The sequence below is a fragment of the Pseudomonas sp. G5001 genome, from assembly GCF_013385475.1.
GTDB lineage: Bacteria > Pseudomonadota > Gammaproteobacteria > Pseudomonadales > Pseudomonadaceae > Aquipseudomonas.
In genome coordinates this window covers 115,344-197,587 of the sequence record NZ_JACAPZ010000035.1, presented here as the reverse complement: position 1 = coordinate 197,587, position 82,244 = coordinate 115,344, and the positions used below count along the sequence as shown (strand labels likewise).

At 61.9% G+C, this 82,244-nt stretch carries 81 protein-coding genes (1 of these 81 only partly in view); 39 read left to right on the top strand and 42 right to left on the bottom strand.

Annotation, left to right across the window (positions count from 1 at the left end):
- Positions 1-79 precede the first annotated feature (79 nt).
- On the bottom strand, positions 80-565 hold the full coding sequence (locus tag HX805_RS26020; RefSeq protein WP_087694984.1) for a GFA family protein: 486 nt from the start codon (positions 563-565) through the stop codon (positions 80-82).
- Between the two features lie 34 nt (positions 566-599).
- Complete coding sequence (locus HX805_RS26015; protein WP_008436234.1) at positions 600-1,511, bottom strand: LysR family transcriptional regulator; 912 nt, start codon at positions 1,509-1,511, stop codon at positions 600-602.
- 263 nt (positions 1,512-1,774) lie between these two features.
- Between HX805_RS26015 and HX805_RS26010 the strand changes: the two genes are divergently transcribed.
- The 8 genes from HX805_RS26010 to dctM all read left to right on the top strand — a co-directional run bounded on the left by HX805_RS26010 (position 1,775) and on the right by dctM (position 10,478).
- A complete protein-coding gene (locus HX805_RS26010; RefSeq protein WP_177009472.1) occupies positions 1,775-2,593 on the top strand; it encodes a MaoC family dehydratase N-terminal domain-containing protein in 819 nt (272 codons plus the stop codon).
- A gap of 31 nt (positions 2,594-2,624) precedes the next feature.
- Positions 2,625-3,788 (top strand): acyl-CoA dehydrogenase family protein, encoded by a 1,164-nt coding sequence (locus HX805_RS26005; protein WP_087694986.1) that lies wholly within the window; start codon positions 2,625-2,627, stop codon positions 3,786-3,788.
- Positions 3,789-3,798: 10 nt separating this feature from the next.
- Positions 3,799-5,148: an MmgE/PrpD family protein gene (locus HX805_RS26000; protein WP_008436239.1), complete on the top strand. Its 1,350-nt coding sequence runs from the start codon at positions 3,799-3,801 to the stop codon at positions 5,146-5,148.
- A 9-nt stretch (positions 5,149-5,157) separates the two neighbouring features.
- Positions 5,158-6,354 (top strand): CaiB/BaiF CoA-transferase family protein, encoded by a 1,197-nt coding sequence (locus tag HX805_RS25995; protein ID WP_087694990.1) that lies wholly within the window; start codon positions 5,158-5,160, stop codon positions 6,352-6,354.
- A gap of 14 nt (positions 6,355-6,368) precedes the next feature.
- Positions 6,369-7,184 carry a CoA ester lyase gene (locus tag HX805_RS25990; RefSeq protein ID WP_177117428.1) on the top strand — a complete coding sequence of 272 codons (816 nt, stop codon included), beginning with the start codon at positions 6,369-6,371 and terminating at the stop codon, positions 7,182-7,184.
- Between the two features lie 222 nt (positions 7,185-7,406).
- Positions 7,407-8,390, top strand: coding sequence for a C4-dicarboxylate TRAP substrate-binding protein DctP (gene dctP / locus HX805_RS25985; protein ID WP_003215057.1), 984 nt, complete (start codon positions 7,407-7,409; stop codon positions 8,388-8,390).
- A 175-nt stretch (positions 8,391-8,565) separates the two neighbouring features.
- Complete coding sequence (locus tag HX805_RS25980) at positions 8,566-9,198, top strand: TRAP transporter small permease (RefSeq protein WP_003215060.1); 633 nt, start codon at positions 8,566-8,568, stop codon at positions 9,196-9,198.
- A complete protein-coding gene (dctM, locus tag HX805_RS25975; RefSeq protein WP_003215062.1) occupies positions 9,198-10,478 on the top strand; it encodes a C4-dicarboxylate TRAP transporter large permease protein DctM in 1,281 nt (426 codons plus the stop codon). The genes HX805_RS25980 and dctM overlap by 1 nt, the downstream gene beginning before the upstream one ends.
- A gap of 74 nt (positions 10,479-10,552) precedes the next feature.
- Here the strand turns inward: dctM and ampC are convergent, their stop codons facing one another.
- A complete protein-coding gene (ampC, locus tag HX805_RS25970) occupies positions 10,553-11,707 on the bottom strand; it encodes a class C beta-lactamase (RefSeq protein ID WP_177117427.1) in 1,155 nt (384 codons plus the stop codon).
- A gap of 133 nt (positions 11,708-11,840) precedes the next feature.
- Here ampC and HX805_RS25965 point away from each other — a divergent pair, with 133 nt between their 5' ends.
- The gene (locus HX805_RS25965; protein WP_177009468.1) at positions 11,841-12,716 is read left to right on the top strand and encodes a LysR family transcriptional regulator; all 876 of its coding nucleotides are present in this window, start codon (positions 11,841-11,843) and stop codon (positions 12,714-12,716) included.
- Between the two features lie 191 nt (positions 12,717-12,907).
- Positions 12,908-13,801 carry a LysR family transcriptional regulator gene (locus tag HX805_RS25960; protein WP_087694998.1) on the top strand — a complete coding sequence of 298 codons (894 nt, stop codon included), beginning with the start codon at positions 12,908-12,910 and terminating at the stop codon, positions 13,799-13,801.
- On the opposite strand, the gene HX805_RS25955 is transcribed toward HX805_RS25960, so the two are convergent.
- The 3 genes from HX805_RS25955 to HX805_RS25945 all read right to left on the bottom strand — a co-directional run bounded on the left by HX805_RS25955 (position 13,802) and on the right by HX805_RS25945 (position 17,211).
- A complete protein-coding gene (locus HX805_RS25955; protein WP_177117426.1) occupies positions 13,802-14,377 on the bottom strand; it encodes a DUF1349 domain-containing protein in 576 nt (191 codons plus the stop codon). It abuts the gene before it with no gap.
- A 72-nt stretch (positions 14,378-14,449) separates the two neighbouring features.
- Positions 14,450-15,952, bottom strand: a complete 1,503-nt coding sequence (locus HX805_RS25950; protein ID WP_177117425.1) for an APC family permease — start codon at positions 15,950-15,952, stop codon at positions 14,450-14,452.
- Entirely contained in the window at positions 15,949-17,211 is a 1,263-nt protein-coding gene (locus HX805_RS25945) for an aspartate aminotransferase family protein (RefSeq protein ID WP_177117424.1), read from the bottom strand. Before HX805_RS25945 ends, HX805_RS25950 begins: the two co-directional genes overlap by 4 nt.
- Positions 17,212-17,435: 224 nt before the next feature.
- Here HX805_RS25945 and HX805_RS25940 point away from each other — a divergent pair, with 224 nt between their 5' ends.
- A complete protein-coding gene (locus HX805_RS25940; RefSeq protein ID WP_177050630.1) occupies positions 17,436-18,620 on the top strand; it encodes a DUF2252 family protein in 1,185 nt (394 codons plus the stop codon).
- A gap of 140 nt (positions 18,621-18,760) precedes the next feature.
- Here the strand turns inward: HX805_RS25940 and yghX are convergent, their stop codons facing one another.
- A complete protein-coding gene (yghX, locus tag HX805_RS25935) occupies positions 18,761-19,648 on the bottom strand; it encodes a YghX family hydrolase (RefSeq protein ID WP_063029644.1) in 888 nt (295 codons plus the stop codon).
- A 44-nt stretch (positions 19,649-19,692) separates the two neighbouring features.
- Positions 19,693-20,187 (bottom strand): PaaI family thioesterase, encoded by a 495-nt coding sequence (locus HX805_RS25930; RefSeq protein WP_087695007.1) that lies wholly within the window; start codon positions 20,185-20,187, stop codon positions 19,693-19,695.
- 118 nt (positions 20,188-20,305) lie between these two features.
- Here HX805_RS25930 and HX805_RS25925 point away from each other — a divergent pair, with 118 nt between their 5' ends.
- Positions 20,306-20,860, top strand: coding sequence for a YceI family protein (locus tag HX805_RS25925; protein ID WP_102369216.1), 555 nt, complete (start codon positions 20,306-20,308; stop codon positions 20,858-20,860).
- A gap of 3 nt (positions 20,861-20,863) precedes the next feature.
- On the opposite strand, the gene HX805_RS25920 is transcribed toward HX805_RS25925, so the two are convergent.
- Positions 20,864-21,754 (bottom strand): DMT family transporter, encoded by an 891-nt coding sequence (locus HX805_RS25920; protein WP_134326757.1) that lies wholly within the window; start codon positions 21,752-21,754, stop codon positions 20,864-20,866.
- Between the two features lie 91 nt (positions 21,755-21,845).
- Here HX805_RS25920 and HX805_RS25915 point away from each other — a divergent pair, with 91 nt between their 5' ends.
- The gene (locus HX805_RS25915) at positions 21,846-23,174 is read left to right on the top strand and encodes a PLP-dependent aminotransferase family protein (RefSeq protein ID WP_177019846.1); all 1,329 of its coding nucleotides are present in this window, start codon (positions 21,846-21,848) and stop codon (positions 23,172-23,174) included.
- A 138-nt stretch (positions 23,175-23,312) separates the two neighbouring features.
- On the opposite strand, the gene HX805_RS25910 is transcribed toward HX805_RS25915, so the two are convergent.
- The gene (locus HX805_RS25910) at positions 23,313-23,744 is read right to left on the bottom strand and encodes a nuclear transport factor 2 family protein (RefSeq protein WP_003215089.1); all 432 of its coding nucleotides are present in this window, start codon (positions 23,742-23,744) and stop codon (positions 23,313-23,315) included.
- A 255-nt stretch (positions 23,745-23,999) separates the two neighbouring features.
- On the opposite strand from HX805_RS25910, the gene HX805_RS25905 reads away from it, so the two are divergent.
- Both HX805_RS25905 and HX805_RS25900 read left to right on the top strand, forming a co-directional pair.
- Entirely contained in the window at positions 24,000-24,470 is a 471-nt protein-coding gene (locus tag HX805_RS25905; RefSeq protein WP_003215091.1) for a RidA family protein, read from the top strand.
- A gap of 6 nt (positions 24,471-24,476) precedes the next feature.
- Entirely contained in the window at positions 24,477-25,199 is a 723-nt protein-coding gene (locus tag HX805_RS25900) for a CPBP family intramembrane glutamic endopeptidase (RefSeq protein WP_087695013.1), read from the top strand.
- Positions 25,200-25,205: 6 nt separating this feature from the next.
- Here the strand turns inward: HX805_RS25900 and HX805_RS25895 are convergent, their stop codons facing one another.
- The gene (locus tag HX805_RS25895; RefSeq protein ID WP_003215095.1) at positions 25,206-25,571 is read right to left on the bottom strand and encodes a hypothetical protein; all 366 of its coding nucleotides are present in this window, start codon (positions 25,569-25,571) and stop codon (positions 25,206-25,208) included.
- Between the two features lie 288 nt (positions 25,572-25,859).
- Here HX805_RS25895 and HX805_RS25890 point away from each other — a divergent pair, with 288 nt between their 5' ends.
- Positions 25,860-26,276: a hypothetical protein gene (locus HX805_RS25890; protein ID WP_003215097.1), complete on the top strand. Its 417-nt coding sequence runs from the start codon at positions 25,860-25,862 to the stop codon at positions 26,274-26,276.
- Positions 26,277-26,294: 18 nt separating this feature from the next.
- On the opposite strand, the gene HX805_RS25885 is transcribed toward HX805_RS25890, so the two are convergent.
- Positions 26,295-27,104, bottom strand: coding sequence for a helix-turn-helix domain-containing protein (locus HX805_RS25885; RefSeq protein ID WP_174717786.1), 810 nt, complete (start codon positions 27,102-27,104; stop codon positions 26,295-26,297).
- A 116-nt stretch (positions 27,105-27,220) separates the two neighbouring features.
- Between HX805_RS25885 and HX805_RS25880 the strand changes: the two genes are divergently transcribed.
- Positions 27,221-27,538, top strand: a complete 318-nt coding sequence (locus tag HX805_RS25880) for a DUF2834 domain-containing protein (RefSeq protein WP_003215101.1) — start codon at positions 27,221-27,223, stop codon at positions 27,536-27,538.
- Positions 27,538-27,960 carry an MAPEG family protein gene (locus HX805_RS25875; RefSeq protein ID WP_177117423.1) on the top strand — a complete coding sequence of 141 codons (423 nt, stop codon included), beginning with the start codon at positions 27,538-27,540 and terminating at the stop codon, positions 27,958-27,960. Before HX805_RS25880 ends, HX805_RS25875 begins: the two co-directional genes overlap by 1 nt.
- On the opposite strand, the gene HX805_RS25870 is transcribed toward HX805_RS25875, so the two are convergent.
- The 3 genes from HX805_RS25870 to HX805_RS25860 are packed head-to-tail and all read right to left on the bottom strand — an operon-like array spanning position 27,950 to position 30,909.
- Positions 27,950-28,873 carry a substrate-binding domain-containing protein gene (locus tag HX805_RS25870; protein WP_177117422.1) on the bottom strand — a complete coding sequence of 308 codons (924 nt, stop codon included), beginning with the start codon at positions 28,871-28,873 and terminating at the stop codon, positions 27,950-27,952. The two genes, HX805_RS25875 and HX805_RS25870, sit on opposite strands and share 11 nt — an antisense overlap.
- A 48-nt stretch (positions 28,874-28,921) precedes the next feature.
- Positions 28,922-30,064, bottom strand: a complete 1,143-nt coding sequence (locus HX805_RS25865) for a phytanoyl-CoA dioxygenase family protein (protein WP_177117421.1) — start codon at positions 30,062-30,064, stop codon at positions 28,922-28,924.
- Positions 30,064-30,909: an SDR family oxidoreductase gene (locus HX805_RS25860; RefSeq protein ID WP_003215109.1), complete on the bottom strand. Its 846-nt coding sequence runs from the start codon at positions 30,907-30,909 to the stop codon at positions 30,064-30,066. Before HX805_RS25860 ends, HX805_RS25865 begins: the two co-directional genes overlap by 1 nt.
- Before the next feature lie 123 nt (positions 30,910-31,032).
- Here HX805_RS25860 and HX805_RS25855 point away from each other — a divergent pair, with 123 nt between their 5' ends.
- Both HX805_RS25855 and iolG read left to right on the top strand, forming a co-directional pair.
- Positions 31,033-32,058, top strand: a complete 1,026-nt coding sequence (locus tag HX805_RS25855; RefSeq protein ID WP_003215111.1) for a LacI family DNA-binding transcriptional regulator — start codon at positions 31,033-31,035, stop codon at positions 32,056-32,058.
- A 36-nt stretch (positions 32,059-32,094) separates the two neighbouring features.
- Complete coding sequence (gene iolG, locus HX805_RS25850; protein ID WP_177117420.1) at positions 32,095-33,099, top strand: inositol 2-dehydrogenase; 1,005 nt, start codon at positions 32,095-32,097, stop codon at positions 33,097-33,099.
- A 42-nt stretch (positions 33,100-33,141) separates the two neighbouring features.
- Here the strand turns inward: iolG and HX805_RS25845 are convergent, their stop codons facing one another.
- Both HX805_RS25845 and HX805_RS25840 read right to left on the bottom strand, forming a co-directional pair.
- Complete coding sequence (locus HX805_RS25845; RefSeq protein WP_008436288.1) at positions 33,142-34,308, bottom strand: cystathionine gamma-synthase; 1,167 nt, start codon at positions 34,306-34,308, stop codon at positions 33,142-33,144.
- Complete coding sequence (locus HX805_RS25840; RefSeq protein ID WP_177117419.1) at positions 34,305-35,660, bottom strand: cystathionine beta-synthase; 1,356 nt, start codon at positions 35,658-35,660, stop codon at positions 34,305-34,307. The genes HX805_RS25845 and HX805_RS25840 overlap by 4 nt, the downstream gene beginning before the upstream one ends.
- A 265-nt stretch (positions 35,661-35,925) precedes the next feature.
- On the opposite strand from HX805_RS25840, the gene atzF reads away from it, so the two are divergent.
- Together atzF and HX805_RS25830 are read left to right on the top strand one after the other, a co-directional pair.
- Positions 35,926-37,725: an allophanate hydrolase gene (atzF, locus tag HX805_RS25835; protein ID WP_177117418.1), complete on the top strand. Its 1,800-nt coding sequence runs from the start codon at positions 35,926-35,928 to the stop codon at positions 37,723-37,725.
- A gap of 2 nt (positions 37,726-37,727) precedes the next feature.
- The gene (locus tag HX805_RS25830) at positions 37,728-38,414 is read left to right on the top strand and encodes a GntR family transcriptional regulator (protein WP_177117417.1); all 687 of its coding nucleotides are present in this window, start codon (positions 37,728-37,730) and stop codon (positions 38,412-38,414) included.
- A 148-nt stretch (positions 38,415-38,562) separates the two neighbouring features.
- On the opposite strand, the gene dapA is transcribed toward HX805_RS25830, so the two are convergent.
- Both dapA and HX805_RS25820 read right to left on the bottom strand, forming a co-directional pair.
- Entirely contained in the window at positions 38,563-39,426 is an 864-nt protein-coding gene (gene dapA / locus HX805_RS25825) for a 4-hydroxy-tetrahydrodipicolinate synthase (protein ID WP_177117416.1), read from the bottom strand.
- Between the two features lie 292 nt (positions 39,427-39,718).
- Positions 39,719-40,687, bottom strand: a complete 969-nt coding sequence (locus HX805_RS25820; RefSeq protein ID WP_177080893.1) for an alpha/beta hydrolase — start codon at positions 40,685-40,687, stop codon at positions 39,719-39,721.
- 96 nt (positions 40,688-40,783) lie between these two features.
- Here HX805_RS25820 and HX805_RS25815 point away from each other — a divergent pair, with 96 nt between their 5' ends.
- Positions 40,784-41,263 (top strand): VOC family protein, encoded by a 480-nt coding sequence (locus tag HX805_RS25815; protein ID WP_087695027.1) that lies wholly within the window; start codon positions 40,784-40,786, stop codon positions 41,261-41,263.
- 13 nt (positions 41,264-41,276) lie between these two features.
- Here the strand turns inward: HX805_RS25815 and HX805_RS25810 are convergent, their stop codons facing one another.
- Both HX805_RS25810 and HX805_RS25805 read right to left on the bottom strand, forming a co-directional pair.
- Positions 41,277-42,440: a GGDEF domain-containing protein gene (locus HX805_RS25810; protein ID WP_008436297.1), complete on the bottom strand. Its 1,164-nt coding sequence runs from the start codon at positions 42,438-42,440 to the stop codon at positions 41,277-41,279.
- A 70-nt stretch (positions 42,441-42,510) separates the two neighbouring features.
- Entirely contained in the window at positions 42,511-43,131 is a 621-nt protein-coding gene (locus HX805_RS25805) for a LysE family translocator (RefSeq protein WP_177117415.1), read from the bottom strand.
- Between the two features lie 240 nt (positions 43,132-43,371).
- Between HX805_RS25805 and HX805_RS25800 the strand changes: the two genes are divergently transcribed.
- Positions 43,372-43,938: a hypothetical protein gene (locus HX805_RS25800; protein ID WP_003215135.1), complete on the top strand. Its 567-nt coding sequence runs from the start codon at positions 43,372-43,374 to the stop codon at positions 43,936-43,938.
- 175 nt (positions 43,939-44,113) lie between these two features.
- Here HX805_RS25800 and HX805_RS25795 read toward each other — a convergent pair whose 3' ends face one another.
- Positions 44,114-45,259, bottom strand: a complete 1,146-nt coding sequence (locus HX805_RS25795; protein WP_177117414.1) for a serine hydrolase domain-containing protein — start codon at positions 45,257-45,259, stop codon at positions 44,114-44,116.
- Between the two features lie 71 nt (positions 45,260-45,330).
- A complete protein-coding gene (locus HX805_RS25790) occupies positions 45,331-46,398 on the bottom strand; it encodes a fatty acid desaturase (protein ID WP_177117413.1) in 1,068 nt (355 codons plus the stop codon).
- Positions 46,399-46,713: 315 nt separating this feature from the next.
- On the opposite strand from HX805_RS25790, the gene HX805_RS25785 reads away from it, so the two are divergent.
- Complete coding sequence (locus HX805_RS25785; RefSeq protein WP_102369205.1) at positions 46,714-47,277, top strand: recombinase family protein; 564 nt, start codon at positions 46,714-46,716, stop codon at positions 47,275-47,277.
- Between the two features lie 159 nt (positions 47,278-47,436).
- Here HX805_RS25785 and HX805_RS25780 read toward each other — a convergent pair whose 3' ends face one another.
- Positions 47,437-47,973 (bottom strand): ATPase AAA, encoded by a 537-nt coding sequence (locus HX805_RS25780; RefSeq protein WP_003215142.1) that lies wholly within the window; start codon positions 47,971-47,973, stop codon positions 47,437-47,439.
- 121 nt (positions 47,974-48,094) lie between these two features.
- Between HX805_RS25780 and HX805_RS25775 the strand changes: the two genes are divergently transcribed.
- Entirely contained in the window at positions 48,095-48,463 is a 369-nt protein-coding gene (locus HX805_RS25775) for a hypothetical protein (protein ID WP_008436319.1), read from the top strand.
- Positions 48,464-48,479: 16 nt separating this feature from the next.
- Here HX805_RS25775 and HX805_RS25770 read toward each other — a convergent pair whose 3' ends face one another.
- On the bottom strand, positions 48,480-49,361 hold the full coding sequence (locus tag HX805_RS25770) for a LysR family transcriptional regulator (protein ID WP_003215146.1): 882 nt from the start codon (positions 49,359-49,361) through the stop codon (positions 48,480-48,482).
- A 122-nt stretch (positions 49,362-49,483) separates the two neighbouring features.
- Here HX805_RS25770 and HX805_RS25765 point away from each other — a divergent pair, with 122 nt between their 5' ends.
- Positions 49,484-50,614 (top strand): epoxide hydrolase family protein, encoded by a 1,131-nt coding sequence (locus HX805_RS25765; protein ID WP_003215148.1) that lies wholly within the window; start codon positions 49,484-49,486, stop codon positions 50,612-50,614.
- Here the strand turns inward: HX805_RS25765 and argC are convergent.
- Positions 50,598-51,530, bottom strand: coding sequence for an N-acetyl-gamma-glutamyl-phosphate reductase (argC, locus tag HX805_RS25760; RefSeq protein WP_177080894.1), 933 nt, complete (start codon positions 51,528-51,530; stop codon positions 50,598-50,600). The two genes, HX805_RS25765 and argC, sit on opposite strands and share 17 nt — an antisense overlap.
- A 112-nt stretch (positions 51,531-51,642) precedes the next feature.
- Between argC and HX805_RS25755 the strand changes: the two genes are divergently transcribed.
- The 3 genes from HX805_RS25755 to HX805_RS25745 all read left to right on the top strand — a co-directional run bounded on the left by HX805_RS25755 (position 51,643) and on the right by HX805_RS25745 (position 55,747).
- Positions 51,643-52,527: a LysR family transcriptional regulator gene (locus HX805_RS25755; protein WP_087695047.1), complete on the top strand. Its 885-nt coding sequence runs from the start codon at positions 51,643-51,645 to the stop codon at positions 52,525-52,527.
- A 128-nt stretch (positions 52,528-52,655) separates the two neighbouring features.
- Positions 52,656-53,450 carry an alpha/beta fold hydrolase gene (locus HX805_RS25750; protein WP_177080895.1) on the top strand — a complete coding sequence of 265 codons (795 nt, stop codon included), beginning with the start codon at positions 52,656-52,658 and terminating at the stop codon, positions 53,448-53,450.
- 101 nt (positions 53,451-53,551) lie between these two features.
- Positions 53,552-55,747, top strand: a complete 2,196-nt coding sequence (locus tag HX805_RS25745; RefSeq protein ID WP_177080896.1) for an OsmC domain/YcaO domain-containing protein — start codon at positions 53,552-53,554, stop codon at positions 55,745-55,747.
- Positions 55,748-55,902: 155 nt separating this feature from the next.
- Here HX805_RS25745 and HX805_RS25740 read toward each other — a convergent pair whose 3' ends face one another.
- From HX805_RS25740 to HX805_RS25730, 3 genes are read right to left on the bottom strand one after another with little or no spacing between them, the layout of a single operon-like run.
- A complete protein-coding gene (locus HX805_RS25740; RefSeq protein WP_177117412.1) occupies positions 55,903-57,324 on the bottom strand; it encodes an efflux transporter outer membrane subunit in 1,422 nt (473 codons plus the stop codon).
- Entirely contained in the window at positions 57,321-58,901 is a 1,581-nt protein-coding gene (locus HX805_RS25735; protein ID WP_177080898.1) for a DHA2 family efflux MFS transporter permease subunit, read from the bottom strand. Before HX805_RS25735 ends, HX805_RS25740 begins: the two co-directional genes overlap by 4 nt.
- Positions 58,894-60,006: an HlyD family secretion protein gene (locus HX805_RS25730; RefSeq protein ID WP_008436342.1), complete on the bottom strand. Its 1,113-nt coding sequence runs from the start codon at positions 60,004-60,006 to the stop codon at positions 58,894-58,896. Before HX805_RS25730 ends, HX805_RS25735 begins: the two co-directional genes overlap by 8 nt.
- A 99-nt stretch (positions 60,007-60,105) precedes the next feature.
- On the opposite strand from HX805_RS25730, the gene HX805_RS25725 reads away from it, so the two are divergent.
- Positions 60,106-60,810 carry a CerR family C-terminal domain-containing protein gene (locus HX805_RS25725; protein ID WP_177009446.1) on the top strand — a complete coding sequence of 235 codons (705 nt, stop codon included), beginning with the start codon at positions 60,106-60,108 and terminating at the stop codon, positions 60,808-60,810.
- A 2-nt stretch (positions 60,811-60,812) separates the two neighbouring features.
- Here HX805_RS25725 and HX805_RS25720 read toward each other — a convergent pair whose 3' ends face one another.
- On the bottom strand, positions 60,813-61,433 hold the full coding sequence (locus HX805_RS25720; RefSeq protein WP_177117411.1) for a LysE family translocator: 621 nt from the start codon (positions 61,431-61,433) through the stop codon (positions 60,813-60,815).
- Between HX805_RS25720 and HX805_RS25715 the strand changes: the two genes are divergently transcribed.
- Complete coding sequence (locus tag HX805_RS25715) at positions 61,432-61,629, top strand: hypothetical protein (protein ID WP_177117410.1); 198 nt, start codon at positions 61,432-61,434, stop codon at positions 61,627-61,629. The genes HX805_RS25720 and HX805_RS25715 overlap by 2 nt on opposite strands.
- 119 nt (positions 61,630-61,748) lie before the next feature.
- On the opposite strand, the gene HX805_RS25710 is transcribed toward HX805_RS25715, so the two are convergent.
- Entirely contained in the window at positions 61,749-63,380 is a 1,632-nt protein-coding gene (locus HX805_RS25710) for a sensor domain-containing diguanylate cyclase (RefSeq protein WP_177047177.1), read from the bottom strand.
- Between the two features lie 153 nt (positions 63,381-63,533).
- On the opposite strand from HX805_RS25710, the gene HX805_RS25705 reads away from it, so the two are divergent.
- Positions 63,534-64,571 (top strand): alpha/beta fold hydrolase, encoded by a 1,038-nt coding sequence (locus HX805_RS25705; protein WP_177117409.1) that lies wholly within the window; start codon positions 63,534-63,536, stop codon positions 64,569-64,571.
- Positions 64,572-64,710: 139 nt separating this feature from the next.
- On the opposite strand, the gene HX805_RS25700 is transcribed toward HX805_RS25705, so the two are convergent.
- A complete protein-coding gene (locus HX805_RS25700) occupies positions 64,711-65,211 on the bottom strand; it encodes an Lrp/AsnC family transcriptional regulator (protein WP_008436349.1) in 501 nt (166 codons plus the stop codon).
- 118 nt (positions 65,212-65,329) lie between these two features.
- On the opposite strand from HX805_RS25700, the gene HX805_RS25695 reads away from it, so the two are divergent.
- From HX805_RS25695 to HX805_RS25680, 4 genes are all read left to right on the top strand, one after another.
- Positions 65,330-66,364: a histone deacetylase family protein gene (locus tag HX805_RS25695; protein WP_177050589.1), complete on the top strand. Its 1,035-nt coding sequence runs from the start codon at positions 65,330-65,332 to the stop codon at positions 66,362-66,364.
- Positions 66,365-66,441: 77 nt separating this feature from the next.
- Complete coding sequence (locus HX805_RS25690) at positions 66,442-67,851, top strand: amino acid permease (RefSeq protein WP_102369195.1); 1,410 nt, start codon at positions 66,442-66,444, stop codon at positions 67,849-67,851.
- A 204-nt stretch (positions 67,852-68,055) separates the two neighbouring features.
- Complete coding sequence (locus HX805_RS25685) at positions 68,056-69,465, top strand: OprD family outer membrane porin (RefSeq protein WP_023658889.1); 1,410 nt, start codon at positions 68,056-68,058, stop codon at positions 69,463-69,465.
- Between the two features lie 164 nt (positions 69,466-69,629).
- A complete protein-coding gene (locus HX805_RS25680) occupies positions 69,630-69,863 on the top strand; it encodes a molybdopterin-binding protein (RefSeq protein WP_008436351.1) in 234 nt (77 codons plus the stop codon).
- Here HX805_RS25680 and HX805_RS25675 read toward each other — a convergent pair.
- From HX805_RS25675 to HX805_RS25665, 3 genes are all read right to left on the bottom strand, one after another.
- Positions 69,844-70,353, bottom strand: a complete 510-nt coding sequence (locus HX805_RS25675) for a cytochrome P460 family protein (RefSeq protein WP_003215197.1) — start codon at positions 70,351-70,353, stop codon at positions 69,844-69,846. The genes HX805_RS25680 and HX805_RS25675 overlap by 20 nt on opposite strands.
- Positions 70,353-71,393 (bottom strand): alpha/beta fold hydrolase, encoded by a 1,041-nt coding sequence (locus HX805_RS25670; protein WP_102605876.1) that lies wholly within the window; start codon positions 71,391-71,393, stop codon positions 70,353-70,355. The genes HX805_RS25675 and HX805_RS25670 overlap by 1 nt, the downstream gene beginning before the upstream one ends.
- A gap of 132 nt (positions 71,394-71,525) precedes the next feature.
- The gene (locus HX805_RS25665) at positions 71,526-72,053 is read right to left on the bottom strand and encodes a GNAT family N-acetyltransferase (protein WP_177117408.1); all 528 of its coding nucleotides are present in this window, start codon (positions 72,051-72,053) and stop codon (positions 71,526-71,528) included.
- 150 nt (positions 72,054-72,203) lie between these two features.
- On the opposite strand from HX805_RS25665, the gene HX805_RS25660 reads away from it, so the two are divergent.
- Positions 72,204-73,331: a sensor domain-containing diguanylate cyclase gene (locus tag HX805_RS25660; protein WP_102369191.1), complete on the top strand. Its 1,128-nt coding sequence runs from the start codon at positions 72,204-72,206 to the stop codon at positions 73,329-73,331.
- A 3-nt stretch (positions 73,332-73,334) separates the two neighbouring features.
- On the opposite strand, the gene HX805_RS25655 is transcribed toward HX805_RS25660, so the two are convergent.
- From HX805_RS25655 to HX805_RS25625, 7 genes are all read right to left on the bottom strand, one after another.
- Positions 73,335-75,011, bottom strand: coding sequence for an ATP-binding protein (locus tag HX805_RS25655; protein ID WP_177117407.1), 1,677 nt, complete (start codon positions 75,009-75,011; stop codon positions 73,335-73,337).
- A gap of 140 nt (positions 75,012-75,151) precedes the next feature.
- The gene (locus HX805_RS25650; protein WP_177117406.1) at positions 75,152-75,571 is read right to left on the bottom strand and encodes an organic hydroperoxide resistance protein; all 420 of its coding nucleotides are present in this window, start codon (positions 75,569-75,571) and stop codon (positions 75,152-75,154) included.
- Between the two features lie 139 nt (positions 75,572-75,710).
- Positions 75,711-76,568, bottom strand: coding sequence for a CAP domain-containing protein (locus tag HX805_RS25645; protein ID WP_003215212.1), 858 nt, complete (start codon positions 76,566-76,568; stop codon positions 75,711-75,713).
- 81 nt (positions 76,569-76,649) lie between these two features.
- The gene (locus HX805_RS25640) at positions 76,650-77,975 is read right to left on the bottom strand and encodes an MFS transporter (protein ID WP_008436370.1); all 1,326 of its coding nucleotides are present in this window, start codon (positions 77,973-77,975) and stop codon (positions 76,650-76,652) included.
- A gap of 58 nt (positions 77,976-78,033) precedes the next feature.
- Positions 78,034-79,227: an L-2-hydroxyglutarate oxidase gene (lhgO, locus tag HX805_RS25635; RefSeq protein ID WP_087695067.1), complete on the bottom strand. Its 1,194-nt coding sequence runs from the start codon at positions 79,225-79,227 to the stop codon at positions 78,034-78,036.
- A 105-nt stretch (positions 79,228-79,332) separates the two neighbouring features.
- Positions 79,333-80,043 (bottom strand): FadR/GntR family transcriptional regulator, encoded by a 711-nt coding sequence (locus HX805_RS25630; RefSeq protein WP_177117405.1) that lies wholly within the window; start codon positions 80,041-80,043, stop codon positions 79,333-79,335.
- A gap of 46 nt (positions 80,044-80,089) precedes the next feature.
- Positions 80,090-81,316 (bottom strand): MFS transporter, encoded by a 1,227-nt coding sequence (locus tag HX805_RS25625; RefSeq protein ID WP_177117404.1) that lies wholly within the window; start codon positions 81,314-81,316, stop codon positions 80,090-80,092.
- Positions 81,317-81,427: 111 nt separating this feature from the next.
- Here HX805_RS25625 and HX805_RS25620 point away from each other — a divergent pair, with 111 nt between their 5' ends.
- A protein-coding gene (locus HX805_RS25620) for a LysR family transcriptional regulator (protein ID WP_003215222.1) crosses the window boundary here: on the top strand, positions 81,428-82,244 show its 5' portion. It continues 74 nt past the right edge of the window; 817 of the gene's 891 nt are visible here — the first part of the coding sequence; the start codon lies at positions 81,428-81,430; its stop codon lies beyond the right edge, outside the window.

The window sequence follows — 82,244 nt, the reverse complement described above, 5'->3', positions numbered from 1 at the left end:
GCTGTAAGAGCGGAACCGATATCAGCCATCACCCAAATAACGGATATTCACTCACTCACTCACTCACTCACTTAATCAATCAACCCAGCCCCAACCGCTCATGCCACTCGGCAATCGACTCCTCTGGATACTCCTCAAACTCCAGGTCCCCCGCGCGAACACTCACCTCAACCCACGGCGCCTTCGACCCCAGCATCAAATGCGTATGCTCCGGCGGCACCGGCAACGGCGTATCAATCGCCGAAGCAAACGGATGAATCAACTCCGGCCACTGCGGACTGAACAACCACAACCCCGACCCACACTGCGAACAAAAATGCCGCTCAGCCGTACTCGCATGCGCCCGGCTATCCCCCGGCTCTTTCATCCGCGCGTGATAAATCGAAATCAACTTGCGCCCCCGCACCTTGAGGCTCCTGGCATCCCCCCCAAGGTTGATCGCATACCCGCCACCCCCCTGGGTCTTGCGACAAATCGAGCAATAACACCGCTGATAAGGGTAGGGATGCGCACTCTCAAGACTGAACGAAACCGCGCCGCAATGGCAGGAACCTTCAAGCTGCATGACCAGATCTCCTTCGCAAAAGGGCAACGTTAGCTTAGGCGCCCGGCAGCCGGGGCGGTTCCATCTCGGGCATCAAGGTCGCGATCAACGCCCGAATCGTCCCCGGCAACGCCTCCAGTTCCCGCACCAGAATACTGCGCTCGCGCACTGCCCAAACTTCATCCAGCTTCACCGTCACCAGTTGCATGGTCCGGCTGTGCCGCACCGCCGCCGACTCGGGAATGATGCCGATCCCCACGCCCGCCTCAACCATCCGGCAGATCGCCTCGAAGCTCGACATTTGAATGCGCAACGACAAGTGCTTGCCCAGCCGCTCCACATGCTCACGCAGGAAACTCAGCAACGTGCTGCCGTCATGCAAGCCGATATGTTGATAAGCCAGGGTTTGCTCCAGCGTCACCGAAGGCAGGCCCGCCAGTGGATGCCCCACCGGTACCGTCAGCACCAGGTGGTCGGTGCTGAAGTGCAGCACCTGCAAACCCGACGCTTCCACAGGCCCGGCGATGATGCCCATGTCGCTGGTGCCATCCAGCACGCCCCGCACGATATCCCGCGACAGCCGCTCCTGCAGGTCCACCGTCACGCCGGGGCGCTGGGACAGGAAGCCGGCCAGCACCTCCGGGAGAAACTCGGTCACGGCGGTGGTGTTGGCAAAAATGCGGATATGCCCGGCCGAGTCGATGCCGTATTGGGTGAACTCGCTTTTCAGGTAATCCACCTGGCGCATGATCAGCCGCGCATGGTGCAGCAGCCGTTCGCCCGCCGGGGTGATCTCCACGCCACGGCTGTCGCGGTACAACAGGCGGGTGTCGAGCTGGCCCTCCAGGGCCTTGATCCGCGCACTGGCGGCGGCCGGCGAAAGGAACGCGCGCTTGGCGCCCTGGGTCAGGCTGGGGGATTCGGCGATATGGATAAACAGGCGTAAGTCAGCCAGATCAAAGTGCATGCAAGGCTCCGGGGCAGCGACGAAGAACCCATGTGGGAGCTGGCTTGCCTGCGATAGCGGTGGGCCAACCAAAGCAGTGTTGACTGACAGGGCGCTGTCGCAGGCAAGCCAGCTCCCACATTGATCATCCGGGTTCTTGAGATCTTTTTATGGGCGATGGCGTTCAGCATAGCCGAACGCTGCTTTATTGAAATGCAAATTCTCAGAACGGCCAAGGCCCAGCATGATCCGGTTCAGATTCCCTGCCCGAGGACATGCACCTGATGAGCGCCACAGACTGGATCGGCCGTAGCGAAACAGCCCACGACCACTTGAGCCACAACCTGCTCAAACGCATCGCCGCCACCTTTGGCGAAGCGGCACCGGCAGATGGCGAGCCGGTCCCGCCGTTGTGGCAATGGTGCTTTTTTCAGGACCCGCTGCCCGAGTCCGCCCTGGGCGGTGACGGTCATCCGGCCCGTGGCGGCTTCCTGCCGCCGGCCGATAATCGCAACCGCATGTGGGCCGGCGGGCGCATCGAGTTCTTCCATGCATTGCGTGCGGGTGAGGCCGCCACCCGCGTTTCGACCATCACCCAGGTGGAAGAAAAAACCGGTCGCACCGGCTCGTTGTTGTTCGTCACCGTGCGCCACGACTATTCCCAGGACGGCCGCCTGGCCCTGCGCGAAGAACAGGACATCGTCTACCGCGAACCCACGCCGCCCAAGCAGGGCAGTGGTGACGCGCTCCCCGAAGGCGCCTGGCGTGAAGCGGTCGACCCGACGCCAACCCTGTTGTTCCGCTACAGCGCCGTGACCTTCAACGGCCACCGCATTCACTACGACTACCCCTACGTCACCGGCACCGAAGGTTATTCGGGACTGGTGGTGCACGGGCCGCTGATCGCCACCTTGAGCCTGCGCGCATTTTGCCGCGCCAACCCCGCGGCCACGTTGCGCCGTTTCTCGTATCGCGGCGTGCGTCCGTTGATTGCCCCGCAAGCCTTTGAAGTGGGCGGGCACGTCACCGCGCCGGGCGTCGCGGAACTGTGGGCGGGCAACGCCGACGGCCTGGCCCAGCGCGCCGAACTGCATTTCGAATAAACCTCCAAGAACAACAGGCGGAGAGCCGTTAATGAACCCGAATGACAACGAAGAACTGAATGCCATCCGCGAAGGCGTGCGCGCACTCTGCGCCGAATTCGACGCTGCCTACTGGCGCAAGGTCGATGAAGAAAAGGGCTTCCCGGAAGCCTTCGTCAAGGCCCTGACCGACGCCGGCTGGCTGTCGGCAATGATCCCGGAAGCCTACGGCGGCTCCGGCCTGGGGCTGGCGGAAGCCTCGGTGATTCTGGAAGAAGTGAACCGCTGCGGCGGCAACTCCGGCACGGTCCACGGCCAGATGTACAACATGTTCACCTTGCTGCGTCACGGCAGCGAAGCACAGAAAAGCTTCTACCTGCCCAAGCTCGCCAGCGGCGAATTGCGCCTGCAGTCGATGGCCGTGACCGAGCCCACCACCGGCACCGACACCACCAAAATCAAGACCACCGCAGTCAAGCGCGGCGACAAGTACGTGATCAACGGCCAGAAAGTCTGGATCTCGCGGGTGCAGCATTCCGACCTGATGATCCTGCTGGCCCGCACCACGCCGTTGGCCGAGGTGAAGAAAAAATCCGAAGGCATGTCGATCTTCCTGGTGGACTTGCGGGAAGCCATCGGCAACGGCCTGACCGTGCAGCCCATCGCCAACATGGTCAACCACGAGACCAACGAACTGTTCTTCGACAACCTGGAGTTGCCGCTGGACAGCCTGATTGGCGAGGAGGGCAAGGGCTTTCGCTACATCCTCGACGGCTTGAATGCCGAGCGGACGCTGATTGCCGCCGAGTGCATCGGCGATGGCCGCTGGTTTATCGAGAAAGCCAGCGCCTATGCCCGCGACCGCGTGGTATTTGGTCGGCCCATCGGACAGAACCAGGGCGTGCAGTTCCCGATTGCCGAAGCCCATATCGAGATCGAAGCGGCCGACTTGATGCGCTGGCGTGCCTGTGAGGAATACGACAGCGGCGCCAATGCCGGGGCCAGCGCGAACATGGCCAAGTACCTCGCGGCCAAGGCTTCCTGGGAGGCGGCCAACGCCTGCCTGCAAACCCACGGCGGCTTCGGGTTTGCCTGCGAATACGACGTGGAGCGCAAGTTCCGCGAGACCCGCCTGTACCAGGTTGCGCCGATCTCCACCAACCTGATCCTGTCCTACGTGGCCGAGCATCTGCTCGAACTGCCACGCAGCTTCTGAGGGCCCGACCATGAGCCATACCCAAGCGCTGTGCCGGTTCCTCGCCGAGTTGAATTACGCACAATTGCCGGACGCCGTACTCGCCCGCACCGAAGACCTGTTCCTCGACTGGCTCGCCTCGGCGCTGGCCAGCAAGGGCGCGCATCCGATCCCGCTGTTCGAACGTTATGCCCGCAGGATGGGCCCGGCTGATGGCCCGGCGCAGATCATCGTCAACGGCGGCAGCAGCAGTGCCTATTTCGCCGCGCTGGTGAATGGCGCGTCGTCGCACCTGGTGGAGCAGGATGACCTGCACAACAGCTCGGTATTGCACCCGGCGACCGTGGTGTTTCCGGCGGCATTGGCGGCGGCGCAAGACCTCGGCAAGTCCGGTCGCGAGCTGCTGCTGGCCTCGGTGGCCGGCTACGAAGCCGGGATTCGCATCGGTGAGTTCATGGGCCGTTCCCATTACCGGATCTTCCACACCACGGCCACCGTCGGCACCCTCGCGGCGGCGGTGGCCGTGGGCAAATTGCTCGACTTCAACCAAGAGCAATTCATCAACCTGCTGGGCAGTGCCGGCACTCAGGCGGCCGGGCTGTGGGAGTTCCTGCGGGACGCCGCCGACTCCAAGCAACTGCACACTGCCAAGGCCGCTGCCGATGGTTTGCTGGCGGCGTATCTGACAGCGGACGGGCTGACCGGTGCGCGCAATATTCTGGAAGGCGATCAGGGGATGGCGGCGGGCATGTCCACCGACGCCGACCCAGGCAAATTGTCCGATCGCCTCGGCAGCCGCTGGGCGCTGCTGGAAACGTCGTTCAAGTTCCATGCTTCATGCCGCCACACCCATCCGGCCGCCGATGCGCTGCTGGATCTGATGCAGCGCGAAGGGCTGGGCCATGAGCAGATCGCCCATGTGGAAACCCGCGTTCACCAGGGCGCCATCGACGTGTTGGGCCGGGTGACGCTGCCGCAGACCGTGCACCAGGCCAAGTTTTCCATGGGCACCGTGCTGGGGTTGATTGCCGTGCATGGCAAGGCCGGGCTGACCGAGTTTCACGAGCTGGCGCTGAGCGACGGGGACGTGGCGGCGTTTCGCGACAAGGTCTCCATGACCCTCGACGCCGAAGTCGACGGTGCCTATCCGCAGCGCTGGCTGGGCCGGGTGATCGTGACCACCGCCGATGGTCGCACCCTGCACGGCGCCATCGACGAACCCAAGGGCGACCCGGGCAACACCCTGAACCGCTCGGAGCTGGCCGACAAGTTCCAGCGCCTGACCCAATTCAGCGGTGCCCGCACACCCGCGCAAACCACCGGGCTGATCGAAAAAGTCTGGGACCTGCGCAACGCCGCGTCCCTGGCTCACTGGCTTTAAGGAACTGTCATGACCGCTAATCAACGACCGCTGGACGGCATCACCGTTGTCAGCCTGGAACACGCGATTGCCGCACCGTTCTGCACCCGCCAGTTGGCCGACCTGGGCGCGCGGGTGATCAAGATCGAACGTCCCGGCGCCGGCGACTTTGCCCGGGGCTATGACGAGCGCGTGCGCGGCCTGGCCTCGCATTTCGTGTGGACCAACCGTTCCAAGGAAAGCCTGACCCTGGACCTCAAGCACGACGATGCCGGGGACATCCTGGAAACCCTGCTGGCCGATGCCGATGTGCTGGTGCAGAACCTCGCACCGGGCGCGGCCGCGCGCATGGGTTTGTCATTCGAGGCGCTGCATGAGCGCTTCCCGCGGCTGATCGTCTGCGACATCTCCGGCTATGGCGAGGGTGGCCCGTATGAAAAGAAAAAGGCCTACGACCTGCTGATCCAGAGCGAAGGCGGCTTTCTCTCGGTCACCGGTGGCCCGGGTGAAGACCAGATGGCCAAGGCCGGCTGCTCCATCGCCGATATCTCCGCCGGGATGTACGCCTACAGCGGCATCCTCTCGGCGCTGCTGCTGCGGGGCAAGACCGGGCAGGGCAGTCGCATCGACGTCAGCATGCTGGAAAGCCTGGTGGAGTGGATGGGCTACCCGATGTATTACGCGTTCGACGGCGCGCCCCAGCCACCGCGCGCGGGTGCGGCGCATTCGACGATCTACCCCTACGGGCCGTTTCCCACCGGCGACGGCGGCACGGTGATGCTCGGGTTGCAGAATGAGCGGGAATGGGCGGCGTTCTGCGACAAGGTGCTGCTTACCCCGGAATTGGCCACCGACGAGCGTTTCTCGGCCAACTTCAAGCGTTCGGAAAACCGCGACGTGCTGCGCCAGATCATCGTCGACCGTTTTGCGCAGATGAGCGCCGAGGGCGTGATCCAGCGCCTGGAAGACGCGCAAATCGCCAGTGCACGAGTCAACGACATGCAAGGCGTGTGGGACCACCCGCAGCTCAAGGCCCGGGACAGTTGGCGTGAAGTCGACAGCCCGGCGGGCAAATTACCGTCGTTGCTGCCACCGGCACGCAATGCCGCGTTCACCCCGCGGATGGATGCGGTGCCGGGGCTGGGGCAGCACAGCCAGGGGATTCTCGACCAGCTGGGTTACTCCGCTGAAGCCATCGACGGCCTGCGTATCCGCGGCGTTATCTGACAAGGAATCGAACGATGCCAATCTCTCTTGTGCGCTCTGCGCTGTTTGTACCGGGCAGCCGACCGGAACGTTTTGCCAAGGCCCTGGCCAGTGGCGCCGATGCGGTGATTGTGGATTTTGAAGACGCGGTGGAAGAGCCGCTCAAGCGTCAGGCCCGGGACAACCTCGGGGTGTTTTTGCAGGCGACGCCGGCGGCGCGGGTGTGGGTGCGGATCAACGCGCCGGAGCATCCCGAGCATTTTGCCGATGTGGCGTTCTGTCAGGCCCACGCCGGGGTCGCGGGGGTGTTGCTGCCCAAGGTTGAAAGTGCGGCCCAGGTGGCCGTGGTGGCTGCAACGGGCAAGGCTATCTGGCCGATTATCGAGAGTGCGCGGGGTTTGCTGGCGGTGGCGGAAATCGCCCATGCGCCGCTGGTGGAGCGCCTGTCGTTTGGTGGCCTGGACCTGGCGCTGGACTTGAACCTGAGCAGCGGCTCCCCGGCCGCGCAATTTGCCCTGGACCAGGCTCGCCTTGCCTTGATCGTGCATTCCCGCGCCGCCGGGCTGGTGGCGCCGCTGGACGGCGTGCACCCGGCCATCGACGACCCCGGAGGCCTGCGCCGTTCGATTCGGCATGCCTATGAAATGGGCTTTGCCGGCGCGCTGTGTATCCATCCCAAGCAGGTGGCGGTGATTCACCAGGCGTTGGCCCCCAGTGCCGAGGATCTGGCCTGGGCCAAACGGGTGGTGGACGCTGGTGCCCATGGGGCCGGGGCGTATCAGCTGGACGGGCAGATGGTGGATGCACCGGTGTTGTTGCGGGCCCAACGATTATTAGCCGCGCAACCGTAGAAATGTGGGAGCGGGCTTGCTCGCGAAAGCGGTGGGGCAGCCAGTGCATCCGGTGACTGGCACACCGCTTTCGCGAGCAAGCCCGCTCCCACATTGGATCTCTGTCGTTTGCAAAATCGGCGTTCGTCCACGCCGAACGCAGGTATCTAAAATTCGAAATTCTCTATACGCGTGACATCAGGCACCTTGCCCTATAACACAACAATAAGAAGGTGATTTTCCATGCTCAAGCTTTCTCGGGCGCTGTTCTGCGCCGCCACCTTGTTTGCCGCGGGCCTGGCCCAGGCGGCCGACCCCATCGTGATCAAGTTCGCCCACGTCGTCGCGGAAAACACCCCCAAAGGCCAGGGCGCCTTGCTGTTCAAGAAGCTCGCTGAAGAACGCCTGCCCGGCCGGGTGAAAGTCGAGGTGTACCCCAACTCCTCGCTGTTCGGCGACGGCAAGGAAATGGAAGCGCTGCTGCTGGGCGACGTGCAGATGCTGGCGCCGTCCCTGGCCAAGTTTGAGCAGTACACCAAGCAAGTACAGATCTACGACCTGCCGTTCCTGTTCAACGACCTGGCGGCGGTCGACCGTTTCCAGGCGGCCCAGGGCAAGGCGTTGCTGACCTCGATGCAAGACAAGAACATCCTCGGCCTGGCCTATTGGCACAACGGCCTCAAGCAACTGTCGGCGAACAAGGCATTGCGTGAGCCCAAGGATGCCCGTGGCCTGAAGTTCCGCGTGCAGGCCTCCAGCGTCCTGGAGGAGCAGTTCAAGGCGATCCGCGCCAACCCGCGCAAGATGAGTTTTGCCGAGGTGTACCAGGGCTTGCAGACCGGCACCGTCAACGGCACCGAGAACACCTGGTCGAACTATGAAAGCCAGAAGGTCAACGAAGTGCAGAAGTACTTCACCGAATCCAACCATGGCCTGATCGACTACATGGTGATCACCAACGCCAAGTTCTGGAACGGCCTGCCGCCGGATGTGCGCACCACCCTGGACCAGGTCATGGTTGAAGTCACCGTCGAGGTGAACAAGCAGGCCGAGGCGCTGAACCAGTCGGCCAAGCAGAAGATCATCGACGCCAAGACCAGCGAAATCATCGAACTGACACCGGAGCAACGCCAGCTCTGGCGCGAAGCCATGCGCCCGGTGTGGCAGAAGTTCGAAGGTGAAATCGGCGCTGACCTGATCAAGGCGGCCGACGCGTCGAACCAGTAATTTGGAGAGCACCGAGATCAAATGTGGGAGCGGGCTTGCTCGCGAATGCGGTGTATCAGTCACCGAATGCATCAACTGAAAGACTGCATTCGCGAGCAAGCCCGCTCCCACATGTTGATCCGGTTCCCGCCTCCAAGCCTTGCACACACCTATCTCCGCTTCGCGAGGTTTTGCCATGCAAACGCTAAGGCGCGTCTGGGAGCACCTGGAGGAAGGCTTTATCGCCATCCTGCTGGCCGCCATGACCCTGGTGACTTTTGTCTACGTCATGCTCAACAACATCTACACCCTGTTCTTTGCCCTCGCCGACAAGTGGGCGTGGAGCAGCGGTTTCTTCAACGCCCTGGGTGACCACACCATGGGCTGGGCCCAGGACATGACCTGGAGCGTGGCGCTGACCAAGGCCATGTTCGGTTGGTTGATTTTCTTTGGCATCTCCTACGGCGTACGCACCGCCGGCCACCTGGGGGTGGACGCGCTGGTCAAGCTGACGCCGCGCCGGGTGCAGCGCCTGCTGGGCATGCTCGCCTGCCTGTGCTGCCTGGCCTACGCCGGGCTGTTCATGGTTGCCAGCTACAAGTGGTTGAGTGCGGTCACCACCGCGCACATCGGCGCCGAAGACCTCGACAAGTTCGGCATCGACGTCGACGACATCGTGGTGATCGTGCCCATCGGCTTTGCCCTGGTGTTCATCCGCTACCTGGAAATTTTCTACCGCATCTTCACCCACCGCCAAACCGGGCTGGGCCTGGCCGACGAAGCCGGTGAAGCCAGCAAGTTGGCCGGCAGCCATGAGGAGCGTCACTGATGGCCGTTCTGTGTCTGTTTTTGCTGCTGTTCGTGTTCATGTTCCTCGGTGTGCCCATCGCGATTTCCCTGGGGTTGTCGGGCGCGGTGTCGATCCTGATGTTCAGCCCGGACTCGGTGAGTTCCCTGGCGATCAAGCTGTTTGAAACCTCGGACGCCTATACCTTCCTGGCGATTCCGTTCTTCTTGTTGTCGGGTGCGTTCATGACCACCGGTGGCGTGGCGCAGCGGCTGATCGACTTTGCCAACGCCTGCGTTGGGCATATCCGCGGCGGGCTGGCGATTGCGGCGGTGCTGGCATGCATGCTGTTTGCCGCACTGTCGGGCTCCTCGCCCGCGACAGTGGCGGCGGTGGGTTCGATTGCCGTGGCGGGTATGGTGCGCTCGGGCTACCCGAAGGAATTCGGCGCCGGGATCATCTGCAACGCCGGTACCCTGGGCATCCTGATTCCGCCGTCGATCGTGATGGTGGTGTACTCGGCCGCCACGGAAACCTCGGTGGGCAAGCTGTTCATGGCCGGGGTGATTCCGGGCCTGCTGCTGGGCTTGATGTTGATGGTCGCGATCTACATCGTCGCGCGCATCAAGAAACTGCCGGCCCAGCCACGGGCGACCTTTCGCGAGTGGCTGACCTGCGCCCGCCGGGCATTCTGGGGCCTGTTGCTGCTGGTGATCATCCTGGGCGGGATCTACAGCGGCATGTTCACCCCGACCGAAGCGGCGGCGGTGGCGGCGGTGTACTCGGCGTTTGTCGCGCTGTTCATCTACAAGGACATGAAGATCAGGGATTGCCCCAAGGTGCTGCTGGAGTCCGGGCGCTTGGCGATCATGCTGATGTTTATCATCGCCAACGCCATGCTCTTCGCTCACGTGCTGACCACGGAGCAGATTCCCCAGGAAATCACCGCGTGGGTGATCTCCGAGGGCCTGACGCCGATTGGTTTCCTGATCATGGTCAACGTGGTGTTGCTGGTGGCGGGCAGCTTTATGGAGCCGTCGGCGATCGTGCTGATCCTGGCGCCGATCTTTTTCCCGATTGCGATGAAGCTGGGGATCGACCCGATTCACCTGGGAATTGTGATGGTGGTCAACATGGAGATTGGCCTGGTGCATCCGCCGGTGGGGTTGAACCTGTTTGTGACCTCGGCAGTGACAGGGCTGACGCTGGGGCAGACCATCCGCGCGGCGTTGCCGTGGCTGATGATCCTGCTGGTGTTCCTGATCATGGTGACTTACCTGCCGTTCATATCGCTGGCCTTGCCGCATTGGCTGGGGATGTAAACCCAACTTGAATCACGCCACAAAACAATGTGGGAGCGGGCTTGCCCGCTCCCACATTTGAGGTGTGCAGGGATTTATTTATCCATCGCACTCAAGATCGCATGGGCCACTTTTACCCGTTCGGCATTCGGGTAGTTCTTGTTCGCCAGGATCACCACCCCCAGGCCTCTGCTCGGCACGTACGCCACATAGGCGCCAAAACCACTGGTGGCGCCAGTCTTGTTCACCAGCGTGTCGGCATGGGGCGCTTGCGGTGGTGTCAGCCAGTTGACCTTGTGGGGCTGAAAGGCCATTTGTGCCGAGTTGCCTTGGGTCAATGCATCCAGCGTGATTGGGTAGGGGTACATCTCCCAGCCGAGGCCCTGGGTCATGCCATCCACCGTGTAGTAGCCGGTGTGAGTTGCGGCAATCGCCTGTTGCAGCGGCTTCTCCAGCTTCGCCGGGTGCATGTTCACTTCAACGTACTGAATCAGGTCCGAGGTGCTGGTCTTGATGCCGTAGGCCTCGGCGTCCAGGGCGCCAGGCCCGACGCGCACCGGTTTGCCGGCCTTGTCGTAACCCTGGGCGTACAGGTTCATTTGTGACTTGGGTACGCTGATAAAGGTGTGCTTGAGGCCGAGTTTCGGCAGCAGGGTCTGCGCCATCAACCGGTCAAACGGCTGGCCCAGGCTTTGCGCTGCCAGGTGGCCGAACAAGCCGATGCTCGGGTTGGAATACAGGCGTTGGGTGCCGGGAGCGAAGTCCGGTTTCCAGTGCTGGTAGTAGCTGATCATCTTGCCGGCGTTATCGGACTCATCGGGGAATTGCAGGGGCAAGCCACCTGCGGTGTAGGTGCCGAGGTTGAGCAGGCTGATGTGGTCAAACGTGTCGCCGCGCAATGCCGGCAGGTATTGGCTGGCCGGGTCCGACAGCTTCAGCTTGCCGTTGGCCAGGGCATAGCCGGCAAGGGTGGCGGTGAAGGTCTTGCTCACCGAGCCGATTTCAAACAGGGTGTTTTCGGTGACGGGCTGCTTGCTCTCCTTGCTGGCGACGCCGTAGTTAAAGTATTGCGCCTTGCCGTTCTGTACGATCGCCACCGACAGGCCGGCGATGTCCTGTTGCTGCATCAGGGGCTGGACCGTACTGTCCACGACCTGGCGCATGTCGGTAGCCGCCATGCAGTTGCCTGCGCCGAGCAATAAGGCGAATATCGCGGTGTTGCGCACGGTTGGAAAAAGGGATGTGTACATGATGACGTGACTTCCATGAAGGTGATCGGGTGAATACCGTTGCCTGCGCAGGCGCCGCAAATCTAGGCAGTTTGTGATCCCGCGGCAAACGATGATATCTCGCAACAGCCATTAGAAAAATTAGGGTCAAGCCATGCTCCGTTCCCATTTGCCACTCAACGCGCTGCGAGCCTTCGAGGCGTCTGCGCGGCATTTGAGTTTTACCCGGGCGGCGATTGAACTGTGCGTCACCCAGGCGGCGGTCAGTCACCAGGTGAAAAGCCTGGAGGCGCAGCTCAATGTCACGCTGTTCAAACGCCTGCCCCGGGGCCTGATGCTCACCAGCGAGGGCGAGACCCTGCTGCCGGTGTTGCGCGAATCCTTCGACCGGATAGCTCAAACCTTAGGCCAGTTTGAAGGTGGGCATTACCGCGAAGTATTGACGGTAGGCGCGGTGGGCACCTTTGCAGTGGGCTGGCTGTTGCCGCGGCTTGCGGATTTCCAGGCGCGCTACCCGTTTATCGACTTGCGCCTGTCCACCAACAACAACCGCGTCGACGTGGCGGCCGAAGGCCTGGATTACGCAATCCGGTTTGGTTCCGGCGCGTGGCACGGCACCGAGGCGTGCCAATTGCTGGAGGCACCGCTGACGGTGCTGTGCGTGCCGCAACTTGCTCGGCAATTGCAGACTCCGGCGGACCTGTTGAAGCACACGCTGCTGCGCTCATATCGTGCGGATGAGTGGACGCAATGGTTCCAGGCCGCGGGATTGCCAGCCGACACGCTGGTGCCGCGCAGTATCGTTTTCGACTCGTCCCTGGCGATGATGGAGGCGGCGCTGCAAGGGGCGGGGGTGGCCCTGGCGCCGGCGATGATGTTCAGCCGGCAGTTGGCGACGGACGTGATTCGCCAGCCCTTCGAGATCGGCATCACCACCGGCAGTTATTGGCTGACGCGCTTGCAGTCACGGGCCGAGACGCCGGCGATGCTGGCGTTCAAGACCTGGTTGCGTGAAGTGGTCATGCACTGAGGTTGGGTCGACGCTGTGGCGAGGGAGCTTGCTCCCGCTGGGCTGCGTAGCGGCCCCAAAGAAGCGACGGTGTTAGTTCAGCAAGAACGCGGCGGATGGTTTCAGGGGCGCTGTGCAACCCAGCGGGAGCAAGCTCCCTCGCCACAGGTTATTCTCCCACTCGGTCTGCCCATTGATCATAAGAGGCTGCAATGCAAACTTCCGGCGTAGACATCCGTCAACTCAAGGCCTTCGTGGTGGTGGCCGAGGAGCTCAGCTTCGTGCGCGCCGCGACCCGCCTGCATGTCTCGCAACCGGCGCTGTCCCAGACCATCCGCCAGTTTGAGGCGCTGCTGGACGTACAACTGTTCCAACGCAACACCCGCAACGTGGCACTGACCGAAGCCGGCCTGGCCTTGCTGGTAGAGGCGCGGGAAATCGTCAATGGCGTAAGCCGCCTGGTACGCACCGCCCACGAACATGCACGCGGCGTACGCGGCTCATTGAATATCGGCTTCCTGATCGGCGCGGGTGTGGACTTGATGCCGCAAATCCTCAGCGTGTTCGCCAGGCGCTACCCGGAGATCGAACTGGTGGTGCGCGAGTATGACTTCGGCTCGCCCCATGCCGGGATCGACGAGGGCATGGACGTGTCGGTGCTGCGCCCGCCACTGGGCCTGCCGGACATCGAGTTGCACACCCTGGTGACCGAACCCTGCGTGGCGTGCCTGGCGTCCAGCCACCGGTTGGCCGGGGAGAGCAGCGTGAGCATCTACGACGTACTGGATGAGCCGATCATTGCTGCACCGGGAGTGGGCGTGTGGCGCAGTTTCTGGACCGCCGACGCGTACCGCGATGGCCAGCCGGCGCGGATCGTCCATGAAGCTTCGACGGTGGAGACCGAGTTGCAGGCGGTGGCGTCGGAGCGCGGGATCAGTATCACCGCGCTGTCCACCGCACGTTTTTATGCACGGCCCGGCCTGGCCTTCCCGGTGATCAGCGATATGCCGATGTGTGAAGTGGCGGTCGCCTTGCCGCCACAACCGAGTGTGGCGGCGCGCAACTTTGCCGAGTTGGCAATGGAAGTGGCGAGCAGCCGGGGTTAGTCAGGACAGGTCGTGCAGGGATTTGCCGTTGGGCGCACTTACCTGAAGCTCGGAAAACTCCACCTCCAGCCCGCCACGTTCCGGCGTGCAGCAATAAGGCCCCACCCGATACGACGCAGCCACGGGGAACGGCGCCAGGCGCACCAATGGCCAGCTCACACCATCCACCGACACCTGCACGCGCAGCACGCCCTTGGCCACGGTGGCGCGAATCCAGAACGCCTCGGGATCACCCGGGAACACACCGGTGGCCCAGTCCGACACACCATCGGTCAATACGCTGCTCAACAGCGTCACACCGTCGGACAGTTCCGCACCGATCTTCACCCAATGGGCTTCATCCACCCGCACCATCAACCCGGCCTGGTCATACAGGTGGGTAAACTCACTGTGGATTTTGACTTGGGCGGTAAAGTCGCCGTCGGTTTCAACAAACAGGAAATGCCCGTTGTCGCGCACAAAACCATAGTGGGTTTCTCGCCAGAAATCGGTGCTGGCATCGGTGCGCACCTTGAGGCGCTGGCCTTCTCGGCTCCATTGCTGGGGTTGATTGAGCCAGCTGGCCTGTTCAAACATCGGGAAGCTCCTTGGAGGTGACAAGACAAAACCCCGGCGCCCGGGGTTTTGTTGTTTGGCTGCAATCAGCGGCTAGTGGTCGAGCAATTTGCCGCTCGGCCCGGCGGTGCCATTGTTAAGGCGCGTGCGCAGCGAAAACAACCACCACAGCACGCCGACCCCGAGTGTAACCCCGGTGGTGATGGCGCCGGTGTGGCTTTCTTCGGGCACGCTCAGGGTCAGGATCACCGCGATGGCCCACAGGCCGCCGAGGACGATCATCGGCAACAACCACTTGCCCAGGCTGAACACACCCGCAGCCGCCCCCGGCATCCGGCCATTTTTATAGGCCAGGTACGCGGCAATCAGCGTCAGCAGGTAGGTGCAGTAGTAGGTCAGGCCGACCATCGAGTAGATCGCCGTGACAAACCCGCCGCTCGCCAGGTTCAGCAGCACGGCGATGGCGGTGATCAGCACGATGGCGGCGACCGGCGTACCGAAGTGCGGGTTGATCTTCGCCAGCACCTTGGAGCCCGGCAGCATGTTGTCCCGGGACAGGGCGAAGGTCATGCGCGTGGCCACCGCCATGTTGGCGATCAGGCAGGCGAGGATCGAGGCGAAGGCGATCACGATCATGCCCACGCCGGCGGCATTGCCCAGTTGCAGGCGCACGATATTGATCACCGGGTTTTCGCTGTGGCTGAGCAGCTCGCTGACCGACCCCGGGATCGCAATGCTCAGCAACGCGAACACCACGAAGCCCAATACACTGGACACCAGCACCGCACGAATCATCGCCCGGGGCGCGGCGCGGCGTGGGTCCTTGGTTTCTTCGGACAGGTCGGCGGCGCCCTCCCAGCCCAGCAGCACCGAGACCGGCAGCAAGGTGGCGAGGGCGAGGGTGGTGAAGCTGAGGGTGCCGCCGCTCACCGGTTGTGCGGAGGTCAGGATCGCCACGCCCTGGGTGTGCTCGAAGAAGAAAAACACCCCGAAGAACAACGCAATCGCCAGCAGCACCGTGCCGATGATTTCGATGATCGCGCCGATGTCGTTGATCCGCGTGGCCAGGCGAATCCCGCAGATGTTCAGCAGGCCTACCACCAGCGTGGCACCGATGCTCAGGCCCTGGATCTGGCCCTGTGTCGGGCTGGCCCAGATCTCCGGCGCGAACACCGTGCCGATGGCCGCCGAGGTGGCGGCTGTACCGGCGACAAACGAGGTGAACGCGACCCAGCCGGTAAACCAGCCGAAGTGATTGCCCGCCAACCGGCTGGACCATTGGTAGGCGTAGCCGGTAAGCGGAATGCGCCCGGCCAGGTGGCAGTAGACCATGACGATGCAGCACACCAGCGGGATCACCAGCAGCCACAAAAGGATGCCGATACCGCCGACGCGGTTGAACGGGTCGGCGAACAGCGTGACCACCCCGGTGTTGATCGAGACCATGGAAAAGGCCAGGGCAAACGAGGTGAACGAACTCATGGTGCGGTGCATCTTTTGCTCGTAGCCGAGGCTGGCCAGGTCGGCGTCGTCGCTGGACAGCGGGGCCTGGGCATTCGGCGGGGCGGTCACGGTGTTTTCAACGAATGTGCTCATGGCCGTTGCTCCTCGATGATGCCGATCACCTCGTCCAGCACATCGAGGGCCTTGGCCAGCAACGGGCGTTCGATATCCAGCGGAGGCTTGACCTTGATCAGGTTACCCAGCCCGGCGTAGCGGCTTTCGCCAAACAATACGCCGCGCTCCACCCCAAGGCGATACACCTCCTGGGATTCGCGGCAGGCCGGTTCCTTGGTGGTGCGGTCCTTGACCAGCTCGATGGACGCCATCAGCCCGGGGCAGCGCACGTCGCCGATCAGCGGGTGGCGGGTTTGCATGTCCTTGAGGCGGGCGGTGATGTAGTCGCCGGAGTCGCGGGCTTTTTCGCAGAGGTTGTCGGCGACGATCGCTTCCACCGTGGCGTAGCCGGCGGCCAGCGAGACCGGGAAGTGGCCGAAGGTCAGGGCTTCTTCACCTTCGTCGAACCACTTGAGCTTGTCATCGGCGAGGATCCCGGCCAGCGGGAAGCCGCCGCCGACGCCTTTGCCGAACACGATGATGTCGGGCAGCACGTCGTAATAGTCCGCAGCGAACATCGTGCCCATGCGCCCGAAACCGGTCTGCACTTCATCAAAAATCAGCAGCACGCCGAGGCGGTCGCAGATCTCGCGCACGCCTTTGTAGTAGGAGCGGGGGAACTCGATATGCCCGCCATTGCCCTGGATCGGTTCCATCATCACTGCTGCCACGCCACCGTCGACGCCCTTGAGGATGGTTTCTTCCAGCAGGCCAAGGCACAGCTGCGACTCGGTTTCCGGGTCCATGCCCAGGCGCGTGCGGTACGGGTTGGGGTGGGGGACGCGGGTGAAACGTGGCTGGATCGCCAGGAACGGATTGTTCGGGTGCGGCCAACTGGCGCCGAGGGTGGCCAGGGAGCGGCCGTGGTAGCCGTCCTGCAGCACCAGCAGGTTCTGTGCGCCGGGGCGGTTCTTGAAAGCCAGTTTCATCGCCATTTCACCGGCGAGGCTGCCATGCAGGGCAAAGCCCATCTGGTTGAGGGCGCCCGGGGAGACTTCCCACAGCTTCTTCACCAGCCGGGTGTGGGCCGGTGAGCCAAAGTTGGGGCGGATGTGAGTCATTTCGCGCAATTGCGCAACGGCGGCTTCCACCACCCGGGGGTCATTGGCCCCCAAATTGTTCGACCAGGCCTGGGCGGTACAGTCGATGTATTCCTTGCCCTGATCGTCCCATACCAGCGAGCCTCGGGCCTTGACCAGGTTGATCTTGGCGGGTGCGGTGTTCATCACTTCATTCATCTGCGTTATCTCTTTTGTTAGGGCGGCAGTGTTTGGGGATGTGTGCAGTTAGGGTTGTGACTCGCTGCATCGAGTTGACCCGATGCTAGTCCCGGAGACGGGAGGAATAGAAAGACCGATTGCAGTGGGATTGATTGGCGTGGCTTATTAATAGAATCCTCTGAAACAAAATGAAACATTTGTCGCGGGCCAGCCTCTACCGTATCTCCACGACGAGTACTTCTATGAAAATTCCGCGTCCCTCTTCGCGAATGCCCCACCTCACGCAACTGCGCAACCTGAAGATGGCGCGCTCCGCCCACGCCTATGTGCGGGGCAGTACGGTTCAGTTTTACGAGTGGCTGCACAGCCAGCGCGGCCGGCGCTTGCCCCACGGGCCGGCGATCTGGATCTGCGGCGACTGCCACGCCGGTAACCTTGGGCCCACGGGCGATACCAAGGGCCGGATCGACATGCATATCCGTGACCTTGACCAGGCGGTGATCGGCAATCCGGCCCATGACCTGGTGCGCCTGGCCTTGTCCCTGGCCACCGCTGCGCGGGGTTCGGACCTGCCGGGGGTGACCACCGCGCGCATGCTTGAAGAGATGATGGTGGGCTACGCGCAGGCGTTTAAAGACAAGCCCGACGAGGCACCACCGCGCCCGTCCCAGGTCAAGTCCGGGATGCGCAGTGCGGTGGAGCGCACCTGGAAGAATCTGGCCCGCGAACGTATTGAAAACACCCGGCCGACAATTCCATTGGGCAAGCATTTCTGGTCGTTGTCGCGGGCAGAAAAGTCCGCCCTTGAAACGTTGTGCGCGTCGGATGAAATCCACCGGCTGGTGACTTCGCTCAAAGGCCGCTCCAACGACGCCGAGGTTGAGCTGCTGGACTCGGCCTATTGGGTCAAGGGTTGCAGCTCCCTTGGATTGCTGCGTTATGCGGTGTTGCTGGGAGTAGGGGACAAGTCTGATCAGGAATACTGCCTGCTCGACATCAAGGAAGCGGTAGGCGCTGCGGCGCCGCGTGCGGCCCGGGCAAAAATGCCTCGGGATAACGGCCGGCGGGTGGTGGAGGGTGCGCGGCACCTGTCACCGGCGTTGGGGGAGCGAATGTTGGCCACGCGGTTTCTGGATCACGGGTTTTTCATCCGCGAACTGCTGCCCCAGGACATGAAGCTGGAGTTGGATGAGCTGAGCGAGATTGATGCGATGCACGCGGCCGGGTACCTGGCGCGGGTGGTCGGCGTAGCCCATGCGCGGCAGATGGACCGGGATACGCGCAAGGATTGGATGGCGCTGTTGCAAGAGAATCGCTCCAGGCAACTGGATGCGCCTTCGTGGCTGTGGACCAGTGTGGTGCAGTTGGTGGGGAGCCATGAGGAAGGGTATTTGAATCATTGCCGGCGGTATGCGCTGGAGCACTGAGCTCAAGAACGCTGAAAGTCCCCTGTGGGAGCGGGCTTGCTCGCGAAAGCGGTGGATCAGTCAAACATCTGCTGACTGACACACCGCGTTCGCGAGCAAGCCCGCTCCCACATGAGTTGGGTGGTGTTTTGGAGGGCGGGTTACACCAGGTATTTCTTGAACCAGCCCAACGTCCGCTCCCACGCCAGATTCGCCGCCGCCTCGTCATACCTCGGCGTCGAATCGTTGTGGAAGCCGTGATTGGCGCCCTTGTAGATAAACGCCTCATAGGTCGTGCCGGCCGCCTTCAACGCTTTCTCATACGCCGGCCAGCCCTCATTGATCCGCGTATCCAGCTCACCGTAATGCAACATGATCGGTGCCTTGATCCGTGGCACATCCTTGGCTTCCGGCTGGCGCCCATAAAACGACACCGCCGCACCCAGCTCCGGATAAGCCACGGCCGCCGCATTCGTCACGCCGCCGCCATAACAGAACCCGGTAATGCCCACCTTGCCGGTGCTTGCATCGTGGTGCATCAACCATTCGATGGCCGCGAAAAAGTCGTTCATCAGCTTCTCGGGATCGACTTTCTGTTGCAACTCCACACCTTTCTCATCATTGCCGGGATAGCCACCCACCGAGGTCAGGCCATCCGGCGCCAGGGCAATGAATCCGGCCTTGGCCAACCGACGGGCGACGTCTTCGATATACGGGTTCAACCCCCGGTTTTCATGCACCACCACCACCGCCGGCACCTTGCCGCTGGCCTTGGCCGGGCGCACCAGGTAGCCGCGCACCGTGCCGTTGCCCTTGGGTGACGGGTAGGTGATGTAGTCGGCGACGATATCCGGGTCGGTGAATTTCACCTGCTCGGCCAGGGCGTAGTTGGGGCTCAGGGCGGCGAGCAGGGCGGAGGCCGTCAGCCCGCCGAAGGTGAACAGTGCTGCGCGGTCGAGAAATTCCCGGCGGTTGATCTTGCCGTGGGCGTAGCCGTCGTAAAGCTCCAGCAGTTCAGGGGCGAAGTCTTTGGCGGTCAGACGAGTCATCGGTAGCGTCCTCGATTAGCGGTGGGACTGAATGTAGACCAGTATCAGGCTTCCCGGCCATGGGCCGCGGCGGCCAGTTGCCCGGTGTCGACCCGTACGAAGACCGAATCGCCAATCGCCGTCAGCACGCCATCGGCGTACACCTCGCACACCACGCGGCTTTTGCGCCCCACGTCACCTTCGACTTTTGCGCGCAAGGTCAGCGGCACGCCCATGGGTGTCGGCTTGATGAATTTGATTCCCAGGTTGCCGGTGACGCAGTCGATACGCGGCAGGCTGCCGGGTTCGCGTTGCTCGGCCCGGTAGTGGTAGGCCATGGCGGTCCAGTTCGAGTGGCAGTCCACCAGCATCGCGATCAAGCCGCCATAGACCAGGTCTGGCCAGCCGCTGTATCGGGCGTCGGGCTGGTGCTCGGCGATCACGTGGATGCCGTCGGCGTCCCAGCGGCTCTTGATGTGCAGCCCGTGGGGGTTGCTGCTGCCGCAGCCATAACAGACGCCTTCGGGGGCGGTGGTGTCTTGCAGGGAAAGCGCGGGCATCGTGGCTCCTTGTTGTTTGAGTTCCGTCGAGGCACGAGCCTAATGCCAGGCGCGTGAATAAATCCAGCGCCTACGCTGTTAGCAGTGCACAGCGTGTTCATTCCCGGTTGAGAATCCCATGAAATCTCGATTGCCAGCGGTCTTCCTTGCCTTCGCCACCTTGTCCAACGCGTACGCCGTGGAATACACCGACGTGAATCCGACGGCCAGCACCATCAGCTTCACCTATGACCAGATGGGCCAAGAGGTGTACGGCACGTTTGGCACCTATTCGGCGACCCTGAATTTCGACACGCAAAACCCGGCTGCCGCCAGCACCGTACTGACCATCCAGCTGCCGAGCATCAATGCCGGCAGCGACGACGCCAACACCGAGCTGCCCAAGCCCGGCTGGTTCGACATGACCACCTACCCGGTGGGCACCTTCACCTCGACCCACATCACTGACCTGGGCGACAACCGTTACCTGTTCAGCGGCAACCTGACCCTCAAGGGCCAGACCCGGCCGGTGGAGGTCAAGGTGGCCCTCAAGGAGCAGAGCGGCATTGGCGTGTTCGACGGCGAATTCGTGCTCAAGCGCGATGACTTCAGGATCGGCGCGGGGGAGTGGGCGGACAGCGTGGTGTCCAATGCGATTGTCATCAAGTTCAAGATGGTTGCGCCTGAACGCTGATGGTCAGCGGGCGAACTTCTTGGCCCCCGCCACACACGCAATCACCGCGACGGTCACCCCCAGCATGCCCAGGCTCACCTGCTCATGCAGCAGCGTGGCCGCCAGTGCCAGGCCGAAAAACGGTTGCAGCAACTGCAATTGCCCGACGGCGGCAATGCCGCCCTGGGCCAGCCCGCGGTACCAGAACACAAACCCGATCAGCATGCTGAACAGCGACACATAGGCCAGGCTCAGCCAGGCCGGCAGGCTGATGCTCACGAAAGTGCCCGGGGCGAGGATCGCCGTCAGCGGGGCCACAATCGGCAGCGCGATCACCAGCGCCCAGCAGATCACCTGCCAGCCACCCAGGGTGCGTGAGAGCCTGGCCCCTTCGGCATAACCGAGGCCGCACACCAGGATTGCCAACAGCATCAGCAAATCCCCGGCGGGCGCAGCGCTCAGGCCCTGGGCAACCGCGTAGCCCACCACCAGCAGGCTGCCCAGGATCGAAAACAGCCAGAACACCAACTTGGGCCGCTCGCCGCCGCGCCATACGCCGAAGACCGCAGTGGCTAACGGCAGCAGGCCGACAAATACGATGGAATGGGCACTGGTGACGTACTGCAAGGCCAGTGCGGTGAGCAAAGGAAAGCCGATCACCACGCCCAGCGCGACGATTGCCAGGGGCAGCAACTGACTGCGGGCCGGGGTTTTTTCCTTGAACAGCCACAGCAGGCACAGGCCGAGCAGGGCGGCGATGGTGGCGCGGGCGACGGTCAGGAATACCGGATCGAACTCCAGCACCGCCAGGCGCGTGGCCGGCAGCGAGCCGCTGAAGATCACCACGCCGATCAAACCGTTGATCCAGCCGCTGGCGTTGTTTTCCCGGGTGTTGAGGTGGGTGGTTCGTTCCATGGGTGTAGGGCTCGATAGGGATAAGTTGCGTCCTGCGCATCCTATGATTCACTATCAAGACAATCAAAGAATTGTCATGGATACATCGCCTATGCCCCGCGCCCGCTACAAGACATTGGTGGACACCTTCGCCAGGGATATCCGTTCGGGCGCGCTGGCGGCGGGCACCCGGTTGCCGACGCACCGCCAGTTGGCCGCCAGCCATGGCCTGGCGCTGGTCACGGCCAGCCGGGTGTACACCGAGCTGGAGGCCATGGGCCTGGTCAGTGGTGAAACCGGGCGCGGAACCTTTGTGCGGGAAATCGCGTTGTCGCCGGGGCAGGGCGTCGGCCAGATCGCGGTGGCGGCGGGCATGATCGATCTCAACTTCAACTACCCGTCGCTGCCGGGCCAGACCGACCTGCTGCGCACCGCATTGCGCCAGTTGGCGTTGTCCGGCGACCTGGCGGCGCTGCTGCGCTATCAGCCTCACGCCGGTCGGCTGCATGAGCGGGCAGCGGTGGCGCGTCATCTGCTGAGTCGTGGGTTGACGGTGCAGGCCGAGCAGGTGCTGATCGTCAGCGGTGCCCAGCATGGGCTGGCGGTGACCATGATGTCGCTGCTCAAGCCCGGCGATGTGGTGGCGGTGGATGCGCTGACCTATTCCGGGTTCAAGGTGTTGGCCGAGACGCTGCACCTGGAAATCGTCGCGATCCCGGTGACCGCGACGGGCCCCGACTTGGCCTTTCTTGAACAACTCTGCGCCCGGCGCCCGGTACGCGCCGTGTACAGCATGCCGACCCTGCATAACCCGTTGGGCTGGGTGATGAGCATAGAGCAGCGCGAGCACCTCGTGGCGATTGCCCGTCGGCATGACCTGATCCTGATCGAGGATGCTGCCTACGCGTTTTTAGCCGAGGACGCGCCACCGCCCGTGGCCGAACTGGCACCGGAACGCACGGTGTATGTGTCGGGGCTTTCCAAGAGCGTCGCCACCGGCCTGCGGGTGGGTTACGTGGCTGCGCCGCTGCCGTGGATGGCGGCGCTGGAACGTACGGTCATGGCCACCACCTGGAACACTCCGGGGGTGATGACTGCGGTGGCTGCCGCGTGGATCGACGACGGCACGGTGCTGCAGCTTGAAGCGCAAAAACGTAAGGACGCCCAGGCGCGCCAGGCGGTGGCCGATGAGGTGTTGGCGGGCTTGAATGTTATCCGCCATCCGTCTTCGTATTTCTTGTGGTTGCCGTTGCCGGAAGATGCCCGCGCCGATCAGATCACCATGGCGCTGGCACGGGAAAATATCTCGGTGTCCACCGCCGAGCCGTTTGCCGTTTCGGCCCACGTGCCCCATGCCTTGCGTGTGGCGCTGGGGTCGGTGGACCGGGAGGTGCTGCGCGAGGCGTTGGTGAAAGTGCGCTGGGCGGTGGAGGCGTGCTAGGGGGCCGGATCGTTCCCACGCTCTGCGTGGGAACGCCGCCTTGGACGCTCCGCGTCCCGCTGTAGATTTGCGCGATAGTGACGCAGAGCGTCACCGGATGCATTCCCACGCAGAGCGTGGGAACGATCCAGGCGGGACTCAGAACTTGTAGGCCTGGCGCCCGATCAGCAGCCATTTGCCTTTCTGCTTCTGCCAGACCTGGAAGTTTTCAATTTCGGTGGGCACCTCGACGCCACTGTTCACCGCCTGCGCGGAAAAGTGGTTGCGCACCAGGGCGGTGTCGCCATTGAGGGTGATGGTCTGTTTCTGCATTTCCAGGGTCTTGAAACCACTTCTGCCGGTTTCAATGTCGGCGATAAATTCCTGCTTGTTCTGGACCTTGCCGCTGGAATGGCCGTAGGTGAGGTTGTTCGCGGTGAGGGCCTGCAGTTGCGGGATGTCCTTGTGCAGCATGGCCTGGGTCAGATGATCGACCGCAGCGGCTACATCCTTGTCACTTGCGGCAGGCGCGGCGGCCGCGTAACCGCTGAACAGGCACAGAAAACCAATCAGAACCTTGACGTTTTGCATGGGTGTTTCCTTGTTGTTGTGGGTACCGGGACGACTCGGGCTGTGTTTTTAAGTCGTCGTACAACCATGCCGTATTTACCGGGATCAAGGAAAGTGAAATTTGTTCTTGGCTAGAAGATAAGCGCTGTTTGCCAGTATTAGTTGTCGTATCACTTGCGAAATAGCGGTCGGCACTTCCCGTGGAAATGGCACATGGCTATGCTGTGGCCGGCGACTTCATGGCGTGGATTCGCAACGACTGAGGAAAACAAAAAAATGACACCGGATCAAAAATACGCGGCGGCTATGGTGCGCCTGGGTTACCAACTCAACGAGTTCAAGATCGGCGGCAACTACACGCCGCTGCTGAGGGACGGCAATCACGTCTACATCAGCGGCCAGATTCCGCGGGTGGGTGACGCCATCGTGTTGCCCGGCAAGGTCGGCGAAAGCCTCAGCCTGGCCGACGCACAGATTGCCGCGGGCGTCAGCGCACTGCGTTGCCTGGGGTTGCTCAAGCAGGCGCTGGGTTCGCTGGACCAGGTCAAGGCGATCCTCAAGATCAATGTGTACGTGCGCAGCGCGGATGACTTCGACCAGCAAAGCGAAGTGGCCAACGGTGCGTCGGACCTGTTGAACGAGATCCTGGGGGCCGCAGGATCCCATACACGCACCTCGGTGGGCGTGCTGCAATTGCCCAAGGGCGCGGCCGTGGAAATCGACATGATCGCCGTGGCACGGGACTGAAACCGGGTGATCGCCGAGGCGTTTGCGGTACTGGTCCACTATGGAATCTACCTGCTCCCGGGACTGATCCTGTTTGGCCTGTGGTTCGGTCTCACGCCGAAAACATTGCCGGGCTTGCGCATCGTTATCCTGCTGCTGGCCTTTGTGCTGATGCGCGATGCGATGACGCCACTGGGCATGTGGTCGCTGAGCCGCGAGGTGCAGATCGAGTTCACGGCCAACCCGTGGGTGCTGGCCGCGCTGGGCGGGTTATCCCTTGGGCTGATTGCACTGCTCGCGCGCCTGGCACCGGAGTTGTGGCAACTGACGGTGCTGTTCAAGGGAAATCGTTGGGCGGGCCTGGCGCTGGGCCTCGGGGCCGGGTGTCTGATCGGCCTGCCATTGCGGCTGTATCAAGGCATTGAGCCGGTTTACTGGGCCTGGCTGATGGGCATGCTGGTGCTTGCCTACTGCGCCAATGCGCTGGAAGAGGTGCTGTTTCGCGGCTTCCTGCAGGGCTATCTCGAACAGCACGTTACGCCGCTGCGTGCGGCGTTGCTCAGCGGGTTGGCGTTCGCCGCGTGCCATTCATTTCTGGCGTTGAGCGTGACGCAACTGGGCTGGCCAGTGTTGGCCTTTACCCTGATTGAAGGCGTGGCCTGCGGGCTGGTGCGGATGCGCTACGGTGTGGTGGCGGCGACGGCCACCCATGGCACGGCGATCTTGCTGATTGCCGTGCCGATGGTGTGAACCGTCTCAGGCCTGTACATCAACGCCGATGTGGGCCTGGAGCCAGTCTTTGTAGACCGCGATGTTATCGGTCGACTGGTCGCCATTTTTCGCGGTGACAGTCTTGCCGTCCAGGCGCCCGATATCGAGCAGGTACTGAAGACCGTTGGCCACATGGGTGGCGTCGCTTTTGCTGAGTGACTGAACATCGGGCAGTTCGACGGCGTTGCCTTTATCGTCGAAGGTCGCCCATGAAGGGTTGGCCCTGGCGGTGGCAACGGTTTGCGCGGTCGAGCGCACTTGCTCCTGATAGCTGGCTTCCAGCTTGGTCTTGATCTCGGGCGTGGCGTTGGTGACTTCAATCCTCCCGGCCCGCAGGGTGCCGTTTTCCATGGATTGTGTAAAAGTCTTCTGTCCCAGCGCTAACAGACTTGTCGTGCTTCCTATCATGGTGCCGCTCCCTTATTGGTAGCAGCAACAGAGCAAAACCCGGGCCATGTGCTGCATGCCTTGTGCGGCGCGGGCTGGGTGGTATTGCCGGGGCAGGGCGCAGGCCAGGAGTTGCCGGGGCTGGCAAAGGGTTGCCACGTCGGCTCGCGCGAGCGCATTTCAGAACGCTGGAAACTAAGTTCAGAATTTCCAGTCTGTAATAGCGTATCGCCACCTCTGCAAGGAATTAACATGAAGCTTAAGGTCGTTTTGCTGGGCACGGTTTTGTTGGCTGCGCCGCTTTACCAAGCGGTTGCCGAGACGTGCAGGGCGAACAGTTATGGTGGGTCCGATTGCGAATACGACAATGGCACCTCTTCCAAGAGTCGCGCCAATAGCTACGGTGGGCAAGACACCCAATACAGCGATGGTACTTCCTCCAAGAGCCGCTCCAATAGTTATGGCGGGCAGGATATCCAATACGGCGACGGCACCTCGGCCAAGACCCGTTCCAACAGCTATGGTGGGCAAGACACTCAATACAGCGACGGCACCTCAGCCAAGAGCCGCTCCAATAGCTACGGCGGGCAAGACACCCAATACAGCAACGGCTCCTCCTCCAAGAGCCGCGCCAATAGCTATGGCGGGCAAAATACGACAAATAACTAATGGCCCCGCCGCGGCTTTCTACCTCACCAATGACCGCTCATACGCCGCGGTCATCACCTGCCACGTCTGCGCATCCGCCGGAATCAAATGCTCGATGCGCAACGACGTTACCGTGATGTCCTGAGGCATGCCGAAGGTGGTGAAGGTCGACATGAAGTTCAGCTCACCTTCACGGGAGTTGACGCGTGTCAGCACCAGTGGCGGCGGTTCATTGACCAAGGCTTCGGTACTTTGCGGGGCCGGCAGGCTGTCCAGAAGCCTGGCAAGTTCGGAGTTGCCCAACGCCTCGCGCGTCGCCCGTTGCCAGGCGATGGTGCGGATTTCGTCAGCGTTGATCAAATGATCACCCAGGCCGCCAGGCTGTAGCAGGGTGACCAGCAAATTCAGCCCATCAGCCGCCTCCGGTTTGATCCCCACCAGCTCGAACAGCACCTGGGTACTGGCGTTGGCGGCGAGCACTTCCCAGTGGCTGCCCAGCACGATCGCCGGTGCAGGATTGTTCGCGTGCAGCACATGGCTGATTGCCTCGCGAATAGCCTCCATGGAGGGCGAGGAGAGCGGGGTTGCCTCATAGCGCGGGGCGAAGCCGGCAGCGAGGAACACGCTGTTGCATTGCTCCAGCGGAACCTCCAGCGCCATCAGCAAATTATGCAAGGTGCCCGGGCTCGGCTTGGCGCGCCCGGTCTCGATGCAGCTCAGGTGGCGTTGGGAAACCCCGGTGATCAGCGCCAGTTCCAGCTGGCTCAATCTGGCGTGCCGACGCAGCACGCGCAGTTGCGTGCCGGCGGTAGTGTCGGGGTTGGCGCGGGGGAAAGGTTGGCTGCTCATGGGTTGACTCTGGCCGTGCGGGTCGGTGGTGTCGATGACCTTCGAGGTCATTGAGAGGGGAACGACGTTATCACTAATGTGCAGCTTCCCGAACCGTTGTCTCCAAGGAGGAGAACATGCGCAGACCCTGGATTGCCCTGGCCGGGCTGTTGGCTTTTGCCCTGTACACATTGATCACGATGCTGATCGCCGAACAATCGCTCATGGCGTTCGGACGTGAATTGATATCGAGGCCGGATACTGCCCAGGTGGTGATTGACTTGTATCTGATGGCGGCCTTGGCGGGCGTATGGATGTACCGGGATGCGCGGGCCAGGGGCAAATCCCTGGCGTCGGTGTTGCCCTATTTACTGGTAACGGCGGTTTTCGTATCCATCGGTCCGCTGCTGTATATCGTGGTCAACGGGTTCCGCGAACCTTCAGGGGGCCGGTGATGGAGGTTTATGCGTTGTGCGTACTGGTGCTGTTCATGAAGATGCTGGCGATCTCCTGTTACCAGGGTTTCTTTCGACTCAGATTCCGTGCATTCACTAACCACGAGGATGCAGCTTTCTTCCATCGCGATGCGAATCCCCAGGAGTTACCGCAAGTCTCCCGGGCCGAAAAGGCTTGGGCCAATGATCTGGAAAATATTCCGTTGTTCTTCATTTTGGGTGGCCTGTGCCTGGCGATGGAAACGCCAGGCACCGCTACCGCGGGGTTGTTCTGTCTGTTCACCGCTGCCCGTGTGATGCATACGGTGATGTATCTGAGCGGCCGCCAGCCCTGGCGCACCCTCGCTTATGGATTGGGAGTGCTCTGTTTGTCGGGGCTGGCCGGTCTGCTTGGCGCTGGGCTGATAACAATCAAGGGGTGAGAAAGGCCTGATAGTTGTCCTTGGTGATCTGTTGATAGGGAATGGTCAGCTCCGCCGTGTAGGGCTGCTTCCTGATCATCTTCAGCGCCAGGTCAATCGAGCCGACGGCCTGGCCCTTGTTGTCCTGATAGGCCGTGACTACCAATAGATCTTTCTTGATCGCATCCAGGCCGGCGGGGCCGCCGTCGCTGCCGCCCACCAGGATGTCCTTGCCAGGGTGCATACCGGCCTGGGTAATCGCCATCGCGGCACCGATAGCCATTTCATCGGCATTGGCCGCCACGGCGTCGATTTTCTTGCCCGAGACGATCCAGTTGTTCATCAGGTCCATGGCCTTGCTGCGCTGCCAGTCGGCGCTTTGTTCTTCGACGATATGGATGTTGGGGTAATCCTTCAGTACGTTTTTCACGCCCTGTGTGCGGTTGTGGGTGGCGTTGTTAGAGAGCAAGCCGAGCATGATTGCGAGGTTGCCCTTGCCGTTCATTTTTTCCGCGAGATAGCGCATCTGAATCTCGCCCGCTTTGATCTCGTCCGAGCCGACATAACCCACCCCGGCCGGTAAGCCGGCGATGTCCGGGCGACGGTTGACGTACACCAGCGGGATACCCGCCTGCTGGGCATTCACAGTCATTTTCTGGGTGGCGGCGGTGTCGACCGCGTTGACGATAATCGCGTCCATGCCTTGGGCAGAAAAACTCTGCACCTGGTTCAGTTGGCGCACCACATCGCCTTGGGCGTCTTCGAATTGCAGGGTCACGTCGGTGAGGTCCCTGGCGTGGGTCGCCATGTAGTCACGCATCTGGGCGAGGAACACGTCGTCCACCTGGGCGATGCTGACGCCGATGCGTGTCTCGGCGAGGGCTAGCGGGGTAACGATGAGGGTCAGGAGCAAGGTCAGCAGCTGTTTTTTCATGGTGTCAGTCCGTTTTTTTGTTGTTTTGAAAGACGTTGAAAACATTCCTCAGCCTTGGCGTTTGGCGTGTAGTTGCGCAACGCGTTCGGCAAAGGTCTCGCAGGGCCAGCGTTCGTTCAGTGCCTGCAACATCAGTTGCTGCCCGGTTTGCGGAGCCAGGCCCTGTAAGGGTGGGTCGGTATCCAGGTTGGTGGGAAAGGAATAGCCATCGGCGGTGCAGGCGATCACCGCGTGCAGCGCCTCGCCATCCATGACGTTGTCCGCCAGGCGCTCCAACAGGCAGGGGTACAGCGCCAGCATCATCCGGTCGCGGTCCACAGCCTCCATCGTTTTGCCGAACGCCGAGGAGATTTGCAGCAGGTTGGCCATGCGCCGGCGGTCCGGTGTGCGATTGGTGCCAGCGGCGTGAAACAGGGCCGGGTTGAAGAACAGCAGGTCACCTTTGTTCAGCGGCAATTGCACGGCATGCTGCTGGAAGTACTCGATGAATTCAGTGCGCCTCCAGGCCAGGTAGCCCAGTGGGTATTGCTGGGAAAACGGCAGCAGTTGGGTCGGGCCGGTTTCCAGGGGCATGTCGCTGTGGGCCACGGCCCCTTGCAGCGTGAGGTATTGGGACAGCGTGTGCAGGGGCAACGGAAAGCGCTCCACCACGTCGATGGTCTGGAACCCGAGGTGATAATCACGGTGCGGTTGCTGGGCTTGGCCACCGGGGTGCACCACGTTGACCTGGGCCGTGACTTGGTAGCCCGGGCCGAGCCAGGCTTGTGCGATCAACCCCAGCAGTGGGTTGGCGTAATATTCGACAAAGGATGCCGGCGACTGCAGTGCGGCCTTCTGTAATGAGTTCCAGATACGTCCGTTACTGCCGGCCTTGGCGAAGTGGTCGGCGGCCACACCTTGCGCAGCCTCTTGGGCAAAGATCGCTTCGAATACCTGGCTGTGACGGTCGACCACGTCCAGGTCGGCGTAGCCCTGGCGCACCACCATCACTCCCGGCCCCTGGCTGAACAGGCGATGCAGTTCGTCCAGCACGGCGTGACGATCGCCGTTGCGCAGTGCCTGGGCCTGATAGATCGGGATGTTGCTGCACACTTCGGCGCAGTGCGGGTAGTCCTCGGCAGCAGCCTGCTGGGCACAGATCGAGTGAAAATCTTCCAGTTGCACCGCATCGGCGCTGACAAAGGCAGGCATCACGCACCCTCCACCAGGCTCAAGGCCTGATCGGGGCGTGGGGTGCCGCCGTCGCCACAGCCGATGACGCCTTGCTCCAGGTCGATCACCGTGCCGGTCATCATTCCCGACTCGCGTGACAATAGAAATGCCACGCTCCGGGCCACCTCTTCAGGTTTGAGCAGGCGGCCGAAGGGCTGTGCGGCTTCGGCGGCTTCCAACCAGGCATCCCCGGCACCGTGGTAGTGCCGCTGGATTTCATCCTCGTGCGGTGTGTCCATCCAGCCGATGTTCAAGCCGTTGACCCGAATCCGGTTGCGCAGGGCGCTGAACGCCACGTTTTTGGTCAGAATCGCGAGAGCGCCCTTGGACGCCGCGTAGGCACTCAAGAACGATTGCCCGCCGTGGCCGGTGACACTCTGGATATTGACCACTGCACCTTCAACCCTCTGGCTGATCATCAGCTTCAAGGCTTCCTGCATCAGGAAAAACGGCGCCCTCACATTGACCGCAAACAGTCGGTCAAACAGTTCAGGGGAGGTGTCGAGAATGGTGCCGCGATCCGACATCCCGGCGCAGTTGATCAGCCCGTGGAGGGTGCCGAAGTGGGCACGGGCCGCCTCGATCACGGCGCGGCAGTCGCCAATCTGTTCCAGGTCCGCCTGGACAAACACCGCGCGGCAATCGAGCGCTGCCAACTGCCGTACTTGCTCCTGGCCCTGGTCCGGACGGCGTCCGCAGATGATCAGGCCGGCAGCACCGCGCCGCGCCAGGGTATGGGCGACGGCAGCCCCCAATCCCTGGGTGCTGCCGGTGACGACAAAGTATTGGCCTTTGAAGGTATGGCTGAGGTCGGTTGAAGGCATCGGGGTCTCCTGGGTTTTTGTTGTTTTGAAGGCCGGGCTCGACGCCGGGCAAAACTGAGACTAGCATTGCGGTCACCTCAACGAGTCTCAAAAAAACCTCAAAAAGACCTCAGGTTCAACAGCATGCTCGAACGCGCTAAACACTTTTCCATCAAGCAACTGGCCACCCAGGCGGGCGTCAGCAAGGCGACAGTCGATCGCGTCTTGCATGAGCGCGGCAGCGTGCACGCCCAAACCCGGCGGCGTATCGAACAGGCTCTGGATGAGCTGGAATCCCAGGAAAAAAATGGCCTGGCAGTAGGCCGTACCTTTCATGTCGATGTGATCATGCACACGCCCAAGCGCTTCAGTGCGGCGGTGCAGGCCGCCATCACCGCCCAACTGGGCAGCCTGGCACCGTTTCGTATCGCCCCGCGGTTTCATGTGTTCGAAGAGATCGAGCCTCAGGCGATGCACGACCAATTGCTGCGCTGCCTCGAGACCGGCAGCCAGGGTGTGGTGCTCAAGGCCGCGGACGAGCCGGCGGTGAATCTGGCGGTCAAGCACCTGGCGGCCGCAGGTATTCCGGTGGTGACCCTGGTCACCGATCTGCCCCACAGCGAGCGCATCGGCTACGTAGGCATGGATAACCGCACCGCTGGACAAACCGCCGCGTACCTTCTGTCCCGCTGGCTGTCACCCCAACCCCAGGAAGTGGCGGTGGTGATTGGCAGTGAATTGTTCCGGGGCGAGGAAGAACGCGAAATGGGTTTTCGCATGTGGCTGCGCGGCCGTGCGACGCACCTGCGGGTACTGGATATCAGCGGTGGGTACGGCGTGTATGACCGAACATTTGCCCGGGTCACCGATGCGTTGAAGCAGCATCCCGAACTGAAGGCGGTGTACAGCGTCGGCGGTGGCAACCGCGCAATTGTCGACGCCTTCGCGGCTCTGGATCGCCCGTTGGACGTGTTTATTGCTCACGACCTCGACGAAGAGAATCGCCAGCTGTTGGCTGAAGAAAAAGTCGCCGCGATTATCGATCACAACCTGCAGATCGATGCGCGCCATGTGTTCCTGCACATCCTGCAATTTCATCGGCTGTGGAAGGCTGGGCCGATTGCGCCGTCACAGGTACAGATCGTCACACCGTTCAACCTGCCGGACTGAATCTCCAAACCCAATAACAATCCCAGGAGTTCGACCATGCTACGTATCGCTGTCCTTGGTGCAGGGCGCATCGCCAACATTCACGCGGCCAATGTCGCGGCCCATCCTGATGCCACTCTGGTGGTGGTCGCCGACCCCTGGCGGGAGGGCGTCGATGGCTTGGCTGCGCAGCTGGGTTGCGAGGCGGCCTATGACTGCGCAGCAGTGCTAAGTCGGGACGATATCGACGCGGTGGTGATTGGCACACCCACCGACACTCATATCGATTTGCTGCTGGCGGCCGTGTCCCAGGGCAAGGCCGTGCTGTGCGAGAAGCCCATTGACCTGAATTTCGCCAAGGCGCGGGCGGCGGCGCAAGCTGTGGAGCGCGAGGGCGGCAAAGTAATGCTGGGCTTCAACCGCCGCTTCGATCCCGACACGCTGCGCCTGCGCCAGGCCATCGACGCGGGGCAAATTGGTGCTGTGCGGCAGGTGATCATCACCAGCCGTGACCCGGGGTTGGCGCCACGGGATTACCTGGCACATTCCGGCGGCATCCTGCGGGACATGACCATTCATGACTTCGACATGGCGCGGCACCTGCTGGGTGAAGAGCCCATCGAAGTCAGCGCGATAGCCAGCCGGCTGGTAGACCCGAGCCTGGCGCAGATTGACGACTTCGACAGCGTGATGGTGCTACTGCGCACCGCATCCGGGAAACAGTGCCATATCAACTGCTGTCGGGAGGCGGTCTACGGGTATGACCAGCGACTTGAGGTGTCCGGGGCCAATGGGGTGTTGCTCACGGATAACCATCGACCCAGCACCTTGCGCCATTGGAACCACGAGCACACCGAGGCGTTGGAGCCGTTGCAGCATTTCTTCCTGGAGCGTTATGCGGATGCCTACCGCAATGAGTTGGGGCAGTTTATCCAGGCACTGAGCGCGGGGCGCGCGCTGCCCACCAACATGCGCGATGGGCTGTATGCGTTGCACTTGGCGGACTGTGCGCTGGAGTCCATCAAGACCGGGCGAATGGTTGAGGTCAATTACGCTCTTTAAGGTGTTGCCGGAGCGGGCATGCTCGCTCCGGCAGATTGCGCGTTAGATTTTTGCCAACGCCTGCGCCAGATCCGCCCGCAGGTCTTCCACATCCTCAACCCCCACCGACAACCGCACCAACCCATCACCAATCCCAAGCTGCGCCCGGGTCGCTGCCGGGATGCTCGCATGGGTCATGATCGCCGGGTGCTCGATCAGACTTTCAACGCCCCCCAGGCTTTCAGCCAACGCAAAGATCTTCACGTTTTCCAGGAAGCGTGTCGCTCCTGCCAGGTCGCTTTTCAGGTCCACCGAAATCATCCCGCCAAACCCGCGCATCTGCCGGCGTGCCAGCTCATGCTGCGGGTGTGATGCCAGGCCTGGGTAATAAACCCGCGCCACTTGCGGCTGTTGCTCCAGCCACGTCGCCAGTTCCAGCGCATTGCTGCAATGGCGCTCCATGCGCAGCGCCAGGGTCTTCACCCCGCGCAAGGTCAGGAATGCGTCGAACGGCCCGGCAATCGCGCCCACGGAGTTTTGCAGGAAGCCCAGGCGCTCGGCCAGTTCAGGATTCTGGCCCACCACCGCAATGCCGCCGATTACATCGGAGTGGCCGTTGAGGTACTTGGTGGTGGAGTGCACCACGATGTCGAAACCCAGCTCCAGCGGGCGCTGGATCCAGGGGCTGGCGAAGGTGTTGTCGGCCACGCAGATGATGCCCCGGGCCTTGCAGATGCGGGAGATGGCACTGAGATCGGTCAGGCTCAGCAGCGGGTTGCTCGGGGTTTCGACCCAGACCATCCGCGTGTCGTCCTGCAGCGCGGCTTCGAAGGCCGACAGGTCGGTCAGGTCGACGAAGCTGAAGCGATGGCCGGCGCTGCGCTGGCGCACTTTGTCGAACAGGCGGAAGGTGCCGCCGTACAAGTCATTGCCGGAAACCACGTGGGAACCGGCGTCGAGCAGTTCCAGCACGGTGGAAATCGCCGCCAGCCCGGAGGCGAAGGCGAACGCCTGGGTGCCGCCTTCCAGGTCGGCCACGCAGCGCTCCAGGGCGAAGCGCGTCGGGTTGTGGGAGCGCCCGTAGTCGAAGCCCTTGTGAACGCCGGGGCTGTCTTGCAGGTAGGTGGAGTTGGCGTAGATCGGCGGCATCAGCGCCCCGGTGGTCGGGTCCGGGGATTGCCCGGCATGGATCACGCGGGTGGCGAAGGCGCTTTTATCGTGCTGGGTCATGCAAGGGATCTCCGTAGGTGATTGAGCAGGTCGACGCGGGTGATCAGGCCGTGAAAGCCCGAGGCGTCGGCAATGATTGCCACCAGCCCGCGATCCAGCTCGGCCTGCAATTGTGCAAGGCTGGCGCTGGGTGCGAGGGTGTGAAGGGCGTTGGTCATGGCGCTGCCCACGGTCATGGAAAAGTGCGCGGCGTTCTGATGCAGGCCGAGCAATACATCCGACTCGTCGAGCACCCCCACCAGTTGCTTGCCGTCCACCAGCACCGGCAGCTGTGAGACGTCGGCCAGGCGCATGCGCTGGAAGGCGGTGAGCAGGCTGTCGTCGGGGCCGACGCTGATCACCCGGCCGTCCTCGAAACGACGGGCGATCAGGTCGCGCAGGTCGCCGTAGTGTTTGTATTGCAGCAGGCCGGCGTCGTTCATCCATTGGTCGTTGTAGACCTTCGACAGGTAGCGCGTGCCGGTGTCGCAGACGAAGGTGACCACGCGCTTGGGCTCGGTCTGTTCGCGGCAATAACGCAGGGCGGCGGCCAGCAGGGTGCCGGTGGAGGAGCCACCGAGAATGCCTTCGGCCCGCAGCAGTTGGCGGGCGTGGTCGAAGCTTTCTTCGTCGCTGATGGAATAGGCGTGGCGCACGCTGGAGAGGTCGGCGATCGAGGGGATGAAGTCTTCGCCGATACCTTCCACGGCCCACGAGCCGGGTTCGGTCATGGTGCCGCTGCGGCTGTACTCGGCCATCACCGAGCCGACCGGGTCGGCCAGCACCATGGCCAGGTCAGGTTGCACGCGCTTGAAGAAGCGTGTCAGGCCGGTGAGGGTGCCGGCCGAGCCAACGCCAACCACGATGGCATCCAGGTCATGTTGGGTCTGGGCCCAGATTTCCGGGGCGGTGCTGGTCTCATGGGCCAGGGGGTTGGCCGGGTTGTTGAACTGGTCGGCGAAGAACGAATCGGGAATGTCCTTGGCCAGTCGCGCCGCCACATCCTGGTAATACTCGGGATGGCCCTTGCCGACATCCGAGCGGGTGATGTGCACCTCGGCGCCCATGGCTTTCAGGTGCAAGACTTTCTCGGTGGNNACCACCCGGTAGCCTTTGGCGCGTCCCACCAGGGCCAGGCCGAGGCCGGTATTGCCGGCGGTGGCTTCGATGATGGTGCCGCCGGGGCGCAGGCGGCCATCCCGCTCGGCGGCGTCGATCATGGCCAGGCCAATGCGGTCCTTGATGGAGCCGCCGGGGTTCTGGGATTCAAGCTTGAGGAACAGCGTGCACGGGCCGGTATCGAAGCGGCTGACCCGCACCAGCGGGGTATTGCCAATCAGTTCGAGCACGGCGGGGCGGGAAGCGGTGGGCATGTCGTCACCTGGCTACGGAAAGGGCGTATGGGATGGACAGCAGCGTTTACAACATGGTTTCGAACATAGGCCGGTATCGGGCCGCTCGCAACCGCGCGGCCGCCAGAATGTCTTTTTTTGGCGCATTGCTGCTTCATGACGGAGCACGGCTGGAGGCGATCCATCGGTGGGTTTTCTGTCAACCTCACGTATTCATTGGCTTGCAGCTGATTGGCCCAGGGATTGCTAAAAGAAATCCAAACTTGGATACAAGATGGAATCCTCAATGCGCAACGAACAACTCGGCTGGACCCTGGGTGAATGGCAAGCTGCCTACCGCACCCAGGCGCTGACTCCCGACATCCTGTTGACCCTGGCGAGCATGTTTCCCGCCGAGGACAACGCCTGGATCAGCCAGGTGCAACCGCAGCAATTGCGTGACCAGTTGGCGCAGTTGGCCGAGCGGCTTGCGGCGGTCGACGGCGATATCGACCAGTTGCCGTTGTATGGCGTGCCGTTTGCCATCAAGGACAACATCGATGCGGCGGGTTGGGAAACCACGGCGGCGTGTCCTGAGTTTGCCTATACCGCCGCGACGGATGCCTCGGTGGTGGCGCGGTTGCGGGCGGCCGGGGCGATCCTGATGGGCAAGACCAACCTCGATCAGTTCGCCACCGGCCTGGTGGGTACACGCTCGCCCTACGGCGCGGTGGGCAACAGTTTTAACCCGGACTATGTCAGCGGCGGTTCCAGCTCGGGTTCGGCCTCGGTGGTTGCCCGCGGGCTGGTGGCGTTTTCCCTGGGCACCGACACCGCCGGTTCCGGGCGGGTGCCGGCGGGCTTCAACAATATCGTCGGGTTGAAGCCGACCAAGGGGCGCTTGTCCAACACCGGACTGGTGCCGGCCTGTCGTACCGTGGACTGTATTTCGGTGTTTGCTCTGACGGTTGAAGATGCCGAGACGGTTGCGGGCCTCGCTGCTGCTTACGACGCCAGCGACGCCTATTCACGCGTCAATCCCAACACTGCTCCCGTAGCGGTCGGCGCCACAATCAAGCTGGCGGTTCCGGCCAGCCTGGAGTTTTTTGGCGACGCGCAGAACCAGGCCGTATTTGAACAGGCGCTGCTCAGGTTCCAGTCCCTCGGCGCCGAAATCACGGCGGTGGATTTCAGCCCGTTTCAGCAACTCGCCGAGCAGCTCTATTACGGCTCCTGGGTTGCGGAGCGCACGGTGGCACTGGAAGGCATGCTCGCCAGCAACGCCGAAGCGATCAACCCGGTGGTACGTGGCATTGTGGAAAACGGCCACACGTACAGCGCCTGCGATGCCTATAAAGCCGAATACCTGCGCGCCGAACTGAGCCGCCGCATCAACGACACCCTGGCCGGTTTCGACGCCTTGCTGGTGCCGACATCGCCGACGATCCGCACCCTGGCGGAAATGGCCGTGGAGCCGGTGCTCTACAACTCGCAGTTTGGCTTCTACACCAACTTCACCAACCTGGCCGACCTCTCGGCACTGGCCGTGCCCGCCGGGCTGCGCAGCGACGGCCTGCCGTGCGGCGTCACCCTTATCGCACCGGCCTGGCACGACGCCGCCCTGGCGCATCTGGGCAAGCGTTGGCAGGCCGGCCTTGATCTTCCGCTGGGCGCTACCCAACGCAATCTGCCGCAACCGGCACCGGCGCGACAGGCGCCCGGCAGCGTGCGGGTGGCGGTGGTTGGGGCGCATCTCACCGGGATGCCGCTGAACTTCCAGCTGACCAGCCGCAACGCCGTGCTGGTGGAGCAAACCCTGACGGCGAGCAACTACCGCCTGCATGCACTGCCGGGCACGGTTCCGCCCAAGCCGGGGCTGGCCAGGGATGACTCGGGCCGCTCGATCATCGTCGAGCTGTGGGACATGCCTGTCGCACGCTTTGGTGAGTTCGTCGCCGAGATTCCCGCGCCGCTGGGCATCGGCAACCTCACCCTGGCGGACGGGCGCAGCGTGAAGGGTTTTATCTGCGAGCCCTGGGCCCTGGCAGGCGCCACCGACATCACCGAATTCGGCGGCTGGCGCGCGTACATGGCGAGCAGGAACTAGGCATGCAGCTCTCAACCACGAGAAAACCCGGCGAACGGCCGGACAGCCTGGCGGAACGGGTCTACCAGCAGTTGAAGGACGACATTTTTGGCTTTCGCCTGCTGCCGGGTGATCGCTTCAGTGAAGGTGACGTGGCCGAGCGCATGCAGGCCAGCCGCACGCCGGTGCGCCAGGCGCTGTATCGGCTGGAGCGGGAAGGGTACCTGGAGGTGTTTTTCAGGAGTGGCTGGCAGGTGCGGCCGTTCGACTTCAACTATTTCGAAGAGCTTTACGACGTAAGAATCGTGCTGGAGTTGGCCGCCGTCAGCCGCTTGTGTGGCATCGCGGAGCAGGGGCTTGAACGGCTTGAAGCGATCTGGCGGGTGGACGAAAGTGCCCGGCTGGATGACGCACAGGTCGTCTGCGCGCTGGATGAGGAGTTCCACTGCGGGTTGGTGCAGGCCACGGGCAACGCTGAAATGGCGCGCATGCATTACGAGATAACCGAGAAAATCCGCATCATTCGGCGGCTGGATTTCACTCAGCAATCACGTATTGCAGCGACCTATGAGGAACATGCAAGCATCCTCGATGCGATCTCGGCACGGCACCGCGATCTGGCGCAGCAACTGCTCAAGACTCACATCGAGGTGAGCAAGCAGGAGGTGCGCAAGATCACGTTGCATCGGTTGGCGGTGGCGAGAGGATAAGCAGCCCGTGCCCTGTGGCGAGGGAGCTTGCTCCCGCCGGGGTGCGAAGCGCCCCCAAAACCGGTCACCCCATTTTACCTGGCGAAAACGCGGTGCCTGAATTGGGGCTGCTGCGCAGCCCAGCGGGAGCAAGCTCCCTCGCCACGGGTCATTGCCGCACGCCTAATACTTGCTGCAACCGATTTGTCACCGTCTCACTCGCCCCCAACATCGGCGCCCGCAACTCACTGCCGATCAAACCCTCCATCGCCAGCGCGGCCTTCACCGGTGCCGGATTGGGCTCCACGAACATTGTGTGAATCAACGGCAGCAGCCCGAAAAACGTCTCGCGAGCCGCCAGCAACCGGTTGTCGCGAACCTGTCGATGCAGCGCCACAAAATCTGCGGTACGCACATGCGCCGACGCGGCAATCGCGCCGGTCGCTCCCAGGCACAGCGCGTTGAATATCTGCACATCCTCGCCACACAACACATCCACATTCCCGCTGGCCAGCAGCGCCAGGGTATTGGCCAGGTTGCCGCCACAATCCTTGATCGCGACGATCTGTTCATGGGCGACGATGTTCAGCAACGTCGCCTGTTCGAAGGCGATACCGGTGCGGTAGGGAATGTCATACAGAATGATCGGCACACTGGACGCATCGGCCACGGTGCGGAAGAACGCCTCAAGGCCCGCCTGGGACGGGCGAATGTAGCTCGGCGGCGGTACCAGCAAACCGGCCACCGCGCGTTGCAGGATTTCACTCTGGAACTGCAGCAGCTCAATCTGGTTATACCCCGCCAGGCCCATTACCACCTGCTGGGGCGGTACCAGTTCCAGTACGGCATCCAGCATCGCCAACTGCTCACGGCGGCTCAGTGCTGCGGCTTCGCCGGTGGTGGTACAGACCATGATCCCGGCCGCGCCTTGTTCCAGCAGATGGCAGACCAGGCGGCGCAAGCCGATGAAGTCGATAACGCCGTTATGAAACGGTGTAACGACGGGAACCCAGATACCTTGAAACGATGACATGCGCTTTCTCCTGATGGTTGACCGATTTCGTCACCGTCAGAAGGGCAGAGGGAAGTAAGCAAGAGGAGGGGGCCTTCGCGCTCAATGTCCTGTCAGCTCATCTGACGGGACAGCGCGCCCCGGTCACATGAGCGACTGTTTCTTCGATTTGAGGGCGTGCGCAACGCAACCTTGCGCCTTGGCAATCAAGCCAATGACGGAAAAGTTGAAGGTCGTTGCAGACATTGAGGACACACCCTGAAGAAGGCGCTTATCTTTATGGATTATTACAGGGTGTGTCAACTCACGGCGATCAGTCGCGGTTCAACCAGTGGCGCACGAAACGCACCTGCTCTGCCGACAGTTCTGCGTCTTCCGGCGCGCCGATGAAACCGCCGTGGGGCATTGCTTCAAAGATGTGCAGTTCCACCGGTACCTCGGCCCGGCGCAGCGCCCGGTGCAGGCGTACGGCGTTGGACAGGAACAGGTCGCGGGTGCCGCTTTGCACGAACGTCGGCGGGAAGCCTGGTGCGAAATCCCCGAACAGCGGCGACAGGTACGGGTGAGACAAATCCGCGCCAGCGGCGTACAGCAGGTTGGTGCTCATCAGCGGGTTGGGCAACACCACGTCGACGGTGCGGTTGACCTGGAAGCTGTCGCCCGATTCGGTCAGGTCCACTTCAGGTGACAGCAATACCAGCGCGGCCGGCAGCGGCAAGCCTTCGTCGCGGGCGCGCAGCACCATGGCAGCGGCGAGGTTGCCTCCGGCCGAGCGTCCGCCGATCACGATCTTGTCCGGGGTGTGGTGCTTCAGCACATGCCGGTAGGTGGCCAGACAGTCATCGAGTGCCGCCGGGTACGGATGGTCAGGCGGCATGCGGTAGTCCACGCCGTAGCAGGTCAGGTTGTGCAGGTCGGCGTGCTTGCCGGCGGCGAGGCGGGCGTTTTCGCCGCCGCCGAACACCAGGGCGCCGCCGTGCAGGTCGATATAGGCGAACTCGGCCCCGTATGCCGGCGTCGCCCGGTACACCGTGGCGTCTTCCACGGTGAATGTCTCAACGTGGTCTGCCGTCTGTCCCGCCTGGGACGCCGCGTACTGTTGGGCAACTGCGGCCTGCATGCGGCGCCAGCCAGCGTGGTCATCGGGTGCGGGCAGGGTGTACAGGCTGTTCAGCGGCACGCCATCGGCGTTCACCATGCGTTGCAGCATCGCCTGGGCCTCGGGGCTGATGGACCGCGGAACCGGGATGATTCGCGGGTCGATCCTTATACCATTACTCATTCTCTGCACCGTTTGGGTTCATGTCAGGACGCGAACGCATTCTTGTCGGTAGCGGTACTACACTGCAAGTCCGAACCTCCACGCTGGAGAACACTCATGCTCAGCAAAAACACGGTGTGCCTTTGGTACGACGGCAGTGCACTGGACGCTGCCAACTTCTACGCCAGGACCTTCCCGGACAGCGCAGTGACCGCGGTCCATCACGCCCCCGGGGATTATCCGGCGGGCAAACAGGGCGATGTGTTGACCGTGGAATTCACCGTCATGGGTATTCCTTGCCTGGGGCTGAACGGAGGCTCCGGCGTGCAGCACAACGAGGCGTTTTCGTTCCAGGTGGCCACCGACGACCAGGCGGAAACCGACCGCTTGTGGCACGCGATTGTCAGCCATGGCGGCCAGGAAAACGTCTGCGGCTGGTGCCAGGATAAATGGGGGGTGAGATGGCAGATTACCCCGCGTGTACTGAGCGCGGCGATCACCCATCCCGACCCGGCAGCGGCCAAGCGGGCGTTTGATGCGATGATGGGGATGACCAGGATTGATATAGCGGGGATTGAGGCGGCGCTCAAAGGTTGATGCACCGATTGAGTCAATCGGCGCCCACCGCAGTCCGGTCCACCAGACGAATACGGTTGCGTCCACCGCGCTTGGATTCATACAGCGCCGCGTCGCCTTGTTCGATCAAGGCCGCGAGGCTGGCGGGGGGCGTGTCGAACAGGCTGGCGCCGATGCTCAATGTCACCGCTTCGGGCGTGGCGAACGCCTGCGAGGCAGCCTGATGAAACTGTTCGCGCAGGGCGCTGCCCAGCGCGACAATGCGCGCGTTCGAGGTGTCATTAAGCAGGATCACGAACTCGTCGCCACCCAACCGCGCCGCCAGCGAATCATCGGGCAACTGCGCGCGAATCATCTCGCTCAGGGCCACCAGCAGCCGGTCGCCCGCGGTATGGCCGTACAGGTCGTTGATCAGCTTGAAATTGTCGATGTCGATCAACAGCAGGGCACCCGGCCGGGCCTGCGACACCTCGCTCAGCAGGCTCGGCGCGCGCATTTCAAGAGCGCGGCGGTTGTACAGCGCGGTCAACGGGTCGCGGGCGGCCAACCGTGCAATCTGTTCCTCACGGCGGTAGCGCTCGGTGCCGGTCATCGACAATGCAATCAGCATGATCGCCATGGCGCCTTCCACCAGCGACACCTGAATGATCTCGCCACGAAACGCCGTCAGGTCGATCAGTGTCCCCGGCACGATCGCCACCAGCGACTTGGCCAGATAGAACAGCCCGTGGGCCAGCAGCACATAGCGCAGTTGCACCGCGCCCACGCTGAGTGATCGGCCATGGGGGCGCAACAGGAAACTGGCCCGCAGGGTCGGCAGGGCAACCAGCAGCGAGTTGGCCAGCAGCATGGCCCTGGACCACGACTGTCCTTCCGGCAACAGCAGCATGGCAAACCAGGCCACGAACATCAGGTACCAGGCGCGAGACAGGCGCACCTGGGTGAAACGCGCAACGCCCAGCAGGAACAGCCAGTGGGCGGTGATCAGCAACCCGTTGGCGAACCAGATGCCGATCAACAGCAGGCCGCTGGCCCGCAACAGCGCCAGGGTGCTGCCCACGCTGATGATGGCGAAACCGGCAGTCCAGTACAGCAGCGACGGTTCGCGAACGTTGCGCCACTCGACCGCCAGGTACAGCGCGGCGGCGCCTGCCAGGGCGATGGTGAGGACCAGTATGGTGATGGGGTCGAGCGCCATGGGCGAACTGGCCTGCCTGAGTTGCGGTGAGACGGCGATTGTAAGCGTTTTCGCCGGTTTTTCGCAGTGCTCAGGCCCTGCGCGCCATCAGCAATACCGTCGCGGCGGCCGACAACAACCCCGCACAGCAGCGGTTGAAAATCCGCTTGCCCCGAGGCTGCGCGAACCAGCGGCGCATATGCAAACCCATATAGGCGTAGGCGCTGATGGCGAACCATTCCAGCGCCAGGAACATCGCTCCCAGCAGGGCAAATTGCGGCGTGATCGGACGTGCCGGGTCGACGAATTGCGGCAGGAAGGCGGTAAAAATCAGGATTGCCTTGGGATTGCCGGCGGCCACCAGGAACTCCTGTCGCGCCAAGGCCCACAAGCCCGCCTTGGGCTCCGTCGACTCAGCCTCCGCGTGCGGATTGGACCGCCACAGTTGATACGCCAGATAAAATAGATACGCCGCCCCCAGGATCTTGATCCCGTAGAACAACAACTCCGAGGTTTGCAGCACCACCGCCAGCCCGGCGGACGCGAGGGCGATCATCCCGGCAAAGGCCAGCAGTCGCCCGACGCCTGCCAGGCACGAAGTGCGGTAGCCGTAGCGGGTGGAGTTGCTCACGGACAGCAGGTTGTTCGGGCCTGGCGCCATGTTCAGGGCGAAGCAGGCCGGGAGGAAGAGGGTGAGGGTGGCGAGGTCCATGGGGGGCTCCGGCGGGCGCTGGCAGGTAAGGCCACGAGGATAAGGGATGTGAGGCGGTTGAACAATTTGCGCTAATGGGTAGAACCGATGGCGCTCTGGCCATGTCTGTGAGTCGTGGGTAAATAGATCGGTCACCATGACGCTCATTCGTTAATATGCCCGGCATGCCAATCGGGTAAAGGAAGTTGGCGTGAAGCACGAAGCGCTTTTCCCGGGAATTAAAAATAGAGTAGGCAGGGAATGGAATATCCTTCATTTGAAAACAAATCAAAGAAAAGAACCTTGTTGTTGGTGGTGTGTCTGTTATTTGGAGCATGGATTGCTTATACGCTCTGGGCCGGTCGCATTGTAATGCGAACGGTTTTAATGCCATCGATTCCCGAGTGGACGACCTATATAGTCATTGGTTGTCTGGTTGGACTCTTTTTTGCTGCAAGGGCCACCTACTATCGTCCGGCTGTAAGAAACCCGAACCGTGTTGGAGAATCTTTTTTTGGTGGTTTTTGCCTGGGTCTGATTTTGTCCTTGCACAGTTATGACGTCGTTACGTACCTGTTGCCCGGCGACATTGTTCAGTATGCGTCACCTTACGAGCTGGTGACTCCGGGGCCCTACGTTGGAAAGTTCAGTCGTTGTGAGGCGGGTCTGCGGATTAAGGATTTAAAGACTGAGCGCTGGGTTGCGCTTTGTACCACTCAGTCGGAATTCAACGATCAAAGAAAGACAGGCATGAATGCAGTGTGGGTGACTGCTCATTCAAACGAGATAGGTTCTTATATCGAGGCGTATGAATTTATTTATAAATAAATCATGTCGTCGTTGTACCAGCCTTCGTTCATAAGCCAATGACTCATTGTTGGCCGGGAGGGGAATGTTTCGGTTTGCCATCAGCCACTTGTGTCTTGCCACAAACTTGCTGCGTTGCATTCGGCAGTATTGCGCCCCCTTGAAAGCCTCAGATGAACAGATCCGCCCCTTGCCTTCAAAGCGCCGCATAGACAAGGGATGAAAGTCGGCGGGGGCGTGGATCAATCATCGAATGGCTGCCCGAAGTCGTGGTGACAAAACCGAAGCTCACTTGTTTTTCGGGATCAGCGAAACTGATCGGGCCACCAAGCCCGATATGGCCAAAGGTGTTCGGGCCCATTGCATGGGAAGCCGTCGGGTCGCGTTGCTGCTCGAGCATGCAACCCAATCCATAACGCATGGGGCGCATCCATACTCGATCCATGCCATGACTGTGCTCACGGCTGAATTCAGTAAGCAGCTCGGGACCGATAAAGTTTCCTGCCATCAATGCACTGTAGAAACCGGCCAGGCCGTGAGCCGAACCGTGTCCACACACGGCGGGTTGCCGGTAGGCCCACCAGCGAGGGTCACTGGTTCGTCTGGGCACCATTCCGGGGTTGGTGAAGGCGAGCGTCGCGATATGCGACGGCTCGTTTTTCACCACGGTTCGCAACGCCTGCGAGTAAGGGTCACCGACTCGTCCCGTGGCACTGTCGAAACGCGCGATACGATGAAAGTGTTCTTCGTTCACGCCGAGGTGCACGTCCAACTCATGGGGATCGAGAATCTCTTCGTGGATAAACACACAGGGATCTCGTCCGTCCACCCGGCGAATCAACTCGCCGAGGATCCAGCCAAACGTGGTGGTGCCGTAGCCCAGGTCCGTTCCCGGTTCCCACCACAGCGGCTCGGCCTCCAGCAGTCGCAGCATATGCTCCCAGTCATACATCATGGGGTTGTGGTCGGGCCCCCGCAGCGCCGGCAGGCCTGCGGTATGGTTCATCACCTGGCGCAGGGTGACCTTTGCTTTCCCGCTCCGGGCGAACTCGGGCCAGTAACGGGCCACGGGTGCATCCAGCTCCAGCTTGCCCGCCTCAACCAACATCAGGACGGCCACCGCGACATAGGGTTTTATTACGCAGAAGGTATTGGCCAGCGTATCGCGGGTCCAGGGTTTCGTGCCCGCCAGGTCTGCCATGCCGGCCCACAGGTCGACAACGATCTCTGCGCCTACCTGCACGCACAGGCCGGCCCCACGTTCCTGCGGATCATCGAACATGTCCTCGAAGGCCTGCTTGACCGCTTCAAACTGCTTCGCACATATCCCTTGCGCTTTCATACCTCAACGTCCTCGTATTTGAAGTGCGGCCCTTGATACTTGCCGAACACGGATAATGGTTGTGGAGGAATTCACCCACGAGACCGAGTTTGGGAGTGCTCCATGGAAAAGCGATTGGCTCGTTTGTAGGTGCCGAAGTCATTGAACCTGACACCGGCCTGGGCCATGACTTTATGAGCATGAGGTGCCGTCATCTGACGCAGATAAAACGGGTCTCTCACCACGAAGTGATGGATGCTGTGAGTGCTGCCAAAGTTAAAACAGAACAACTGGAACGGCCACAGCCACCAAGGGTTCATCACCTGGGTTTGTTGTAATGCGTTACGCGGGGCAACATCGCCGTAATAGTGCATATTTGAACTTATAAAGAACAGGCAGAACTGCCGTATCATATTGGGCGCTATAAGAATAACCACTGCACTATTTACGATATCCATTAGTTCCAGCGTCGTAGCAGCGCTGTGAACCTCCATCCCGGTAATTGACCCAAGCCAGACATACAGGTGGTAGCCGAGGAACACATACCAGCACCCCCAATACAGAAGCCCGAATGGTGTATTGAGCCGAATGATCTTGCCTAACAATTTTACCTTTTGCCGCCATCCCGGGGCAAACACCGCATTTAGAAAACCAAATACAAAGCCGTCCACCAGTTTCAGTAATCGCAGTATTCCCCAAGGACTGCCGCTCGTGGTGATCCAGGCTTCAACATCAGAATCAGTTCCGGACTCCTTATGGTGATGAAAGTGCAGACTGCGTCTTAGCCACGGGCTGGGCATACCCGGGCGTGCCAGCCAGCAGAAGAGCATCATGGCATTATGGGCCAGCGGCTGTTTTCTAAAATAAAGGCGATGAATCAGGTCATGTTCGATTTCATGAATGAACGAAGTCAGCAGCGCATTGACCAGAATACACATCCATGCGGGGATAAAACCCTTTAGATAGAGCCCTCCCGTAATGACCATCCCTATCAGGGAAAACGCCATGACACTCGCGCCCAGAGCATCCTGGTGCTGCAGGATCGGATAACGCTTTCGCAGGTAGTTCCCATGATCGGTAATACTGCGGGTTACCTTATCAATCTTTTCCTGATCGGTAGTTGGGCGATCAATTTCGATGGCGCCTTCCAAGACTTTCATCCATTCATCCTCTGATTGCATCGAGAAATTAACAGCCGCGTCAAGCCGGTCATGTCAATTATTTGAGCTGTAAAACAGTAGATACTCATATGGGTTGCTTGAATTGCACGGGGCATTCAAGGAATACGAAATCGACTTTTTTGCGAAAAGCTTGTTAGAATTCCATGCTTCAAAATGATAAGGGAAGTTCAACTCTTTGCAACTGTGTATTTTGGGTGGGTTCAGTGTTACAAGTGCGGTGTAAGGAATTGATGATTTAGTTACAGTTTGTACAAGTATAAAATGACGCTGTACAAGTATTGCCAAGGAGGCACCATGAGATTGCATCGCATCAAATATGTCCGGCGCGCTCTAAAAGAGCCCGAGGGTGGCGCAGAGAAAATAACAAGCGACGATGTATTTGATGCCGTGTTTTGCGATGAGCCGGCAGAAAATGCCGCGAATCCTGCAGGCCTGGAAAGGCTACTCCGCTACCTGCAGTGCGGGGATACCGTGGTGGTGGACAGCATGGCAGCGCTGACTTCAAGCACGGAGCAGCTGTGCGCCATCATTCGCCGGTTGATTGAAAAGCAGGTCACGCTGGAGTGTTTGAACGAAAACCTGGTTTTCCGGCATGACTGTCTTGAAGTCGTGGAGTCGATCATTGCGGTAATGGAGCTGATTGCAGAGTTCGAGCGCGCTGCGATGAGGGAAAGACAGGCGGCGGGAATTGCCAGTGCAAAGAATCGTGGGACTTATAGAGGTCGCAAGAAAAAGCTGTCTGACAATCAGGTTGTAAACTTGATTGACCGGGCCACTGCAGGAGAAAGTAGATCCAAATTGGCGCGTGATTTTGAAATCAGTCGGCAGACGCTCTATCGGTACCTGAGGTCCAGATAGGGGCTTCTTCAGGTCGCACGAGGGAGCGGCTGCCAACAAGATCCTACAGTTGAAAAAACCTGTCAGGACGGCATGGCCCGAGGGCGGTGGAAGTCTTGCCATCAATGATTTCTTCACTGGCAAGACGACCCACTATCGCGGCCAACGCTCCTGCTCCCTCTATTCAAGGCAGCCTTCAGATGCTGCGGGCAAGCGCTCGAGAAACTCGGCGATCTGTCGGCCACCGCGCAAGTGCACCACGGGCACCGACGGGCCTGCCGCCAACCGCACCGCCTCGATACCTGGCCGGTGGCCGCGATCAAACGTCCACACGTACTTCAGGAATGTCAGGAACTCCCGGTCGAGTTTCTCGGTACAGCCGGCGGGAATATCCGGGCGCGGGCGGTTCAGCGCACTGCGCAGGATCACCCGGGTAAAGCAGGTGAGCCGTGGCGTGTCGAGCCAGATGATCAAATCGGCACGGGGCAGGCGCAGGTCGAACGTGCGCCGCGCATAGTTGCCTTCACACACCCAGCCATCGGCGGCAACGGCGTCGCGCACGCGGGTACGGAACTGCTCGGCGTCGGGCTCGACCCAGCCGGGCGACCAGAACAGGGTGTCCAGGTGCACCACGGGCAGGCCCAGGCGTTGTCCGAGGGCGCGGGCGAGGGTGGATTTTCCGCTGCCCGCATTACCGAGAATCACGATGCGTTGCATGAAGGGACGTCCTGTCGCGGGAAAGCCCACAATTGTGCAGGTTTTACATGACCGACAAAAGCCATATGAGGTAGGTTGGGCGCCCCGGAATGAACCCTCTCGACCAAGGAAGCGCCTGTCAATGCCAAATGCCTTTTGCCAAATCAGCGAACGCCTGGACAACCGCCGGTTTATCGTCGCGGGCAACACCCATGGTGTGTCCGGTACAGGCACCGTGTTTCATTACCACGTCGATGAAAACGCCATATGGGGCACCTACCAGGGCGGCCGGATTCGCATGGGCAATCAAGTCGGGCGCGCCACAGGCCCCGATACCATCGAGTTGCTGTACCAGTGCCTGACCACCGAGGGCGAGATTCTTGCCGGCTGGTCCCGGGGCACGCTAGGCGTGGATGACGCCGGGCGTACCACCCTGGCCTTCGTCTGGGGCTGGTTGTCGGGCGCGACGGGAGGCGGGGAGTCGAGCTACGTCGAACTCGTTGCCGAGTAATCATGCAATTTCGCGCCTACTGGAACCGCTCAACCAGGTAGTCGACAAAACACCGGACCCGCGCCGGCGTGTGGGTACCGCCGAGGAACACGGCATGGATCTCTTCGCCATCGCCTGGATTGAATGCCTCCAGCAGCGGCACCAGCCGACCCGCCTGAATGGCGTCCGCCACGGTCTCGGCGCAGACCCGCGCGATGCCGATGCCCTCGGCCGCCAATTGGCCCTGGGTGTCACCGTTATTGGTTTCGACATGGCCCTTGATCGTCAGTGAATAGTCGTGGCCATCCTTGCGAAACGGCCAGGTGGGCGCCGCACGCTTGAAGTTGAAACCGATGCAGTCGTGATCCAGCAGGTCTTCCGGCACCTGCGGCGTGCCGCGTCGTGCCAGATAGCTCGGCGCAGCAATGATGACCTTGTGGGTGGCGCCCAGCCGGCGGGACGTCAGGCTGCTGTCGGGCAGCGGGCCCAATCGCACTGCGACGTCGGCTTGCCCGGCGGCGATGTCGACCACGGTGTCGGTCAGGTTGATGTCCACCAGGATGTCCGGGTAACGCTGAATGAACTCGCCCAACAACGGGATCACGAAGGTCCTGCCATACAGCAGCGAACTGCTGACCCGCAGGCGCCCGCGGGGTGAACTCTGGTCGGTAATCTGCTGTTCGGTTTCCCGCAGGTCCGTGAGGATCCGCCGGGCGCACGACAGGTAGGCGGCACCCTCCGGGGTCACGGTCAGTGAGCGCGTGGTTCGCAGCAACAGGCGTACGCCCAGCCGGGCCTCCATGCGGTCCAGCACCCGCGCGATGGAGGAGGGCGCAAGGTTCAAGCGACGCGCGGCCGCCGAGAAACTCGCGGTCTCGGCCACGAGGGTAAAGATTTCCAGTTCGTCCGTTATGTCCACGGGAAACTCACTTGTGCGTTTTTCGCAAAGGCCTTGAGCGGCGTAATGGGGTTCACATCGGTTTTTGTCGGGTTCAGTATTGCGTAAAGCAATGTAATACGGAAACTCACCAGGAGAATTCCATGATCTTGCCCTACACCATCAATGTCCCCGACGAACGTCTTGTGGCCATCCGCGACAAAGTCGCCGCCTACGATTGGACCCGGCTTCCCGATTTGGGAGGGTGGAAGTCGGGCGTTGGCGTGCGCGACCTTCAGCGCCTGGTCGCTTACTGGCTGGAATCCTATGATTGGCGCCGGGTCGAAAAACACCTCAACCAACTGCCCAACTTCATCACCGAGATTGAGGGCGAGCACCTGCACTTCGTCCATGTGCGGGGCGACGGTTCCAGGCCGCCGATCCTGCTGCTCCATGGCTGGCCAGGTTCGTACCTGGAATTCGAGGCGCTGCTGGAACCGCTGGCGGCTGACGGACACGATGTGATCGTGCCGTCGCTTCCGGGGTTTGCATTCTCCAGGCCGATCACCGGAGTGATTGGCCCACGTCGGGCGGGCGAACTCATGCATGGGCTGATGGCCCGGCTGTTCGGGCCAACCCGCTTCATCGTTCAGGGCGGTGACTGGGGTTCGGGCATCGCCGGTTGGATGGCCCACGATCGGCCCGAGGCGTTACTGGGGATTCACCTGAACATGGCCGACCTGCTGGCCCAGGGCACCGTTGCGACCACGCCGGAGGAGGAGGCTTTCGTCGCCCGGCGTGACGTGCTGATCGACTGGGAAACCGGCTACAACCACCAGCAGGAAACCCGCCCGCAGACCCTGGGTGTCGCGCTGGCCGACAGCCCGGTGGGGGCCGCGGGATGGATCCTCGAAAAAATCGGCACATGGGCCGATCTGCCCACTACCGCCGATGGCAGCCCGGATCTCTGGGGCACCTTTACCGAGGAGCAACTGCTGACCAACATAATGTTGTATCTCGCGCCATCTTCCATGGTCACCGCGACGTGGATGTATCACGGCAAGCGCCTTGAGGGATCGTCAAAATTCCCGGTCGGCACCCGCATCCAGGTGCCGACCGGATTTGCCGCCTTTCGTGATCCGGTGTTCGTGCCGCCGCCGCGCTCATTTGCCGAAAAGACCTTCAACATCGTGCACTGGAGCGAGATGCCCGCCGGCGGTCACTTCGCGGCCTGGGAGCAGCCGGCGTTGATGCTGGCGGACCTGCGCGCCTTTATCGCTACGGTCTCGGCTTGATCATCAAATCCAGGTTCTGCACGGCGGCACCTGCGGCGCCCTTGCCGAGGTTGTCGAATATCGCCGCCAGCAGGACCTGGCCCGTCTCGTGGTTTTCACACACGATCAGGCGCACATCGTCCGTGCCGTTCAGCGCTTGAGGGTCGAGGTAGGTCAACTCCCTCGCAGCCTGCATCGACAGCACCTGTACGTGACGGGTGTCGCGGTAGTGCTGCGTCAGGCAGGCATGCAACCGCGCCGCGTCCACGCCCGGGGCCAACAGCCGCAGTTGCAGCGGGATGGTCAGCACGATGCCCTGGCGGAACGCCCCGTAGGCCGGCACAAACAGCGGCGGCTGCGTCAGCCCGCTTTGCTGCTGAATCTCCGGCACATGCTTGTGTGCCAGTCCCAGCCCATACACCAGGAACGCGGGCGCCTGTGAAGCGTCGGCGCCCTCGTGCTCCTGCACCCCGGCGCGGCCCTTGCCGGAATAGCCCGAGACGGCATGAATGGTCGTCGGGTAGTCCCCGGGCAGCAGCCCGGCCTCAAGCAACGGGCGCAGCAACCCAATCGCACCGGTGGGATAGCAACCGGGATTGCTCACCCGCTGCGCCGTGGCAATGCGTTGCGCCTGTTGCGGGGTCATCTCGGCGAAACCGTAGGTCCAGTCGGGATGAGTGCGGTGTGCCGAACTCGCGTCGATCACCCGCACGGCCGGATTGTGGATGCTGGCGACGGCGTCCCGTGCGGCGTCGTCAGGCAGGCAGAGAATCGCGATATCGCAGGCGTTGATCATCTCGGCGCGCTGCTGCGGGTCCTTGCGGTGTTCAGCGCTGAGGGTGATCAGTTGCAGATCGGTGCGGTCGCGCAGGCGTTGATGGATCTGTAGCCCGGTGGTGCCTTGGTCGCCGTCGATGAATACAAGAGGATTTGCCATGGGATGCACTCGGATAGGAAATCAGGTGTTCCAATCTTCGGCCAGCCGCTAGGATAGGAAAAGTTGAATTTCCAAACGATGAAGTTCAGTTTTTATGAACGAGGATTGACCCATGCGCGAAATCAGCCTGGACCGCCTGCGTACGTTGGTGGCAATTGCCGACCTCGGTTCGTTCGCCGAGGCCGCCCGCATGCTCAATCTGGCGCCACCCACCGTCAGCCTGCATATCGCCGACCTGGAGGCGCGAGTGGGCGGCAAGCTGCTATCGCGTACCCGTGGGCGGGTGCAGCCTTCAGCGATTGGCGAAACCCTGGTGGAGCGCGCGCGCCGCTTGTTGGCGGATGCCGAGCAGGCGCTTGAAGACGTGGAGCGACAGGTGCAGGGGCTGGCGGGGCGGGTGCGTCTGGGAGCCTCAACCGGAGCCATCGCACAGTTGCTGCCGCAAGCTCTGGAAACCTTGAGCCAACATCATCCCGCCATTGATGTGCAGGTGGCGGTGCTCACGTCGCAGGACACATTGAAGAAGCTGGCCGAGGGCGCCCTGGAGATCGGCCTGGTGGCGCTGCCCCAGGCACCGGTGAAGGGCTTGCGGATCGAGCCCTGGCGGCGCGACCCGGTCATGGCGTTTTTGCCGGCGCGTCGGGAATGCCCCGAGGTGGTAACACCCGCTTGGCTGGCTGCCCAGCCGTTAATCCTGAATGACAACACCACCCGGCTTTCGCGCCTGACCTCGGAGTGGTTTGCCAATGACGGCTACCAGCCGACGGCGCGTATTCAGCTGAATTACAACGACGCAATCAAAAGCCTGGTGGCCGCCGGTTACGGGGCCACGTTGTTGCCCCATGAAGCGTCCACGCCCTTGCACGACACCCGGATTGCGATGCGGCCGTTGCAACCGTTGCTGTGGCGGCAACTGGGGATCGCCCATCGCGCCGGGGAGGTTGAGCGGCCTACGCAACATGTGTTGGACGTGTTGTGGGGATTGAGTGCGGGGTAGGGCGTTATGGAACGACTCATACGATCAGCCTATGAATACCTTCCCGAATCAGGAATTTACAGAAACCTGAATACCGTTGAAATTAACGGCTTTTGAGCCGCCAATCGGTTTTTCAGGGAGTCTTCACCATGCCATTCACCCACACACAACTCCCCATCGTCGTCGCCGATGTGCCGTTGAACATCGCCGCGATCCACCGCGCGGGTACCCTGGCGCCAATCGTGTTCCTGCATGGCTTTGGCTCGACCAAGGAAGATTACGCCGACATCGTCCAGCAACCTGCCTTCGACGGTCATCCATTTTTGGCTTATGACGCCCCGGGTTGCGGTGAGAGCCATTGCGATGACCTGTCGAAGATCTCCATCCCGTTCCTGCTGCAAACCGCCTTGCAGGTGCTGGAGCATTTCAACATCGAGCGCTTCCATCTGGTAGGCCACTCCATGGGCGGGCTTACCGCGCTGATGGTGGCGCACCGGTTGCCGGGCCGGGTGCTGAGCTTTGTCGATATCGAAGGCAATATCGCCCCGGAAGACTGCTTTCTCAGCCGGCAGATCGTCGACTACCCGGCGGATGATCCCGAGGCGTTTTTCAGCGCCTTTATCGAGCGCACCCGGCAGGCACCGGCCTACGCCAGCGCGCTGTATTCGGCGAGCCTGCGGCACAAGGTGCGTGCCGGGGCGGTGCGGGGGATCTTCCAGTCGATGGTCGAACTGTCGGATAACGCCGACTTGATGGGCAAGTTCCTCGGCCTGGAATGCCCGCGCATGTTCATGTACGGCGAGCAGAATGCCCATTTGTCGTACCTGGCGCATATCCAGGCGCAAGGCGTGCGGTTGGCGCCGATTGCCCGGTGCGGGCACTTCCCGATGTACTCCAACCCGATCGCGATGTGGCAGCAGATTGCGGACTTTCAACACGGCTGATACCCATTGCCAACGATCGGCCAGGCCCGAAAGCACAAGACTTACGCCTCGAAACCCGGATAATGGCGGCCATATTTTGCTCGCTATTCTGGTAATCCCGCATGGAAATCAAGGTCAATTTTCTCGACAACCTTCGACTTGAAGCCAAGTTCGACGACTTCACCGTGGTGGCCGACCAGCCTATTCGCTACAAGGGCGATGGCTCGGCCCCCGGTCCGTTCGATTACTTCCTGGCGTCGTCGGCGTTGTGTGCGGCTTACTTTGTGAAGTTGTACTGCGAAACCCGCAACATCCCTACCGACAATATTCGCCTGTCCCAGAACAACATTGTCGACCCGGAAAACCGCTACAACCAGATCTTCAAGATCCAGGTCGAATTGCCGGCGGACATCTCCGATAAAGACCGCCAGGGCATCCTGCGTTCCATCGACCGCTGCACCGTGAAAAAAGTCGTGCAGGCCGGGCCGGAGTTTGTCATCGAGGAAGTGGAAAACCTGGATGCCGATGCCCAGGCATTGCTGATGCCGAGCGCGGCGTCCGACGCGGGCACCTACATCGCGGGCAAGGACCTGCCGCTGGAAACAACCATCGCCAACATGTCGGCCATTCTCGCGGGCCTGGGCATGAAGATCGAGATCGCTTCGTGGCGCAATATCGTGCCCAACGTATGGTCGCTGCATATCCGCGACGCGCACTCGCCGATGTGCTTTACCAACGGCAAGGGCGCGACCAAGGAAGGCGCATTGGCGTCGGCATTGGGCGAGTTTATCGAGCGGCTGAACTGCAACTTCTTCTACAACGACCAGTTCTGGGGTGAAGACATCGCCAACGCGGCGTTTGTGCATTACCCGGACGAGCGCTGGTTCAAGCCGGGCCGCAAGGACGAACTGCCACCGGAGATACTCGACGCGCATTGCCTGCACATCTACAACCGTGACGGCGAGCTGCGCGGCTCACACCTCTATGACACCAACTCCGGCAACGAAGAACGCGGCATTGTTTCGCTGCCGTTCGTGCGCCAGTCCGATGGCGAGGTGGTGTATTTCCCGTCCAACCTGATCGAGAACCTGTACCTCAGCAACGGCATGAGTGCCGGTAACACCCTGGCTGAAGCGCAGGTGCAGTGCCTGTCGGAAATCTTCGAACGCGCGGTAAAACGCGAAATCATCGAAGGTGAATTCGCGCTGCCGGATGTACCGCAGGAAGTGCTGGCGAAATTCCCCGGTATCCTGGCCGGTATCCAGGGCCTGGAAGCCCAGGGCTTTCCGGTACTGGTGAAGGATGCGTCCCTGGGCGGTGAATTCCCGGTGATGTGCGTGACGTTGATGAACCCACGCACCGGCGGCGTATTCGCCTCGTTCGGCGCGCACCCCAGCCTGGAAGTGGCGTTGGAACGCAGCCTCACCGAACTGCTGCAAGGCCGCAGCTTTGAAGGCCTGAACGATCTGCCGCAGCCGACGTTTGAAGGCCATGCGGTGACCGAACCGAACAACTTTGTCGAGCACTTCATCGACTCCAGCGGCGTGGTGTCGTGGCGCTTCTTCAGCTCGAAGTCGGATTACGAGTTCGTCGAATGGGACTTCTCCGGCCAGGGTGAAAACTCCAACGCCGAGGAAGCCGCCACCTTGTTCGGCATCCTCAAAGGCATGGGCAAGGAAGTCTACATGGCGGTGTACGAGCACATCGGCGCGACCGCCTGCCGCATCCTGGTGCCGGACTATTCGGAGATCTACCCGATCGACGACCTGATCTGGGACAACACCAACAAGGCGCTGTTTTTCCGCGAAGACATCCTGAACCTGCATCGTCTCGACGAAGCGGAATTGAAGGGGTTGGTTGAGCGCCTGGTGGAAAGCGAACTGGACGACTACACCGACATCACCACCTTGATCGGAATCGAGTTCGATGACAATACGGCGTGGGGTCAACTGACCATCCTGGAATTGAAGCTGCTGATTTATCTGGCCCTGCAGCAGTTCGAAGAAGCCAAGGAACTGGTGGAGATGTTCCAGCAGTACAACGACAACACCGTCGAGCGCGGCTTGTTCTATCAGGCCGTGAATGCGGTGCTGGAGATGGAGCTGGACGAAGACCTGGAACTGGCGGACTACGAAGTGAATTTCCGCCGCATGTTTGGCAACGAGCGGATGGACGCGGCGATTGGGTCGGTGAATGGCAGTGTGCGGTTCTATGGTTTGACGCCGACGAGCATGAAGCTGGAAGGGCTGGACCGGCACCTGCGGTTGATCGACAGCTACAAGAAGCTGCACGCGGCGCGGGCCAATACGGCCAATTAAAAGCTGACACCGTACCTGTGGTGAGAGGGCTTGTTGTGGCGAGGGGGCTTGTCCCCCGTTGGACTGCGTAGCAGTCCCTCTTTTTTGGGGCCGCTGCGCAGCCCAACGGGGGACAAGCCCCCTCGCCACAGGTCAGTGGTCACTCGGGTTATTTGTCACAACGTCCATCCCAACCCCAGCGCCTTGTGCAATGACGCAAAGTCCTTGAGCAACAGCGCATCCCCGGAAATCCGGCTTTCCTGCGCCTGGTACCGCGTACGTTCCGCGTCCAGCCAATCCAGCGTGCTCGCCGTACCTGCCTTATAACGCTGGCGCGTCAGGTCCGCAGCCCGTACTGCCGAAGATTCCACGTTACGCAGCAGCACCACGTTCTGCCGCTGGTTGCCATATCGCGCCAGGGCCACATCCGCATCACGCAACGCACTCAACACCACGCTTTTGTAATGGGCCAGGGCCTCGTCGCGCCCGGCTTCCGCACCTTTGACACTGGCCGCCACCCGGCCGAAATCCAATGCGTTCCAGGTCAGCCGCTGCAACAGCAGCCAGGTGCCGCTGTCCTTGCGCGCCAGGTGCCCGGGATCGGCCGCCGAGAACGACAAGTCGCCCATCAGGCTGAGCTTGGGAAACCAGTCGGCGGTTTTCTCGCCGATCTGCGCGTTGCTGGAAGCCAGTTGGCGCTCGGCCACCCGGATATCCGGGCGTGCTTTCAGGATCGCCGCCGGGTCGGCAAATGGCACCTGGCTAGGGATAGCGGGCAGGGCGCGAGGAGTGTTGAGGCTCGCGTCCAACTCGCCCGGTTCCAGGCCGCAGAGCAGGTTCAACTGGTCAATCGCCTCGACGATTGACGCTTGCAGCGGCAGGCGTTGGGCCCGGGTGTTTTCGGCCTGTGTCAGGACCTGCTCCAGCTGTAACTGCGAGGCCACGCCACGGCTGCGTCGCTGCTGGGTCAGGTCCAGCGCCTGTTCCTCAATCTCGACACTGGCGTCCACCAGCGCCAGTCGCGCCTGCTGGTCACGCACGTCGGCATAGGTCTGCACCACCTCGGCTGCCAGTTGCACCTGGGCATCGGCCAGTTGCGCCTGCGAGGCGTCGTTTTCCGCCTGGGCCGCCTCGATTGCACGCCGGGTGCCGCCGAACAGGTCGGCCTCCCAGCTGGCATCAAACCCGGCGAGGTAAAGGCTCAATGGCCCGCGACCACCGCCACTGCTGCCACCCAGCGCCGAGGTGTCGGGGGAGCGCAGCTTCAGCATCGCTGCATCGCCGGTGATCTTGGGCAGGGCGTTGGCGTTGGCGCCACTCAAGCTGGCTCGCGACTGCTTGAGACGCGCCTGGGCGGTCGCCATGTCCGGACTGTTTTGCAGGGCCTGGGCCACCAATTGGTTGAGCTGCGGATCGCCCAGGGCTTGCCACCACTGGGCGACCGCGGGTGTGCGCGGCAGGCCTATGTCGGCGTGGGGCAAGCGCCCGGCCGCGAGGGTTTTTGGCGAGGCATCCGGCGCGCCCTGGTAGTCCGGCCCCACGGTACACGCCGTCAGAAGGCCGACGGTGAAGAGCAAGGGAAGTGAGCGATAAATCATGTTCGTTGGCCTGCCTGCGCCGCGCGCTTTTTCAGGATGAAGATCAGGGGAAGGCACGCCAGCATGGCGAGTCCCAGCACGTAGAACGCGTCGTTGTAGGCCATCACCGCCGCTTGTTGGGCGATGTCGTTGGCCAGATGACTGAGGGCCTGCAGCGAGGCGGTGGACGGGTCGCCGGTTTGCGCCAGGTAGCTGGCGGTATCGCTCGCCATTTGATCCTGGGTCAACTGGGTGTTGGCCTGGATGCCTTCGCGCAACATGTCGTCGTGGAAGTGGCTGCGCCGGTCCATCAGTACGCCGAGCAGCGCCAGCCCCAAGGTACCGCCGAGGTTGCGTGACATGTTGTAGAGCCCGGCCGCATCACCCGCATCGCGGGTTTCCACCGAGCGCATCGACAGTTGGCTGAGGGGCATCATCACCAGGATCTGCCCGAAGCCCCGCAGGATCTGCGACCCGTAGAAATCATGGCCGACACTCTGGGCGGTGAGCTGGGTGTCGAGAAAACAGCTGGCCCAGTACATCAACAAACCCACGCCGACCATCATCCGCAGGTCCAGGCGGCCAAGCATTCGCGGCAGGATCGGCATCAGCAGGAACGCTGGAATCCCCGACAGCAACATGATCGAACCCGACTGTTGCGCGTTATAGCCCGACAGGATGCCGAGGAACTGCGGCACCAGGTACGCCGTGCCATACAGCCCGGCGCCGACCGCCGTGGCGATCAGCAGCACGCTGCCAAAGCTGCGGTTGAGCACCAGTTGCAGGCGCAGGATCGGCGTACTCGAGCGGACTTGCCCGACGGCAATCAGGAAGAAGCCGATCACCATCGTGATGCTCAACCAGATGATCAACTGCGAATCGAACCAGTGTTCGCGCTGGCCTTCTTCCAGCACCACGGTGAGTGAACTCAGGCCCATGGCCAGGCCAATGATGCCCAGCCAGTCGGCCTTGATGAATTGCTGGAGGTTCATGCGGTCGCTGGGCAGGCCGGTGATCAGCAAGGTGATCAAGGTGATGCTGACGGGCAGGTTGATGAAGAAGCACCAGCGCCAGTTGATGTTTTCCGTGAGCCAGCCGCCAATCACCGGGCCCAGCAGCGGACCGAGGATCACCGTCATGCCGAACATCGTGGTGCCGATTGCCAGCTGGTGGGCAGGCAGGCGGGTGCGTACGATGGTCTGTGCGGTCGGGATCATCGCGCCGCCGGCAAAACCCTGGCCGATACGCCCGGCGATCATCGCGCCGAGGCTGGAAGACAACCCGCAGAACATCGAGAAAAACGTGAACATCAACGCGGTGCCGATCAGGAACCGGCGCAGGCCGAATACCCGGGTCAGCCAGGCGGCGAGGGGAATCATGACGATTTCCGACATCAGGTAACCGGTGGCGATCCACGTGCCCTCGGTACCGGTCGCGCCGATCTGGCCCTGGATCTGCGGCAGCGCCGAGTTGGTGATCGAGATGTCCAGGGTCGCCAGCAAGGCGCCCAGCGAGCCGGCGGCGACTGCGATCCAGTCGGTCAACGAAGCGTTGCGCGGTTTGTCCGCGGGCACTTCGGTCAAGATGGCTTCAGCCATGGTTGGCGTCTGCCTTGTGGGTGCGGGTGTCGACTTCCACGGTGGCGGACAAGCCGGGCACCAGTGCCTGGCGCACGTCGTCATCCGGTACATCCAGGGAAATCCGCACCGGCACGCGCTGCACGATCTTGGTGAAGTTGCCGGTGGCGTTGGACGGCGGCAGCAACGCGAACTGTGCGCCGGTGCCTGGGGACAGGCTGTCGATATGGCCCTGAATATCATGGCCTGGCAGTGCGTCCACATGCACGGTGACGGTCTGCCCGGCGCGCATCTCGCCGATTTGGGTTTCCTTGTAGTTGGCGGTCAGGTAGATCGCGCTCACCGGCACCACGGTCAACAAGCGTGTGCCTGGCTGCACGTATTGGCCGACGCGTACACCGCGATCAGCGACGCGGCCATCGAGCGGGCTGCGAATCACCGCGTCGTCCACGTCCAGCTGGCTCTGGGCTTCGCTGGCCTTGGCCACGCCGAGTTGCGCCTGGGCTTGCTTGAGCTGGGCTTCGAGGGTGCCGTAGCGGGTCTGGCTGGAGCGCAACGCGGCCTGCTTGGCGGCCACGGTGCTGCGTGCCTGGGCGAGCTGGTTGTTGAGCTGCGCCAGGCGTTCTTCCGGCTCGGCCCCGGAACGCGCCAGCGGCGCATAACGTGCGACTTCGGTTTGCGCGTGCTGGGCGTCGGCCTGGGCGCCTTGCAGTTGGGCCCGTGCTTCGGCGATGGTCGAGTCCTGTTGCACCAGGTCGGCCTGGGCCTTGGCAAAGTCAGCCTCGCGGGCCGCAATCGTCGCCGAGGCTTCGTCACTCACTGCCTGGTATTTGCGCGCATCCAGGCGCACCAGCACGTCGCCACGCTTCACGTTCTGGTTGTCGGCCACCAGCACCTCGGCGACGTAGCCGTTGATTTTCGGCGCCACGCTGATGCTGTCGGCTTGCAGATAGGCGTCGTCGGTGGTCTCGATAAAGCGCCCGGTGAGCCACCACCAGGCGCCCCACGCCAGCCCGGCCAACAGCGCCACGCCGGCGAGTGACAGTAGAATCCGTCGGGCTTTGCCACGTTGGCCGTTGACGGTGGTTTCAGGAATGACCTGAGGAGAGGGAGGTGCAGCGGACATCAAGTCACTCCAGTTTTATATCAGTTGGAATAAATTCGTTTTTTCGCGAATTTTTGTCAACTGGTATATTTTGGTTACGTTAAAAAAATGGAGTGGCACATGGCACGACACAAACCGGCCGCCGAAGGGGGTTATCAGCGGGGTGAAGAAACCCGCGCACGCATTATCGAGGCGGCTGTCGAGGTATTTGGCGAGCGTGGCTACGACGGCGCGTCCACGCGAGACATCGCGAATGCTGCCGGCGTCAATGCGCCCGCGATCCAGTACTACTTCGATGGCAAGGAAGGCGTGTACCTGGAATGCGTCGAGCACTTGATCACGCTGTTGTGGCAAAAGATGGCGCCTACCGTTGAAGCCGCAGAAGGTGCGCTGGCCGATCCCGGGGTCGACGATCAGAGGTTGATCGACGCCTCACTGGGCATTCTCGGCGCGGTGGTTTCAACGATCCAGGACAGTCCCCAGACCACCGCGTGGCGAGCGTTTCTTGATCGCCATCAAGCCGGGCTCTGCCCTGAAAGCGCGACCATGGCGTTCGAGGAACGCTTCAAGGCGCGCATCGCCAACGTGATCCGCCTGCTGATCGCGCGCGTTGCCGGCCTTGCCGTTGACGACGAGCGCACGGTGATCCACTCAATGGCGCTGTTCACCCAGGGCCTGGCGTTTCGGGTGCAGAAACCCAAGCTGCTCTCCGCCTTGAACTGGACCGAAGTGAGCCAGAAGGAAATGGAACTGGTGCGGGATGTGGTGCTGATGCAGGCGCGGTTTACCCTGGAAGGCCTGGTACGGCATCGGGACCGGCGCTGACTTCAGCGCTTGCTGAAGGCCAGCCGGGCCGCGAACAGCACGAATATCATGCCGGTGGTGCGGTCCATCCACTTGATCACCTTTTCACGCCGCAGCATGCCGGCCAATGGCTGCGTGGCACCGATCAGTATCAGTGACCAGGCCAGGCTGATCACCACGTGGATGCTCACCAGCCCGAACGTCCACGCCACCAGCGGATGCCCCTGGGGAATGAACTGCGGCAGGAAAGACACGTAGAAAATCCCGATCTTGGGGTTGAGCACGTTGCCCATCATGCCTTTCAGGAACCAGTTGGCACCGGGTTTTCCATCGGCCTCGACGGACGCCAGCGAACTGCGCGGGCGCACCAGCATGTTCAAGCCCAGCCACGCCAGGTAAGCCGCGCCGCAGTACTTCAAGACGTTGAAGGCCATCTCGGACACGGCAATCAACGCGCCCAGCCCAAAGGCCACCGCTGCACCCCACAGCAGGCAGCCGGCATTGACACCCAGGGTGGCGCGCAAGGCTTGTTGCTTGCCCTCCACCGTTGCAGTGCGCAATACCAAGGCCGTGTCCAGTCCGGGCGTCAACGTGAGCAGCGTGGCGGCGAAGGTGAAGGCGAGCAGGTTGTCGGTGATGGACATGGATATTTACCTGAAATCAGAAACTCTCAAGACTGGCGTTGATACCGGCGACACGCGCCAGCTCGATGGTTGCCGCGACCTGTTCAGCATCGATGATAAAGCCATGGAAATCGTCATCTCCCGAGTCCAGATGAACGTAACGCTTGCCGAACCGAGCCAGCCATTGGTCGAAACGGTCCAGCACCTCAGCCATTGATGACCTGCATACGTTGTATTCATCGTTCGTGGGGCAGGTTACGGTCATGGGTGCGCGGCTGTCGATATTTAATCAAGAGCGTGGTGGCTTTCTGGAAAGGCTCATGACGCGCTACACCGTCACGCCACGCGGTTGCGCCCCGACGACTTGGCCCGATACAACTGTTGATCCGCACGCTTGATCAGCACTGTGGTGTCGCTGTCCGACGCTTCAACGAGTCCGACGCCAATACTCACCGTGACCTGCCCAGCGGTCTCGAAATACGCTCCGGCAATTGCCGCGCGAATCTTCTCGGCCACCACGTCCGGGCTGTCCGGCGCTTCGATTTCCGGCAACAGCACCGCAAACTCTTCACCGCCGTAACGGGCGACGAAGTCAGTGGCACGGGTGGCGTCCTGAATCAACTGCGCGAGCTGGCGCAGTACATCGTCCCCGACGGCATGCCCATGGGTATCGTTGATCCGCTTGAAATGATCAACGTCGATCAGCAGCAAGGCAAACGCGCGCCCGCTGCGCTGGAACAGCAGGCTGTACTCCGCCAGTTTTTCATCGAAGCGCCGACGGTTGTAGACGCCGGTCAGGGCGTCATGGCTGGCCAGGTTCAACAGCTCGGCATTGGCCTGGGTGAGGGCGGCAGTACGCTGGGCGACGGTGGCTTCCAGGGACGCATTGGTGTCCTGCAGCTCGCGCTCCTTACCAAGCAGCGATTGGGTCATGCCCTTGATGGAGCGCCCGAGCTGGGCGATTTCCAGTACGAAATGGTCTTGAGGGAAATACGCGCCAGGCTGTTGGTTTTGGACCTGCTTGGCTGAACGCGCGAGTTCTTCGATGGGCCGGCTGAGGTACGACGCCAGGTAATACGCCACGAAGCCGAAAATCACCGCGGCAATGACGCCCAACAGCAGCAGTTTGTAGAGCAATACGCGGGCAGGGTGCAGGGCGATTTCCAGCGGCTGGCGCATCACGATGTACCAGGTCAGGCTGGAATTCGACGGGCTGGGCACCGCCACGGCGCTGGTCACGTAGCCGTTGTCGACCGACCAGCCGGTGTCATTGGCCAGGCGGTCCTGGGGCAGTTGCTGGCCGGCCAGTTGTTCCGGGTAGAGCACCTTGCCGTCGTTGTCGATGATCAGCGCCTCGATGTCCGGCGTATTGCCTTTGGCCGCTTCGACAATTTGTGTCACCCACGTCCAGTGGGCGTGAGCCCCCAGTACGCCGATCACCTGGCCCCCGGCATTGCGAATCGGTGCGGCAAAGTCGATGAAGCGCCAGGGCTCACCGTTGGAGCCCGGCAGCAGCTTGGCAAGCAATACCGCCTCGTGGGGATCGCCGGTGTAGTTGCCCTGCAAACCGGCCTGGAACCAGGGCCGTGCCGTTACGGATTGGTTGACCAGCAGCCCATTCACCGCCTGGCGCACACGCCCGTCTGTGTCGGCGACGCCCATCCACGCGTACTCGGCGCGGGACTGGGTGCGTTGTTCCATGGAGGTCAGTATGTCCGGATCGTCCAGGTTGCCCCGTCTGAACAGCGGTGCGCGGCTGAGCAGCGACACTTCGAGCTGGCGTTCACGCAGCTGCACCGCCAGTAGCGCGGCGGTGGAGCGGGCAGTGCTCAACAAGGCATTGCCACTGGCCAGTTTCAGTTGCTCGGTAGCGATGTGCCCAACGTAGAACCCTACGCTCACCAGGGTGAGCAGCGACAAACCGGCAAACCAGAGGGTCAGGTGACTACGCAGGCTGGCTTTGATCATTGGGGGCTATCTGAAAGGAGTGTGACTACATGGTAGACGTACCATTCGGATAGTTGCCATAGCCTGAAGGTTTATACGCGCATTGATTTCCCACCTGCTTTCCCATTACGGGCATGCCAGAATATGGCGCTTAGCCACTTAGGGAACTCAAGGATGAAAACGCTGTGTGCTGCGCTGTTGTTGACGGTTGTAACCGGTCTGGCCCAGGCCAATGAGGTTCGGATCGGCTTCCAGGAAATAGTGATTCCCGACGCGGAGCACGGCAGGCCGTTGCAGGTGGCGGTGTGGTACCCGACCCATGCTTCCGGCACACCAGAACTGATTGCTGACAATCCGGTGTTTGTCGGCGCGCCGGCCTTGAAGGACGCTGCACCGGCTGCCGGCGAGCATCCGCTGGTGGTGATCTCCCCCGGCATCTTCGGCAACTGGATCAACCAGTCCTGGCTCGCCAGCGCGTTGGCCGGGCAGGGTTACATCGTCGCCTCGCCCAACCACCCCGGCACCACCAGCAAGGACCGCACACAGCCGGCCGCTTCCGAGCTGTGGAAACGGCCCCTGGATATCCATCGGGTGATTGATGCCGTGATTGCCCAGCCGAAACGCTTCGGCGCGGTGGCCCAACGCAAGATCGCCGTCGTCGGGCACTCCCTCGGTGGCTGGACCGCACTCGAAGTCGGCGGTGCCCGCTTTGATCCGCAGCGCTTTACCGAGGACTGCAAGTTGCATCCGGAAATTGCCCCTTGCAAGGCCTACGAACAACTTGAGGTTGGTCGTACCGAGCAGGCGAGGCAGCGACTGGCCGGTGACTTGAGCGACCCGCGCGTGGCGGCCATTGTTTCCCTGGACCTGGGCTTCGCCCGCGGCTTCAGCGATGCCAGCCTCGCGGCGCTGAACCGCCCAACGTTGGTGATTGCGGCGGGCACGCCATCGCCGGAATTGCCCGCCGCACTCGAGTCGGCCGACTTGGCCAAGCGCCTGCCGCAGAAGACTTCGCGCTACGTGGAAATCAGCGACGCCACGCACTTCAGCTTCCTGCCCATCTGCAAGCCGGGCGCGGTGGAGCGGATTGAACAGAGCGACCCCGGCGAAGGCTTCATTTGCCTGGATGCCAAGGGGGCTCGTCCCAAGCCGCAGATCCAGCAGCAGGTACTCAGCTTGATCAGCGAGTTCCTGCAGCAGTCCCTGCACTAGCCGTCAGATGTCCTCGGACAACACACAGCCTGTGGCGAGGGAGCTTGCTCCCGCTGGGGTGCGAAGCGCCTCCAACGACAGGACCGCTACGCAGTCCAACGGGAGCAAGCTCCCTCGCCACAATGGTATTTGCATTGGATCACTTCCCCACCCGCCCCGGAATGGCCACCCGACTTGTCGCCTTCACCTCCCGCAACGCCAGGCTCGACTGAATCGACGCAATCCCCAATTGCCGCCGCAACACGCTCTCTACAAAATCGCTGTAGGCATCCAGATCCTCCGCCAGCACCTGCAGCAGATAATCCGCATCCCCGGTGATCTTGTGGCAGGACTGCACCTGCGGCAGCTCCTTGATCACGGCCTCAAAGTCTTCTGGCGTATGGTCGGAATGCACGGCAAACCGCACATGCACAAACGCCATGATCTCCAGGCCCAGCATCTTGCGATCGAGGTTGGCCTGGTAGTCCTTGATCACGCCTTCTTCCTCCAGCCGCTTGCGCCGTCGCCAGCATGGAGTGAGGCTCAGTGACAGCCGCTCGCTGAGTTCGGCGTTGGAAATACTCGCGTCTTCCTGCAGCAAGGCGAGGATGGCGAGATCGGTGTCGTCAAGTGCGACCTGTCTGGTTTTATTTTTCTTCATGGCGGCTCTTTGGGGTAAAAATTCCCGATTACGCTAGCATCGGCGCACGTAAAAGCAAAGAAAGCCCACCGCAGCCAGAACAAAATAATCACCTGTCTTTCACGGGTGGATGTCTTTCATGTTGACTGTTTTCAGCGACTCTCATCGTTTGCACCATGGCACCGAACTCAAGGATGGCGTGCTCAAGCCGTCCTTCGAACAACCCAGCCGCGCCGACACGGTGCGTGATCGGGTCAAGCACGTTGGGCTGGGCGATATCATCGTGCCGCGCACGTTCGACCGGGCCTGTTACGTCAATGCCCACAGCGAACGCTACGTGTCCTTCCTGGAAACCGCCTGGGCCGAATGGACGGCGATTGGCCGTGCCCATGACGCCTTGCCGCTGGTGTGGCCGGTGCGGGACCTGGCCAATGAGCAGGTGCCGGAATTCATCGACGGCAAGCTCGGGTTTTTCGCGATGGATGCCGGTTCACCGATCACCAGCACCACCTGGGAAGCGGTGAAGACCAGCGCCGATATCGCACTCACCGGCCTGGCATTGATTGATGAAGGCCACGACAGCGCCTTCGCCCTGTGCCGGCCACCGGGCCACCATGCGGCGCGGGAATACATGGGCGGTTATTGCTACCTGAATAACGCAGCCATTGCCGCGCAACAGGCGATCACCCAAGGCGCCAAACGGGTCGCGGTGCTGGACGTGGATTTCCACCACGGCAACGGCACGCAGAACATCTTCTATGACCGCAATGACGTGATGTTCGTCTCGCTGCATGGCGATCCGTCGGTGTCGTATCCCTACTATTCGGGCTTCAGTGCCGAGCGCGGTGCCGGGGCGGGAGAGGGGTTCAACCTGAACTACCCGCTGGCGAAAAACACCGGGTGGAGCACCTACAAAGAAGCGTTGCTCGACGCCTGCAATCAACTCAGAACGTTCTCGCCGCAAGTGCTGGTGATTTCCCTCGGCGTCGACACCTTCAAGGACGACCCCATCAGCCATTTCCTGCTGGAAAGCCGCGACTTCCTCGGCATCGGCGAGATCATCGCCAGCGTCGGCGTGCCCACGCTGTTTGTGATGGAAGGCGGCTACATGGTCGATGAAATCGGCATCAACGCGGTCAACGTGCTGCACGGTTTCGAGAACAAACACGCCTGACCCCGATGCCATTCCAACAATAAACAACGCCTGACTTTTTTCTGCCAAAACTCAAAAACATAACAAGAGGTTTTGTGATGAAAACAACCGTGCCCGGGCTGATTGAAAAGCCCGCTTTGCAACGCACCCTCAACAACCGCCATATCCAGCTGATGGCCATGGGCGGTGCGATCGGCACCGGCCTGTTCATGGGCTCGGGCAAGATCATCGCGCTGTCCGGCACCTCGATCATCCTGATCTACATGATCATCGGGCTGTTTGTGTATTTCGTGATGCGCGCCATGGGTGAGCTGCTGCTGTCCAACCTGAACTTCAAGAGCTTCGCCGACTTTGCCGGTGCCTACCTGGGGCCGCGTGCGGCGTTTTTTCTTGGCTGGTCGTACTGGCTGAGCTGGAGCGTGGCGGTGGTGGGGGATGCGGTGGTGGTCGGGGGCTTTTTCCAGTACTGGTTCCCGCACGTGCCGGCCTGGATACCGGCGATTGCAATGCTGCTGACCCTGTTTGCCTTGAATGTGCTGACGGTGCGGCTGTTCGGCGAGGTGGAGTTCTGGTTTGCGATCATCAAGATCATCGCCGTGGTGACCCTGATCAGTGTGAGCGTGGTGTTGATTGCCAGCTCGTTTGTGTCGCCCACCGGCGTCACGGCTTCCCTGAATCATTTGCTGGATAAACAGGCGGCGTTTCCCAATGGCGTGTTCGGCTTCTTTGCCGGGTTCCAGATGGCGATCTTCTCGTTTGCCGGTACCGAGTTGATCGGCACGGCGGCGGCCGAAACCCGTTCGCCGGAGAAGACACTGCCCAAGGCAATCAACTCGATTCCGCTGCGGATCATCCTGTTCTACGTGCTGGCCTTGGCCTGCATCATTGCGGTGACATCCTGGGAGCAGGTGTCCCCCAGCAAGAGCCCGTTTGTCGAGCTGTTCCTGGTGGCCGGCTTTCCCGCCGCCGCCGGGATTGTGAATTTCGTGGTACTGACCTCAGCGGCTTCTTCGGCCAACAGCGGGGTGTTTTCGGCGAGTCGAATGTTGTTCGGCCTGGCGGACCTGGGAGACGCACCCGGGATATTCCGACGACTGTCGAAAAACAGCGTGCCGTTTATCAGCCTGGCGTTTACCACCTTCCTGATGCTGCTGGGCTTGTTGCTGCTGTTTATAGTCCCGGAAGTGATGACGGCCTTTACCATCGTCTCCACTGTTTCGGCGATCCTGGTGATCTTTACCTGGTCGACCATCCTGGCGTCCTACATCGCCTATCGGAAAAAGTGCCCGGAGCTACATGAAAAATCCCTCTACAAAATGCCCGGAGGCGTACCGTTGGCGTGGGTTTCACTTGGCTTCCTGGCGTTCGTACTTTGCCTGCTGGCACTTCGCCCAGATACCCGCCTGGCCCTTTGCGTGATGCCTGCATGGTTTATGTGGCTGGCGGTTGCCTACCATTTCTCGCATTTTCGCCACCGACTCCAGCCTGATCAACGCACGGCGCAGTAGCGGTTGTCGTACAACCGCAGGCCATTCAACCCTCGGAAAAGGCCGGCTTGTACGGCCTTTTCATGACGGTTTTTTCATCGGTACATGACAAAAATTTCACATTCTGCGCCATCGGCCCCATGCCACAATCCGCAGCGTTTGCAGGGCCGCAACGGTATTCGCTCGAAGGACAGTAAAAAAATAATGTTCACAGGGGCGCAGTAAATGAAACTCTCTACATTAGCGTTGGCCATCACGGCGGCTGTCCTTGCACAACACGCCAGCGCAGACGGCTTTGGTCTTGGCTCACTCGGCACGGGTGACGGCCATAGCGGCTTCCTCGAAGACAGTCATTCTTCGATCAGTTCGCGCACCATGTACTACAACGCCGACGTTCACTCCGGCACGGCGAACGATCTGCGGGAAGCGGCTCAAGTACTGCGTTTCGACTATAAATCCGGTTACACCCAGGGCACCGTCGGCGTAGGTTTCGACGTGATGGCTTTCGGCGCGTTGCGCCTGGACGGTGGCGATGGCCACGCAGCGGGCAATGGCCTGTCGGGTAACGGCAACAGCTTCTTCCCGGTGAAGAACAACGGCACCGAGCCTGCTGACAGCTTCGGTCGCGCAGCCGGCAACGTTAAATTCCGTATTTCCCAGACTGAATTGCACGTGGGCGGTGGCCTGGCCCCGATCCTGCCGATCCTGGTGTCGAACGACAGCCGTGCCGCGCCGCAAACCTTTGACGGCGGCATCCTGACCTCCAAGGACATTCCCAACGTCACCTTCACCGGCGGCGAGCTGAACAAGGCTGAAGGTCGTGCATCGAGCAACTCCACGGGCTTGAGCGTGGCCGGTGCCACTCGCGACAGCGACAGCTTCCGTTTCGGTGGTGTCGACTACCAGCCGTTTGGTTCTTCTGACAACGTCATCGCTAAAAACCTGACGTTGCAGTACTACTACGCCAACCTGGAAGACTTCTACAAACAGAACTATTTCGGCCTGGTCCATGTATTGCCGTTGGGCAATGACCAGTCGTTCAAGACCGACCTGCGTTATTTCGACAGCACCAGCGACGGCAAAAACGGTTCGGCCGGCTATGCGTTCAACAACAACGGCGGCTATGCCAAGCACGCCGGTGAAGTCGACAACAAAACCTACAGTGCTGCCTTCACCTATCAGTTGGGCGGCAGCCAGTTGATGCTCGGCCATATCGGCGTGAGTGATGACGGTGGCTTCGTCTGGGTCAACCAGGGCAGCATCGCCGATCCAACCGCCCAAGGCGCGGCCGGTTCCGACTTCTACCTGTTCACCGACGCGGTGGTTGGCCAGTTCTCCCGTGCGGGCGAGCAGGTCAATTTCGGTCAGTACCTGTATGACTTCAGAACCCTGGTGCCGGGCCTGAAAGCCTCGATTGCCTACCTGAACGGCAGCGACATCAAGGCCAAGGTTGCCGGTGGCAGCGATCAGTCGGAACGCGAAACCGATTTCCGTCTTGATTACGTCGTGCAGGAAGGCCCGCTGAAAGGCTTCGGTACTACGTTCCGTACCGGCAGCTACCACGGCCATAACACCGGCACCGCCGACCAGGATCAGACCCGCCTGATCTTCAACTACACCTACGCGCTGTTTTAATCAGTCGTCGGTAACTGCTCCAGATGAAGGCCGCCCATTGGGCGGCCTTCTTTATTGGCGTGGGGTTCCAGCCAGAGCAGGGCGCTACAGTTGTTTTTACACAAGGCAACGTTTAACCATGCGCGGCAATTCCCAACCTACAAGTCAAGACAAGAACCGTTTCCATGAAAGTCAGTGCACGCAACGTATTCAAAGGCCAGGTCAGCCAGGTCCAGCACGGCGCGGTCAATGCCGAAGTGGTGTTGACCCTGCCCGGCGGCGAGCAGTTGGCGGGCGGTTCGAAGGTGTTTTCCATCGTGACCCGCGACGCGGTGGCCGAGTTGGGCCTGAAGCCGGGCGTGAGCGCCACGGCGTTTGTTGTTGAAAAGGGCTATTGCGCTAAGGCGCCAGCCGGGTGAACACATAATCGTGGTTCTTCACCAGCGCCTGATGGCAGGCAAAGCAGGTCTCATGCTGCGCCTGGTCCACCGGCTTGCCATTGATGAACCGTCCAAAGCCCCAGCCTCCGGTCGCTGCGTATTTCTTCGAGTCCTTGACCATGAACTGCACGGTGGTCGCCGCGCCGGGAATCGACGCGGTCTTGAACTCGGGCGATTGCACGTGCTTCCAGGCCAGTTTCGCCAGAACGGTGCCGTCGGGGAAGGGCAGCGTGCCGTCGCGGTACGCCTTGAGCGCCACTTTATTGCCCAGCACCACCCGCAGTTCATTCAGCGGGTCGGCTTCCTGGGCCGGCGCGATCAGCTCCCATTGACGGTAGCCGTCGGGAATGGTCACGCCGTAGATCGGCGAAGGCTCGCTGGTGGCCGGGCCGCCAAAGGCGAACCCGGTAGCGGTGGCCACCACGGCAGCTGTTGCAGCGACGAGTGCAGCAAGATGCAGGCGCTTCATCACAGGTGGTCCGCATCGATCACAGCCTTGGCAAAGGCTTGCGGTGCTTCCTGCGGCAGGTTGTGGCCGATGCCGCCGCTGATCAGGCGGTATTCGTATTTGCCGGTAAAGCGTTTGGCATAGTCCTCTGCGGCCGGGTGCGGCGCGCCGTTGGCGTCGCCTTCCATGGTGATGGTGGGCACGTTGATGGAGGGTGCAGTGGCGAGTTTCTGCTCCAGCGCAGCGTATTTTTTCTCTCCCTGCACCAGCCCCAGGCGCCAGCGGTAGTTGAAGATCGATACGGCGACGTGGTCGGGGTTGTCCAGGCCTTTGGCGCTGCGGTCGAAGGTGGCGTCGTCGAATGCCCATTTTGGCGAGGCGATCTGCCAGATCAACTTGGCGAAGTCGTGGGTGTTTTTCGCATAGCCGGCGGCGCCGCGATCGGTGGCGAAGTAGAACTGGTACCACCATTGCAACTCGGCCTTGGGCGGCAATGGGTTCTTGCCCGCGGCCTGGTTGCCGATCAGGTAGCCGCTGACCGATACCAGCGCCTTGACCCGCTCAGGCCACAACGCCGAGACGATGTCGGCGGTGCGCGCACCCCAGTCATAGCCGCCGAGCACGGCCTGCTTGATCTTCAGCGCGTCCATGAAGTCGATCAGGTCGACGGCGAGGGCGGCCGGCTGGCCGTTGCGCAGGGTCTTTGCCGACAGGAAATGGGTATCGCCATAGCCGCGGGCGTAAGGCACCAGCACCCGGTAGCCCTGGGCGGCCAGCAGCGGCGCTACCTCGGAGTAGCTGTCAATGTCGTAGGGCCAGCCATGCAGCAGGATCACCACCGGTCCATCGGCCGGGCCGACTTCGGCGTAGGCCACATCCAGCAAGCCGGCTTTCACATGCTTCAACGGGCCGAGCGCGCTGTGTGCAGTTGCGCTGGCAGCCGCAGGTGCTTGCGCGTCCTGTGCACTGGCGACGCCGAGGGCACCGAACTGCAACAGCGCAAAGGCCAGCAGCGACGCGCCCATCAGGCGGCGGGGTGGGGGGTTCAACTGTGTGTGCATGGTGAGTCTCCGGCGGCGGGTGGTGTGCCTGGCTCACAGTTGAACGTAGTTGTGTATCCCGTCTGTTTCGAGAAAACCCGTGGGTTAAAGGTTTTGTATCGCAGCGGTGTTTGGACACACTGCGATACAAGGTCAGAGGGCCCGCCGGGCCACATACACCAGGCTCGGCGCCTGACCGGGTACATCGTCCAGCTCATCGATGTACTGCATGCCGATTTTCTCCAGCACCTTGATCGACGCTGTATGCGCCGGACGCACCACGCCGTACACCTGCGGCTGGTCCAGTTCGACAAACGCAAACTGCAACGCCGCCCTGGCAATCTCGGTTGCAAAGCCCTGGCCCCAGGCGCTGACCGCAAAGCGGTAGCCGAGGTTGATCCGCTCAACGTCGTTGTAGGGGTACAAGGTGATGCCACCAAAGCCGATCACGCAGCCCGGCGCCTCTTGTGTAGTAATCGCCCATTGGCCAAAACCATGTTCTGCCCAGTGCAGCAGCCAGCGAGCCAGGGCGGCCTCGGCTTGGCCCAGGTCCGTCAAGGGGCCCGCCGGGTTGTAGCGGTTGGTCTCGGGATCGCCATAAATGGCAAATACACTGGCCACATCATCGGCCGCTGCGGGCCTGAGAATCAGGCGTTCGGTGGTAATCGGGTGGGTATTCATGGGTGGACTCTGATCCTTGGAGCGAGCGAGAAGGTGTTCACCTATATTTATCCTGCTTTCGGCGCTCTAGCACGCTTGATTCAGTTGTTAGGGCTACTGGCAGGATGCCACAATGGCACTTTGTCGCGGCAGTAAGATCAGGCGGACCAAATGAATGGCCTTGGGCGTGGGCAGGACCAGGATTGCTTCATCGAGGAGCAGGTACGAACAGATCGATTGCACCAGCTGTTTCGCCAGTCATTCTCTGCAGTGTTCGGCAGTTATATGGCGGCCGCCATGCTGTGCTGGCTGTGCTGGGAACGTTTTGATCACCGGGTAATGCTGGTCTGGCTGGTGGTATTGGCGGGGACGTCGTTGCTGCGGGTGTGGATGTTCATGGACTGGTTTCGCTGCCCCAACAGTGAACGCACCCCCGCGCGCTGGGAGCGGCGCTACTGGGTAACGCTGATGTTGTCGGCCGGGGTCTGGGGCATCGGCGCATTCGTCCTGATGCCCACCGACGACCGCCTGTCCCAGGCCCTGGTGATGTTGTTCACCGTGGGCATGTCGGTCAGCGCAGTCTCGTGTTATTCGGCCTATCGCTACATGACCCTGGTCTCCATGGGCCTGGTACTGCTGCCGTGCACCCTGTGGCTGCTGTTTCAACCGTCGTCGATGCAAGTCGGCATGGCCCTGGCGGTGCTGGTGTTCTCTTCGTTTGTCGGTGGCGCCACGCGCAAGCTGTCGGATGCCCTGGAAAAAGCCTTTCGCCTGACCCGGCAAATGGAGCGTGCCCACAACATCTCCACCCGCGCCGCACAAACCGACGAACTCACCGGCCTGATGAACCGCCGGGCGTTTTTCGAGCACGCGCAGTTGCTCTACGAACAGTGCCGGCATAACCAGCAGCCGTTGTGCGCGCTGATGATGGACATGGACCACTTCAAGGACATCAATGACACCTACGGGCACCAGGCCGGGGACCAGGTGCTGCGTCAGATCGGCGGGGTGATCAGCGCGTCGTTTCGCCAGGCCGATGTGTATGGGCGGCTGGGGGGCGAGGAGTTTGCGGTGCTGCTGCCGGATACGTCGCTGGAGACCGGGCGGGACATCGCCGAGCAGTTGATCAAGGCCATCGCCGGGCTGACCAGCGAGCCGGTCCAGGGGTTGACCGCCAGCCTCGGCGTGGCCTGGGCCCGCGCGGTGGACCAGGACCTGCACGGCCTGATGAACACCGCAGACAAGGCGCTGTACCGCGCCAAGGCCCTCGGGCGTAACCAGGTGGCCGTCGCGGAATAGGCCTCAGCCCTTAAGCAGCGCCTTGGCCAGCACCTGTGACACCTGGTCGGCCGAGTAGGGTTTGGGCAGAAACACCAGGCCTTCATAGCCGCTTTCCGCCAGCTCCTCGCTGTAGCCCGAGGTCAGTACCACCGGCAGGCCGGGCCGGCGCCGTCGCAGTTCCCTGGCCAGGGCCACCCCGGTGATGCCGGGCATCACCACATCGGAAAACACTGCATCGAACCCCAACGCGTCTGCGCCGGCCAGTTCCAGCGCCTGTTCGGCATTGGTTGCCCAGGTGGTCCGGTAGCCGAGGTCCTGGAGGATCTGATTGGCAAAGCGGCCCACTTCCAGATTGTCTTCCACCACCAGGATATGGCGCTGGGCGCATTCGGTGATCAACCCGCAGGTGTCCGGGGGGGCTCGTTGGAAGCTCTCTTCAGGTACCACTTGCGGCAAGTACAGGGTAAACACCGTGCCCTGGCCGACCTGGCTGGCCACATCGACGTTGCCGCCCGATTGCTTGGCGAAGCCGAACACCTGGGACAGTCCCAGGCCGGTGCCCTTGCCGACTTCCTTGGTGGTGAAGAAGGGTTCGAAGATGCGCTCGAACGTCTCCCCGGGAATCCCGCCGCCGGTGTCGGTGAGTGAAATGGCGATGAACGCCTGGCGTGAACCGGCGTCACCACGGATGCTCGGCAGTGCTTGATCGGCGTCCAATCGCAGGGTCAAGCTGCCCTGGCCGTTCATCGCGTCCCGGGCGTTGAGGGCGATGTTGATCAGGGCGGTTTCAAACTGGCTGGAGTCGGCGCGGATGTAGCACGGCTGCCCGGGCAGTTCGACGTGCACATGAATCCGCGCGCCAGTCACCGTCTCGAGCATCTCGCCGATGTTTTTCACCCGCAGGCCTGCATCGAACACTTCCGGGTTCAGCGGCTGGCGCCGGGCAAATGCGAGCAACTGGCTGGTCAATTTGCCGGCCCGGTCCACGGTGTCGGTGACCGCGCTCATGTAGCGCTGGCGACGCTCTTCGGACAGGCTCGGCATCCGCAGGAAGTCGACGGATGAGCGAATGATGGTCAGCAGGTTGTTGAAGTCGTGGGCCACGCCACCGGTCAACTGGCCGATGGCTTCAAGCTTTTGCGATTGACGCAAGGCGGCTTCGGTCTGGGTCAGCAGGGTGGTCCTTTCGGTGACGCGCTGCTCCAGGCTTGCATTCAGCTCGGCCAGGCGCTGGGACAAAACCACGGTGGCGGTGGTTTCGGTCACGGTGTCGAGCATGCCGACCACCTTGCCCTGTACGTCGCGGATCGGGCTGTAGCAGAAGGTGAAGTACGCCTGCTCCGGCGCGCCGCCGCGTTCGATCGTCAGCGGGAAGTTTTCGATAAAGGTGGCTTCACCTGCGAAGGCGGCATCCGCGATCGGACTGATCTCGGGCCAGGCTTCCTGCCAGATCTCGTTGAATGGCCGCCCGAGGGCATCAGGCTTGTCGCCGAGAATCGGGATAAACCCGTCGTTGTAAAGCGTGATCAGCGCAGGCCCCCAGACGATCGCCTGGGGGAAACTGGAGGCAAGGCACAGGGCGACGGTGGTCTTCAGTACGTCCGGCCAGTGTTCCAAAGGCCCCAATGGCGTATTGGCCCAGTTGTGATGCCGGACCCGTTCGGCCATTTCGCCGCCGCCTTGCAGCCAGTTTGTCATTCGGTGAACGCCTTCTTGCCACGGTTCGCTGAGGTAGGGATGCCAAGCTACAGACATCCCGGGACTCAGCCAGTTCAGCGGGATTATCCACTAGATGGCACTTTAGTGTCTCGGCCGGATAATGCTTTGCTGAGCTCCCTTCAGGCCACCGTAATCGTTACCGCGATATTGCCGCGGGTGGCCTTGGAATACGGGCACGTCTGGTGGGCACGGTCCACCAGTGCCTGGGCGGCCGAGTGTTCGATACCCGGCAGGCTGACCAGCAGGCGCGCCTGCAGGTAATAGCCATCTTCCGGGCTGTTCACCAGGTCCACTTCGGCACTCACTGCCGTGTCGGCGGGCAGGCGGATGTGAAGGGTTTGTGCGGCTTTGCCCATTGCGCCGATAAAGCAGGCGGACCAGCCGGCACCAAACAGTTGCTCGGGGTTGGTGCCGGGCGCCTTTGAGCCGGGCGGCGACAGCTTGATGTCCAGGTGCAGGTCATCGCTGTGGGACGCGCCTTCACGCCCGCCGGTGGTGTGGGTTTTGCCGGTGTAGAGCACGGTGCTGTTCTGGGACATGACGGTTTCCTCGCAAGTGGCCCGGGGTGGGCCGGTGTGCACAGGAAACCGCGCCGGCGTATCCGCAATGTGTCATCGCCGGGGCCCTGCACCTCGCAGTGTGTCGCCTCGCCGGGAAGATACGTTGGGATACAAACCGTTATTGCTGCTGCACGCCAAACAAACCGGTCCAGTAGATGCCGGCATCACTTTTCGGGTCCATGGCGTAGGCGGCGCCCATTTCGCGGAACTGCGGGTTCATCAGGTTGGCACAGTGCCCGGGGCTGGCCAGCCAGCCGTCGACCACCTTGCGTGGGGTGTCCATGCCGGCGGCGATGTTCTCGCCGATCTGCTGGCCGATGTAGCCTGCCAGTTCAGCTCGGTCACCCGGGGTGCGGCCATCGTGGTCCAGGTGATCGAAGAAGTTGCCGTTGGCCATGTTGCGCGCGTGGCCGGCGGCGGCGTTGGCGAGTGCTTCGTTCCAGCTCAGGGGTGTGGTGGCGGCAAAGGCCTGGGCGCCACATTGGCGTGGTTGCTGGCGGGCGGTGTTGATCAGGTCGAGCACCTTCTTGCCTTCGGTCTGGGTCTCGCCCAGGCCGCTGGTCAGCAGCGGGCGGGCCAGCACGATGCGCCAGTCCTGGCCGCTGTTGCTCACGCCGATATCAATGAACTGCGGGTCGAGCACCACCCGGCAAAAACTTTCGCGCACGGCTTTCATCGCGGCTTCGGCGTTCCTGGGCCCGGACAGGCTGATGGCCTGGACGTTGACCATCGGGTACGCCGCCCGCGCCAGCGCCTGCTGCAAGTCGCCGACACTGTTGACCGGCAACACCAGCCGCGTGTCGCTGGCCAGCGGTGGCAATTCCTGGGAGCCCTGGTTGCCGCAGCGCTGGACCTGGCTGCGGTATTGATTGATCGAGTCGACCAACAGGCTTTCTTCACCCGCCTGCGCCTGGGCGGTAAACACCAGACTGGCGGCCAGCGTCGTAAGACCCATCATCAATGACAGAACGCGCATGGACGTTTCCCTTGAGCTTGAAAGTGCCCATGATGCGCGATGAAGGGGCATCCATGCACCCGTTGGTCCGAACTTTTTGCCTCAGTTCTTGAATGCCGAGTGTTTACGGCCCTGATCGCACAAGGCGAACACCACCACCAGCAGGGACGAGATCGCGAGGATTATCACAACGCCATCAGTGGAGTGAGTGGCCGACGCCGCCACCATCGACAACGCCCCTAATGGCGCCAGGCCACCTGCGATCGCGGTGCCGATTTCCCGCCCGGTGCCAAAGCCCGAGGAGCGGGTCTGGGTCGGGAACTGGCGGCTCAGGAACGAACCCTGCGGCGCAAACATCATCGGCGCGAGGATGCCGGTGCCCACGCCAATGGCGACGTAGATCATCAGGCTTTCACCGGTATTGAGCAGCGCAAGGAACGGGTAGGCAAACAGCAGCGACAGCAGGCCGCCGAGCATCAGCACGGTCTTGCTGCTCCACTTGTCGCACAACCAGCCGAAGCACGGCACGGCGACGATGGCGATCAGGCTGGCGATGGTCACCGACAGCGACGTGACGTGCACATCGACACCCTTGAACTGGGTGAGGTAAGCCAGGGAAAAGGTCTTGAAGATGTAGCTCAACGCGTTGTAGCCAATCGCCACGAAGAACACCACGGCCAGGCCCTTGAGGTCGTTCTTGAACAGCGCCTTGAGCGGCGACGCCTTGGCCTTTGCGGTTTCCTTGCTCAGTTCCTTGAATTCCGGGGTTTCCGGGATGCTGTTGCGCACCCACAGGCCCACACCCACCAGCGCGATGCTGCAAATGAACGGAATCCGCCAGCCGCCGGCCAGCAGGAATTCATTGCCGTTGATGGTCAGCAGGTACACGGTCAGCGAAGACAGCAGCAAGCCCAGGTTCAGCCCGAGCGCCGGCCATGCACCCTGGCTGCCGCGCTTGCCTTCTGAGGCGTGCTCGTAGGAGGTAACCGCCGCGCCGGACAGTTCGGCACCGGCCCCCAGGCCCTGGATGATGCGGATAAACACCAGCACGATCGGCGCCCAGATGCCGATGGAGGCGTAGCTGGGGATCAGCCCGATCAGTGTGGTGCACACGCCCATCATGCAGAAGGTCAGCACCAGCACTTGTTTACGCCCGAACTTGTCGCCCAGGTAGCCAAACAGAATGCCGCCGAACGGGCGCGCGATGAAGCCGATGGCAAAGGTGGAAAACGCCATCAGCGTAGCGGCTTTCGGGTCGCTGTTATCGAAGAAAATCTTCGAGAACACAATCGCCGCCATGGTGGCGTACAGGTAAAAGTCATACCACTCCAGCATCGAACCGAAGATCGTCGCGGCCGCGACTTTGCGCAGGCGTTTCCTGGTTTGCTCGGGGGTTTCAACGTCCGGGGTGCGGGCTGTAGCCGTCATTCTGTACTTCCTTATGAGTCATTATATTTATTGTCAAAGTGAGGCGTGGTGCGGTGCGTCAGTGGGGCTTGAACATGCGGTCGGCGATCATTGCGCCGATGGGAATCGCGGAGGTGGCAGCGGGTGAGGGCGCATTGCACACGTGGAGCATTCGCGGGGTCTGGGCGAACAGGAAGTCGTGCACCAGGGTGCCGTCGCGCATCACGGCCTGGGCGCGGATGCCGGCTTCATAAGGCAGCAGGTCTTCGATGTTGAGCGATGGGCAGTACTTGCGGCACTGCTCCAGGTAGCCGGACTTGAACAGCGAGTTCTTCATCTCGACGCTGCCCGAACCGAGGTTCTGCCAGATGGTTTTCCAGAAGCCCGGGAAGCTCGCGTACTGCGCCACGTCGCGCCAGTTCACCGAGAATTTGCGGTAGTTCTCGCGACCCAGGCCGAGTACGGCATTCGGGCCAACGGTGACGCTGCCATCGATCATGCGGGTCAGGTGCACGCCGAGGAAGGGCAGCTCCGGGTCGGGAATCGGGTAGATCAGGTGGTTGACGATGGTGTTCTTCGATTCCGGCAAGCGGAAGTATTCGCCACGGAACGGGATGATCTGGTGGTCGATCTTGACGCCGGCCATCACGGCCAGGCGGTCCGATTGCAAACCTGCACACACCACCAGGTGCCTGGCCTGCCAGCTTTCGCCCCGGGTGCTGACGGTGACTTTGTCGGTGTCCTCGACGATCGCAGTGACGGTGCGTTCCAGGCAGATTTCCCCGCCGGCGCGACGAATCACCCGGGCCATGGTTTCGCAGACTTCGCGGTAATCGACAATGCCGGTGGCGTCGAGAAACAGCCCGCCCAGCCCGACGATGTTCGGTTCGCGCTGGCGCAACTGGTCGGCGTCCAGGCGTTCGACTTTCATGCCGTTGAGCTGCGAGCGGGCGTACAGCGCTTCCATCCGTTGTACTTCCAGATCAGTCGAAGCCACCAGCAACTTGCCGCACACCTCGAACTTGATCCCGTGCTCGGTGCAGAACTGCTTCGTGGCTTCGGCGCCGCGTTTGCACAAGTCGGCCTTGAGGCTGCCCGGCGCGTAGTAGATGCCGGCATGGATCACGCCGCTGTTATGGCCGGTCTGGTGCTTGGCCAGCAGGCTTTCCTTCTCCAGGATCACCAGCGAGGCGTTGGGCTGGCGCTTGAGCAACTCCATCGCGGTGGCCAAACCGACGATGCCGCCGCCGATGATGCAAAAGTCATAAATCATTGTTTTGGGTACCTACGCATTTCAGTCTGCTTATCAGGTTGTCAGACTAATGGTTTTGTTAAAAAACAGCGCGCCATCGGCACGCTTTAAAAGGGTTCGGATCGGTCAATTGATAGCGGGCAGTTCCAGATGCAGGCGCCTTGCTGCGGCGCGCAAGTGAGCCTCGGCACAGGCGGCGGCGCCTTGGGCATCACCGACGACGATGGCCTGGTAGAGCGCGGTGTGTTCCTGGGTGGCATCGGCCGAGCCGCTGACAAAGCGGGTGGCGGAGTTTTCCCAGGCGGTCTTGCGGGCGCTGGCCAGTTGGCTTCTGAGGAAGTCATGGAAGGCCACGAAATAGTCGTTCTTGCTGGCCTCGGCGATGGCGCGGTGGAATTCCACATCGGCCAGGGCGGCGGCGTCGAAGTCGGCGCGTTTGTCGTGCATTTCCTGCAGGGCGGTCTTCATGCGCTGCAGGTCGGCGGCGTCGCGGCGTTGGGCAGCAATCGAGGCGGCCTGGGTTTCGATCCACAGGCGTACTTCGAACATTTGCGCCAGGTCCGGGCGGCGACCGTTTTTTTCCGGGAAGCGGAACACGGTGCCGGCCGGGGTTTGCGAGATAAATGAGCCCAGGCCACGCCGCGCAGTCAGTACGCCGTCGGCCTTGAGCTGGGCAATCGCTTCGCGCACCACCGAACGGCTGACATTGAGTTGTTCAGCCAGTTGCTGTTCGGTGGGCAGGCGCGCTTCGGGCGCCAGTTGGCCGGAATCGATTTCTGCACGAATGGCGCTGACAACGCGCATAACGAGCGAATCAGGGCGCTGGAGCTCAAGCATGGGAAAACCTTGGTAATCAGGTTGTCAGACAATAGTCGTTACGATTTTATCTTGTCAAGGCAGCTGTGGTGTCGAGGCGGGTGCGCAGGGCCAGGAAAAGACCTGCACCAATCAGTGCCAACGCCACACCGAACGTGGCTTGCATCCCACTTCCCACGTCGGCGGGAGTGGCCGTGGAGAGGTCACCTGAAACGTGCGCAAAGACAGCACCCAATGCCGAGGCGCCCGCGATCAGCCCCACATTGCGCGACAGGTTGAGCAAGCCGGCGACTACGCCACGGCGGTCTGGCAGTACGTCGCTCATCACCGCGGTGTTGTTGGCGGCCTGAAACTGGGCGTAGCCGAGGGTGAGGATGATCAGCGGGGTGATATACCCGGCAACTCCAAGGTTCAGCGGCGCCAGGGAGAGCAGCAGGCAGCCCGCCAGCATCGCCAGCAGCCCGGCGATGGTCATCGGGCCGCTGCCGAAACGGTCGGTCAAACGTCCCGCAGGGATGCCCGTCAATGCCGAAACGCAGGGCCCGACTGCCATTGTCAGGCCCATCCAGGCAGGGTCGAGGCCTGCACCGTGGGTCAGGTAGAAGGGCCCGACCACCAAGGTCGCCATCATCACCGCCGATACCAGCGCGCTCATGGCCAGGCCAGCGCTTAGCGTTGAATCCCGTAAAGTCGACAAGAAACTGAACCCGGATTGCGCGGGCTGTAGCCCATGGCGGTCGACGCGCAGATAGCGCCGGGCGAGGGCAAATGTCAGCAAACCCAGCGGCACGGTGATGAAAAACAGCGCGCGCCAGCCAAACCCCGCGATCAACACCCCGCCAAGGCTTGGCCCCAGCGCGGTACCCATGGCCGACATCGTGCCCAGCAACCCCATGGCGCGGCCGGTGCGTTCCTTGGTCACGGTGCCGCCCACCAGCGCCATGGTCATCGCCATCATGACCGCCGCGCCCAGGCCTTGCAGGGCGCGGGCCGCAATCAACAGCCCGAGGGACGGAGCCATGCCGCACAGGGCCGAGGCAACGGTGAAGAGCAATAACCCGGTCAAGAGCAGGCGGCTGCGGCCCATCAGGTCGCCCAGTCGCCCGACGCTGACGATCACCGCGGTAATCGCCAGCAAGTAGGCGAGCACCGCCCACTGCGCCGCCTGGAACGATGCATCAAACGCCTGCACCAGGCTCGGCAGGCCGACGTTGGCGATGCTGGTGCCCAAGGACGCCAGCAACATGGACAGTGACAGGGCGACGAGAGCGCCACGGGGTGCAGATGATTTCATCAAGAGGCTCCAGGGTTTGACCGCTGTCAGAAATCTACGCCGTCACCTAACATGGCGGAAGGCGCAGCATTTGCACTTTATACGTGCGCCAAACGCCCTATGAGGTTTGCCGTGTCGACACCTGATTTCAATCTGCTGGTCACCCTGGATGTGTTGCTCGCCGAAGGCAGCGTCGCCCGTGCCGCTCAACGCTTGCGCCTGAGCCCGTCGGCGATGAGCCGGGCGCTGGCGCGACTGCGGGAAACCACCGGCGATCCGTTATTGGTCCGTGCCGGCCGCGGCCTGGTACCTACGCCGCGCGCTTTGGCGTTGCGCGAACAGGTCAGCCAGTTGGTGCAGGACGCCGAAGCGGTGTTGCGACCCGCTGCGACGCTGGATGTGAGCCAGCTGGTACGCACCTTCACCTTGCGCACCAGCGACGGATTTGTTGAAAACTTCGGCCCGGCGCTGTTGACGCGGATCGCCCGGGAAGCGCCTGGCGTGCGGTTGCGCTTCGTGCACAAGCCGGACAAAGGCAGCACGCCGCTGCGCGATGGCAGTGTCGACCTGGAAACCGGCGTGGTCGACAGCAGCGCCAGCCCCGAGGTGCTGACCCAGGCGCTGTTCCGCGACCGGTTTATCGGCGTGGTGCGCAAGGGCCATCCGCTCAGCCAGGGCGAAGTCACGCCGCAACGCTTCGCCGAAGGCCAGCACATCTACGTGTCCCGGCGTGGCCGTGATCAGGGCCAGATCCATCAAGCCCTTGAAGCGCTCGGGCTGACCCGGGACGTGGTGACCATCGTCGCCGGCTTCTCTACCGCCCTGGCCCTGGCCCGCAGCACCGACCTGATCGCCAGCGTGCCGGAGCGGCATACCGCCAACCTGCACAGCGACCTCTACCGCTTTGCGCTGCCGTTCGTGTTCCCGGACTTCACCGTATCGATGCTCT

Coding starts and splice junctions, on each gene's coding strand:
- HX805_RS25885 (WP_174717786.1), bottom strand. CDS start 27,104: ATGAGCAGCCAACCTTTCCCCCGCGCCAACCCCGACACTACCGCCGGC.
- HX805_RS25700 (WP_008436349.1), bottom strand. CDS start 65,211: ATGAAGAAAAATAAAACCAGACAGGTCGCACTTGACGACACCGATCTC.
- HX805_RS25695 (WP_177050589.1), top strand. CDS start 65,330: ATGTTGACTGTTTTCAGCGACTCTCATCGTTTGCACCATGGCACCGAA.
- HX805_RS25925 (WP_102369216.1), top strand. CDS start 20,306: ATGAAATCTCGATTGCCAGCGGTCTTCCTTGCCTTCGCCACCTTGTCC.
- HX805_RS25895 (WP_003215095.1), bottom strand. CDS start 25,571: ATGGAAAACGGCACCCTGCGGGCCGGGAGGATTGAAGTCACCAACGCC.
- HX805_RS26015 (WP_008436234.1), bottom strand. CDS start 1,511: ATGCACTTTGATCTGGCTGACTTACGCCTGTTTATCCATATCGCCGAA.
- HX805_RS25715 (WP_177117410.1), top strand. CDS start 61,432: ATGGATATTTACCTGAAATCAGAAACTCTCAAGACTGGCGTTGATACC.
- HX805_RS25630 (WP_177117405.1), bottom strand. CDS start 80,043: ATGCTTGAGCTCCAGCGCCCTGATTCGCTCGTTATGCGCGTTGTCAGC.
- HX805_RS26020 (WP_087694984.1), bottom strand. CDS start 565: ATGCAGCTTGAAGGTTCCTGCCATTGCGGCGCGGTTTCGTTCAGTCTT.
- HX805_RS25775 (WP_008436319.1), top strand. CDS start 48,095: ATGCCAAATGCCTTTTGCCAAATCAGCGAACGCCTGGACAACCGCCGG.
- HX805_RS25690 (WP_102369195.1), top strand. CDS start 66,442: ATGAAAACAACCGTGCCCGGGCTGATTGAAAAGCCCGCTTTGCAACGC.
- argC (WP_177080894.1), bottom strand. CDS start 51,530: ATGGCAAATCCTCTTGTATTCATCGACGGCGACCAAGGCACCACCGGG.
- dapA (WP_177117416.1), bottom strand. CDS start 39,426: ATGTCATCGTTTCAAGGTATCTGGGTTCCCGTCGTTACACCGTTTCAT.
- HX805_RS26000 (WP_008436239.1), top strand. CDS start 3,799: ATGAGCCATACCCAAGCGCTGTGCCGGTTCCTCGCCGAGTTGAATTAC.
- HX805_RS25990 (WP_177117428.1), top strand. CDS start 6,369: ATGCCAATCTCTCTTGTGCGCTCTGCGCTGTTTGTACCGGGCAGCCGA.
- HX805_RS25655 (WP_177117407.1), bottom strand. CDS start 75,011: ATGACAAACTGGCTGCAAGGCGGCGGCGAAATGGCCGAACGGGTCCGG.
- HX805_RS25725 (WP_177009446.1), top strand. CDS start 60,106: ATGGCACGACACAAACCGGCCGCCGAAGGGGGTTATCAGCGGGGTGAA.
- HX805_RS25650 (WP_177117406.1), bottom strand. CDS start 75,571: ATGTCCCAGAACAGCACCGTGCTCTACACCGGCAAAACCCACACCACC.
- iolG (WP_177117420.1), top strand. CDS start 32,095: ATGCTACGTATCGCTGTCCTTGGTGCAGGGCGCATCGCCAACATTCAC.
- HX805_RS25910 (WP_003215089.1), bottom strand. CDS start 23,744: ATGCAAAACGTCAAGGTTCTGATTGGTTTTCTGTGCCTGTTCAGCGGT.
- HX805_RS25665 (WP_177117408.1), bottom strand. CDS start 72,053: ATGAATACCCACCCGATTACCACCGAACGCCTGATTCTCAGGCCCGCA.
- HX805_RS25945 (WP_177117424.1), bottom strand. CDS start 17,211: ATGAATGAAGTGATGAACACCGCACCCGCCAAGATCAACCTGGTCAAG.
- HX805_RS25830 (WP_177117417.1), top strand. CDS start 37,728: ATGCAGCTCTCAACCACGAGAAAACCCGGCGAACGGCCGGACAGCCTG.
- HX805_RS25915 (WP_177019846.1), top strand. CDS start 21,846: ATGCCCCGCGCCCGCTACAAGACATTGGTGGACACCTTCGCCAGGGAT.
- HX805_RS25780 (WP_003215142.1), bottom strand. CDS start 47,973: ATGCAACGCATCGTGATTCTCGGTAATGCGGGCAGCGGAAAATCCACC.
- HX805_RS25625 (WP_177117404.1), bottom strand. CDS start 81,316: ATGAAATCATCTGCACCCCGTGGCGCTCTCGTCGCCCTGTCACTGTCC.
- HX805_RS25950 (WP_177117425.1), bottom strand. CDS start 15,952: ATGAGCACATTCGTTGAAAACACCGTGACCGCCCCGCCGAATGCCCAG.
- HX805_RS25890 (WP_003215097.1), top strand. CDS start 25,860: ATGAAGCTTAAGGTCGTTTTGCTGGGCACGGTTTTGTTGGCTGCGCCG.
- HX805_RS25955 (WP_177117426.1), bottom strand. CDS start 14,377: ATGTTTGAACAGGCCAGCTGGCTCAATCAACCCCAGCAATGGAGCCGA.
- HX805_RS25980 (WP_003215060.1), top strand. CDS start 8,566: ATGCAAACGCTAAGGCGCGTCTGGGAGCACCTGGAGGAAGGCTTTATC.
- dctM (WP_003215062.1), top strand. CDS start 9,198: ATGGCCGTTCTGTGTCTGTTTTTGCTGCTGTTCGTGTTCATGTTCCTC.
- HX805_RS25995 (WP_087694990.1), top strand. CDS start 5,158: ATGACCGCTAATCAACGACCGCTGGACGGCATCACCGTTGTCAGCCTG.
- HX805_RS25755 (WP_087695047.1), top strand. CDS start 51,643: ATGCGCGAAATCAGCCTGGACCGCCTGCGTACGTTGGTGGCAATTGCC.
- HX805_RS25750 (WP_177080895.1), top strand. CDS start 52,656: ATGCCATTCACCCACACACAACTCCCCATCGTCGTCGCCGATGTGCCG.
- HX805_RS25735 (WP_177080898.1), bottom strand. CDS start 58,901: ATGGCTGAAGCCATCTTGACCGAAGTGCCCGCGGACAAACCGCGCAAC.
- HX805_RS26010 (WP_177009472.1), top strand. CDS start 1,775: ATGAGCGCCACAGACTGGATCGGCCGTAGCGAAACAGCCCACGACCAC.
- HX805_RS25705 (WP_177117409.1), top strand. CDS start 63,534: ATGAAAACGCTGTGTGCTGCGCTGTTGTTGACGGTTGTAACCGGTCTG.
- HX805_RS25765 (WP_003215148.1), top strand. CDS start 49,484: ATGATCTTGCCCTACACCATCAATGTCCCCGACGAACGTCTTGTGGCC.
- HX805_RS25880 (WP_003215101.1), top strand. CDS start 27,221: ATGCGCAGACCCTGGATTGCCCTGGCCGGGCTGTTGGCTTTTGCCCTG.
- HX805_RS25855 (WP_003215111.1), top strand. CDS start 31,033: ATGCTCGAACGCGCTAAACACTTTTCCATCAAGCAACTGGCCACCCAG.
- HX805_RS25740 (WP_177117412.1), bottom strand. CDS start 57,324: ATGATTTATCGCTCACTTCCCTTGCTCTTCACCGTCGGCCTTCTGACG.
- HX805_RS26005 (WP_087694986.1), top strand. CDS start 2,625: ATGAACCCGAATGACAACGAAGAACTGAATGCCATCCGCGAAGGCGTG.
- HX805_RS25845 (WP_008436288.1), bottom strand. CDS start 34,308: ATGACCCAGCACGATAAAAGCGCCTTCGCCACCCGCGTGATCCATGCC.
- HX805_RS25940 (WP_177050630.1), top strand. CDS start 17,436: ATGAAAATTCCGCGTCCCTCTTCGCGAATGCCCCACCTCACGCAACTG.
- HX805_RS25720 (WP_177117411.1), bottom strand. CDS start 61,433: ATGTCCATCACCGACAACCTGCTCGCCTTCACCTTCGCCGCCACGCTG.
- HX805_RS25860 (WP_003215109.1), bottom strand. CDS start 30,909: ATGCCTTCAACCGACCTCAGCCATACCTTCAAAGGCCAATACTTTGTC.
- HX805_RS25790 (WP_177117413.1), bottom strand. CDS start 46,398: ATGAAAGTCTTGGAAGGCGCCATCGAAATTGATCGCCCAACTACCGAT.
- HX805_RS25670 (WP_102605876.1), bottom strand. CDS start 71,393: ATGCACACACAGTTGAACCCCCCACCCCGCCGCCTGATGGGCGCGTCG.
- HX805_RS25640 (WP_008436370.1), bottom strand. CDS start 77,975: ATGACGGCTACAGCCCGCACCCCGGACGTTGAAACCCCCGAGCAAACC.
- HX805_RS25820 (WP_177080893.1), bottom strand. CDS start 40,687: ATGAGTAATGGTATAAGGATCGACCCGCGAATCATCCCGGTTCCGCGG.
- HX805_RS25960 (WP_087694998.1), top strand. CDS start 12,908: ATGCAAACTTCCGGCGTAGACATCCGTCAACTCAAGGCCTTCGTGGTG.
- HX805_RS25810 (WP_008436297.1), bottom strand. CDS start 42,440: ATGGCGCTCGACCCCATCACCATACTGGTCCTCACCATCGCCCTGGCA.
- HX805_RS25645 (WP_003215212.1), bottom strand. CDS start 76,568: ATGCGCGTTCTGTCATTGATGATGGGTCTTACGACGCTGGCCGCCAGT.
- yghX (WP_063029644.1), bottom strand. CDS start 19,648: ATGACTCGTCTGACCGCCAAAGACTTCGCCCCTGAACTGCTGGAGCTT.
- HX805_RS25785 (WP_102369205.1), top strand. CDS start 46,714: ATGAGATTGCATCGCATCAAATATGTCCGGCGCGCTCTAAAAGAGCCC.
- HX805_RS25875 (WP_177117423.1), top strand. CDS start 27,538: ATGGAGGTTTATGCGTTGTGCGTACTGGTGCTGTTCATGAAGATGCTG.
- HX805_RS25680 (WP_008436351.1), top strand. CDS start 69,630: ATGAAAGTCAGTGCACGCAACGTATTCAAAGGCCAGGTCAGCCAGGTC.
- HX805_RS25745 (WP_177080896.1), top strand. CDS start 53,552: ATGGAAATCAAGGTCAATTTTCTCGACAACCTTCGACTTGAAGCCAAG.
- ampC (WP_177117427.1), bottom strand. CDS start 11,707: ATGTACACATCCCTTTTTCCAACCGTGCGCAACACCGCGATATTCGCC.
- lhgO (WP_087695067.1), bottom strand. CDS start 79,227: ATGATTTATGACTTTTGCATCATCGGCGGCGGCATCGTCGGTTTGGCC.
- dctP (WP_003215057.1), top strand. CDS start 7,407: ATGCTCAAGCTTTCTCGGGCGCTGTTCTGCGCCGCCACCTTGTTTGCC.
- atzF (WP_177117418.1), top strand. CDS start 35,926: ATGCGCAACGAACAACTCGGCTGGACCCTGGGTGAATGGCAAGCTGCC.
- HX805_RS25815 (WP_087695027.1), top strand. CDS start 40,784: ATGCTCAGCAAAAACACGGTGTGCCTTTGGTACGACGGCAGTGCACTG.
- HX805_RS25965 (WP_177009468.1), top strand. CDS start 11,841: ATGCTCCGTTCCCATTTGCCACTCAACGCGCTGCGAGCCTTCGAGGCG.
- HX805_RS25710 (WP_177047177.1), bottom strand. CDS start 63,380: ATGATCAAAGCCAGCCTGCGTAGTCACCTGACCCTCTGGTTTGCCGGT.
- HX805_RS25805 (WP_177117415.1), bottom strand. CDS start 43,131: ATGGACCTCGCCACCCTCACCCTCTTCCTCCCGGCCTGCTTCGCCCTG.
- HX805_RS25920 (WP_134326757.1), bottom strand. CDS start 21,754: ATGGAACGAACCACCCACCTCAACACCCGGGAAAACAACGCCAGCGGC.
- HX805_RS25865 (WP_177117421.1), bottom strand. CDS start 30,064: ATGCCTGCCTTTGTCAGCGCCGATGCGGTGCAACTGGAAGATTTTCAC.
- HX805_RS25800 (WP_003215135.1), top strand. CDS start 43,372: ATGGAATATCCTTCATTTGAAAACAAATCAAAGAAAAGAACCTTGTTG.
- HX805_RS25905 (WP_003215091.1), top strand. CDS start 24,000: ATGACACCGGATCAAAAATACGCGGCGGCTATGGTGCGCCTGGGTTAC.
- HX805_RS25930 (WP_087695007.1), bottom strand. CDS start 20,187: ATGCCCGCGCTTTCCCTGCAAGACACCACCGCCCCCGAAGGCGTCTGT.
- HX805_RS25660 (WP_102369191.1), top strand. CDS start 72,204: ATGAATGGCCTTGGGCGTGGGCAGGACCAGGATTGCTTCATCGAGGAG.
- HX805_RS25685 (WP_023658889.1), top strand. CDS start 68,056: ATGAAACTCTCTACATTAGCGTTGGCCATCACGGCGGCTGTCCTTGCA.
- HX805_RS25675 (WP_003215197.1), bottom strand. CDS start 70,353: ATGAAGCGCCTGCATCTTGCTGCACTCGTCGCTGCAACAGCTGCCGTG.
- HX805_RS25795 (WP_177117414.1), bottom strand. CDS start 45,259: ATGAAAGCGCAAGGGATATGTGCGAAGCAGTTTGAAGCGGTCAAGCAG.
- HX805_RS25870 (WP_177117422.1), bottom strand. CDS start 28,873: ATGAAAAAACAGCTGCTGACCTTGCTCCTGACCCTCATCGTTACCCCG.
- HX805_RS25730 (WP_008436342.1), bottom strand. CDS start 60,006: ATGTCCGCTGCACCTCCCTCTCCTCAGGTCATTCCTGAAACCACCGTC.